The sequence below is a fragment of the Flavobacterium facile genome, assembly GCF_036321945.1.
GTDB classification, from domain to species: domain Bacteria; phylum Bacteroidota; class Bacteroidia; order Flavobacteriales; family Flavobacteriaceae; genus Flavobacterium; species Flavobacterium facile.
The window spans coordinates 1-115,343 of record NZ_JAZAYT010000033.1 but is presented as its reverse complement, the minus strand read 5'-3'; the positions used below and the strand labels follow the sequence as shown (position 1 = coordinate 115,343).

102 protein-coding genes and 3 tRNA genes (1 of these 105 running past the window's edge) are annotated in these 115,343 nt (G+C 31.2%); 51 read left to right on the top strand and 54 right to left on the bottom strand.

Annotated features, from left to right (window positions below):
- The 3 genes in view from UEQ13_RS09580 to UEQ13_RS09570 are tightly spaced (at most 3 nt apart) and all read right to left on the bottom strand, a layout consistent with a single transcriptional unit that may run on beyond the window.
- Positions 1-629: the 5' portion of an erythromycin esterase family protein gene (locus UEQ13_RS09580; RefSeq protein WP_329806130.1), read on the bottom strand. 604 nt of this gene lie to the left of the window's left edge; the window shows 629 of its 1,233 coding nt (coding positions 1-629); it begins with the start codon at positions 627-629; its stop codon lies beyond the left edge, outside the window.
- A 3-nt stretch (positions 630-632) separates the two neighbouring features.
- Positions 633-1,217: a dual specificity protein phosphatase family protein gene (locus UEQ13_RS09575; protein ID WP_329806129.1), complete on the bottom strand. Its 585-nt coding sequence runs from the start codon at positions 1,215-1,217 to the stop codon at positions 633-635.
- Positions 1,217-3,154, bottom strand: coding sequence for an LTA synthase family protein (locus UEQ13_RS09570; protein WP_329806128.1), 1,938 nt, complete (start codon positions 3,152-3,154; stop codon positions 1,217-1,219). Before UEQ13_RS09570 ends, UEQ13_RS09575 begins: the two co-directional genes overlap by 1 nt.
- A 106-nt stretch (positions 3,155-3,260) precedes the next feature.
- Here UEQ13_RS09570 and UEQ13_RS09565 point away from each other — a divergent pair, with 106 nt between their 5' ends.
- Together UEQ13_RS09565 and UEQ13_RS09560 are read left to right on the top strand one after the other, a co-directional pair.
- Positions 3,261-5,036, top strand: coding sequence for an AMP-dependent synthetase/ligase (locus UEQ13_RS09565; RefSeq protein ID WP_329806127.1), 1,776 nt, complete (start codon positions 3,261-3,263; stop codon positions 5,034-5,036).
- 1 nt (position 5,037) lies between these two features.
- Complete coding sequence (locus UEQ13_RS09560; RefSeq protein ID WP_329806126.1) at positions 5,038-6,069, top strand: proline iminopeptidase-family hydrolase; 1,032 nt, start codon at positions 5,038-5,040, stop codon at positions 6,067-6,069.
- Positions 6,070-6,174: 105 nt separating this feature from the next.
- Here the strand turns inward: UEQ13_RS09560 and UEQ13_RS09555 are convergent, their stop codons facing one another.
- Genes UEQ13_RS09555 through UEQ13_RS09545 form a run of 3 tightly spaced genes read right to left on the bottom strand, consistent with a single transcriptional unit; the run spans position 6,175 to position 7,921 of the window.
- Entirely contained in the window at positions 6,175-6,654 is a 480-nt protein-coding gene (locus tag UEQ13_RS09555) for a hypothetical protein (protein ID WP_329806125.1), read from the bottom strand.
- 2 nt (positions 6,655-6,656) lie between these two features.
- Entirely contained in the window at positions 6,657-7,145 is a 489-nt protein-coding gene (locus UEQ13_RS09550; protein WP_329806124.1) for a hypothetical protein, read from the bottom strand.
- Positions 7,146-7,153: 8 nt separating this feature from the next.
- On the bottom strand, positions 7,154-7,921 hold the full coding sequence (locus tag UEQ13_RS09545) for an MBL fold metallo-hydrolase (protein ID WP_329806123.1): 768 nt from the start codon (positions 7,919-7,921) through the stop codon (positions 7,154-7,156).
- A gap of 102 nt (positions 7,922-8,023) precedes the next feature.
- On the opposite strand from UEQ13_RS09545, the gene UEQ13_RS09540 reads away from it, so the two are divergent.
- Entirely contained in the window at positions 8,024-9,484 is a 1,461-nt protein-coding gene (locus tag UEQ13_RS09540; protein WP_329806122.1) for a TonB-dependent receptor, read from the top strand.
- 41 nt (positions 9,485-9,525) lie between these two features.
- Here UEQ13_RS09540 and UEQ13_RS09535 read toward each other — a convergent pair whose 3' ends face one another.
- From UEQ13_RS09535 to UEQ13_RS09520, 4 genes are all read right to left on the bottom strand, one after another.
- On the bottom strand, positions 9,526-9,960 hold the full coding sequence (locus UEQ13_RS09535; RefSeq protein WP_329806121.1) for a LexA family protein: 435 nt from the start codon (positions 9,958-9,960) through the stop codon (positions 9,526-9,528).
- Positions 9,954-11,243: a Y-family DNA polymerase gene (locus UEQ13_RS09530; RefSeq protein ID WP_329806120.1), complete on the bottom strand. Its 1,290-nt coding sequence runs from the start codon at positions 11,241-11,243 to the stop codon at positions 9,954-9,956. Before UEQ13_RS09530 ends, UEQ13_RS09535 begins: the two co-directional genes overlap by 7 nt.
- A gap of 115 nt (positions 11,244-11,358) precedes the next feature.
- The gene (gene lpdA / locus UEQ13_RS09525) at positions 11,359-12,762 is read right to left on the bottom strand and encodes a dihydrolipoyl dehydrogenase (RefSeq protein ID WP_329806119.1); all 1,404 of its coding nucleotides are present in this window, start codon (positions 12,760-12,762) and stop codon (positions 11,359-11,361) included.
- 103 nt (positions 12,763-12,865) lie between these two features.
- The gene (locus tag UEQ13_RS09520; RefSeq protein ID WP_329806118.1) at positions 12,866-13,321 is read right to left on the bottom strand and encodes an Lrp/AsnC family transcriptional regulator; all 456 of its coding nucleotides are present in this window, start codon (positions 13,319-13,321) and stop codon (positions 12,866-12,868) included.
- 185 nt (positions 13,322-13,506) lie between these two features.
- Between UEQ13_RS09520 and UEQ13_RS09515 the strand changes: the two genes are divergently transcribed.
- The 3 genes from UEQ13_RS09515 (at position 13,507) to UEQ13_RS09505 (ending at position 18,046) form a co-directional block, all read left to right on the top strand.
- Positions 13,507-14,724 (top strand): aminotransferase class I/II-fold pyridoxal phosphate-dependent enzyme, encoded by a 1,218-nt coding sequence (locus UEQ13_RS09515; RefSeq protein ID WP_329806117.1) that lies wholly within the window; start codon positions 13,507-13,509, stop codon positions 14,722-14,724.
- A 109-nt stretch (positions 14,725-14,833) separates the two neighbouring features.
- The gene (locus tag UEQ13_RS09510) at positions 14,834-17,002 is read left to right on the top strand and encodes a S9 family peptidase (RefSeq protein ID WP_329806116.1); all 2,169 of its coding nucleotides are present in this window, start codon (positions 14,834-14,836) and stop codon (positions 17,000-17,002) included.
- A 99-nt stretch (positions 17,003-17,101) separates the two neighbouring features.
- Entirely contained in the window at positions 17,102-18,046 is a 945-nt protein-coding gene (locus UEQ13_RS09505) for a hypothetical protein (protein WP_329806115.1), read from the top strand.
- 63 nt (positions 18,047-18,109) lie between these two features.
- Here the strand turns inward: UEQ13_RS09505 and UEQ13_RS09500 are convergent, their stop codons facing one another.
- The 9 genes from UEQ13_RS09500 to UEQ13_RS09460 all read right to left on the bottom strand — a co-directional run bounded on the left by UEQ13_RS09500 (position 18,110) and on the right by UEQ13_RS09460 (position 25,219).
- Positions 18,110-19,576, bottom strand: a complete 1,467-nt coding sequence (locus tag UEQ13_RS09500; protein ID WP_329806113.1) for an AAA family ATPase — start codon at positions 19,574-19,576, stop codon at positions 18,110-18,112.
- A 46-nt stretch (positions 19,577-19,622) separates the two neighbouring features.
- Positions 19,623-20,732, bottom strand: coding sequence for a vWA domain-containing protein (locus UEQ13_RS09495; protein WP_329806112.1), 1,110 nt, complete (start codon positions 20,730-20,732; stop codon positions 19,623-19,625).
- Positions 20,733-20,794: 62 nt separating this feature from the next.
- On the bottom strand, positions 20,795-21,178 hold the full coding sequence (locus UEQ13_RS09490) for a YchJ family protein (RefSeq protein ID WP_329806111.1): 384 nt from the start codon (positions 21,176-21,178) through the stop codon (positions 20,795-20,797).
- Entirely contained in the window at positions 21,165-21,389 is a 225-nt protein-coding gene (locus UEQ13_RS09485) for a hypothetical protein (RefSeq protein WP_166126200.1), read from the bottom strand. The genes UEQ13_RS09490 and UEQ13_RS09485 overlap by 14 nt, the downstream gene beginning before the upstream one ends.
- A gap of 14 nt (positions 21,390-21,403) precedes the next feature.
- Positions 21,404-23,008, bottom strand: coding sequence for a class I SAM-dependent methyltransferase (locus UEQ13_RS09480; protein ID WP_329806110.1), 1,605 nt, complete (start codon positions 23,006-23,008; stop codon positions 21,404-21,406).
- Positions 23,009-23,070: 62 nt separating this feature from the next.
- Positions 23,071-23,217, bottom strand: coding sequence for a hypothetical protein (locus UEQ13_RS09475; protein ID WP_329806109.1), 147 nt, complete (start codon positions 23,215-23,217; stop codon positions 23,071-23,073).
- The gene (locus tag UEQ13_RS09470; protein WP_329806108.1) at positions 23,204-23,749 is read right to left on the bottom strand and encodes a hypothetical protein; all 546 of its coding nucleotides are present in this window, start codon (positions 23,747-23,749) and stop codon (positions 23,204-23,206) included. Before UEQ13_RS09470 ends, UEQ13_RS09475 begins: the two co-directional genes overlap by 14 nt.
- Positions 23,749-24,315 carry a hypothetical protein gene (locus UEQ13_RS09465; RefSeq protein ID WP_329806107.1) on the bottom strand — a complete coding sequence of 189 codons (567 nt, stop codon included), beginning with the start codon at positions 24,313-24,315 and terminating at the stop codon, positions 23,749-23,751. Before UEQ13_RS09465 ends, UEQ13_RS09470 begins: the two co-directional genes overlap by 1 nt.
- Position 24,316: 1 nt before the next feature.
- Positions 24,317-25,219: a hypothetical protein gene (locus UEQ13_RS09460; RefSeq protein WP_329806106.1), complete on the bottom strand. Its 903-nt coding sequence runs from the start codon at positions 25,217-25,219 to the stop codon at positions 24,317-24,319.
- Positions 25,220-25,379: 160 nt separating this feature from the next.
- Here UEQ13_RS09460 and UEQ13_RS09455 point away from each other — a divergent pair, with 160 nt between their 5' ends.
- The 4 genes from UEQ13_RS09455 to UEQ13_RS09440 all read left to right on the top strand — a co-directional run bounded on the left by UEQ13_RS09455 (position 25,380) and on the right by UEQ13_RS09440 (position 27,964).
- Positions 25,380-26,390, top strand: a complete 1,011-nt coding sequence (locus tag UEQ13_RS09455) for an SIMPL domain-containing protein (protein WP_329806105.1) — start codon at positions 25,380-25,382, stop codon at positions 26,388-26,390.
- A gap of 200 nt (positions 26,391-26,590) precedes the next feature.
- Positions 26,591-27,298 carry a DUF4369 domain-containing protein gene (locus tag UEQ13_RS09450; protein WP_329806104.1) on the top strand — a complete coding sequence of 236 codons (708 nt, stop codon included), beginning with the start codon at positions 26,591-26,593 and terminating at the stop codon, positions 27,296-27,298.
- On the top strand, positions 27,259-27,720 hold the full coding sequence (locus UEQ13_RS09445; protein ID WP_329806301.1) for a peroxiredoxin family protein: 462 nt from the start codon (positions 27,259-27,261) through the stop codon (positions 27,718-27,720). Before UEQ13_RS09450 ends, UEQ13_RS09445 begins: the two co-directional genes overlap by 40 nt.
- Before the next feature lie 163 nt (positions 27,721-27,883).
- Positions 27,884-27,964, top strand: a tRNA-Tyr gene (locus UEQ13_RS09440).
- A 54-nt stretch (positions 27,965-28,018) separates the two neighbouring features.
- Here UEQ13_RS09440 and UEQ13_RS09435 read toward each other — a convergent pair.
- Positions 28,019-28,711, bottom strand: a complete 693-nt coding sequence (locus UEQ13_RS09435; RefSeq protein ID WP_329806103.1) for an SIMPL domain-containing protein — start codon at positions 28,709-28,711, stop codon at positions 28,019-28,021.
- Positions 28,712-28,758: 47 nt separating this feature from the next.
- Positions 28,759-29,397: a rhomboid family intramembrane serine protease gene (locus UEQ13_RS09430; RefSeq protein ID WP_329806102.1), complete on the bottom strand. Its 639-nt coding sequence runs from the start codon at positions 29,395-29,397 to the stop codon at positions 28,759-28,761.
- A gap of 129 nt (positions 29,398-29,526) precedes the next feature.
- Here UEQ13_RS09430 and UEQ13_RS09425 point away from each other — a divergent pair, with 129 nt between their 5' ends.
- The gene (locus tag UEQ13_RS09425; protein WP_329806101.1) at positions 29,527-30,399 is read left to right on the top strand and encodes a lysophospholipid acyltransferase family protein; all 873 of its coding nucleotides are present in this window, start codon (positions 29,527-29,529) and stop codon (positions 30,397-30,399) included.
- Between the two features lie 156 nt (positions 30,400-30,555).
- Here UEQ13_RS09425 and UEQ13_RS09420 read toward each other — a convergent pair whose 3' ends face one another.
- Positions 30,556-32,040: an aminotransferase class V-fold PLP-dependent enzyme gene (locus UEQ13_RS09420; protein WP_329806100.1), complete on the bottom strand. Its 1,485-nt coding sequence runs from the start codon at positions 32,038-32,040 to the stop codon at positions 30,556-30,558.
- Positions 32,041-32,216: 176 nt separating this feature from the next.
- Here UEQ13_RS09420 and UEQ13_RS09415 point away from each other — a divergent pair, with 176 nt between their 5' ends.
- From UEQ13_RS09415 to UEQ13_RS09390, 6 genes are all read left to right on the top strand, one after another.
- Positions 32,217-33,353, top strand: coding sequence for a HEAT repeat domain-containing protein (locus UEQ13_RS09415; RefSeq protein ID WP_329806099.1), 1,137 nt, complete (start codon positions 32,217-32,219; stop codon positions 33,351-33,353).
- A 146-nt stretch (positions 33,354-33,499) separates the two neighbouring features.
- On the top strand, positions 33,500-34,774 hold the full coding sequence (locus tag UEQ13_RS09410) for a glycosyltransferase family 2 protein (protein WP_329806098.1): 1,275 nt from the start codon (positions 33,500-33,502) through the stop codon (positions 34,772-34,774).
- Between the two features lie 5 nt (positions 34,775-34,779).
- Positions 34,780-36,027, top strand: coding sequence for a YaiO family outer membrane beta-barrel protein (locus UEQ13_RS09405; RefSeq protein WP_329806097.1), 1,248 nt, complete (start codon positions 34,780-34,782; stop codon positions 36,025-36,027).
- A gap of 12 nt (positions 36,028-36,039) precedes the next feature.
- Positions 36,040-36,411, top strand: coding sequence for a response regulator transcription factor (locus UEQ13_RS09400; protein ID WP_166126179.1), 372 nt, complete (start codon positions 36,040-36,042; stop codon positions 36,409-36,411).
- Between the two features lie 64 nt (positions 36,412-36,475).
- Entirely contained in the window at positions 36,476-38,041 is a 1,566-nt protein-coding gene (locus UEQ13_RS09395; protein WP_329806096.1) for a protein adenylyltransferase SelO, read from the top strand.
- A 48-nt stretch (positions 38,042-38,089) separates the two neighbouring features.
- Positions 38,090-38,497: an SRPBCC domain-containing protein gene (locus UEQ13_RS09390; protein WP_329806095.1), complete on the top strand. Its 408-nt coding sequence runs from the start codon at positions 38,090-38,092 to the stop codon at positions 38,495-38,497.
- A 214-nt stretch (positions 38,498-38,711) separates the two neighbouring features.
- Here the strand turns inward: UEQ13_RS09390 and UEQ13_RS09385 are convergent, their stop codons facing one another.
- The 3 genes from UEQ13_RS09385 to UEQ13_RS09375 form a co-directional block, all read right to left on the bottom strand.
- The gene (locus UEQ13_RS09385; protein WP_329806094.1) at positions 38,712-39,035 is read right to left on the bottom strand and encodes a hypothetical protein; all 324 of its coding nucleotides are present in this window, start codon (positions 39,033-39,035) and stop codon (positions 38,712-38,714) included.
- 329 nt (positions 39,036-39,364) lie between these two features.
- Entirely contained in the window at positions 39,365-40,537 is a 1,173-nt protein-coding gene (locus UEQ13_RS09380) for a GlmU family protein (protein WP_329806093.1), read from the bottom strand.
- A gap of 127 nt (positions 40,538-40,664) precedes the next feature.
- On the bottom strand, positions 40,665-40,919 hold the full coding sequence (locus tag UEQ13_RS09375; RefSeq protein ID WP_329806092.1) for a type B 50S ribosomal protein L31: 255 nt from the start codon (positions 40,917-40,919) through the stop codon (positions 40,665-40,667).
- An 844-nt stretch (positions 40,920-41,763) separates the two neighbouring features.
- On the opposite strand from UEQ13_RS09375, the gene mtaB reads away from it, so the two are divergent.
- The 8 genes from mtaB to UEQ13_RS09335 all read left to right on the top strand — a co-directional run bounded on the left by mtaB (position 41,764) and on the right by UEQ13_RS09335 (position 51,206).
- The gene (mtaB, locus tag UEQ13_RS09370; protein WP_329806091.1) at positions 41,764-43,092 is read left to right on the top strand and encodes a tRNA (N(6)-L-threonylcarbamoyladenosine(37)-C(2))-methylthiotransferase MtaB; all 1,329 of its coding nucleotides are present in this window, start codon (positions 41,764-41,766) and stop codon (positions 43,090-43,092) included.
- A gap of 188 nt (positions 43,093-43,280) precedes the next feature.
- Complete coding sequence (locus UEQ13_RS09365; protein WP_329806090.1) at positions 43,281-44,018, top strand: hypothetical protein; 738 nt, start codon at positions 43,281-43,283, stop codon at positions 44,016-44,018.
- Between the two features lie 218 nt (positions 44,019-44,236).
- On the top strand, positions 44,237-45,769 hold the full coding sequence (locus UEQ13_RS09360; RefSeq protein WP_329806089.1) for a hypothetical protein: 1,533 nt from the start codon (positions 44,237-44,239) through the stop codon (positions 45,767-45,769).
- A 152-nt stretch (positions 45,770-45,921) separates the two neighbouring features.
- Positions 45,922-48,081, top strand: coding sequence for a KAP family P-loop NTPase fold protein (locus UEQ13_RS09355; RefSeq protein WP_329806088.1), 2,160 nt, complete (start codon positions 45,922-45,924; stop codon positions 48,079-48,081).
- Positions 48,082-48,153: 72 nt separating this feature from the next.
- Positions 48,154-48,603, top strand: a complete 450-nt coding sequence (locus UEQ13_RS09350) for a hypothetical protein (protein WP_329806087.1) — start codon at positions 48,154-48,156, stop codon at positions 48,601-48,603.
- A 27-nt stretch (positions 48,604-48,630) separates the two neighbouring features.
- Positions 48,631-49,437 carry an alpha/beta hydrolase gene (locus UEQ13_RS09345; protein WP_329806086.1) on the top strand — a complete coding sequence of 269 codons (807 nt, stop codon included), beginning with the start codon at positions 48,631-48,633 and terminating at the stop codon, positions 49,435-49,437.
- Between the two features lie 27 nt (positions 49,438-49,464).
- Positions 49,465-49,845 (top strand): PH domain-containing protein, encoded by a 381-nt coding sequence (locus tag UEQ13_RS09340; protein WP_166126145.1) that lies wholly within the window; start codon positions 49,465-49,467, stop codon positions 49,843-49,845.
- A gap of 83 nt (positions 49,846-49,928) precedes the next feature.
- Positions 49,929-51,206: an erythromycin esterase family protein gene (locus UEQ13_RS09335; RefSeq protein ID WP_329806085.1), complete on the top strand. Its 1,278-nt coding sequence runs from the start codon at positions 49,929-49,931 to the stop codon at positions 51,204-51,206.
- Here UEQ13_RS09335 and UEQ13_RS09330 read toward each other — a convergent pair.
- The 7 genes from UEQ13_RS09330 to UEQ13_RS09300 form a co-directional block, all read right to left on the bottom strand.
- Positions 51,203-51,811 (bottom strand): hypothetical protein, encoded by a 609-nt coding sequence (locus UEQ13_RS09330; protein WP_329806084.1) that lies wholly within the window; start codon positions 51,809-51,811, stop codon positions 51,203-51,205. The genes UEQ13_RS09335 and UEQ13_RS09330 overlap by 4 nt on opposite strands.
- 33 nt (positions 51,812-51,844) lie before the next feature.
- Positions 51,845-53,386 (bottom strand): acyl-CoA carboxylase subunit beta, encoded by a 1,542-nt coding sequence (locus UEQ13_RS09325; protein WP_329806083.1) that lies wholly within the window; start codon positions 53,384-53,386, stop codon positions 51,845-51,847.
- A gap of 110 nt (positions 53,387-53,496) precedes the next feature.
- A complete protein-coding gene (gene accC, locus UEQ13_RS09320; RefSeq protein ID WP_329806082.1) occupies positions 53,497-54,936 on the bottom strand; it encodes an acetyl-CoA carboxylase biotin carboxylase subunit in 1,440 nt (479 codons plus the stop codon).
- Between the two features lie 114 nt (positions 54,937-55,050).
- A complete protein-coding gene (locus UEQ13_RS09315) occupies positions 55,051-55,536 on the bottom strand; it encodes an acetyl-CoA carboxylase biotin carboxyl carrier protein subunit (RefSeq protein WP_329806081.1) in 486 nt (161 codons plus the stop codon).
- Positions 55,537-55,629: 93 nt separating this feature from the next.
- The gene (locus UEQ13_RS09310; RefSeq protein ID WP_329806080.1) at positions 55,630-57,255 is read right to left on the bottom strand and encodes a response regulator; all 1,626 of its coding nucleotides are present in this window, start codon (positions 57,253-57,255) and stop codon (positions 55,630-55,632) included.
- A gap of 53 nt (positions 57,256-57,308) precedes the next feature.
- Positions 57,309-57,731 carry a hypothetical protein gene (locus UEQ13_RS09305; RefSeq protein WP_329806079.1) on the bottom strand — a complete coding sequence of 141 codons (423 nt, stop codon included), beginning with the start codon at positions 57,729-57,731 and terminating at the stop codon, positions 57,309-57,311.
- Between the two features lie 121 nt (positions 57,732-57,852).
- Complete coding sequence (locus UEQ13_RS09300) at positions 57,853-60,033, bottom strand: B12-binding domain-containing radical SAM protein (RefSeq protein WP_329806078.1); 2,181 nt, start codon at positions 60,031-60,033, stop codon at positions 57,853-57,855.
- Positions 60,034-60,166: 133 nt separating this feature from the next.
- Here UEQ13_RS09300 and UEQ13_RS09295 point away from each other — a divergent pair, with 133 nt between their 5' ends.
- From UEQ13_RS09295 to UEQ13_RS09280, 4 genes are all read left to right on the top strand, one after another.
- Complete coding sequence (locus UEQ13_RS09295; RefSeq protein ID WP_329806077.1) at positions 60,167-62,326, top strand: T9SS type B sorting domain-containing protein; 2,160 nt, start codon at positions 60,167-60,169, stop codon at positions 62,324-62,326.
- Positions 62,327-62,375: 49 nt separating this feature from the next.
- Positions 62,376-63,956, top strand: a complete 1,581-nt coding sequence (gene bshC / locus UEQ13_RS09290) for a bacillithiol biosynthesis cysteine-adding enzyme BshC (protein ID WP_329806076.1) — start codon at positions 62,376-62,378, stop codon at positions 63,954-63,956.
- 162 nt (positions 63,957-64,118) lie between these two features.
- Positions 64,119-64,943 carry a formylglycine-generating enzyme family protein gene (locus UEQ13_RS09285; RefSeq protein ID WP_329806075.1) on the top strand — a complete coding sequence of 275 codons (825 nt, stop codon included), beginning with the start codon at positions 64,119-64,121 and terminating at the stop codon, positions 64,941-64,943.
- Between the two features lie 62 nt (positions 64,944-65,005).
- Positions 65,006-65,425, top strand: coding sequence for a nucleoside-diphosphate kinase (locus tag UEQ13_RS09280; protein WP_329806074.1), 420 nt, complete (start codon positions 65,006-65,008; stop codon positions 65,423-65,425).
- A gap of 89 nt (positions 65,426-65,514) precedes the next feature.
- On the opposite strand, the gene UEQ13_RS09275 is transcribed toward UEQ13_RS09280, so the two are convergent.
- Positions 65,515-66,993, bottom strand: a complete 1,479-nt coding sequence (locus UEQ13_RS09275) for a helix-turn-helix domain-containing protein (protein WP_329806073.1) — start codon at positions 66,991-66,993, stop codon at positions 65,515-65,517.
- Positions 66,994-67,204: 211 nt separating this feature from the next.
- On the opposite strand from UEQ13_RS09275, the gene aceB reads away from it, so the two are divergent.
- Together aceB and aceA are read left to right on the top strand one after the other, a co-directional pair.
- The gene (gene aceB / locus UEQ13_RS09270) at positions 67,205-68,788 is read left to right on the top strand and encodes a malate synthase A (RefSeq protein ID WP_329806072.1); all 1,584 of its coding nucleotides are present in this window, start codon (positions 67,205-67,207) and stop codon (positions 68,786-68,788) included.
- 75 nt (positions 68,789-68,863) lie between these two features.
- Positions 68,864-70,141 carry an isocitrate lyase gene (gene aceA, locus UEQ13_RS09265; RefSeq protein ID WP_329806071.1) on the top strand — a complete coding sequence of 426 codons (1,278 nt, stop codon included), beginning with the start codon at positions 68,864-68,866 and terminating at the stop codon, positions 70,139-70,141.
- 54 nt (positions 70,142-70,195) lie between these two features.
- Here the strand turns inward: aceA and UEQ13_RS09260 are convergent, their stop codons facing one another.
- The 3 genes from UEQ13_RS09260 to UEQ13_RS09250 all read right to left on the bottom strand — a co-directional run bounded on the left by UEQ13_RS09260 (position 70,196) and on the right by UEQ13_RS09250 (position 71,074).
- Positions 70,196-70,489, bottom strand: coding sequence for a DUF721 domain-containing protein (locus UEQ13_RS09260; RefSeq protein ID WP_329806070.1), 294 nt, complete (start codon positions 70,487-70,489; stop codon positions 70,196-70,198).
- 1 nt (position 70,490) lies between these two features.
- Positions 70,491-70,913 (bottom strand): hypothetical protein, encoded by a 423-nt coding sequence (locus tag UEQ13_RS09255; protein ID WP_329806069.1) that lies wholly within the window; start codon positions 70,911-70,913, stop codon positions 70,491-70,493.
- 86 nt (positions 70,914-70,999) lie between these two features.
- Positions 71,000-71,074: transfer RNA gene (locus UEQ13_RS09250), tRNA-Pro, on the bottom strand.
- Positions 71,075-71,359: 285 nt separating this feature from the next.
- Here UEQ13_RS09250 and folE point away from each other — a divergent pair.
- The 5 genes from folE to scpA all read left to right on the top strand — a co-directional run bounded on the left by folE (position 71,360) and on the right by scpA (position 76,944).
- Positions 71,360-72,046 (top strand): GTP cyclohydrolase I FolE, encoded by a 687-nt coding sequence (gene folE, locus UEQ13_RS09245; protein ID WP_329806068.1) that lies wholly within the window; start codon positions 71,360-71,362, stop codon positions 72,044-72,046.
- Positions 72,047-72,147: 101 nt separating this feature from the next.
- Complete coding sequence (gene udk, locus UEQ13_RS09240; protein WP_329806067.1) at positions 72,148-72,759, top strand: uridine kinase; 612 nt, start codon at positions 72,148-72,150, stop codon at positions 72,757-72,759.
- On the top strand, positions 72,759-73,112 hold the full coding sequence (locus UEQ13_RS09235; protein ID WP_329806066.1) for an FtsB family cell division protein: 354 nt from the start codon (positions 72,759-72,761) through the stop codon (positions 73,110-73,112). Before udk ends, UEQ13_RS09235 begins: the two co-directional genes overlap by 1 nt.
- Positions 73,113-73,224: 112 nt before the next feature.
- On the top strand, positions 73,225-74,604 hold the full coding sequence (locus tag UEQ13_RS09230) for a methylmalonyl-CoA mutase subunit beta (protein ID WP_329806065.1): 1,380 nt from the start codon (positions 73,225-73,227) through the stop codon (positions 74,602-74,604).
- Between the two features lie 219 nt (positions 74,605-74,823).
- Complete coding sequence (scpA, locus tag UEQ13_RS09225) at positions 74,824-76,944, top strand: methylmalonyl-CoA mutase (protein ID WP_329806064.1); 2,121 nt, start codon at positions 74,824-74,826, stop codon at positions 76,942-76,944.
- A 90-nt stretch (positions 76,945-77,034) separates the two neighbouring features.
- Here scpA and UEQ13_RS09220 read toward each other — a convergent pair whose 3' ends face one another.
- From UEQ13_RS09220 to lpxD, 5 genes are all read right to left on the bottom strand, one after another.
- Complete coding sequence (locus tag UEQ13_RS09220; RefSeq protein ID WP_329806063.1) at positions 77,035-77,997, bottom strand: phytanoyl-CoA dioxygenase family protein; 963 nt, start codon at positions 77,995-77,997, stop codon at positions 77,035-77,037.
- A 90-nt stretch (positions 77,998-78,087) separates the two neighbouring features.
- Entirely contained in the window at positions 78,088-78,621 is a 534-nt protein-coding gene (locus UEQ13_RS09215; RefSeq protein ID WP_329806062.1) for a tetratricopeptide repeat protein, read from the bottom strand.
- 145 nt (positions 78,622-78,766) lie between these two features.
- Complete coding sequence (prfH, locus tag UEQ13_RS09210) at positions 78,767-79,453, bottom strand: peptide chain release factor H (protein WP_329806061.1); 687 nt, start codon at positions 79,451-79,453, stop codon at positions 78,767-78,769.
- A 1-nt stretch (position 79,454) separates the two neighbouring features.
- Positions 79,455-80,846, bottom strand: a complete 1,392-nt coding sequence (locus UEQ13_RS09205; protein WP_329806060.1) for an RtcB family protein — start codon at positions 80,844-80,846, stop codon at positions 79,455-79,457.
- A gap of 426 nt (positions 80,847-81,272) precedes the next feature.
- Entirely contained in the window at positions 81,273-82,271 is a 999-nt protein-coding gene (gene lpxD, locus UEQ13_RS09200; RefSeq protein ID WP_329806059.1) for a UDP-3-O-(3-hydroxymyristoyl)glucosamine N-acyltransferase, read from the bottom strand.
- A 346-nt stretch (positions 82,272-82,617) separates the two neighbouring features.
- Between lpxD and UEQ13_RS09195 the strand changes: the two genes are divergently transcribed.
- A complete protein-coding gene (locus tag UEQ13_RS09195) occupies positions 82,618-83,325 on the top strand; it encodes a hypothetical protein (RefSeq protein ID WP_329806058.1) in 708 nt (235 codons plus the stop codon).
- 2 nt (positions 83,326-83,327) lie between these two features.
- Here UEQ13_RS09195 and UEQ13_RS09190 read toward each other — a convergent pair whose 3' ends face one another.
- Positions 83,328-84,230, bottom strand: coding sequence for a site-specific tyrosine recombinase (locus UEQ13_RS09190; RefSeq protein WP_329806057.1), 903 nt, complete (start codon positions 84,228-84,230; stop codon positions 83,328-83,330).
- 187 nt (positions 84,231-84,417) lie between these two features.
- On the opposite strand from UEQ13_RS09190, the gene UEQ13_RS09185 reads away from it, so the two are divergent.
- From UEQ13_RS09185 to UEQ13_RS09175, 3 genes are all read left to right on the top strand, one after another.
- On the top strand, positions 84,418-84,705 hold the full coding sequence (locus UEQ13_RS09185; RefSeq protein ID WP_329806056.1) for a hypothetical protein: 288 nt from the start codon (positions 84,418-84,420) through the stop codon (positions 84,703-84,705).
- A 140-nt stretch (positions 84,706-84,845) separates the two neighbouring features.
- Positions 84,846-86,987 (top strand): TonB-dependent receptor, encoded by a 2,142-nt coding sequence (locus UEQ13_RS09180; RefSeq protein ID WP_329806055.1) that lies wholly within the window; start codon positions 84,846-84,848, stop codon positions 86,985-86,987.
- Positions 86,988-86,989: 2 nt separating this feature from the next.
- A complete protein-coding gene (locus UEQ13_RS09175) occupies positions 86,990-88,507 on the top strand; it encodes a PepSY-associated TM helix domain-containing protein (protein WP_329806054.1) in 1,518 nt (505 codons plus the stop codon).
- Positions 88,508-88,592: 85 nt separating this feature from the next.
- Here the strand turns inward: UEQ13_RS09175 and UEQ13_RS09170 are convergent.
- From UEQ13_RS09170 to UEQ13_RS09155, 4 genes are all read right to left on the bottom strand, one after another.
- A tRNA-His gene (locus UEQ13_RS09170) sits at positions 88,593-88,668 on the bottom strand.
- Between the two features lie 75 nt (positions 88,669-88,743).
- Positions 88,744-89,460, bottom strand: a complete 717-nt coding sequence (gene bshB1, locus UEQ13_RS09165) for a bacillithiol biosynthesis deacetylase BshB1 (protein WP_329806052.1) — start codon at positions 89,458-89,460, stop codon at positions 88,744-88,746.
- Between the two features lie 42 nt (positions 89,461-89,502).
- Positions 89,503-90,573 (bottom strand): isochorismate synthase, encoded by a 1,071-nt coding sequence (locus UEQ13_RS09160; RefSeq protein ID WP_329806051.1) that lies wholly within the window; start codon positions 90,571-90,573, stop codon positions 89,503-89,505.
- Positions 90,573-90,998, bottom strand: coding sequence for a hotdog fold thioesterase (locus UEQ13_RS09155; RefSeq protein WP_329806050.1), 426 nt, complete (start codon positions 90,996-90,998; stop codon positions 90,573-90,575). Before UEQ13_RS09155 ends, UEQ13_RS09160 begins: the two co-directional genes overlap by 1 nt.
- Before the next feature lie 93 nt (positions 90,999-91,091).
- On the opposite strand from UEQ13_RS09155, the gene UEQ13_RS09150 reads away from it, so the two are divergent.
- Both UEQ13_RS09150 and purL read left to right on the top strand, forming a co-directional pair.
- Complete coding sequence (locus UEQ13_RS09150; protein WP_329806049.1) at positions 91,092-92,651, top strand: hypothetical protein; 1,560 nt, start codon at positions 91,092-91,094, stop codon at positions 92,649-92,651.
- A gap of 94 nt (positions 92,652-92,745) precedes the next feature.
- Positions 92,746-96,408 carry a phosphoribosylformylglycinamidine synthase gene (purL, locus tag UEQ13_RS09145; RefSeq protein WP_329806048.1) on the top strand — a complete coding sequence of 1,221 codons (3,663 nt, stop codon included), beginning with the start codon at positions 92,746-92,748 and terminating at the stop codon, positions 96,406-96,408.
- 76 nt (positions 96,409-96,484) lie between these two features.
- On the opposite strand, the gene UEQ13_RS09140 is transcribed toward purL, so the two are convergent.
- The 8 genes from UEQ13_RS09140 to UEQ13_RS09105 all read right to left on the bottom strand — a co-directional run bounded on the left by UEQ13_RS09140 (position 96,485) and on the right by UEQ13_RS09105 (position 106,813).
- Positions 96,485-98,677, bottom strand: a complete 2,193-nt coding sequence (locus UEQ13_RS09140) for an ATP-binding response regulator (protein ID WP_329806047.1) — start codon at positions 98,675-98,677, stop codon at positions 96,485-96,487.
- Between the two features lie 6 nt (positions 98,678-98,683).
- The gene (locus UEQ13_RS09135; RefSeq protein ID WP_329806046.1) at positions 98,684-100,537 is read right to left on the bottom strand and encodes an ATP-binding protein; all 1,854 of its coding nucleotides are present in this window, start codon (positions 100,535-100,537) and stop codon (positions 98,684-98,686) included.
- Between the two features lie 14 nt (positions 100,538-100,551).
- Complete coding sequence (locus tag UEQ13_RS09130; protein ID WP_329806045.1) at positions 100,552-100,857, bottom strand: hypothetical protein; 306 nt, start codon at positions 100,855-100,857, stop codon at positions 100,552-100,554.
- A gap of 54 nt (positions 100,858-100,911) precedes the next feature.
- Complete coding sequence (locus UEQ13_RS09125) at positions 100,912-103,101, bottom strand: ATP-binding protein (RefSeq protein ID WP_329806044.1); 2,190 nt, start codon at positions 103,099-103,101, stop codon at positions 100,912-100,914.
- 74 nt (positions 103,102-103,175) lie between these two features.
- The gene (gene ettA, locus UEQ13_RS09120) at positions 103,176-104,867 is read right to left on the bottom strand and encodes an energy-dependent translational throttle protein EttA (RefSeq protein ID WP_329806043.1); all 1,692 of its coding nucleotides are present in this window, start codon (positions 104,865-104,867) and stop codon (positions 103,176-103,178) included.
- A 97-nt stretch (positions 104,868-104,964) separates the two neighbouring features.
- The gene (locus UEQ13_RS09115; RefSeq protein WP_329806042.1) at positions 104,965-105,141 is read right to left on the bottom strand and encodes a CAL67264 family membrane protein; all 177 of its coding nucleotides are present in this window, start codon (positions 105,139-105,141) and stop codon (positions 104,965-104,967) included.
- Between the two features lie 241 nt (positions 105,142-105,382).
- Entirely contained in the window at positions 105,383-106,384 is a 1,002-nt protein-coding gene (gene holA, locus UEQ13_RS09110) for a DNA polymerase III subunit delta (RefSeq protein ID WP_329806041.1), read from the bottom strand.
- A 30-nt stretch (positions 106,385-106,414) separates the two neighbouring features.
- A complete protein-coding gene (locus UEQ13_RS09105) occupies positions 106,415-106,813 on the bottom strand; it encodes a four helix bundle protein (protein ID WP_329806040.1) in 399 nt (132 codons plus the stop codon).
- Between the two features lie 42 nt (positions 106,814-106,855).
- Between UEQ13_RS09105 and UEQ13_RS09100 the strand changes: the two genes are divergently transcribed.
- From UEQ13_RS09100 to UEQ13_RS09060, 9 genes are all read left to right on the top strand, one after another.
- Positions 106,856-107,329, top strand: a complete 474-nt coding sequence (locus UEQ13_RS09100) for a type I restriction enzyme HsdR N-terminal domain-containing protein (protein WP_329806039.1) — start codon at positions 106,856-106,858, stop codon at positions 107,327-107,329.
- Between the two features lie 97 nt (positions 107,330-107,426).
- Positions 107,427-108,422 (top strand): glycosyltransferase family 2 protein, encoded by a 996-nt coding sequence (locus tag UEQ13_RS09095; protein WP_329806038.1) that lies wholly within the window; start codon positions 107,427-107,429, stop codon positions 108,420-108,422.
- 469 nt (positions 108,423-108,891) lie between these two features.
- Entirely contained in the window at positions 108,892-109,746 is an 855-nt protein-coding gene (locus tag UEQ13_RS09090) for an OmpA/MotB family protein (protein WP_329806037.1), read from the top strand.
- Between the two features lie 168 nt (positions 109,747-109,914).
- Positions 109,915-110,229, top strand: coding sequence for an ArsR/SmtB family transcription factor (locus tag UEQ13_RS09085; protein WP_329806036.1), 315 nt, complete (start codon positions 109,915-109,917; stop codon positions 110,227-110,229).
- A gap of 1 nt (position 110,230) precedes the next feature.
- Positions 110,231-110,731, top strand: a complete 501-nt coding sequence (locus UEQ13_RS09080) for an SRPBCC family protein (RefSeq protein WP_329806035.1) — start codon at positions 110,231-110,233, stop codon at positions 110,729-110,731.
- A gap of 332 nt (positions 110,732-111,063) precedes the next feature.
- A complete protein-coding gene (locus UEQ13_RS09075; protein WP_329806034.1) occupies positions 111,064-112,122 on the top strand; it encodes a tyrosine-type recombinase/integrase in 1,059 nt (352 codons plus the stop codon).
- Positions 112,123-112,296: 174 nt separating this feature from the next.
- Positions 112,297-112,956, top strand: coding sequence for a DUF6891 domain-containing protein (locus UEQ13_RS09070; protein WP_329806033.1), 660 nt, complete (start codon positions 112,297-112,299; stop codon positions 112,954-112,956).
- Between the two features lie 220 nt (positions 112,957-113,176).
- Positions 113,177-113,656, top strand: a complete 480-nt coding sequence (locus UEQ13_RS09065; RefSeq protein ID WP_329806032.1) for a hypothetical protein — start codon at positions 113,177-113,179, stop codon at positions 113,654-113,656.
- A 264-nt stretch (positions 113,657-113,920) separates the two neighbouring features.
- A complete protein-coding gene (locus UEQ13_RS09060) occupies positions 113,921-114,466 on the top strand; it encodes a hypothetical protein (RefSeq protein WP_329806031.1) in 546 nt (181 codons plus the stop codon).
- The last annotated feature ends 877 nt before the right edge of the window (positions 114,467-115,343 follow it).

Below are 115,343 nucleotides of genomic sequence, written 5' to 3'. Positions count from 1 at the left end.
GCATTTAATTCTAGTATTTTTTTATCATTATAGATTGAAATTTCGTTTTCATAAAATTTCAGAAGCTTTTTTTCATTTGGATCTAATTCAATTCCATAATCTAAAATTATCTTATTAATAATCGAAACTAAGCCATAATTGAACATGCAATCATTACCGTAAAATTGTATTTTTTTATCAATTACTTTATCTTCATTGTATGATTTCATCCAATTAATTAACTCAAATAAATCTTGAGTTTTCCAAATACCTTGTTTGAAATGGGATAAAATTTCTTTTAAATTTCCGCCTCTACCGTTTATATATTCATTTACAAGGTAACTAGCGCCAAAACTTTCTTCAAGTACAAAAACCTTTACATGATGATTTAATACTAAATATTTAAAAAATTTTGCTTTAAGTTGTATAAACTCTTTTGAGTGATGCGTCGCTTCTCCAAAACCAAAAACAGTTGCATTAGTAAAACTTGCACTTAATTGATGATTTGGAATAGTAATATCTGTATTAAAATTACCGTTTTCTATTAAATAAGCGTTATTGTTTAACCAACTAATCACTTCCTTATTTTGGCTAAAAACAGAAGGTATTAAATTAAAAAAAAATAAAAAGAGTAGACCAATTTTTCTCATGTTCTATTTTGCAGCTTTTTCTTTTCTAGAAACATAACTATGTAAAAAATCACCTTTAGGTTTTCCTAAATCGAATGAACTAAATTTCGTTAAAAAACGGGTTTCTTTTCTCGCATCATCTCTGTCCCAATTTTCATATTCTATACGATAAATGGCAGAATACATTTCGGCACGACCTACGCCATGAAAACAATGAATTAGCACTGGATAATTGGCTGGATTGTCCATTATTTTGAAAAAATCTTCCAAATTTTCTGGTGTTGGCACTTGATCTGAACCAAGATTAAAATAATTTAAGCCTACAATTTTGGCAGCAGCTTCTTTTTCAGCAGTTAATTCAGCTGGGATTTCAGGATTATTTACTAAATCAGCTGTACCAGGAAAACGTAAATCGATAATACTTTTAATCTTATGCTCTTTCACAAAATTAGCCAATTTATCTGGTGGAATAACACCACTTTTATACACTTTTCCTTCAGAAATAATTTTAAAATTATGATTCACTTTGTAATCATAATATTGTTTTCCACCGATTACAGCTCCAATTACAACAATTGAAAGTAGTATTTGTATGATTCTTTTTTTCATTATTTTGCAGTTAATTTTTTATCAATAATTCTATTAAAATAATCCTGAATAAATGCCTTACAGCCTATTTCCAAATTATTCATTTCTTGGTTTCGTTTTCCGATTAAATTATGCAATTGTTTTTTATCCTTAATATCATAAAACCCAACGGCTACTTTTCCATCAAAAGCACAAATGTAATTTCCTCTAGCAAAGTTATACAATCCCGAAATATGATTGATTAAATAAGGTTTAACTTTTTCATTTTTGGCAACTAAACTTCTTCCCCAACTTCTAAAAGGCTTATTGTAGCCTATCATATCCATTACTGTTGGAAAAATATCAATATGTTGCGCTAATTCCTTGTTCTCTCCTTTCAAATTATATTTTGGCGAAAAAAACAAAATTGGAATAGCGGTTCTGTTCATAATTTTATCCGTATATTCTTCCGTATAATTCACTAAATTACAATGATCTGCCGTAATAATAAAAATTGTATTTTCAAACCAAGACTCTTTTTTAGCCGATTCGAAAAACTTCTTAAAAGCGTAATCCGTATAACCAACAGGTTGGTGCATTGGGTTTGTTCCTTTTGGAATTTTATTTCTAAATTTTTCAGGAACAACATAAGGTTCGTGAGAAGAAACCGTAAAAATAGTACTGAAAAACGGAGCTTTCTTTTTGCTAATAGTTTGATTCATAAACTGCATAAAAGGTTCGTCCCAAATTCCCCAAGAACCATCAAAATCTTTATCATTTCCGTATTCCGTCATTCCATAATAATGGTCAAATCCTAAAATATTTCCATAACCCAAAAATCCCATTGATCCATTTGGTGCTCCATGAAAAAATGAAGTATCATACCCTTTATCTTTTAAGCATGAAACCAATGATTCTATTTTCTGTTTAGCATAAGGAGATGATGTAAAAGCATCTTTAAACGATGGAATTCCAGATAAAATAGACGACATTCCGTGAATGGATTTGTAGCCATTTGCATAGGCATTCGTAAAAATTAAACTTTCTTTAGCTAACGAATCTAAAAAAGGAGTATAACTAACATAATCTTTTATATTCGAATTTTTATTGAAAGCACCAATATATTCTCGACCCATACTTTCCGTAATAATCAATACGATATTTGGTGAAGAAGGACTATTAGATTTATAAAATTTTATCGGTTGAAAATTTTCTTCTACAACTGATTCTGGAATATTAAATTCTGTTTTTTTAAATGATTTTACACCTAAAGTTCTTAAAAATGTAAATGGTGAATTCAGAACTAAATCGGCTTGTTGTGCTTTTTTTACGTGTTGATTCGCATCTACTAAATTAATTGGTCGTGTACTTTTTTTGAAATCACCACGAATCCCACCAATACTTAAAGTAGCAATAATCAGAAATCCTAAAATAGATTTTGCCACATATTTTGTTTTACCCGTTTCTACTAAATTCTGCTTTACTTTTACTTTTTGATATAAAAATATCCAAAAAACAGACACAATAATGTAAAGTAAAAACACATGCCAATAGGTAATTAAAAATCGAAACAACATGCCTCCTTTTGCTTCTTCATGTTTTAAAATATCCCAAGCTGCAAGTGTTAAACGAGAAAAATTATATTTGTAATAAATGAAATCAACAAAATTGAAAGAGAAGAAAATTAAATTCGAAATGAAATACAAATAGAATAAAACCTTTTGATATTTTGGTTTTGTATTGATAAAAAAAGGCAAAATAGAAAGTAAAATAAACAACCCATTTATATACAAAATCGCGGTGGTGTCAAATGCTAAACCGTGATAAGAAATTTGTAAAAACTCTGAAATGGAAGCTACTTCGACAATTTCGCTATTGAAGACATAAAATAAAAGTCTGGCAATAAAATAAAAGAAATAAACTAATAAAATTCTGTAAAACAGCACTTTATACTCATCTAATCTGAAAATAGATTTCATATTTTAAAAATTAATTATTGCAAAATTAACAATATTAGAAGTTTAACCGTTAAATTATTTATAAATATCTATTTTTTTTATAAATTGCAGTTTAAAACCAATTCAAATGCAAAACGTTACTAGACTTTTCGATTTCCCATATTATCAATTAGAACACCATAATTTACCAGATGCTTTGGTAACTAAATATGGAAATGATTGGGTAAAAACTTCTACACAAGAATACCTAAATAAAGCCAATTCTTTATCAAGAGCATTATTACATTTGGGAATACAAAAAAATGACAAAATTGCTATCATCTCATCAAATAACAGAACAGAATGGCATATTTCAGATATTGGAATTTTGCAAACAGGTGCACAAAACGTGCCTATTTATCCTACTATTTCTTCAGAAGATTATGAATATATATTAAATCATTCTGAAGCTAAATATTGTTTCGTTTCTGACCAAGAAGTATATGATAAATTAAAATCGGTTCATTCTAGAATTCCATTATTAGTGGAAATATATTCATTCAACGAAATTTCTGGTTGCAAAAAATGGAGAGACTTATTAGAATCAGGTTCAGATACTTCCAACCAAAATGTAGTTGAAGAACGTAAAAACAATGTTTTACCAACAGATTTAGCTACTATTATTTATACTTCTGGAACAACAGGAAGACCAAAAGGTGTGATGCTTTCTCACGATAATATTGTTTCTGATGTTTTAAATTCAGACAAAAGAATGCCTTTAAGAAAAGGAAGTACACGTGCTTTAAGTTTCTTACCGATTTGTCATATCTTCGAAAGAATGTTGACCTATTTATATCAATATGGTGGAATTTCAATCTATTTTGCGGAAAGTATTGAGAAAATATCAGACAATTTAAAAGAAGTTCATCCACACGTCATGTCAGTTGTACCAAGGCTTTTGGAGAAAGTATACGATAAAATTTATGCAAAAGGTACGGATTTAACTGGAATCAAAAAGAAACTATTCTTTTGGGCTTTAGATTTAGGAATGAAATTCAAACCTTACAATGAAAATGGTTTTGTTTATAATTTAAAACTTGGAATTGCTCGAAAATTAATTTTCTCTAAATGGCAAGAAGGTTTAGGTGGCGAATTAGAACTTTTAGTTTCTGGAAGTGCTGCTTTACAAAATCGTTTAACAAAAGTATTTACTGCAGCTGGAATACCAGTTATGGAAGGTTACGGATTAACAGAAACTTCTCCAGTAATTTCAGTAAATGATATGAGAAATGGTGGTTTCAGAATTGGAACCGTAGGAAGAGTTATCGACAATGTAGAAGTAAAAATTGCTGAAGATGGCGAAATCCTTTGTAAAGGTCCAAACGTAATGATGGGTTACTATAAAGATGAAGCACAAACTGCAGAAGTAATCAAAAATGGCTATTTCCATACAGGTGACATTGGAGAAATTGACGCTGATGGTTTCTTAAAAATTACGGATCGTAAAAAAGAAATGTTTAAAACTTCAGGAGGAAAATATGTGGCGCCGCAAGTATTAGAAAACTCCTTCAAACAATCACGTTTTATTGAACAAATTATGGTGATTGGTGATGGCGAAAAAATGCCAGCAGCCTTTATTCAACCTGCTTTTGATTTCGTAAAAGAATGGGCAAGCAGACATAAAGTGGATTTAGGAAGTTCCAACGAAGATATTTGCAATAATCCGAAAGTGATTGCTAGATTTCAAGAAGATATTGATGAAGCTAACAAAAAATTCGGAAATTGGGAACAAGTGAAACGTTTTGAATTAACACCAGATATTTGGTCAATTGATGCAGGACACTTAACTCCAACAATGAAATTAAAACGTAAAATTATCAAAGAAAAATACCAAACCCTTTACGATAAAATTTATTCAGCATAAAATGAAAAAAATATTCTTCATTTCGATACTCTTCGCTTTTTTTTCTTGTAAAAAGGGCGAAGATTTTTCGTTACAAAACTATCATTCTTTTGATTCGAAAGAAGACCAATATACGGGCGGTATCAAAATGATTCCAATAAAAACTCCGAAAGGAACGTTTAAGGTTTGGACAAAAAGATTTGGAAATAATCCGAAAATAAAAGTCTTGCTATTACATGGCGGACCAGGTTTAACGCACGAATTGTACGAATCATTTGAAGGCTATTTACCTAAAGAAGGTATCGAATTCATTTACTACGATCAATTAGGCTCGTATTATTCTGATCAACCAAAAGACAAATCACTTTGGACGAATGAACGTTTTGTGGAAGAAGTGGAACAAGTTCGAATCGCTTTAGGTTTGAATAAAGACAATTTTTATGTTTTAGGTCAATCTTGGGGCGGTATTTTAGCTATGGATTACGCCTTAAAATATCAGAAAAACCTAAAAGGCTTGATTATTTCTAATATGGTTTCGAGCATTCCTTCGTACAATAAATACGCACAAGAAGTGTTAGGTCCGCAAATGAAAAAAGAAGTGTACGAAGAAATCATGCAATTGGAAAAAAATAATGATTTTGCGAATCCAAGATATTCTGAATTGCTTTTCGAACATTATTATACGGAACACATTTTAAGAAAACCACAAAAAAATTGGCCAGAATCGATTACCAGATGTTTTAAACACATTAATTCTGAAGTTTATATTTCGATGCAAGGTTACAGTGAATTCGGAATCACAGGCGATGCTTATATTAAAAATTGGGATGTTTCAAAACGATTGAAAGAACTGACTGTTCCAACTTTAACTATTGGTTCAAAATATGATACGATGGATCCAGAACATATGAAATGGATGGCAACTCAAGTGCAAAATGGAAGATTTTTATTTTGTAAAAACGGAAGTCATTTATCACAATACGACGACCAAGAAACGTATTTTACAGGTTTAATTCAGTTTTTGAAAGATGTGGATGAGAAGAAATTTAAATAATAGGTACGCAGATTTTACAGATTGGTCAGATTTTAAATTCTAAATAAAAAAAGCATCTCATTTTTTTGAGATGCTTTTTTTATTGAAAAATATGTGACAAATTTATTAATGCTCCTCATCTTTACCTATAACTTTCGTGTCAATAGGAATCGCAGGTTGAAACAACAACGTTTCATTATAATACAAATTGAAGCCTTTTTTAGTACGAAATTCGAAATTTTTAAACTTGAAGTTTTGGTCTTCACTTTCTCTAGTAAAAATGATAGATTCTTTAGAATCTGGTAAGAAAACCTCAGCAATTAAACTGTCTTCATCCACGAAAAAATAAGCATTTTTACTTTTTCCTAACGTATCTTTTTCAATTGAAGTTAATCGGTAACCATCTTCAAAAACACGCACACATTTTTTAGTCATATTAGACCATTTGTATCCAGCGTCTAATTTACATTCGTTTTCATTTTTATCATCATTTACTTGATTTCCCACAATTGAATCTAAAATTTCTTCATCAGATGAAGGGTTTTTAAGAATATAATCGCAAGAAAATAAAGAAACTAGTGATAAAATATATAAAATTTTTTTCATATTTAATTTAGCGTTTCTTGATAAATTAACGTTTCAACCGTTTCAAAATCTGTTGGTTTATCTGTGTTATGAAAATATTTTATTAAAACTTCTCCCCAAACTTTTCCATCAGAAAAATTAGCAATAATCCATCTGTGATTTAAAATTTTAACACTATTTATTAAAAATGGATTTTCACCTATTTGTTCATAAGAAACGTATTTATTTCCTCTTTTATCTGCATTAAAAGCCATTAAATCCTCATTTACTTTCGTTTGTAAAGCTTTCAAATTATGCTCAAAATAATACTCTTGAGCATATTCATTATTATCCAAAGAGAATTTATCTTTCTCAATCAATTTTACAATTGAATCTTTAGCTTTTTTTAATTCTTTCTTGCTAATAGTAGAAACTTCTTCACTTCTTTTTAAAATGTTTGAGGAGTTAACCATCTGAAAAATGTTAATTAATACTGAAAACACTAATCCATAAAGTAATAAATTCTTCTTCATTTTTTAAATTATTTAATTTTTATTTCTAAATTATCGTAAGCCAAAAATACATTTTCCGGCAATTGTTTTTGTACTTCTTCGTGTAATCCTAAAATATGACTGATATGCGTTAAATAGGCTTTTTTAGGCTGCACCAAATTTATAAAATTTAAAGCTTCTTCTATGTTAAAATGTGTATTATGTGGTTCGAATCGTAAGGCATTGATAACCAAAACTTCCACGTTTTTCAACTTATCAAGTTCCGAAGTTTCTATAGTTTTTACATCCGTTAAATATACAAAATCTTTGATTCGATATCCAAAAACTTGTAAATCGCCATGCATCGCATTAATTGGAATAATTTCTTTGTTTTTAATTTGAAACTTCTGACCATTAATTACTTCAAACGGAACAACAGAAGGTGCGCCTGGATATTTATTTTCTTTTTCAAAAATATAATCGAATCGTCTCGCTAAATTATCCAAAACACGTTGATGACCATAAACAGGAATATCACCTTGTTTGAAATAAAATGGCCTAATATCATCCAATCCTGCAGTATGATCAGCATGTTCATGTGTGAAAAGTAAGCCATCAATTTGCGAACATTTACTGGTTAGCATTTGTTGTCGAAAATCGGGACCACAATCAATTACTACAGAAAAATCTACATCATGAATCCAAACCGAAACTCGCAATCGTTTGTCTTTAGCGTTTTCACTTAAACACACAAAATGATTACTCCCAATTACTGGAATTCCTTGTGACGTACCTGTTCCTAAAAAGTAAATTTTCAAAGCGAATATTTTTTTACAAAAATAACAAATTACTCTTGTTAAAACCTATAATTTGTTAACTTTGCAGTATATTTTAATTTGCCCAAAAATACATTTGTTAAAATGACGACTGAAATAACATTAAGAGGAGATAAAGTAATTGAACAAATTCCTTCAACCAAGGATAAAGCACTTCGTATAAATTTAAACGAAAACATTTACGGAACCTTTGCAGAGATTGGTGCAGGACAGGAAACTGTTAGACATTTTTTCAGAGCTGGTGCGTCTTCTGGTACGATTGCAAAAGCCATGTCTGCTTATGATAAAGACTTTAGTGATGCTATTTATGGTATTGAAGAAGATGGTCGTTATGTTACGGAAAGTCGTTTAAGAAAAATGTTAACGCACGAAACCCAACTTATTGAAGACAGATTAGGTCGTGATAAACATCCCAATAAAATGTTTTTTAGTTATGCAAATACAGTGGCTACCATTGATTTCGCAAAGCAATTTAAAGGTCATGGTTGGGTTGGAATTAAATTTCAAGTAGAACCAGATGAAGCGTATAATGAAATCTTAATTCACATTCGTTTTAAAGAAAATGATGCGCGTTTGCAACAAGAAACTTTGGGTATTTTAGGAGTAAATTTAATTTACGGTGCGTTTTACAAACATAATGATGCAAAGAAATTATTACGTTATTTATACGATCATTTAGAAAAAGACCAAATTGAAATTGATACTGTAAATTTCTCAGGACCTCGTTTTGCTGATGTTGACAACCGATTAATGAGTTTACAATTAGTAAAATACGGAATGACAGATGCTGTAATGTTCAATCCGGAAGGAAAAAACATTTTACCTGCAGCGGTTTTATACAAAAAGAACATTTTAGCGTTACGTGGAAGTTTCCGTCCAGTAACCAAAGTAAATATGGATATGTATAAACAATCTTACGAGATGTTTATTCAAGAAAATAAAGTTAGTAAAGAAAATACGTTTGTAGTTTTTGAAATTACACTTTCTAACCTAAAAGCTGAAGGTGAAATTGACGAAAGAGATTTCTTAGACAGAGCAGAACTGTTATGTTCATTAGGACAAACGGTAATGATTTCTAACTTCCAAGAATATTATAAAGTATTAGAATATTTTTCATCTTTCACTAAATCTAGAACTGCCTTAGCTATGGGAGTTAGTAATTTAGTTGAAATTTTTGACGAAAAATACTACCGCCATATGTCGGGTGGAATTTTAGAAGCTTTTGGAAAACTGTTTTACAGAGATTTAAAAGTGTATTTATATCCAATGAAAGATCCAGAAACAGGAGAAATAATCAATTCGGAAAACTTAAAAGTACATCCTCGAATGAAAGAATTATACAAATTCTTTAAATACAACGGAAAAGTTACTGACATAGAAAGCTACGATGAAAAAACTTTAGATATTTTCTCAAGAAAAATTTTAAAAATGATTGCAAAAGGCGAATCTGGTTGGGAAGAAATGCTACCAGAAGGTACAGCTGAAATCATTAAAAAAGACCATTTATTCGGATATCTAAAAGAAAAAGAATTAGCGAAGTCATAAAAACATACAACTAAAAAATCCTGATAAACTCAGGATTTTTTTTATAACTTTTTTACCACATACGTCACAATTCCCCAAATGATAAAATCATTTTCTTGAGTGACTTTAATCGGCTCAAATAGCTTGTTTTCAGGCAATAATAGCAAACTGTTTTCTTGTACTTTGATTCTTTTTACGGTAAATTCTCCATCGATAAAACAAACGGCAATTTTACCATCTTGAGGTTCTATACTTTTATCAATCACTAAAATATCGCCATCATCAATTCCGGCTCCAATCATAGAGCTTCCGTTCGCTTTAGCGTAAAAAGTAGCAGTCGAATTTTTGACAACAATTTGATCAATGCTAATTCTGGAACCATCAAAATCAGCTGCTGGTGAAGGAAATCCAGCTTTAATGCCGCTTGAAATGTAAGGCATTTCCAAATTACTTTCCGTATTTGGAATAAAAAAGGATAATTTATTTTGTGCTAACATTTTACTTCTAATAATTCGGTTATATCTGTCGTGTATTTTTTGGATAAGAAGTTTTGCTTCATTTTCCAAGTGCGTTGTAAATCTTGGTTTCCGAGTCGAATTTTTCTTTCGCCAGTTTTCTTTCGAATATCGTCCATCACTTTCATTATTTTTTCGTGTTTCGGATTTTCTTCTACAAATAAATTAAATTGCTTTTGATCTTGTGGAATAATATCCGTTATGATAATTCCAGCTTTCGTATACGTTTCGCCAACTTGAACTATCTTTTCTAACATTTTAATAGCTGTAGTACTTAAGGTCAAACTTGATTGTGTCGCAAACGGCAAAGCTTCGTAAACTGAAAAATTATACCGTTCATTTCCTGCTTTATATTTATCTTTTCGCAGATACAGCACAATTCCGTAACAACATGATTTTTGCATACGTAATTTTTCGGAAGCTACTGTTGCAAAAGTAGACACACGTTCTTTCAATTCGCTTAAATTGGTAATTGATTTCTCGAAAGTTCTAGTTATAGCGATATTTTTCTTGGCTTCAGGTTGTTGTTCTAATTCTAATACAGATCGCCCTAATAATTCGGCACGAAGTCGTTTTCCAATCACGCCCATAGTTCTAATTATGAAATCTTCATTATGTGGCAAGGTGAAATCGTAAGCCGAAACCATTCCAAATGCTTTCATTTTTTTAGACAATTGATACCCAATTCCCCAAATATCTTCGACTTTCGTCCATTTTAAAGCTTTAATTCGTTTTTCTTCGGAATCGATTACATAAACGCCACCCGTTCTGTCTTGAAATTTTTTCGCAATTTTATTCGCGACTTTACTCAGCGCTTTCGTTTCGGCAAAACCGATACAAACGGGTAATCCAATCCATTTTTGCACGCATTGTTTCATTTGAATTCCACAAACTTCAAAATTGGTTGTATTGGTGTTTTTAAAATTAAGAAAAGCTTCGTCGATACTGTAATTTTCAATGTCTGGCGTAAAACTAACTAAGACTTCCATTACACGTTTACTTAAATCGCCATACAAGGCATAATTGGAAGAAAAAACGGCGATTTGATGCTGCTTGATTTCGTTTCTAATTTTAAATTCGGGCACACCCATAGCAATGCCAAGCGCTTTTGCTTCGTCACTTCTAGAGATAACACAACCATCGTTATTAGATAAAACGACAACAGGTTTTTTAAGAAATTGAGGTTGAAAAACACGCTCGCAAGACACATAAAAATTATTACAATCGACCAATGCAAACATAGGCCAAAGGTACGATTTCAGCATTGAATTTGGTTCGAAAATTTATTAACAATGGTGTTAAAATTTCGAAAAGAGAGAAAACAAAAAATCCCAAACTCCAGTTAAGGAATTTGGGATTTCTATATCTAAATGTATCTGTTTACACGTGTAATGCTCTATTTCCAGTTGCTGCTAACGCTGCTTCTTTAATCGCTTCAGCAAAAGTTGGATGTGCGTGAGACATTCTTGAAATATCTTCAGCAGATGCTCTAAATTCCATAGCCGTAACTGCTTCGGCAATTAAATCAGCACAACGTGCACCAATCATGTGAACGCCTAAAACTTCGTCTGTTTTGGCATCCGCTAAGATTTTCACAAATCCGTCCGTATCACCACCAGCACGAGCTCTTCCTAATGCTTTGAAAGGAAAACTTCCTGCTTTGAAATCAATTCCTGCTGCTTTCAATTGCTCTTCTGTTTTACCAACAGCTGCAACTTCTGGCCAAGTATACACTACTCCAGGAATTAAATTATAATCGATATGTGGTTTTTGTCCTGCTAAAATTTCAGCAACCATTACACCTTCTTCTTCCGCTTTATGTGCTAACATCGCTCCACGAACTACGTCACCAATTGCATAAATATTTGAAACTGAAGTTTGTAAATGATCGTTTACTTCAATCATACCTCTTTCTGTAACTTTAACACCTGCTTTATCAGCATTTAAAGCATCTGTATAAGGACGACGACCCACAGAAACTAAAGAATAATCACCTTCTAAAGTGATGATTTCTCCTTTTGCATTTTCTGCTTTTACAGTAACTACATCTCCTGCTCTATCCACCGATTGAACTTTGAGAGACGTGTAAAACTTCATACCTTGTTTTTTCAATACTTTAGTCAATTCTTTAGATAAAGAAGCATCCATTCCTGGAATAATTCTATCCATAAATTCTACGACAGAAACTTGCGCTCCTAAACGTAAATAAACTTGACCTAATTCGATACCGATAACTCCACCACCAATAATTACTAAGTGTTTTGGAACTTCTTTTAATTTTAAAGCTTCCGTAGACGTAATAATTCTGTCTTTATCTAATTTGATAAAAGGTAAAGAAGAAGGTTTAGAACCTGTAGCAATAATAATATTTTTAGATTCTATCACTTCTGAAGAACCATCTGCTTTAGTTACTTTAACTGAAGTGGCACTTTCAAAAGAACCAACACCTTCAAAAACGGTAACTTTATTTTTATCCATTAAGTATTTTACTCCACCAGAAGTTTGATCTACAACAGCTTGTTTACGAGCAATCATTTTTTCTAAATTCACTTTTACCTCTCCAGAAACTTCAATTCCGTGATCAGCAAAATGTTGTAATTCTTCATAATGATGCGAAGAAGCTAATAATGCTTTTGACGGAATACAACCTACGTTAAGGCAAGTTCCACCAAGAGTTGAGTATTTTTCAATAATTGCTGTTTTAAATCCTAATTGTGCGCAACGAATAGCTGCAACATATCCTCCAGGTCCAGAACCAATAATGGTTACATCAAATTGACTCATAATATCTATTTTTTTATAAAATGATTGTTGTGTATTTTTCGAATACAAAAGTAAAGTTTTTAAATAAATATGTGCTGATATTTATTCAAAAACTTCGATAAATTTAATTGATTACAAATGAAGTGGAATTTTTAACTTCACCAATCATAAAAGTACTATGTGTACTACCAATATGTTGCAGTGTTGTTAACTTCGTAACCATAAATTCTCTGTATTCTTCCATGTCTTTTACACAAATTTTCAGAATATAATCATAATCTCCACTTACGTGAAAACATTCTAAAACTTCATTAAGTGTAACCACTTCCTTTTCAAATTCAGAAATTAAATCTTTGGAGTGTTTGATTAATTTGATATGACAAAAAACCACGAATCCTTTTTGGATTTTAGTTTTGTCTAAGATTGTGGCGTATTTGCTAATAATCCCTTCACGTTCTAGTTTTTTTATTCTTTCATAAACCGCAGTTACCGAAAGATTTAACTTGCCGGAAAGCTCTTTAGTAGTTTTTTTAGAATCAATTTGCATTAATTCTAACAGTTTTTTGTCTGTTGCGTCCATTTTAGTTGTGTTGTTGTGTGTGTGTTTGTGACGCAAATATATCATTTTTTTTTAAATTTTATTTAAAATTTTAGATTATAAATCTTATAAAACCAATTACCATAGATTTATAATCTAAAAAAACACACATATGTTGAAATATTAATATTTTATACTCAATTTTGATGAATAAAAAACTAAACAACATGAACAACTTTAACCCAGCAGACAAAATCCAAGATTTACAATATTTTGGTGAATTTGGAGGTGTAAATCCTTCTATTTCAGATTCTTCAACTTACACGTTTCTTTCAGCAAAAACCATGTTCGATACTTTCGAAGGTAACGCAGAAGGTTGTTATTTATATTCACGTCATTCTTCTCCAAGTAATTTATATTTAGATAAAGCATTGGCAGCAATGGAAGGAACTGAAACAGCGAACGTTTCTGCTTCTGGAATGGGAGCGATTACTCCAACTATTTTACAATTATGTGGTCAAGGTGATCACGTAGTTTCTAGTAGAACTATTTATGGTGGAACATATGCGTTTTTAAAGAATTTCGCACCAAGATTTGGCGTAGCAACAACTTTCGTTGACATTACTAAATTAGATATTGTAGAAGCAGCAATCACACCAAATACTAAAGTTTTATATTGTGAAACGGTTAGTAATCCATTATTAGAAGTAGCAGATATTGCTTCTTTGGCTAAAATCGCTAAAAAACATAATATTAAATTAGTAGTAGATAATACTTTTTCACCTTTATCAGTTTCTCCAGCAAAATTAGGAGCAGATATCGTAATTCATTCACTTACAAAATACATCAACGGAAGTTCTGATACAGTTGGTGGTGTAACTTGTGCGAGTCAGGAATTTATTAACGATTTGAAAAATGTAAATTCTGGTGCAAGTATGTTATTAGGACCTACAATGGACAGTTTACGTTCCGCTTCAGTAATGAAAAATCTTAGAACATTACATATTAGAATGAAGCAACATAGTCATAATGCGATGTATTTGGCTCATAAATTTGAAGCAGACGGAATCAAAACGGTTTATCCAGGTTTAGCGAGTCATCCAAGTCATGAAGTATATAAAAATATGATTAATCCAGAATATGGTTTTGGAGGAATGATGACTATTGATGTTGGAAGTTTAGATAAAGCAAACGCTTTGATGGAATTAATGCAAGAAAGAAATTTAGGCTATTTAGCTGTAAGTTTAGGATTCTACAAAACGTTATTTAGCGCGCCAGGAACTTCAACTTCTTCTGAAATCCCTTTAGAAGAACAAGCTGAGATGGGTTTAACGGATGGTTTAATTCGTTTTTCAATTGGTTTAGATAACGATATTGAAAGAACCTATCAAAGTATGAATGCTTGTATGAGAGAATTAGGCATTCTACAATTAGAGAACGCATAACATTTAATAAATAATAGTAACATCAAAATCCGTCCCGATATAATTAGGACGGGTTTTTTTGTAACAATTTGTTAGCTTTGTCAACTAATACGAACTAAATTAATTATAAATGAAAAAATATATTTTAAGTTTCCTTTTGGTCGGAAGTATCTCTTTCGCACAAAAACTAACGATTGAAGAAACCGTAACTGGACCAAGAAAATTTGCGCCAACTTCATTAACAGCTCAACAATGGAGAAAAGATTCAAAATCAATTACGTATGTAAGTACTGATTTCACTAGTTTATTAGAGAAAAGCGCAGCTAACAATTGGACAGCAACTACTTTAGCTACAAAAGCAGATTTTGAAGCCGCATTAAAAGCCAAATTTCCAACAGAAGAATTCGCTTTACGTACGTTTCCTACTTCAATCACATGGAAAACAATAACTACTTTTGAAACAGAAATCGCTTCAAAAACAAACAATTATAAAGTAATTTATAATGTAGCTACGAAACAAATTTCTTCTGCCATTGGCTATTCTAACGAAGGCGCTCAAGCTAAATTCGCATCTAATAACAATGTAGCTTGGTTAAAAGATAACAACATCAGAATTACATCAAATAATAAAACAATTGAAGTAACAAACGATGAAAAACCAGCAATTGTAAATGGTTCTGATTATGTACACCGTCAAGAATTTGGAATCGATAGTGGAATGTGGTGGAATGCTTCAGGAACACAATTAGCGTATTATCGTAAAGATGAAACTATGGTTGGAAATTATCCAATTACCAACTGGAACGAACGCGAAGCTGTAAACAAAGATATTAAATACCCAATGGCGGGAATGACAAGTGAAAATGTAACTTTAGTCATTTATGATGTTGCAACTGGTAAAAAAGTAACCCTTCAAACCGGTGAACCAAAAGAACAATATTTAACCATGGTTTCTTGGGAACCAACTGGAAAATATATTTTTATTGGCGTTTTAAATCGTGACCAAAATCATTTAAAATTCAATAAATATGATGCTTCAACTGGAGCTTTTGTAAAAACATTATTCGAAGAAAAAGCAACTACTTGGGTAGAACCTCAACACGCTTTGACTTTCGTACCCAACAATCCAAATCAATTTATTTATCAAACTGATTTTAACGGATACAACCAAATGTATTTGTACAATACAGATGGAAAATTGATTAAAAACTTAGGTTTTAAAGATGTGGTAGTAACTTATTTATTAGGTTTCGATGCGTCGAATTCAAAAATCAACTACATCGGAACAACAAATAATGGTTTAGATAGACAATTATTTCAAGTTGATATAAAAACAGGTAAAACGTTTCAATTAACAACAGTTTCTGGAACGCACAACGCTTCAGTTTCTTCAGACGGAACAATGGTTTTAGATCAATATAGTAATGCTACAACGCCTAATGAAGTTTCGATTTTAAACATCAAAACGAAAATGGCCAATACCACTTTAGTGAAAGCAGAAAATCCTTTTGCAGGAAAAATCGACTTACCAAGAATCGAAATGGTAACTTTAACTTCTCCTGATGGAAAAACGCCTTTAAATGGAAGATTAATTTATCCAGCAAATTTTGATGCGACTAAAAAATACCCAGTAATGGTTTATGTTTATGGTGGTTCGCACGCGCAATTGGTGACTAACAAATGGTTAGGTGGCGCTGGATATTTTGATATCTATATGGCACAACAAGGTTATGTGGTATTTACTTTAGACAACAGAGGAAGTGATGCGCGTGGAAAAAGATTTTGCGATGTTACACATAGAAATTTAGGAGTAAACGAAATGGCCGATCAAATGAAAGGTGTAGAATTTTTAAAATCAAAATCTTTTGTAGACGCCGATAAAATTGGAGTTTTCGGATGGAGTTTTGGTGGATTTATGACGACATCATTACTTACTTCTCAACCAGACACGTTTAAAGTTGGAGTTGCTGGCGGACCAGTTATCGATTGGAAATACTATGAAATTATGTACGGAGAACGTTATATGGATACACCTCAAGATAATCCAGAAGGCTATGCAAAAGCGTCATTATTGGATAAAGTGAAAAACTTAAAAGGAAGATTATTAATCATTCACGGAGCGCAAGATCCAGTTGTAGTGCAACAACACAGTATGAATTTCATTGAAGCTTCTATAAAAGCAGGAAAACAAGTAGATTATTTCTTATATCCAAACCATGAACATAATGTGGGCGGAAGAGACAGAATTCACATGTATGCTAAAATTGCAGATTATTTTGATGTGCATTTGAAGAAGTAAATTCATAAAACAATATAAATTAATTAAATCCGTTTGCTATTAGTGAACGGATTTTTTGTTTAATAAAACTTCCATAAATTTGAATTTAAAAACTGACCTATGAAAAAAATATTTGTTTTATTATTACTGTGTTTATCTGTTTTAGGCTTTTCACAAAATAAAATAATAAATGGAAAAGTGGAAACAATAATTTATACAACTGATAGCACTTATTACAAAAATGATGTATGGAATTATGAAGTTCATTTAATAAAATATGATGATTCTATCTCTGAAAAAATAACAACTGGAAGTTCTTCAAATTTTAAGTTTAGACTAAAAAAAAAATGGCTAAAAAAATATGATGCCATTGAAATTATTAGCAGTGAAGGTCACGCTGCTGTTAATTTGAAATTATTACATAAAAAAGATACAATAAATTTTCTTTTGATGAATCTAAACAATAGGCAATACTTTGAAAATTATTATTCTGTCGGAAAACCAGCTATTTATCTTTATCCAACTATCAAATCTGAAATTAGTGTAAAAAATGATTTTAAAGGAAAAGTCATGAATACTTATCCATTATACAAAAATGGTTGGAATGTTATTGCAGAACCAAATGGAGTTTTATATAATTTAGACGACAAGCGAACGTATAATTATTTATTTTGGGATGGTTCTTATAATTTTACGAAGAAACATTATCGATACGAAAATGGGTTTTATATCAAGAAAGAAGATAACATTAAATTCCTTCAAGAAAAACTAGAGCTTTTAGGTTTGAATAATACTGAAATCAATGATTTTGTAGTGTATTGGCTTCCTGAACTAAATAAAAACGAAGAAAATTTCATTCATTTTTGGGTCAATGATAATATTGATAATTCCTCTATTTTAACTATCACTCCAAAACCTGATACTTTATTGCGAATTTTCATGGAATTTAAAGCGTATCATGGCGAAGAAAAAGTACCTCTACAAGAATTAACCACAACTCCAAGAAAAGGTTTTACCGTTGTAGAATGGGGTGGTTCCAACATTGATGAACCAATTTTGAAATAATATTGGAAAAATAAAAATCCGTTCTAATTTTTAATCAGAACGGATTTTACATTTTAAATTCAACTAAGACAATCTACTTATAAACTTAGCATACGGATCTTTAAATTGAAAACCGTCTTGTGTTCTTTCTTTTGATAATTTATTGTATTCCACTAAAGCCCAAAGTATAAATTCTTTTAGGAAATATTTATCTGAAATGGCAATTTCTGGTTGGTATTTTTGAATTAAATTTTCAAGTGGTTCTACTTCATCTAAGACATTTTTGTACACTTCATCGGAACAATCATCTGACAATTCAAAACCTGATTCATTGAAAAACCATTCTGAAATTTCTGTATAAGGATTGACTTCATTTTGTTTTTCTAATTTCTCTATTTTAGGAAAATAACCTGGGAAAAAAGTATGAATCGCATTGGAGATTAAATATTGCGCCACAACGCCTGCTCCTTCTTGTTCACCTTCATAAACTAATTCTACTTTACCTGTAATGGCTGGAATAATTCCTAAGAAATCAGATAAACGAACCGTTGTTTTTTCTTCGCCATTTTGTAAAGCTCTACGTTCTGCTGTACTAATTAAATTTTCATAAGCGGTTATACTCATACGAGCCGAAACACCACTTTTTGCATCAATATATTCTGATTCTCTAGCTTCAAAACCAACTTGTTCCAACAAATCTTTTGCCAAATTTGGAACATGTACGATTGAAGATTGATTCTCATCTAATTTAGCTTCTTGATGTGTAATGGTTTTAGCAATTTCAATAGTTTCTGGATAATGTGTTAAAATCTGAGAACCAATTCGGTCTTTTAAAGGCGTAACAATACTTCCACGATTGGTGTAATCTTCTGGATTTGCCGTAAAAATAAATTGTAAATCTAACGGCATTCTTAATTTAAATCCACGAATCTGAATGTCGCCTTCTTGCAAAATATTAAACAATGCTACCTGAATTCTAGCTTGTAAATCGGGTAATTCGTTAATTACAAAAATACATCTGTTGGCGCGTGGAATCATTCCGAAGTGAATCACACGTTCATCTGCATACGATAATTTTAAATTCGCCGCTTTTATTGGATCTACATCACCAATTAAATCGGCAACTGTTACATCTGGCGTCGCTAATTTTTCGAAAAAACGTTCGCTTCGGTGTAACCAAGAAATTGGGGTATCGTTTCCTTTTTCAGCAATTAAATCGATAGCAAAACGAGAAATTGGGCTTAACGGATCATCGTTAATTTCAGAACCCGAAACAAACGGAATATATTCATCCAAAAGCTCTACCATTTTTCGGGCTAAACGTGTTTTTGCTTGTCCGCGCAACCCTAACAAATTAATATTATGTCGAGATAAAATAGCTCTTTCTAATTCAGGAATTACAGAATTTTCAAAACCATGAACTCCTGTAAAAGTAGGTTGTTTGGCTATTAATTTATGTCGCAAATTGGTACGTAACTCGTCTTTAATATTTTTTGATTGATAATCTGATGCTATCAATTCACCTAAAGTGTTTATATTTTTAATATCCATTTTTTACTTTATTTTTTTGTGGATTTACATCCTTATACTTGACTTTTTATTTTAATTTCTTTTTTCTATTGGCTTCATAATCTTGAAAAATCATTTCTCCTAAACCTTTCAAACCTGTATAAAAAGCTTTTCCTTGATTGGCTTCTGTAAATTTATCTACGAATTGTTGCAAATACGGATCGTTTGCAATCATAAAAGTGGTTATTGGAATGTGTAATTTTCTGGCTTGAGCGGCTTGTGTGTAACATTTTTCAACGATATATTCATCCAAACCGTTGCTGTTCATGTAATAAGAACCATCTTTTTCACGAACACAACTTGGTTTTCCATCGGTAATCATGAAAATTTGTTTGTTGGTATTTCGTTTTCTTCGAAGCATATCCATGGCTAATTGTAAACCAGCTACAGTGTTTGTATGATATGGTCCGACTTTTAAAAACGGTAATTCTTTAATAGAAATTGGCCAAGCATCATTTCCAAAAACTAAAATATCAATGGTATCTTTTGGATAACGTGTAGTAATAAGTTCTGCCAAAGCCATAGCAACTTTTTTGGCTGGTGTAATTCGATCTTCACCATACAAAATCATACTGTGCGAAATATCAATCATTAAAACCGTGCTCATTTGCGATTTATAATGCGTGTCTTCAATCACCAAATCGTTTTCAGTTAGTTGAAAATCTCCGATTCCGTTGTTGATTTGGGCATTTTTCAAACTTTCGGTTAATGAAATTTTATCTAAAGAATCGCCAAAATTATAACTTCTGAATTCGCCAGTTAGTTCATCACCACCACCAACTTGTTTGGTTTTATGGTTTCCACTACCCGATTTATTTAAATTTCCGAAAATTTGATCTAAAGCTGCTTGTCTGATTAAGCGTTCCGTTTTTGAAGTTATTGTAGTTTCTCCGGAACCACCATCAGGTGAGATTTCTTCACGGATGAATCCTTTTTTCTTTAAATCTTCGATAAAATCTTCAATAGTGTATTCAGGAGTCGTTAATTTGTATTCATTATCCAATTCTCGTAACCAATCGATAGCTTCATCAAAATCGCCTGAAGTGTGTACGATCAATTCTTTAAAAACGCCAAAAAGCACCTCAAAGGGTGTCTTAAATGGTTTTTCGTATGTTTTAAAATAGAATCCTTTTTTCATACACTAAAATTACAAGGTTTATATTTTATAACATAAAAACGAATACTAATTTTTAGTTAAATCTAAAAGAATTTCCCATCTACATAAAACCAAGCGTCTTGAAAGTTGATAAACGTTGATTTTTCGTGATGAATTTGAGGTTTTCTGTTTTCGTCTAAATAATAGGCTTTAAATTCTACTGTATTTTCAGAGAAATTTAAGATTTCTAATTTTTGCCAAGTGTTTGATTTCGCCCAAGCCAAAATATCCGATTTATTAGTATATTTTTTTTGAGAAACGTGTGTCGTATTGTACAAATAATCCGCATTTTGCAAACAATAGGCTGTAAACCTTGAGCGCATTAATTTTTCCGCAGTTGGAACTACTACTCCATCGTAAATATATAGAGAACAGCAATTTCCCAAATGTAATGCACTACCACAAGGGCAAGGTTTAGTCTTTATCATTTTGTATTTTATGTAATAAATGTTTCAATAAAACTTGGTATTTACCTAACTCAATTAAATGCGCATCAAGCGACACGGAATCAATTAAATCTTCCACTTCATTACTTACTTCATGTAAATAAACATGGGCATTTACCAAATCTTTTTTGGCTATGAAGTCAATAATAGTTTGAACTTTCGGTTTTAAATTAACTATTTGTTCTGTAAACATATCTTTTTTTAAAATTAGCCTTTTAATAAATTAATACTAACGGTGGCATAATTGGTATTAGGGAATTTTTTAAAATATAATGGATCGGGAAACAAACCTACTTCGGCGGCGACTTTATGCAAAACGTCAATTTCTACTATGTATTGGTCTGAAAAACCGTGAGTCGCATCGTAAGCCGTTGCAGCTGTATTCCCTAAATTATTTGCTGTTATTTCTGGTGGAATCGTGTGCAATTCTATAATTAACAATCCGAATTTTTGTACATATGTGGACCATTTTTGTAAATGTTCCAACAAATTATCTTCTACTTCGTTGTTTTTAATCCAAACGCCTCTGTGAGCAAATGCACCACTTGACGAACTAATTCTATCTTTTGAAACAGTTTTTGGTGTTTCCCAAATTCTATTATGATCTAAAAAGGTTCTTACATTTAATAAATCTTTCAAATCGATATTGTAATTTTCTTGTAAATCTGAAGCTAATAATTCTGGATTTCCGATATCGCCCCAAATTACTTTTGCCCAAATATCGGCTTTAATTAAATTCGCTCTAGTCACTTTCAAAGCCGCCTGATTATAATCGGCTCCGACCAAAAACAAAGGATAATCATCCAACATTTTTCCTCGAATAGTCTGACGTTCAATTACTTCAAAAATATGTTGTAAAAAAGCGCCATTTCCGCAACCCATGTCTAAAATTCCTTTAGGTTGTTCGTTTATGGGCTTATTGAATAATTCGATAATAATTTCATCAATTACTTTAAAATAAGTCGTGTGCGCACCACCACTTCCCCAAACATTCATTTCTCTATTGACGTGAATTTCATCTTCGCCAACAGCAGTTTCTCTCAATACTTTCGGATTTCCGAACAATAATTTATCTATATTTTTGAACATCGGCAAATAAGAAACCGTTACACCATAAGCCGAAGCTCTTTTGGCAAAAGACAAACCTAATTCTGTAAATTGATAATTGTCTTTTTTATGGGTAAACCAACCTAAATGCGTGAAGAAATCTAAAATGATTTTGAAAACTTCAGGATGTTTATGAAATTCTTCCGGACTGAAAGACGTTTCCATAAAATACTTATGAAACATGCCTGTCATTCCTAAACTTACGATTATTGGTCCAACTAAATAGCCTTCGATATGTGCTAAAAATTGTTCTTGAACAACTCTTTCTTCTTCATTTTCAGAAAGTTGAATATGACATTTGTTTTTATACCATTCAAATAACCTGTTTAAATCTTGGTACGATTCGTTTTGAATTTGTATGGAAGTAAACCAATCTTTCTCATTTAAAACATCTATAACCTCTTCATAAACTGGCGCTAATGAAAAGAAAAGTACCGATTTGGAATTGGTCGCTACTTCAACCGAATTAGTAGCATTATCTAATTTATATTCTAGCAAACCTTGAGAAGCCAAAACTCGCAAAGCTATATTTAGATACCCTTCATTAGCTTTAAATTCTGATGCTAATTTGGATAAAGAAACTTCCTTATTTTCGAGCAGATAGTTTAATATTCCTTTTTGATGTAAGGTGTAAACAACAGGTGCAGTTACCAATCCATCTAAATGCTGAAAAATTCTTTGCCTAAAATTTGAAGTTGTAGTCATATAAAAACTGATTTACTCAAATATAGCAAAAAATTATAGGTAACCGTAAAAAAATAAAGGAATTACTGATTTTTTAGCGATTGCTTATATTGCTCTAAAATTGAAGCTTTTTTGGCAGCAGAAGTTACTTTTGTCTGTTTAATTTTCTTCATATGATTATCCAATTGCTTTTTATGCTTGTCTTGATTTACGGCGTTATTTCTTCCCATCTTGTAAAATTTTACGCAAATTTACGAAACTTTCGTTGGTATTGCTCAATTCTGACAGCATTTTACGTTTAATTTCTTCAAAATCATCAAAAACTAAGTATTTTGCCCAGGACGTATTTTGTAAAACTTCTTTAATCTCTTTGATTCTTTTTGCGATTTCCGAAGCATTTCTTAAAACTTGATTGTTATAATTTGGATTGTTTTTATGATTGAAGTTGACTTCGTTTTTGGCTTCATTAATTTCGATATAAAACAATTTTTCTGTTTCATTATTCGAATAAAAATCGGTCCAACGCGCAAATCCGATGATTTCAGTTTGATTTTTATAATCCGAATTCACGATTAATCGCCAACGACAATTGGCGGCTCTTCCCCAATGGTTTGATTTTCGATATACACCAACTTCTGTGAAATAATATTCACTTCCAGAATTACTTTTGTAACCAAGATTTAAATCGGACAAAACAGAATTATCCACTTGTTGAAACAAGCAAAAAGTATGTTTATGAAAATTGTTACGATGATAAGCCATTAAAACTCGCCTAATTTTAATTCCCAAACCGTTTTTTGCGTATTTCCGAAGGTTTTTACTTTTGGAAACAAATATACCTTTTGAGTCAAATTGTAAGTTTTAGTTTCCGATTTATTTGTAACTATCAATTGGTATTTCATATCGAAACTATTCGCATTTACCGCTTTATTTTGAATCGTATTTACCGTAATCACAAACTTATTTTCTTTGCAATATTGAAGCAATTGCGAAAGTGTAATTTTCTTATTTGTTCCGTTTATAAAATCTTCAACCAAAACGGTATCAGACAAAAACATTTGCTGAATCGATTTATCTAATTCTTTTTTTAAATCGGCAGTATCTGATTGATTATACAACGTTAAATAAGCGTAAAAATCTGTAATTAATTGCTCGCTTTGATTCGCATACGCGAAAATTACTTTCGAATTAAAATTTGCCGAAATAGAATTCATTGCCCCTTTTTTTAAAGAAACTTCTTTAGCAACAGAAACTTCTTCTTTCTGAGAATTACTTTGTCCAATCACAAACATTGGAAAAAGGATAAATATGTAAATTAAGTTTTTCATACTATTCTTCTGTTAATCGTAAAAACGATATTTTATTGTCTTTTTCTTGTCTTAATTCCACAATTTTTAATTTTTTTAACGATGCGGATGGAATTACAATTTTTTGTGAGAATTCCGTTTTATTAAAATATTCTGCACCTAAATCGTTTTGCAGCATAATCATGACTTCCAAATTGTCAGATAATATTTTGTTCAATTGTTCTTTTCTCGTTTGCCAATCTTTGATGTCGCTTTTCATAAATGCCTTTAACATCATGGCGTAATCATTTGGATTTAATTCTACTCGAGAAAGCGGTTCATTTGGTGAAATAGTTATTTCCTTTTGCTTGTAAAACGGACTTTTAATAACGACTTTCGTACCCTTTTCTAAATGTAAACTTTCCGATTTCAAATCGATAGGTTTTTCAACCGAATCTTCCACAACAAAAGCTTTTACATCCTCTTTCGAAATAGAATCTTTCGTATAACTATTTTGAAATTCTAATTTTTGATTGTGGTTTGATGTAAATTTCCAAATGGAAAAACCGATTATCAAAACTCCAAAAATTAAAAGTACTATACCAAATTTGTTCTTTGAATTAGTATTAGAAACTTCGATTCCGCTCAGTTTGACATTATTTTCAAAAGTAAATTTAAATTCATCCCAACCCGATTTGCCAACATACACACTCAAAATATCTAACATATCTTTTCGTGGTAATTTCTCGTTAGTTTCAGGTTTTAAATGCGTGTAAATCCACTTTTCACTAACCGATTGTTTTGTTTTTAGTTGAATGTCATCAATTAGATTTAAAATATCCTGCGAACTGAAACTTTTCCAACTTCCGTTAAAATACGGATAGCTATTTTGGTAGTGCTCCAAAACGCTTTTTTTAAGTTCGTAAAAAATTTCTAAATCTGTCATAAATTGCTTTTCAAAAGTAGTATTTGTTGTTATTTCCACTACTGTAAAACGGCTGTAAATGTACTGAAAATACTTTACAATCAGTAAACAGTGGTTTTGCTAAATAAAAATTTCAATGTCGTTCTAAGTTTGCCTTGTTAAACTTTAAAAACGAAATATCATGAAAAATTTAAACACTCTTTTAGCAACAGTTTTATTAGTAGGAAGTTCTACTTTATTTGCACAACATTCTGGAAATGTCAATCAAGATGAATTAGCTAAAAAAGAAGCCAGCGGAAATTACAATTATCAAAATCAATATCACAATCGCGATGTGCCAACTATTCAAACTTCGTATAGTAACGACAGTGAAATGGTAATTACGATAAAAGGGATTTATAACGAAAAAGCTAGTTGTCAGAAAGCCGTTTTTAGTGTATTACAAGTTGGAAAAACAGCTGAAGAAGTTACCGATTTAATGGATGAAAGATTAGAAGCGGTTATGAATCAATTGAAAACTTTTAATGCCGAGATTGAAGTTATTACGGATATGATTTCATTTGTACCGATGTATGATTACGAAGTGACTAAGAAAATTTTTAATCCGAAAACTTATAATGAAAAACCAAGCGGATTTGAATTGAAAAAAAACCTTATTATCAAATTCAAAAACACCAACGATTTAAATAAAATTATGAGTGTTTGTGCGAAACAAGAGATTTACGATTTAGCAAAAGTAGATTATGTAACGAGTAATTTAGACCATATTAGAGATGTTTTACAACTTAAAGCATCTGAAGAATACAAACAAATGCTAACGAATTATTCGGCAATTATGAATACTGATTTGTTTAAAAAAGAAAAAACGTTAATCGAAGGTTACACGACATTATACCCAATGGAAAGTTACAAAGCTTACAGCGCTTATAGTCAGGCCGCGACCAATTTTTCACCAGAAAGTCAGGTAAATAATATCCGAAAAAACACCACACAATTTTACGATGCGGCGCTGGCGAAATCACACACTTTTGTGGTTAACGCCGATATTACAGAACCAACCATTCAAATATTTTATGATTTAACTATTCGAATTAAATTACGTGAAGACCAACTTCCCAAAAACACAATTATTAGAAACAATAGATATTATATCATTACAGCCACAGGCGATATCAAACCTTTAATTTTATAATATTATTTCTTATTTATTAAATCCTCAACTTTAGATTTAACCGATTTAAAGTTGGGGTTTTTACGTTTGAGAATAGCACAAAATCAATACAATATACTTTCCGATAAGATTTTATTAATCCTAAAAAAATTAATACATTTGCACCCAATAAAAAAGTATAAAACTGAATTTTTCAGTATAACAATTTACAAAACATAAAAATGAAACAAGTAGTAGTATTATTTTCTGCATTAATTTTAATTTCTTGCAATAAGTTTAAAGTTGAAGGAACAGCTGCAGGAGTTGCAAATGGAACAAATGTATTTTTAGTAACATCTGATTCTACTGGAACTCCAAAACCTAAAGATACGGTTAAAGTAACTGATGGAAAATTTGAATTTGAAGGTAAAACTGAAATGCCAGAAATTGCATACATTGCTTTTGAAAAAACGCCAAACGGAAATGTTGGTTTTATTTTAGAAAAAGGAACAGTTTCAATCAAATTTGATACTAAAAACCCAGAGAAAAATGCTATAAGCGGAACAGTTAACAATGATTTATACCAATCTTATAACAATTCCAATTTAGATATTCAGAAAAAGGTAAAAGCAATTTACGATGCAAATGGTGAATTTATGCAAAAAAAACCAGAAACTGATGAAGAAAAAGCTAAAGCACAAGGCATTATGGCTCAGTTGCAAAAAATTCAGTTAGAAATGGATAAAAGATCTAAAGATTTTATTGCAAAAAACACCAATTCTTTTGTTTCATTATTATTAGTTGAAAATTTGTTTTATACTAATAAAATGGATGCATCAAAAGTAAAAACGTTCTATGATGAATTAGATTCAGATTTAAAAGAAACTACTAGTGGAAAAAGTGTGAAAAAATATTTAGACACACAATTACCTACAGAAAAAAAAAAGTAAATAATTCAACCAAAGCAGCTGATTTCTCTGCAAAAACTCCAGAAGGAAAAACCGTTTCTTTAAAAGAGTCTTTAGGAAAAGTTACAATTATTGATTTTTGGGCATCTTGGTGCGGACCATGCAGAGCTGAAAACCCAAATGTAGTAGCGTTATATAACGAATTACACAGTAAAGGTTTAAACATTATTGGAGTTTCTTTAGATGAAGACGCTACAAAATGGAAAAATGCTATTACTAAAGATAAATTAACTTGGACACAAGTTTCTAATTTAAAAGGCTGGAAAGATCCAATTGCATTAACTTATGGAGTGGAAGAAATTCCTTCAACATTTATATTAGATGAAAAAGGAAATATTGTAGCAAAAAACCTTAGAGGTGAAGAATTAAAAGCGAAAGTAAAAGAATTATTAGGTGTAAAATAGTGCATCAAACTATAAAAATCAATCCCATTTTGTACAAATTTACAAAATGGGATTTTTTTATGTTTTTAATTTTCAGAAAGTTAGAAAATAATTTAAATATTCCTTTAAAATAAGTTTGCAACTCAAAAAAACAATTATATATTTGCACTCAAGTTATGGCCACGGGGAGATACTCAAGCGGCCAACGAGGGCAGACTGTAAATCTGCTGTGAAAACTTCGTAGGTTCGAATCCTACTCTCCCCACAAAAAAAAGCACTTCAATTGAAGTGCTTTTTTTATTTTATAACTGTTTGAGTTTTACTCCAAAATAAAACTCACATTTACCGTACAAACAATTTCAATTTCACCAACTGCTAATGTTTCTCTTGGCGCTGCTTCAGCATCCATCATCGCTCCTTTTGCCATAAAAACAGGTTGAGGATAGTTCGTATAAGAATTATCAGAAATCAATATCGCTTTGCCTACTTTTTGTCCAGGTAATACTGAAACATAATCGTCTGCTTTTTTCTTAGCGTTTAAAATCGCCTTTTTTCTAGCTTCTGTTTCGTAGGTTTCCATTTTTGAAGACTTAAACTCCACTCCATTGATAACGTTAATTCCAGTTTCCATAACATCCATCATAAACGCATCGTACTTAGAAATATCTTTTAATGTTACACAAATAGTTTGATTCGCTTGATACGAATATTTCTTTTTTTCATAATCGTAATTTTTATATAAACTCATTTGAGCTGTTTGATAATCAGCTGTTGGAATATTAAACTTTTTGATATACTTAATTACTTTATCAATAGTTACATCATTAAGTGTTTTGACTTCTTTGGCATCTTTACCATTATTCTGTACACCTAATTGGATTACCACAATATCTGGCGTAACTTTAATCTTTCCTTCACCAGAAATCGAAATTTGTGGCACTAATTTGTGTTGTTCCTGACTCATAACATTCATTGTTGTAACTAATGTTAGTAATAAAATTAACTTTTTCATTTTGATTTTTTTTTTAGTTTTAATTTCTATTTCAAATAGCATGCCAATTATATCTTTTTCATTTTTACTAAATAAATTAAAACTGCTATTGGAATTAATAAAATCCCTATAAATAACAATCTTGTTTCAAACAAATCTGGCCTAAGTAATAATGTAAAAAGTAATCCTCCAACAGCGCCACCTAAATGTGCTGTGTGGCCTATATTATCATATTGTCCTTTCATACCATAAATTGAATATGCTAAATATAAAAACGCAAAAATATAACCTGGAATCGGAATAGCACCGAATAGTAAAATAGAATTCTCCGGATACAATAAAATCGCACAATAAATAATTCCCATTACAGCTCCAGAAGCTCCAATAGCTGAATAATAAGGTTCTTCATTATGAATAAAATAGGTTAACAAACTTCCAATTGCCATACTTCCAAAATAGATTAAAAGGAAATTTATGGTGCTGAATTCTTGAGTTAGAAAATTAGCAAAGCTCCAAAAACTAAACATATTAAAAGCAAAATGAAACCAATCGGCGTGTAAAAAACCGGAAGTTATCATGCGATATTGTTCGCCTGCTTTGATGCCAGAAATGTTAAACTTATACTTGTCGAAAAAGACTGGGTTGGACAAACCTACATAGGTTACTAAAGCGGTAATTGCAATGATAATTGTTGTAATAGAATACATATAAAAAATTTAATAAACATAAAGGTAAGATAATAATTCAATTCTTTACCATAAAAATCCAATGTTAACCAAAATTTAAAATGTTTTCCTAAGAAATAACAAAACGTGTATATTTGCAAAAAAAGACAGATGCAATTACTCCTATATATAATAATTTACCCAATAATTTGGTTCATTTCCATTTTACCATTTCCCATATTGTACTTTTTATCAGATTGTATTTTCTTTTTGGTTTATCGAGTAATAAAATATAGAAAGAGAGTCGTTAGAGCCAACATCGCCTTAGCATTGCCTCATTTATCTGAAAAAGAAAGAAATGTAATTGAGAAAAAATTCTATTCTCATTTGTGCGATATGTTTTTAGAAATGGTAAAAACACTCTCTATTTCGCGTAAAGAAATTGAAAAACGATATGTTTTCACAAACATGGAAGTGTATCACGAATTAGAGAAAAAAGAAAAAAGCATTGCCTTATTGTGCGCCCATTATGCTAGTTATGAATGGGCTATTTCTATGAATTATCACATAAATTATTTAGGATTTGGCGTATATAAAAAATTAGCCAATCCATATTTTGATAAATTGGTACGAAAAATACGTTCAAAATTTAAAAGTGAGTTAATTGATAGTAAGTCTACAATTCCAACAATAGCTTCGAATTATAGAAGTAAAACGTATAGTGTATATGGTTTAGTGAGCGATCAATCACCAAAACTAAGTGCCACACATCATTGGCAAAAATTTATGGGCGTTGAAGTTCCGGTACATACAGGTGGCGAAATGTTAGCCAAAAAATATGACATGAACGTGATTTTCTTAAAAACGAAGAAAGTCAAACGTGGATATTATGAAGCTAGTTTTGAAATTCTTTCGGACGGAAATACAAAAGATATCCCAAATTACGAAATCACTGATAATTTCCTAAAATTAGTAGAACAACAAATTTATGACGCTCCAGAATTTTATTTATGGACGCATAAACGTTGGAAACATAAGAGATAAGTGTTTGATGTTTTTTTCAGTCAGAGTCATTCCGATGTATCGTAATGGTATCGAGAACTAGAAAAAAACTATTGAAAAACGATTCTCGATACATTTTTTGTTTTTCGTTCAAAAAAAACGAAAAACAAAAAACACTCGAATTGACGTTTTAAGAAATTACAAAAACCAGCCTCTAACCATTTCTACTTCTGGTCTGGTATCGTTTTTATGATTGAAATCATTTTTAGTTGGATTGTATACGTAATCTTCTTGCCAAGTGGTAAAGTTTTCCGCTAAATCAATTATCGCATCACAAACCAATTGAATTTCTTCTGAAGTTGTTGTTGGGTGAATCGACATACGAATCCAACCTGGTTTATTAGTTAAATCGCCTTCATTAATACTACAAGTAATAGAATTTGACGTTTCTTGGTTTACGTTTAACAAATAATGTCCATACGTTCCTGCGCAACTGCATCCACCACGAACTTGAATTCCGAATTTATCGTTTAATAATTTTACTCCTAAATTAAAATGTAAATCGGTAATATAAAACGAAATTACTCCTAACCTATTGGTATGTTTCTCTGCTAAAATATTGATGTTTTCTATTGGAGATAATCGTTCAAAAATATAATCTACCAATTCATGTTCTCGATCTAAAATATTCTTCACGCCCATTTTTTCCTTCAACTGAACAGAAAGTGCTGCTTTTATTACTTGTAAGAAACCTGGCGTTCCACCATCTTCTCTATCTTCAATATTATCAATATATTGGTGTTCTCCCCAAGGATTTGTCCAACTAACCGTTCCTCCACCTGGGCAATCTGGAACATTATTTTTGTATAATTCTTTATTAAAAACCATCACACCACACGTTCCTGGTCCGCCTAAAAATTTATGTGGCGAAAAGAAAATCGCATCTAAATAAGCGTCTTTATCTTCTGGATGCATATCAATTTCTACATATGGTCCAGAACAAGCGAAATCTACAAAACAAACCCCATTATTTTGGTGCATAATTTTTGCTACTTCGTGATATGGCGTTCTGATTCCAGTTACATTAGAACAAGAAGTAATAGAAGCAATTTTAAAACTTCTTTCTTTATATTGATTTACCAATTCGGTAAATTGATCTAAGCAAAACAAACCGTCTTCATTGGCTGGAATTACCACAACATCTGCAATGGTTTCTAACCAAGACGTTTGATTAGAATGGTGTTCCATGTGCGAAATAAAAACAATCGGCTTAATTTCATTTGGAATGGTTGTGTATTCTTTTAAATTTTCGGCAATTCGTAAACCTAAAATACGTTGTAGTTTATTTACTACACCTGTCATCCCAGTTCCATCGGTAATTAAAACATCATTATCATTGGCATTCACATGATGTTTTATAATATGACGTGCTTCATGATAAGCCATTGTCATTGCCGTTCCAGTAATAGAAGTTTCAGTATGAGTATTAGCAACAAATGGTCCAAAAGAATTCATTAATTTTTCTTCAATTGGACGATATAACCTTCCACTTGCAGTCCAATCGGTATACACAATCTTTTTTTCTCCAAAAGGTGATACAAAAGTTTGATTGATACCAATAATATCTTTTCTAAATTGTTGAAAATAGGTTTCTAATTCTGTTTTTACCAATGTTGCGTTCATTCTTCTAAATTTGCTTTCAAAATTACGTCTTTTTTTATTCAGTAAAAAAAAATCCTTTTAAATTATCTTAAATTAAAGAATCACAATAGGTTATGTCAATTTCATTTTAATATATTTGTGAAATAATATATGTTAAAAAAAAAAAAAATTAAAAACTATAATTTCGAATTTTAAAAATGATTTCCCTTAATTTCAAAGCTTCATACTTCTTATTCTCATTAAATGCTGAAAGTATATACTATTTTTTATTATACTTTTTTATTCCTTTAATTGTACTTTTTGTTGTTTTAATTGTTTTAACATTACTATACTCTAGATATGCTGTTGACAAAAATGATGATTTTAAAGAAAACATTGAAAATGAAACTAATACATTTTTAACTGAGCTTATATTTTCAGATTTTACAGCTCCTGAAATGAAAAGTAAGATCCAAGAATTTAAATTGAAACATAAATTAAACAGAAATTCTAGAAAGTATATTTTAAATAAAATCATTCATATTAAAGAGAATTTAAATGAAACTAACGAACATACTATGTTATTAATTTACAAGTATTTCGGTTTTGATGAAATTTCAAATAAATTAATTCGCAACAGAAAATGGTATTCTAAATCGGAAGCCTTTCATCATTATCAAAATATTGGATATAAAATAAAAACTGGACATGTAAAACAATTTCTAGACAGTAAAAATAAAGCTTTACGTTCCAATGCTATCATTGCTTTAATTTCTTTATCTGATGAAAAATTTGATGTTTTAGACAACTACAAATACACTATTTCTAAATCTGATGAAGTTAAAATTTTAGATATTATTTATAGAAAAAAATCAAATATTCCAAAGAACATTAAGAACTGGTTAAAAAGTAAAAATGATTCAATTGTAATCATTGCCATAAAATTAATTGTCCGATTTAGACACAAACAAAACATTTCACTAGAGCAAATTTCCTACTTACTAAATTTAGAAAATCCATCTGTTAGAAAAGAAGTTATTCTAGCTATTAGAGAGCTAGTTATGTTTGAAGCGAATGACATTTTAATGCAACATTTCACCAAAGAAACGAACATCAGAAACAAAATTTCTATTGTAAAAACTTTGAATGTTATCGGTACGTCGGAAAATATTGCCTTTATGTCGGGATTATTAAATGAAGACGAAAATTTAGATTTAGATTTGAAACTTGAAATTGTAAATTTTATCAATAAAACGAATCATTCATTTTTCAAAAATTTCAAATTTAACAACGAAGAAAAAAATACCGAGTTACAAAAAATGATTGCACACTCAAATTGCCCCTATTTAAATTGACAACCTTAGAAAGTATAGTTAAAGGCTCCGAATTATTTTTTGGCTGCTATTCCATTTTTTATATTCTTGTGTATATAATATTGGCCATTTCGTCTTTTAACGAAATAAAAAAATATTATATCGGTAAGTATTTTCTCAAAAAAGATGTGATCATAAAATCAAATAATACGATTGGAGTTTCTATAGTTGCGCCCGCTTTTAATGAAGGTATGACCATCATTTCGAATGTAAAATCATTACTTTCTCAAGAATATCCAAAGTTTGAAGTGGTTATCGTTAATGACGGAAGTACAGATGATACCTTAGAAAAATTAATTTCCGAATTTGAACTTGTAAAAGTTGATTTCTTCTATATTGAAAAAATCAAAACCGAACCTGTAAGAGGCCATTATCGTTCCACAAATCCGATATACAATAAACTATTAATTGTTGATAAAGAAAATGGAAAAAGTAAAGCAGACGCCTCTAACGCAGGAATCAATTCTACAAAATATTCCCTTTTTATTTGTACAGATGTCGATTGTATTTTGCGTCGTGATACAACAGCAATGCTTGTAAAACCCTTTTTGGAAAGTGATAAAAAAGTAATCGCGGCTGGTGCGGCATTACGAATTTCAAATTCATGTACTTTTAAAGAAGGCATGTTATACAAATCCCATTATCCTAATACTTTTTTCGCTGGATTTCAAGAGTTAGAATACATTCGTTCGTTTATATTCGGAAGAATGGCTTGGAGTAAACTTAATGGTTTACTTTTAGTTTCTGGTGGTCTAGGAATTTTCGATAAAGATACGGTGATTGCTGTTGGTGGATATTGGAATAAATCGCTAGGTGAAGATATAGAACTGATTACCCGAATGCGAAAATACATGCACGAACAGAAAAAAGAATTCGAAATAAAATACATTCCAGAATCGTTATGCTGGACAGAAGTTCCCGACGATAAAGAAGTATTTTTACGTCAACGTGTGCGCTGGGCTAGAGGTTTAATTCAAACTTTATTTTTACACAGAAAACTATTTTTCAATCCGAAATACAAAAACACAGGACTAATTGTATTCCCATATTATATTTTTTGCGAATTTATTGTTCCGGCTTTAGAAGTTATTGGGTTGGTTTTTATATTATTAAACATTTTCTTCTTTGGAATAAACGTTCCGTTTTTAGTGATTATTAGCATTTCTGTTTATTGTTTTTACATACTCATTACACTAAGTTCTATTTTCTTAGATCAAATGATTCACAAACAATATTCGAGTTTAAAAGAAGTAGGCCGACTAATTATTATGGTTTTTATTGAACCATTTGTATATCATCCATTAAACGTGTATGCTTCATTAAAAGGTTATGCACATTTCTTACTTAAAAAAGAGAAAAAATGGGGAGTAATGTCTCGTAAAGGTTTCAATACAGTAAAATAACAGATATGAAATTTAAAATTATATTATTTTTTATAGGTTTTTGCAGCACCGCTATTGCTCAAAAATTAAATACCGATAGTTTATTGGTGGTGACAAACAACATCCTTAAATCTGATACAAAAGAGTATTTTAAAGCTAAAAAAATCGCTCATCAATGTTTGAAAGTGGCTCCAGATTATTTAGACTTTCACATGGCGTTAGGAAGAATCCATAAAAACGAACAAAATATTGATAGTGCGAAATATTATTTTCAACACGTTATTGATGCCAACCCAAATTACAAAGAAGCATTTGTGTTTTTGAGTAAAACCGAATTAGAAGCAAAGAACAACGAAGCAGCATTAGCTTCAATCAACAAAGGAATTGCATTATATCCAGAAGAAAAAGAATTTTATTTCGTAAAACTTCAAATTATTAACAGTGAAGAAAATCCAAAAAAAAGCACAGAATATTTAGAATTTTTAAGTGCGAAATACCCTGAAGATATTGAAATTCAAAACCAACTTCGTGAAGTAAAAAGCAGTTTAAAATCCAACAGAATTGGTGCTGGCTATAGTTTTACAGAATTTAGTCGAGATAATTACGGACCTTGGCATTTGAGTAACATCAATTACATGAAACAATTTGAAAAGTTCTCACTTGGCGGAAGAATTAGTTATATTGATAGAAGAATAAATGGTTCGAGTAGTAATTCAGGCTATTTTTATGAAGTAGAATCGTATTTTAAAACGTCAAAAAAGAGTTATTCGTTTGCAAATATTGGTTTTAGCGAAGGAAAAGTTTTTCCGGAATTCCGATTTTTATACTCTTATTATTTGACTTTAGGAAAAGGATTTGAAACCGAAATTGGCTACCGATACAACCAACAACAAGACATAAAATTGAGCACAGGAATTGTCGCTCTTGGAAAATATTTCAAAAATAATTGGATCAATTTCAGAACTTCTTTTTTAATAAGCGAACCGAAATTATATCCTTCATTTACCTCAAATTTCAGACATTATTACAATACCAAATACGATTATTTCTCTTTAACAGCAGGCTATGGAACCTCACCTGATGAAAGACAAACATTAACACAATTTCAAAACCGAATTGCTCTAACTTCTTACCGATTTGGAGCAGGTTATAGTAAACTTTTGGCAAAAAAATACATAATTGGATTAAATACAAGTTTTAATAATCAAGAATACTTTCCTGAAAAATTTCAAAATGAATATAATTTTTCAATAGATTTAACATACTTATTCTAAAAAACACCTCCTATGGCTAATAAAATATTAATTATTGAAGACGATAAAATTATCAAAAATATTATCGAATTTTTATTAAAAAAAGAAGGCTATCAAATCGAATTTGCAGAAGATGGCTTAATTGGTTTGGAAAAAATTAATTCTTTTTTACCTGATTTAATTATCACAGATATTATGTTACCTTACAAATCAGGTTTAGAAATAACTTCCTATTCAAAAGCAAATTTCCCTAATGTTCCAGTTATTATTATTTCATCTTTAGGTAAAGAAGATTTAACCGTAATTGAAGCTTTTAAATTGGGTGCAGATGATTTAATTGCGAAACCTTTTAACCCAATAGAATTAGTATTAAGAGTGAAACGCTTTTTTTTAAAAAATTCTTAAAACTATACCAATCTTTAAAATAGTTGAAAATTTATAAGTACTTTTGATAGACAATTTTACAACCATGTCTATTCAATTTTTACATAAATTCACCACCAATTTACCTTCAGATGCTATTGAAGAGAATTACGCACGTCAAGTTCCCAAAGCAGCTTTTTCTTATGTAAAACCACGAATTCCGAGTCATCCAAAACTGATTCATATTTCTAAAGAAGTACAAAATTTAATTGGTTTTTCGGATGATTTTGTACAATCTGAAACCTTTTTACAATTAGTTTCTGGTGCAGCAATTGTTTCCAATGCAAAACCTTTTGCCATGAATTATGCCGGACATCAATTTGGTAATTGGGCTGGACAATTAGGTGATGGAAGAGCAATCGTTTTAGGAGAAATCGAACATAACAATCAAATTTTTACTTTACAATTAAAAGGTGCTGGAGCTACGCCCTACTCTCGTCGTGCTGATGGTTTAGCTGTTTTACGTTCTTCTATTCGCGAACATTTATGTAGCGAAGCGATGTTTAATTTAGGCGTTCCCACTACTCGATCTTTATCCTTAATTTCTACTGGTGACGAAGTCTTACGAGATGTGATGTACAACGGAAATCCAGCCATGGAAAAAGGTGCCATTGTGTGTCGAATAGCGCCAAGTTTCATTCGTTTTGGAAGTTTCGAATTGTTTTCTTCTCAAAACGACATCGAAAATTTAAAATTATTAGCCGATTATACAATTTCGAATTATTATACCGAAATTCAAGTTGAAGGAAAAGAAAAATATATCGGATTCTTCAACAATGTAGCCGAAAATACAAGAGAAATGATTGTGCATTGGCAACGAGTTGGCTTTGTTCACGGCGTAATGAATACTGATAACATGAGCATTCACGGCATCACAATTGATTACGGACCTTACGGCTGGCTAGAAGATTACAATCCGAATTGGACACCAAATACCACAGATGCTGAAGGCAAAAGATATCGTTTTGGCAACCAAGCAAACATTGCGTTGTGGAATTTATACCAATTGGCAAACGCATTATATCCACTAATTGAAGAAGCGGAACCTTTAGAAACGATTCTGAATAATTTCGCTAAAAAATACGATGAAGATTTTTCAGAAATGATGTGGAAAAAACTCGGAGTTACTTCAAAAAAGGAAGAAAACGACCAATTCATTCAGCAATTACTTTACAATTTAGAACAAACTGAAACGGATTACACAATATTTTTCAGAAACTTAAACCTGATTAATAAAATTGATACTGTAGAAGAATGTGTCTCGAAAATCAACTTTGCCTTTTATAAACCAGAAGAAGTAACCGGAATCATTTTAGAAACTTGGCATTTTTGGTTCGCCCAATATTTGTCGATTTTAAAAGAAGAAACCAATTCAGATTCAGAACGAAAAACACAATTAAATGTAGTCAATCCGAAATACGTTTTACGAAATTATATGGCGCAAATGGCGATTGAATTAGCTGAAAAAGAAGACTATTCTTTAGTTGACGAATTATATACATTACTTTTAAATCCATACAACGAACAACCCGAATATGAAAAATGGTTTGCCAAAAGACCAGATTGGGCGCGACAAAAAATTGGAAGTTCGATGCTGAGTTGTAGTTCTTAGTTAAGACATTTTAGAAAGTTAGATTTTTAGAAAATAAATAATTAGATTATGATTACTGTAAACACAACAATCAAAAACAAAACAATTGCCCAAGTTTGGGACTATTTCACGAACCCAAAACACGTAATGAACTGGAATTATGCTGGAGACGATTGGCATTGTCCGAAAGCAGAAAACGTTTTAGAAGTTGGGAAATCTTTTAACTATACAATGGCAGCTAAAAACGGCGAAATGAGCTTCGATTTTACTGGAATTTATACCGAAATTGAACTGTTTTCAAAAATAAGTTACGTTTTAGCAGATGATAGAAAAATTCACATCACTTTTCAAGAAACCGAAGAAGGTATAGAAATTATTGAAAAATTTGATCCAGAAACAGAAAATTCTGAAGAATTGCAACAAACAGGTTGGCAGATGATATTAGATAATTTTAAAAAATATTCTGAAGCAAATTAGGATGCAAACGCCAAATAATATCTAGATTCTTTAAGAATAACAAGTTGGAGTAAAAAACAAAAAACCGCAAATTCAAGATGTAATAATCTGTGAATCTGCGGTTCATTTATTTTAAATCAGCACCATCTGTGTTGATGTCACTCCGACATGTTTATCACGTTGAAAGTGTCTCAAAAAAAACGCTGATACATAATTTTATAGCAGCGTTTTTAATTTACTCATTTGAAACTCCAATGGAATCGATTTCTGCTAATGGATTTACATATTCTCTTTTCCATTTTTTCTCTAGAAAGTTATATAAAAAATAACAAGATAAACCTCCAATAGGTATTCCTAATAAATTAATTCCTATACTTTCAAAATCGATACCTAAAACGAAAATCTCATTGAAAATAGCTATAATAAAACCAAATAATATTTGACTACCATAATAAGTCGCCAATCCTAAAACAGCATATCCCCATTTACTTTTATTAAACTCGATTGCCAATTGGTAAAAATATTTTCCAACCCAATAAATTAATATAATTCCAAACATATTTTATTCTTTTAAATTACCAATATCTTCTATCTCTTCTAAGTTGGCGAATCGTTCTTCTTTTCCAAATTTTTTAATCAAATAAGCCCTAAACAAAATTGACATAATTAGACACAAAATAAAAATTGTTAGAGAAAAAATTACATTATTCTCAAATAAATCTTTAGAAAAATACTTAAAAACATAACCTACAATGTTTACTAGTATAAAATAAAAAACTAAAAAACGTATTACATTTCCAATATATCTGTAATCATAAAAATAGGAAATCTTATAAATATAAAAAGCAAAAACTAAAAAAATAACGATTGCACTTATCAAGACTTCCATTACTCTTTTCTATATTTTTTAGTTTCTTCAAAAACGTGTTCTAAAATTTTAGCATCTTCTTCAGAAAACTCTACATTTCTTCGTGCCATTACAATTTTAGCCGTATCAAATGCTTTTTTAGTTACATACGTTGTAAACCCTGAAGCGCCGCCCCAACTGAAACTAGGCACAAAATTCCTTGGGAAACCTGCCCCAAAAACATTCGTACTTACACCAACAACTGTTCCTGTGTTAAACATGGTATTGATACCACATTTACTATGATCTCCCATCATTAATCCGCAAAATTGCAAGCCTGTTTTAGCGAAATTTTCCGTTTCGTAACTCCACAATTTCACTTCTTCGTAGTTGTTTTTTAGGTTACTATTGTTACTATCTGCGCCAATATTACACCATTCTCCTAAAACAGCATTTCCTAAAAACCCATCATGACCTTTATTCGAATACGCAAATAAAACCGAATTGTTGACTTCACCACCAATTACAGAATGTGGTCCAACTGTTGTAGCGCCATATACTTTCGTCGCTAGTTTCACTCTACCCGATTCGCACAAAGCAAATGGTCCACGAATGACAGAACCTTCCATAATTTCAGCATTTTTACCGATATAAATAGGTCCTGTTGATGCGTTTAAAGTAACAAATTCTAATTTCGCACCTTCTTCTATAAAAATATGTTCTGGTGACAATACGTTTACCGATTTAGGAATCGGTTGTGAATACCTATCTTCAGTTAACAATTCGAAATCTTCACGAATGGCAACGTCGTTTTTTTGAAAAATATCCCAAGTGTTTTCTATTTTAATGCATTCGTTGGTGAATTCTATCACTTCAAAAGAATCAAAATCGACTTCTTCTCCTTCTTTAGCAAAAAACGCCACCACTTCTTCGTCTTGGAAAATCGCTTGGTTGACTTCTAAATTCTTTACCATTTCCACCAAAATATCATTCGGTAAAAACGAAGCGTTAATCATCACATTGTTTTCCATTTCTACCATTGGCCATTTGTCTGACAAATATTCTTCGGTAATGGTAGTGGTTGTATAACCTAAATATTTTTCCCATTTTTCACGAATGGTTAAAATCCCTACACGAATATCGGCAACAGGTCTGGTGAAGGTAAACGGTAACAAAGCATTACGATGCGGGCCATCAAAAAGGATATAGTTCATTTTGTAAATTTCTAAGTTGAATGGTAAAAGTAAAATAATTAAATTGACCAAGCAAAAAAATCCTTCCCTTTAGCGCATAAAAAAACCCCGAATAAATTCGAGGTTTTGTATAATTATATAAATTCTACTATTCTTTAGAGAATTTAGCATATTTAGTTTTGAATTTATCAATACGTCCTGCAGTATCAATAAGTTTAGATTTACCTGTGTAAAAAGGGTGAGACGTTCTAGAAATCTCCATTTTGAAAACTGGATACTCAACACCTTCGTGAGTGATAGTTTCTTTAGTTTCAACTGTTGATTTTGTGATGAATACATCTTCGTTAGACATGTCTTTAAAAGCGACTAATCTGTAATTTTCTGGGTGAATTCCTTTTCTCATTTTGTAAATCTTTAAATGTATGATTATAATTTGTTTCGCGGCTTTTTACATAAAAAGGTGTAAACGCCTTATAACCTTTTGTTAATTTTGTTTTTATTTCAGGGTGCAAATATAGGTATTTATATTAATTACACAAACTTTTTTTGAAAAGAAAAATACAACCGTTTTTCAGCCCTGTTTTCTTTAATAACAATTCCTGCAAGGTTTCCAAAACCATATAGGTTTTACCGTTAAATCTTATGAAGTTTTTTCTTTCTTAATAATGTTGCATAATGAAACAAAACCCAATACAACAAAAACAAACGCACAAATGCTAATTATTATATAGTTAACATCTCTGCTACTATAACTTAAATCAATATTAAAAACAAACCTTGACAAAACAAACAATCCTAAAATAATCATTAAAATTGATGACGTTCTTTTACTTTTCATACAAATTGTTGGTTTAAAACGCTAAGATATAAAAAAATATGTTTTTCAAAATACCTACAAGGTTTTAGAAACCTTGCAGGATAATTCAAAGTAATATAAAAATTCAAACCCAAATTTGCTTTGCACCTCTGCGACTTTGCGTGAAAAAGAACAAAACTTTGCGCCTTTGTGTCTTAGTATCAAAATGAACCTTTGCGTCTTCGTAGCAAGCTATTGCTCCTTATATAAAAAATACGTAATTTTGCATCCGATTTGCGTGAGTGATTACTTCACATTGTTTTTATTTGCATCGGAGTTCAGTGAACTTCGTTTGTAGTGGAAATCCTTTTTTTGTGGCTTTTTTTCAAGACATAAAAAAAGATTGTAACGGATAGCACGACCTGAAAGGGCACGCCCAAAGAAAATGATTATGTCTGATAGAAAAAAAGTAGCTTTTTATACACTAGGTTGTAAACTGAATTTTTCGGAAACTTCTACGATTGCCAGAAACTTCAATGATGAAGGTTTTGACAGGGTAGATTTTGAAGAAGTTGCCGATATATATGTAATAAACACATGTTCGGTTACGGAAAACGCCGATAGACAGTTTAAACAGGTGGTGAAAAAAGCCATGAAACTAAACGACAAAGCTTTTGTAGCCGCCGTTGGTTGTTACGCCCAACTAAAACCAGAAGAATTAGCCGCAGTTGATGGCGTAGATTTGGTTTTAGGTGCTACAGAAAAATTTAAAATTACCGATTACATCAACGACCTATCTAAAAACGATATGGGCGAAGTACACAGTTGCGAAATTGAAGAAGCCGATTTTTATGTCGGAAGTTATTCTATTGGCGACAGAACGCGTGCTTTCCTAAAAGTGCAAGATGGTTGCGATTATAAATGTACATATTGTACGATTCCGTTAGCGCGTGGAATTTCTAGAAGTGATGCTTTGGAAAATGTATTGAAAAACGCGAAAGAAATTTCAGAGCAAAACATCAAAGAAATTGTATTAACCGGTGTAAACATTGGCGATTACGGTAAAGGAGAATTCGGAAACAAAAAACACGAACATACTTTCTTAGAATTAGTGCAAGAATTAGACAAAGTGGATGGTATTGAAAGACTAAGAATTTCAAGTATTGAGCCTAATTTACTAAAAAACGAAACGATAGAATTTGTAAGCAAAAGCAGAACGTTTGTACCGCATTTTCATATTCCCTTACAAAGTGGAAGCAATGAAATTTTAGGAAAAATGAAGCGTCGTTACCAACGTGAAATTTATACGGAACGCGTAAATAAAATCAAGGAAGTCATGCCTCACGCTTGTATTGGTGTGGATGTGATTGTTGGATTTCCTGGTGAAACCGACGAACACTTCTTAGAAACGTACAATTATTTAAATGAAATGAACATTTCGTATTTGCACGTGTTTACCTATAGTGAACGCGACAATACGGAAGCTGCAAATATGCCAGGCGCTGTGCCAGCTAACGTAAGAAGCAAACGCAGTAAAATGTTACGCGGACTTTCAGTTAAAAAACGCAGAGCGTATTATGAAAGTCAGATTGGTACAACAAGAACGGTTTTATTTGAAAACGAAAACAAAGAAGGTTACATTACTGGTTTTACAGAAAATTACGTAAAAGTAAAAACACCTTGGAACCCAGAATTAGCCAACACGTTACACGAAATCACCCTAACAAAAATTGACGATGACGGTTTGGTACGAATGGATTTTGTTAACGAACCCGCATAAGCTTAGCATTTGTAGTTAAAAGAAAATTGATACGTTTTACATTTTAATTTTTTTTTATAAGATATTTTGATACTTTTGAAAACTAAGTAAATTTAATTGTCAATAATTAAAAAAAACTAGTATATTTCAAAACGGTTAAAACCTTATTAATTGAAAGTTGAAAAAATTATTTAAGTAAGACAGTAACAATGAAAAATAGTACTACATCATCAGATATAAAAACTCTTGTAGAAGTAACAAAAGTTGACAGTAGAATAAAAAAAGCGCAATTATTACCACATCCAGATTCTAGATTAGATTCTTTCTTAATGAAAATTCATCCTATTAGCGATGAAGGTGTTCCTTACAGAGATCTAACTAATTTGGAAACCAAAAAAGAAAGTTTAGGTCAATTAATTGAAAAACTAAACGTTACAAAAAGCACAAGATACCAAAGAACGGTTGAAGACACCTATTGCAACGTGTACTCTTACGATTACTGTTACTTTTCAAAAGTCTATTTGCCCACTATTTGGTGGACAGATGAAGCCTTACAAAGAGTATTAAACGGCGAAGAAGTGGAACCAGTTTTCGGTGAAACGGTAGATAACATTTACTCGAGTGCGATTCACGATTGGTTTGGAGTTTGGGGCGCTAGTTTTGGTTGGAAAAAAATGACCGATTTAGACGAAATTCAACATAAAGTAAACACAGAAGGTGGCGTAGGTATCATTTGTGCCAAAAGAAAAATAGTAGGTTTATCAGGACATATTGTACCAATTGTCCCAGAAACCAAAACCAAAAAAGCATTCCGAGAAAATGGCGTGGTCAAATACCCATTACAATCTCAAGCCGGTAAAATAAATTATAATTATTTCGCCAGAGCCAGAAAAGATTGGTGGAATCACGAACGTTATTCGTCTCATGTGTTTTACTATCACGAATAACAAAGAAGCAATAAAAAATAACCGCCGTGTACAAGTATTTAAAACGTCAATTCGAGTGTTTTTTGTGCAGTGAAGCGGAAAAAAAAAGTATCGAGAATAGTTTTTAATGAAATATTTCTTGTTCTCGAAACAAGTTTCTGACAAAAAAATAGCAGCAAAAACAAATTATATCCAACGGATAAAAACAATATATCAAACTTAAAAGAACAAACGTATAAATGAAAGACAATCAGACAACAAAGTATTATTGGGGAATTGGATTAGAAAACGAAACCTATATTCAATTTGAAGATCCTCTAACGGTGTCTGGTGCATTTATACATGAAAAAGTAGGGCGTGAAAGATATAGTTTAGACTACACCACCTATTACAAACCAGGAAGTTTGTCTTTAGCTTTAAAAACCGGTTTCGAAGAAAACAAAAACTATTTTATAAGTAGAATGATCAATAGTCATTCTTTAGAAAAATTAGATTTAAAATACAACCATAAAACAATAGCCAAAAAAATCGAAACGGAAGCTCCAGACAACGGCAGCATCAGTATCGAAACTATTGAAAACCCTGATTATTTAGGCAAAAGCATTTTAGAAAACTTTCTAGAAAAACAACCGTTCAACATTAGTAGCATGATTACTACTAAAACAAATCCAATGGGATCCGTTTGTTTTGATGGGGATTCTATTGAATTTGTCACTAAATATTTCGAAAACAGAACCATAGAAGAATCTTGCAATGAATTAATTACAACAAAAAATTTATTTGTTGATAAAATTAACGAATCGGGAGTACTAGAAGAAAAGCTTCATTTTCCTGCCTACAACAGCGGACTAAACATGTTCATGTCGAACCAAGAAAATATTGTTTTGTTCAATAACGGGACGTATCATTTTCACCTTACCTTACCTACTCTAACGCAAAACAGCCGAATAGTAGATTACGATGCCTTCGACAAAACACACGCGAATGCCATGTATTTATTACAATGGTTTCAGCCGCTTTTTATTGCTACGTTAGGAAGTCCGGATATTATGGGTGTGATTAGTGAAAAGTTTAATTTAGATAAAAATTACGCTTTAGGTTCTATGCGAAATGCCATGTCACGTTATATTGGCGTGGGTACGTATAATAAAGTGATGCCGAAAGGTAAAATACTAACCTATAAAGTAGAAGATTTTAGAAAACTATTAAAGTTCACAAAAGAAGAAAACATTTGGTGGAGAGATCAAATTGAAAACGACATGGAATACAATTTACTTTCTGATGTCGGTTTAGATTTCAATCAAGAAAAAATGTACCAAAGTGGCTTCGAATTTAGAAGTTTTGATGAGTTTCCTATCTCCTATTTACAAGACGTACTTTATGCGATACTATTAATTTGCGAACATTCTTTAAACGTAACCGATGTAGCTTGGGGACACGACAGTAAGGTTTGGAACAACATCATTTTTAAATCGTTAAAACACGGTTATACTACCGAAATGACTGCTGAAGAAAAAGCAGAAGTTTTAGAGGTATTACAACTAACCCATTTTAAATCAGAATTTGAGGCTATAGTTTTATTAGACGAATTTTTCTTTAAGATATTAGAAGTATTACACGACAAATACAAAGACAATAACGTTTGCATCAACGCCATGAGCAACCAAAAAAGAGACAGTTTTACAAGATGGGATAACTTTAACAAATACCAAATTGAACAACACAAAAAACAAATTGAGATGGTAGGTTTAGAAGCCAAAATTTTAAGTTAAAAATAAACTTGTTAATAAGTTGACAACATAAAGACTGCTAGTAGCGGTCTTTTTTTGTGGGATTTTTTGTATGTTTGGGGTACTTAACTATAATTGAGTACATAAACAAGTTATAGTCTTTTTTTTCAATTTCATCATTAAACATCTATTACATGAATACAGATTTACCTTTAATAAATTACGAAGATGACAAATTAGGCAGATTCACTTTTGCATCAGAAATAGCAGATGGCTTAGTTAAATCTTTTCAAGAAAATAATGAAAGTATTGTATTAGGAATAAATGGTAATTGGGGATCTGGAAAATCTACTTTAATAAATTTTATAATAAATGAGGTTGAGAGAATCTCTTCAGAGAATGGTTGTGAAATAATAACACTTAGGTTTAATCCTTGGATGTTCTCAGGTCAAAAGGAACTTCAAAATATTTTTTTAAAAGAAATGTTTTTGAAACTCGAAAGTAATAAAGAAAAGCTTAAAGGTGCATCACAAAAAATAGCAGATTTCTTAAGCCATCTAAACTGGCTTAAATATGTCCATTCTGGAGCAGGAGATGCGGTAAAAGAAGTTCAAGAATTTTTAGAAGGAATAAATAAAGAAAAAGATTTAGCCCAATTAAAAAAAGAACTTGATGAAATTCTAATCAAATCAAAAGTAAAACTTTACATAACCATTGATGATATTGATAGATTAACTCCATCAGAAATTACAGATATTTTTCAATTAGTAAAACTAAATGGAAATTTTGCAAATACTATTTTCATTTTGGCATACGACCAAAAAGTTGTAACATCCGCTCTTGATAATCAATTTGGAGAAAATGGCAAAAAGTATATTGAAAAAATAGTTCAAGTAGACTACACTCTTCCTAAAATTTCAACACAAAATATTTCACGTATTTTTATTGATAGTTTATCAAATTTATTCCCTGAAGGGGAACTTCAAGTAAAATTAATAGAGTTATCAAAAGAAATAAAATCGAAATCATTACTAAATTTTTTCACATCACTTAGAGATATTTACAGATTTAATAATAGCATAAAATTAAGACTTTCATCAATCTACAATGAACTTAATATTATTGACTTCTTATTAGTAGAATCGTTAAGAATATTTAATTATCCTGCTTACGAATTTGTTATTGAAAATAAAGAAAATCTTATTTTTAAGAGCGAAGAAAATAATTTTGGAAATACAAAAAAACAATCAGTTTCTGACTTTATTTTTCAATCAAATTTTGATAATACAACAATAGAAATATTAAATAATTTGTTTTCTCACAATGCTTTAGGCTTTTTCAAAACCACCAATACTCATGATTTAATTCGTGAAAAAAGAGTCTCTAATGAAAACTATTTTGACAGATATTTTAATCTTCAATTGTCATCTTTTGACATACAAGAGTCATTATTTGAAAAATACATTCATAGTACTATTATAGATGAAAAACTTGAAATACTAAAAAAGATAAATTCTGAAAAAAAATTATTTGGTTTTTTAAATTGGGTTGAGATTAAAAGTAAAAAATCAAGCCCTCTAGAAATTGCGAATATCATTTCTGCCAATCTTTGCTTCACAGATTCGTTAAAATTTACAAAAGAATCCTTTTTCGGGTTTGATTCTGAATATATGATTGTTTTAAGGTTTTGTTCAAAACAGTTAGAAAAAGTTTCAAATATTGAGAAGAGAAGAGAATTAATTTTACAACATATAAATAAACCCAAAAACAATTTTAAATTTTCATCATTCTATATTGCTGATACCATCTTACATGCAAAACATAAATTTGATGAAGGTAAATTATCATACAATCATTTATGGCATATTTTGCTAGTAAACGGTATGGAATCAAATGATGAAAAAAATGATGAAAATTTTATTAAAAAAATAAAAGAAATTCATAATCTTAGCAGCAAAGTGATTTTTGAAAAAGAACTCAAAACTCCTGAAACTTTAAATGAAGACGAACTTGCTTGTATTTTAGATTTCGTTAAAAATGACCATAGTGATTTTTATGATAAAAACTTTCATCAACTTATAGCTAAAGATTCAGATTTAATCAAATTCTTATGGATGTCAATTAAAAGAAGCTTTATGCATTCTGGAGACCAGACTGGTTATCAATTAACTCATTATCAATTTTTTCCAGGTATGGATATCGAAGCGATAAAATTAAGAGTTGAAAAATTTAAAAAAACAAAATTCACTGATGATGAGAACACAGTCACTCAACTTTTCCTTAAAGCCTATGAAGATAATTTTCAAGAAAAACGATATTATAATATTAAAACATTAGATGTAATGGGATATTAAAAGCTACAGCCCTCACTCCACAAAGTCTCACAACTTTGAGCCAATAAAACAACAATAAAAACACTCTAAAACATGGAAGAAATCACAAACAGCCAATTTGATCAATTTGAAAAGAAACCAGTCAACAGAAGAGTCTTATTACCCGTATGGATAAAAGTATTTTGTTGGTTATTTATGATTATGGGAGTGGCAGGAATTGCTTGCTTTCTTATTGGAATTTTTGGAGGAACAGCCGATTTATCTTTATATGGTTTTGAAACCAACAAACCTTTAAGTCTATTAGGTAGTTTGATTATTGCTTTAATGTCATTTAAAGCTTTCACTGCCTATTCTTTATGGTTTGAAAAAGACAATGCCATCCAATTAGGAAAAATTGACGCCATTGCAGGAATTATTATTTGTTTTGTTTCAATGGTTGTTATTCCTATTTTTGTTGAAAATGCTGGTGTAACACTTAGATTAGAACTTATACTTCTTCTTCCTTTTTATTACAAATTAGAAGCTATCAAAAAAGCTTGGTAAGCAAATCAAAACTTAAACTAATTTAAAATGAAATCTATTTATTTCTGTATCTTAACGTGCTTACTTAGTATTACAAATACAATTGCCCAACAAAACGATTCCATTCCAAAACATGAAACGTTTACAATCGCATCGAAAAAAGTAAATGAAACGAGAGTTATTAATGTTTGGCTGCCTTCAGAATATAATAAAAGTACCGATTCATTATCTGTTTTATACATGGCTGATGGTGGCATTCAGGAAGATTTTCCTCATGTTGCCAATACATTAGCTAAACTAATACAACTTAAAAAGATACAACCTATCATTTTAGTCGGTATTGAAAACACACAACGCAGAAGAGATTTAACGGGTGAAACGGTAGTGGAAGAAGATAAAGAAATTGCACCAGTTGTAGGTGGTTCCGCAGCATTTAGAGCATTTATACAAGAGGAACTTTTCCAAGAAATCAATACAAAATATAAAACGACTGCCAAAAAAGGCATCCTCGGAGAATCTTTAGCTGGACTTTTCGTAACTGAAACCTTATTACTACATCCAGAAATGTTCGATTTCTATATCGCTTTCGATCCTTCACTTTGGTGGAACAATAAGCATTTAGTTAAAACTGTCAATGAACAACTTAACCATTTTTCAAATAACAAAAAAACATTCTGGTTTGCAGGTTCAGGTGAAAAAAGCATTTTTAAATCGACTAATAAATTGGCTAAAATTTTAACGGCAAAGAACATTCAAAATCTAAATTGGAATTACTCACCAGAAAAAAAAGAAGACCATAGTACTATCTTTAGAGCCACTAAAGAAAAAGCACTAATTTGGTCGTTGAATAATTAAACCAAAAACAACAAAAAAACAAAAAACATGGGAATATTTTCATCATTATTAGGTAACGCAGGAGCCGTGACCCAAGAAGACTTATTAAAAAAATACGGGCAATTATTAACCGATTCAGAAGAAATAGAATTAGGTTTCAAGTTAATTCGTGATACTTTTATTTTTACTAACAAACGTCTAATTTTAGTCGATGTTCAGGGGCTTACTGGAAGCAAAACCGAATATAAAACAATAACGTATAAAAGCATCACACGTTTCAGCATAGAAACCGCAGGAACATTCGACTTAGAAGCAGAATTAAAAATTTGGATTTCTAGCGAAGCGCAACCAAGCATTGTAAAACAGTTTAACAAATCGGTAAATGTGTACGATGTGCAAAAGGTTTTGGCGCACCACGTTTTGAAATAAAAGATAAAAACATGCTACCTCGCGAAATAAAACCTAACAAAGTCAAGCCTCTCGTGTTTAAATAAATTAGTATTACCTATTAAATGAGAATATTTTTTATCATTATTAATTGTCTGATTGTGTTGAATACACAAGCGCAACAAACAACTACTTTAGATTGGATTAATCAAAACGCCATTACCATTGAAGATTCAAATCCGGATAGCAAACTAATTAATTTTACCAATAAAACTCCAGAGAAATTTTCTAAAGCTCAATTTTTTGGTTTTGGAGAAGCTACACATCATGGAAAAGATTTTTTCGACATCAAAGCGAAGTTTTTTAAACATTTAGTTGAAAAACAAAACGTTAGAATCTTTATAATGGAGGAATCGTATCAAGCGGAACTTGGTATAAACGAATGGATTAGCGGAGGAAAAGGCGACCGCAAAACAATAGCAGATAATTTTTCAATTGCACCTTGGTATTGTAAAGAAGTGGTTGATCTTTTAGAATGGATGAGAAATTACAATTTAAAAAAACCAAAAGAAGAACAGATTCGTTTTTATGGAATCGATACCCAAATTGGTAAAAATATAAATATCCAATTGCGAAATTTTGTCACAAAACACGGAATAATAATTGAAGAAAGCTTACTAAAAGCAGCAGACAGTTGTTCAGAAAAACAAACTGATTATAGTAAAAAAAATACTTGGGCTGATTCTCAAATACCAAAACTAGAAGAAATTGAAAGAGTAATTCAAAACCATCCTATTTATCTTTCAAATAGTAATAATATAGAGTTTTTAAGTATTTTAAGAGCTCTAAATTATTTAAAAAACTTCACCACATTTATTCAAAACCCAAAAACAGATATTAGAGATGAACAAATGTTTAAAAATTTGGTTTGGTTAATGGAACATATTGAGAAAGATAAAAAAGTTTTCATTTGGGCACATAACGAGCATATTAACAAAAAAGGGCACAGCAATAGTATTATCAATTTAGGAAATCTTTTGAAGAAGAATTATGATGACAAGTATTATGCTGTAGGCTTTGATTTTGGTATCGGCGTTTTACCTGGTTTAAAATTAAAAAACGGAAAACCAAGTGGATGGGAATATCAAAAATTAGAGAAACCATATAAAAACACTTTTGCAGAGACTTTAATCAATGCCGAATCTGATATTTATTTTGTTGATATGGAATTCGCTTCAGAAAATGAAAAATCAAACTTTTTTAAAATAGACAAAAAACACCTAACTTCAGGCGGAGCAGGATTTAACATCAAAAAAACCATTTTTATTAAACGTAATTATATCGATTCTTATGATGGATTAATATTTGTTAAATCGATAACTTATCCAAGTTATAAAATCTAAAACAAGTTCAAAAACTTATCTGGTTTAAACATAAAAACTCCCAATTTCATTTTCAAATTGGGAGTTTTTGTTTTTATAAAGGAATAATTCTCAACTTCGTTTCTACTTTTAACGACTTCATTTTCACTTTTAGCAGTTTCATTTCCACTTATTGCATAAGTATTTCCATTTATTACATCCGCATTTTCATTTCTTTCATAGTTATTTCCATTTATTTCATAGTTATTTCCATTTTTTTCATAGTCATTTCCATTTCTTGCATATTTATTTCCAGTTCTTGCATCTGTATTTCCATTTTTTTCATAGTCATTTCCATTTCTTTCATATTCATTTCCATTTATTGCATCCGAATTTCCATTTATTGCATCGGTATTTCCATTTATTGCATCGGTATTTCCTAAAAATACACCGACATTTCCTAAAAATACACCGACATTTCCTAAAAATGTACCGATATTTCCTAAACATGTACCAATATTTCCTAAACATGCACCGATATTTCCTAAATATGCACCGTTATTTCCTAAAAATGTACCAATATTTCCACTATTAACATAATATTCAAATTTTATAATCGCAAATAAGAAGCAAAAAAAAACTCCCAATTCACATTGGGAGTCTCTGTTATTATACTAATCCTATAAAGGAATGTTACCGTGTTTTCTTGCCGGAGTTAAAACCTGTTTGTTTTCTAACATGCTGTACGCTTTTATTAATTTCTTACGAGTATCTTTTGGTAAGATAACCTCATCAATAAAACCACGTTGCGCTGCAGTGTATGGGTTCGCGAATAAATCCGCGTATTCTTGTTCTTTCTCTAATAATTTTGCTGCAGGATCGGCGGCTTCGCTAATTTCTTTCTTAAAGATAATTTCCGAAGCTCCCTTTGCTCCCATTACGGCAATTTCTGCACTTGGCCAAGCAAAATTCATATCTGCACCAATGTGTTTCGAGTTCATTACGTCATACGCACCACCATAAGCTTTACGCGTAATTACTGTAATTCTTGGAACTGTCGCTTCACTAAAGGCGTATAATAATTTCGCTCCGTGTGTAATAATTCCGTTCCATTCTTGGTCGGTTCCTGGTAAAAATCCTGGAACGTCTTCTAATACCAATAAAGGAATGTTGAAACAATCGCAAAAACGTACAAATCGTGCCGCTTTTATCGAACTGTTAACATCTAAACAACCTGCTAAAAACATTGGTTGATTGGCTACAATACCAATACTTCTTCCACCTAATCGTGCAAAACCAACAATAATGTTCTCCGCAAAGTTTTTATGAATCTCAAAGAAACTATCTTGATCAATAATTCCTTTAATAACATCATGCATATCGTACGGTTTATTCGCAGAATCTGGTACGATGTTACTCAGTTGTTCTCTAATTTCATCTTTCAATTCAAACGGAATCGCAGGTGCTGTTTCTCTGTTATTTTGAGGCATGTAACTCAACAAACGTTTGATGTCTTCCAAACATTCAATTCCATTTTCAGAGGTAATATGTGCCACTCCAGATTTCGTTGAATGCGTACTCGCTCCTCCTAATTCTTCCGAAGTAACTTCTTCATTCGTAACGGTTTTCACCACATTTGGACCCGTTACAAACATATAACTGTTGTTCTCCACCATCATCGTAAAATCGGTCATCGCTGGAGAATAAACCGCTCCACCAGCACATGGTCCCATAATCGCAGAAATTTGTGGAATCACTCCAGACGCCTGAACGTTTCTGTAAAAGATATCCGCATAACCACCTAAAGAACGCACACCTTCTTGAATACGCGCTCCACCAGAATCGTTTAAACCAATCATTGGAACACCATTTCTCAAAGCCATATCCATCACTTTACAGATTTTCTCCGCATGCGTTTCAGATAACGAACCACCAAAAACAGTGAAATCTTGTGCGAAAATATAAACCGCTCTTCCGTTGATAGTTCCGTAACCAGTAATTACTCCATCTCCGTAATATTGCTCTTTCTCCATTCCGAAATCTGTTGTACGATGTGTCACCAACATACCAATTTCTTCAAAAGAACCTTCGTCCATTAAGTATTCTACTCTTTCTCTTGCCGTTAATTTCTTTTTAGCATGATGCGAAGCAATACGTTTTTCACCACCGCCTAATTTAGCTAAGGCGATTTTATCTTCTAATATTTTTATTTTGTCTAACATAATTTCTTTTTTTTAACCGCAATGAGCGCTAAGATTTCGCAAGGTTCGCAAAGCTTTATCTTCCAGCTTCCAATTCCCGTCTTCAAGCTCCCGTCTTCCAGCTTCTAACTTTAATTAGGAATTCTAACTATTTCTTTATCCTCTAAATATCTTTTCAAAGCTACTAAAGCCGCAATTTCTGCTTCTTTATCGAACTTGGTTTTTAGTTTATTACTGTCGTAATATTTCTTTACGAAATTCGTATCAAAATCTCCTGAACGGAACGCTTCATGCTCCATTACGAAGGTACCGAATGGCAATGTTGTACTAATTCCTTCAATATGATAATTCGCAATCGCTTTAATCATCAATTCGATAGATTCCTCACGAGTTTTACCATACGTAATTAGTTTGGCTAACATCGGATCGTAATAAATCGGCACATCCATTCCTTGTTCGAAACCATTATCTACACGAATACCCTCACCTACTGGGATTTGGTACACATCTAAATGTCCAACACTTGGTAAGAAATCGTTTAGTGTATCTTCCGCATACACACGTAATTCCATCGCATGTCCTTTAATTTGTAAATCGTCCTGAGTAATCGTTAATTTCTCACCACGAGCGACACGAATTTGCATTTCTACCAAATCTAAACCTGTAATCATTTCCGTTACCGGATGTTCTACTTGCAAACGTGTATTCATTTCTAAAAAGTAGAAATTCTTGTTTTCGTCTAATAAAAATTCTACCGTTCCAGCTCCTAAATAATCACAAGATTGTGCCACTTTTACAGCCGCTTCACCCATTGCTTTTCTAATTTCTGGAGTTAAAACAGAAGAAGGTGCTTCTTCCACTACTTTTTGATGACGACGTTGAATACTACATTCTCTTTCGAATAAATACAAGATATTTCCATGACTATCCGCCATAATTTGTATTTCGATATGACGAGGAGAACCAACATATTTTTCAATAAAAACAGAACCATCTCCAAAAGCATTCGTAGCTTCAGAAATTGCTCTGTCCATTTGTGATTCAAATTCCGCTTCGTTTTCTACGATACGCATTCCTTTTCCACCACCACCAGCTGAGGCCTTGATTAAAATTGGAAACCCGATTTCTGCCGCAACTTTCTTCGCTAAAGCGATATCTGTAATGGCTTCATCTAAACCAGGAACCATAGGAATATTGAAAGCTTTCACGGCTTCTTTCGCCGCTAATTTACTTCCCATCACTTTCATCGCCTTAGATTTTGGTCCGATGAACGTAATGTTATTTTTTTCGGCTAGTTCTGCGAAATCTGAATTCTCACTCAAAAATCCGTAACCTGGATGAATTCCGTCTACGTTTAATTGTTTACAAACTTCTATAATTTTATCTCCTAATAAATACGATTGATTCGATGGTGCTTCACCAATACAAACGGCTTCATCAGCAAATTTTACGTGCGGCGAATTTCTATCGACTGTAGAATATACAGCGACTGTTTTAATTCCCATTTTTTTGGCAGTTTGCATTACTCGAATGGCAATCTCACCTCTATTTGCAACTAATATTTTTCTCATTTATTTTTTGTTTAACCGCAAAGAAGCGCAAAGGTTTCGCAAGGCTCGCAAAGATTTTCACTTTTGACTTGGCTCTTTTTACTTTTTACTTGGCTCTTTTTACTTGGCTCTTTTTTACTCAAACTCGATTAACAATTGTCCTTTTTCTACCGCGTTGCTTTTTTCAACGGCAATAGCTTTAATTTTTCCACTACGAGGCGACACTAATGTGTTTTCCATTTTCATAGCTTCTAAAATTAGTAAAGGTTCATTTTCGGTAACTTCTTGTCCGACAGCCACACAAACTTCTAGGATTAATCCTGGCATTGGTGCTTTCACTTCGTTGACTACTTTGTTTGCGCCCACAGCAATTCCCATAGATTCAATTAATAAATCTAGTTCATTAGCAATCGCAACTTGATAGGTGTTTCCGTTAACTTTTACGTTATACTTTCTAGAATTGAAATCGGCAGTGATAATTTCTGCCTGAAAAGGTGTGTTTTCGTTTAGAATATGAAAATGATTTTCTTCTACACTTACAGCATCTAAAGTAGTTAAGCTATTTTCAGTAAGATTAAAAACTTGATTTTGATCTACTGAAACTTTATAAGGTTTACTCATAATTACATATAATTTGAGCGTAAAAATAAGCAAAAGAAAACGTTTTCGTAAATTTTATTTAGAAGAATTTGTAAAAATGATATAGTTTAAAAATTACTTATTAAAGTGTTTTTTTACCAATTCGTATAAACGCTCTTTATCTATAGGTTTAGAAATAAAATCATTGAAACCTAGTTCTTTAATTTTCTCTACTTCTTCTGGAAACGAATAGGAAGTTTGTGCAATTATAGGAAGTGTTTGATTGAATTCACGTATCTTTTCAAAAGCGCCATAACCGTCTAAATTAGGCATTTTAATATCCATAAAAACCAAATCGACATCAGAGTTGGTTCTACAAATTTCAACCGCTTCTAAACCGTCTTTCGCTCTAATCACATTAAAATTAATTATTTTTAGTAATTTTTCGATAAGTTTAAAATTGATATTATCATCTTCAGCTACTAAAATAACCTCTTCGTTACCTAAATAAAAATTTACAATTTGATTTAATTTCTCCACCTCAACCGTATCTTTTTCAGCATATTTTAAAGGAATTGTGAAGGTAAAAGTGGAACCTAAACCTTCTTTAGTATCTACAGAAATAGTTCCTCCTAACATTTCCACGTACGATTTTGAAATTGCCAATCCTAAACCTAAACCTTCATTAGCTGAAATATTTTTGGCATTGATTTTATTGAAACGTTTAAAAATTTTGTCTTTGAAATCATCCGGCATTCCAATTCCTGAATCTTTAACATGAAAAACGATAAGTTTATTCGCACTATCCACTTCATAATCTAAAATTACAAAACCTTCTTCGGTGAATTTTAAGGCATTATTTAATAAGTTGATAATGATTTGATTTAGCTTGACAACATCCGTAACAATGTTCGTTTTCACTTTCTCATTTGGTTCTTGTAATTTCACAACAACATTTGGATTTTTATTTGAGAAACTTGCCGATTCGAAAGCTGCATTTAATACATTATCTAAATTAACATTTCTGTAATTTGGTTGTATTAAATCGGAATCAATTTTAGACATTTCAATTAAATCATCTACAATACTGAGTAAACTTCTGCTATTATGTTGTACAATTCTAACAAACTCGTGCCTTTCTACTTCTGTAGTTTTCTCATCTAATAACAAATCTGAAAAACCAACAATTGCGTTCATTGGCGTTCTAATTTCGTGAGATAAATTCATTAAGAAAGCTGATTTCAATTTATCGCTTTCTTCTGCTTTTTGTTTAGAAGATATCAGTTCTGCTTTTTGCTTGAAATTTTCTTCAAAAAGTTTCCCCATGTAACGGAATTCTCCTTTAATGTTTTTTAAATCTTCAATGGCATCAACATCGCTTTTCTTTAAAATTCGCTTTATTAAATTCAAAGGCAATCTGGCCCATTTATCAGCATAATAAAAGAATATTGCCCAAGCTAAAAGTATTGCAATTGCCATAACCGCAAGAATACTTTTTGTAATATCAAAATCAATATTATAAGCTCTTTTTAAATACAGTTTAGCTACTTCATTTTTATTAACATCTAGTAATGGAACTGTTGTAAAAACTGTTTTTAATGCGATTTCATTCCCTTCATAAAATTTAATTTTCGAACTACATATTTCTTCAATATTAGCAAAATAATCTCTATCCATTAGCCGCACCATAAAGAAATAACCAGATGGTTTGGTTTTGTTTTTAAAAGGATCATTAGACGGATGAATTGATGCGCCATACACCTCAACAATTCCTTCGGGAATTTTTAGATAAAATTTATCAATTTTCTTTTCATTTATTCGATTAAAAGCTTCTTTGGGTATAAAATTTTGGATTTTATTTTTAACGTAGATACTTTAGTAATAAACTCACCATTAGCGGAATAAGTGGACAAATGTTCTACTTTATAGGTATCAATTAAAATAGCAATTGAGGTATTAAACCATTCTAAGTCTTTCGTCTTTGTAAAATCAACAAACTCATCCCAATATGTGACATCATTTATAACCGCGCAATAAGATTCTGAATTTAATTTTAAAAGTGAATTGATTTCATTTACATAAAGTTCTTTACTGTTCCTGAAAATTTCCTTTTCTTGAACTCTCATATAAAGATATAATGAAAGGACAATCAATAATAACCCAATGGAAACTAAAGATAATAGCGAAATAACCTTGAAATAGGTGGAATTTTTAAATTTATTAACTATTATATTCATAAAAGGGGTTCTGTAAATTTTTTAAATATATAAAAAATTCAACAAAAAACATATTTTAATATGAAAATAACACTTAAATAACAATAAATTAACACAATAAATAACTTTAAAAGCAAAAATATTAAAGAATCAACAATCCAGAATCACGTAAAGTTTTCATAGGTTTACTGAACCAAAACAATTCGAAATCTTCAAAATGAGTTTCAAAATCTTGTTTGATATCTTTTAGCAAACCGCTTTTCATTGCTATAGTTGGAAGGATATTTACTAGCCAATTTGCGATATCTTTTTCGATAGAAATTTCAACAGCATCCGACTTAAAATGAAACGTCAATTTTGTCATTTCCCAAGAATTTCCCTTTTTCGATTTGGTAAAATGCTCTATAACGGGCTGACTTCCAATCCAAATAATTTTAGAATTTGGTTTTAGAGAAAAATCTTGAGTATCTGAAATGGCATTTTCAATAAAATTAGGTTGGATTTTAGTCTTTGGAATTTTAAATTCGAACCAATCTTGTAAATCGTAATCGAAACAAATACCGTGCATATAATTGAACAACGATTTCTTTAATCCGAAACTAAACTTATCGTGATTGATTCCTGTTTTATCTGTAAATTGAATGTCGTTATTGGCAAAAGTAATATCATTTTGCTGTGGAATTACGCCAAATTCTTCAGGATTTAAACCTACAGGAGAATGCGCAGTCATCGCAAATTGATGCCAAAATCCAGATTGAATGATACCTAATTGAAACAATTGTCGGACCATTTCTAAACTATCCACAGTTTCCTGAATTGTTTGAGTGGGATAACCGTACATCAAATACGCATGAACCATAATTCCAGCTTCGGTGAAATGATGCGTAACTTTTGCCACTTGTTCTACGGTAACTCCTTTTTTAATTAGTTCTAATAATCTATCCGATGCGACTTCCAATCCGCCAGAAACCGCAATACAACCAGAAGCTTTTAGGAGTAAACATAAATCTTGTGTAAAACTTTTTTCAAAACGAATGTTGGTCCACCACGTGACAACTAATTTACGTTTCAAAATTTCTAAAGCGACTTCACGCATTAACGCTGGCGGAGCGGCTTCATCTACAAAATGGAAACCAGTTTCGCCTGTTTGTGAAATTAGTTCTTCCATTCGGTCGACTAAAATCTTAGCCGCAATCGGTTCATAAATTTTAATATAATCTAGAGAAACATCACAAAACGTACATTTTCCCCAATAACAACCATGTGCCATCGTGAGTTTATTCCAACGGCCATCGCTCCACAAACTATGCATGGGATTGGCGATTTCAATTACAGAAATGTATTTATCTAAAAGTAAATCTGAATAATCAGGCGTTCCGACTTCAGCTTGTTTGTAGTCATGTTTTGATGTGTTGTTTTTATAAACGACTTCGTTATTTTCTAGAAGAAATGTTCTTTTGAATTCGACTTTAACAGGCTCAGTCTGACAAACTGCTTCATATAATAATTCTACAGGTAATTCGCCATCATCGAGTGTTATAAAATCTAAAAATTCGAAAACTCGTCTATCTTTTAAACTGCGTAATTCGGTATTTGGAAAACCGCCACCCATTGAAATTTTAATCTCAGGAAAATTGGCTTTTATAAATTGTGCAGAACGGAAAGCACTATATAAATTCCCAGGAAAAGGAACTGAAATAAGCACTAGTTTTGGTTGTACTTCTTTTATTCTTTTTTCTAAAATTTTAAGTGTGATTTTATCGATATATGTTGTTTCGTTATGTAATTCAGCATAAAGTTCGTCGAAAGAATTCGCACTTCGACCCAATCGTTCAGCGTAGCGACTAAATCCGAAATTTTCATCGACACATTCCACAATAAAATCGGACAAATCTTCTAAATATAAAGTGGCTAAATGTTTGGCTTTGTCTTGCATTCCCATGTTTCCAAAAGCCCATTCCATATCGTCTAATTGATTGAAACGAAACGCTTCTGGCAAGAAATTTCCACTGCAAATTTGTCTTGCTAAAGTTGCCTTATCTCCTTGAAGAAAAGCAATCACAGCTTCGATTGTATTGATATAATCTGTTCTTAAACTATAAATTCGCTGTAAGTTTTCTGTAGTAAGTTCCGATTGCTCAACAGAAGTGAAAATTTGCTGTAAACCATCTTTGGAAAACAATTCTAGAATCACTTCTATACCCAAATCCATTTGAAAAGCAGAAATACTTTTCGTGTTTAGAAACCCTTTGATATAAGCCGTTGCGGGATAAGGCGTATTCAATTGTGTAAAAGGTGGCGTGATAAGAAGGACTGATTTCAAAAGATAATGTTTTGACAAAGATAATTTTATTTATTTGAAACTGAAATTTGAATATTTTTTGTAGAAAAAAAAACTACAAAAAATATTATTTTCATGGATGAAATTTCTTACTTTTGAAAAAACTACTACAATAATGAAGAATTTTTTTCCATTATATATACTACTCTTTTTATCATTTAATCTTTTTTCCCAACAAGAAGAAAAAATATGCTCAACTATTGACTGTAATTTGCATAAAAATTTAATCTTTAAAACCAAAAACTCTACAAACAGCAATCAAATACCTACTGAAATTTGTACGAATGGAGGATTTGAAGATTATGAAATTATTGGCGGTGAGACCGTATTAAAAAATTTTAATTCAAAACTATATTATTATGATACAGATTCATTTACTAACGAGTTTAACATCCCAATTTTAAATCCAACAAATCAATTTGCTATCTGTGCAACTGTTTCAAATAATTACGTAGATCCATTTTTGGGTAGCATAAATGGCTTTAATCAATATGTACTTAGAGTTGGAAAAAAAATAAAAAGTGAAGGAGGACGTCTAAGAAAAGTTCAAGCAATTAGATTTAAAAGTAATAAAGAAACAGAATTAATATTTAACTATAAAGTAGTAGTTCAAAACTCATTTTTAGAAGAAGATCAAGGTGCTCAACCTTACTTTTTAGCTCGTATTTTAAACATGAATGATGAACTTATTAGCTATTTTCAAGTATATGCAGATCCATCGGAATGCAATTTAGCAATTTTACCTGATCCAAATCACTACGCTATAATAGGATTTCAAAAATACTGGCGAACTGGTAGATTAGATATTTCGTCAATTCCAAATTTAGAAAACTTCAAGGTCGAATTTATTTCAGGTAGTTGTTCTCTTGGATGTCATTATGCCTATGCTTTCATAGATGATATTTGTATCCAACAAGCTGGAACAGTTGCCCTAAATCCATTTAATATTAGTTGCCCAGCATCTTCATTCGATGTTTGTGGAACATTTACTCTACCCGAAAGCGATATAACCAAACCTGTTACAGTATCTTCAATTGTTTTAAATGTATATGATGAAAATCAAAATATAGTTTATTCTAATTCAAATCCAACAAATCTTAATTTAACAAATAATACATTTTGTTTTAATTTAAATTTATCAAATTTTCCAAATATCATAAACGCAAATTATAATGTTGGAGTTGTTGTAAATTATGAAAATTCAAATAGTAGTTGCTTTTTTAATTTTAGTCCTGCTATTGACAATGATGCTTCACCAGGATATGATATTTCATTCAATAATTGCTACTACCCTTGTAATTTAGTTACTCAAGATTTTAACATAACAGTTTGTGATATATTAAATGATGGCGTTCAAACTCTAGATTTATCTCAATATAATTCAAATCTTGCGAATAGCTCAAACTATAGTTTTAATTACTATAGAACCTTGATAGGAGCTCAGAATCAAATCGCAGCAGATCAAATTATTGATTTTAGAAATTATAATCAAACCCAATCAAATAATATTATTTATGTAAGAATTTCATTTTCTAACGTTTGTTTTCAAATTGTAGCACTAAAACTTGAATTAGTTTCAACTCCAATTATCCCTATAAATGATATTTATCTAATTTGCGAAGGTAGTTTTATCACTTTAAATGGTGGAAATAATTATGATTCGTACACTTGGTCAACAGGAGAAACTTCACAACAAATTACCATTACTAAACCAGGAAATTATTCGGTTACTGTAACAGAAAATCACGGTACAACAATTTGTTCATCTACAAAGAATTTCACTCTTCTAAATTCAAATATTGCTACTATTCAAGAAATTATTAGCACCGATTGGACAGATTACAACAATACGATTACTGTTCTATTAAATAGTAATAGTCAAGGAGATTACGAATATTCACTTAACGGAATTGATTTTCAAGACAGCAATGTTTTTAGTAATTTAGAAGCTGGTGAATACACTGTTTTTGTTAGAGATAAAAATGGTTGTGGTATGGTTTCTGAAGAATTGTATTTATTAATGTATCCTAAATTTTTTACTCCAAATGGTGATGGTTATAACGAATATTGGAAAATAAAATTTTCTAAAAACAACCCAATTTTAAATATTAAAATATTTGACAGATATGGAAAACTACTAAAACAATTAGAAACTGATTCTATAGGTTGGGATGGAACTTATTTAGGTAAAGATATGCCATCATCAGATTATTGGTTTGTGATAACTAGGGAAAATGGAAAAGAACTGAAAGGACATTTTACGTTAAAAAGATGATAAAAGATAATACGGCAACTGATTTTTAATTATTTTTGTAAAAAAAATTATGCCGACAGACTGTGTTTCTTACCAAAAATCAGGTTACTTCTCTAAATTAATTGTTGATTATTTAGATGAAAAACCAGAAATACAATCTTTATACCATCGCTTCCCAACTTTAGAAAATTTTGCTTCTCAAATTGATGAAAAAGCAAAGAACTATAGCATTGAAAACCGAAAAATTTTAATTGAAGCTTTAAAACATCAGAATACAAACTTCCCTATTTCAGAAGGTACTCAAACAAATATTGAGTTATTAAAATCCGAAAAAACCTTTACGATTACTACTGGTCATCAATTGAATTTATTTACGGGTCCGGCTTATTTTCTTTATAAAATTGCTTCAGCTATAAATTTGTGTAAGCAATTAAAGGCAAAATATTCTGAGTATAATTTCGTGCCGGTATATTGGATGGCAACAGAAGATCACGACTTTGAAGAAATCAATCATTTCAATTTAAAAGATAAAAAAATCAAATGGGAAAGAGAAAGTTCAGGACCAGTTGGCCGTTTATCTACAGAAGGTTTAGATAAAGTTTTTGAAGAATTCTCTGAAATAATTGGAATTGGTTCTACTGCAGAATATTTAAAAAACCTATTTAAAAAATCTTATTTAGAACATACCAATTTAGCTGATGCGACTCGTTTTTTAGCTAATGAACTATTTTCTGAGGAAGGATTAGTCATCATTGATGGAGATGACAGCGATTTAAAAACAATTTTCGCACCACATATTAAAGACGAATTAATCTATCAAAATTCTTTTAAGGAAGTTTCGAAAACGATTCATCAATTAAAAGACTACACAGTACAAGTTAATCCTAGAGAAATCAATATCTTTTACATAGAAGATAATTTACGTGAACGTATTGTTTTCGAAAATAAGATTTACAAAGTTAACAATACAGAAATTCAATTTTCGGAAAGTGAAATTTTAGATTTACTCGAAAATTCACCAGAAAAATTTAGTCCGAATGTCATTTTAAGACCATTATACCAAGAAGTGATTCTTCCTAACTTAGCATATATTGGTGGTGGTGGTGAAATTGCGTACTGGTTAGAGTTGAAAAGCAACTTCAATTCACAAAATGTTACTTTCCCAATTTTAATGTTGCGAAATTCTTTTGTGGTTGCTACAAAAAAACAATTGGGGAAAATGGAGAAACTTCAAATCACTTGGTCGGATTTATTCTTACCTCAAGAAGAATTAATTCATTTAAAAACCGAAGAATTATCTAGCTTTAAAATTGATTTTTCAGAACAGAAAGAAAGGTTACAAAAACAATTTTTCGAATTATTAAAAATTGCGGAGCAAACTGACAAATCTTTTTTAGGAGCAGTTAAAGCACAAGAAGCAAAACAGATAAAAGGCTTAGAAAACCTAGAAAAACGCTTACTTAAAGCTGAAAAAAGAGTGCATTCAGACCAATTAGAAATAATAGTAACTATTCAAAATCAATTATTTACAAACAGAAGCTTACAAGAGCGCAAAAACAATTTTAGTGAGTATTTTTCGATAAAATTCAAAAATGATGTTATTTTATTGTCAAATCCATTAAATACACATTTCAAAATCATTGAAATTTAAACTATTCGTAATTTATAGTCAAAAAATGGACTATAATTTTTAAAAAAAAACTGTATTTCATCGGCTTTAATTAAAACTCATCTGTTTTTTCTTGTTTTATTTTTGTCAAATTCTATATTTGTATCAGAAAAATGACCCAAATTTAACATTTAACTAATAAAGATGAAAAAAACTACAATTTTACTTACAACTACCCTACTAATTTCAATTACATTATTATCATTTACTTCACTTCCATTTTCTATGATTAAAGTAGAAGGTGGGAACTTTATCATGGGATCAGATGACCTGGATGGAACTGCAGAAATTGATGAACAAAAAAAGCATGAAGTAACTATCAATAGTTTCGAAATCAGTAAATTTGAAGTTACAGTTTGGGAATGGAAACAGTTCGCAAAAGCTAAAAAAATCAAAATGCCAAAAGCTCCAAAATGGGGTTGGAAAGATAAATTACCAATGAACAATATCACTTGGGAAGAAGCTATTTCTTATTGCAATTGGTTAAGCAAAAAAGAAGGTTTAACACAAGTTTACACTATGAACGGACCTTTTTACGCTTGTAATTTCGCAGCGAATGGTTACAGATTACCAACTGAAGCAGAATGGGAATATGCAGCAAAAGGTGGAAAATTAACAAAAGGATTTAAATATTCTGGAAGTAATACATTAGACGAAATAGCTTGGCATAAAGGAAATAGCAATGGTTTACCACATGTTGTAGGTAGCAAATTACAAAACGAATTAGGCATATATGACATGAGCGGAAACGTTTGGGAATGGTGTTGGGATTGGTACAACAAGGATTACTACAAAATGGAAAATGGAAAAAACCCAAAAGGACCAGAAAGCGGCGAAAAGAAATGTGTAAGAGGTGGTTCTTGGGATAGTCAACCCAATTATGTGAGACCAGCTAATAGAATTTCTACAGCTCCAGAAAAAACCCATGAATTTTATGGTTTTCGTATAGCAAAAACAGTTGTTCAATAATTTTCAATAAACCGCTTTGCAATAAAGAATTAAATACTACCTTTGCAAAAAAATTAAGAAAAATGGCTACAAATAGAACATTTACAATGATTAAGCCTGATGGAGTTGAAAACGGACACATCGGTGGAATTTTAAACATGATTACTGAAGGTGGTTTCAGAATCGTTTCAATGAAATTAACACAATTAACTGTTGCTGACGCTCAGAAATTTTATGCAGTTCACTCTGAAAGACCTTTCTTTGGTGAATTAGTAGAATTCATGACTCGTGGACCAATCGTTGCTGCTATCTTAGAAAAAGATAACGCTGTTGAAGATTACAGAGCTTTAATTGGCGCTACAAACCCTGCAGATGCTGCTGAAGGAACTATCCGTAAAAAATATGCTACTTCAATTGGAGAAAATGCAGTTCACGGTTCAGATTCTGATGAAAATGCTGCTATCGAAGGTGCTTTCCACTTTGCTGGAAGAGAGCAATTCTAATAAAAAGTTTTCAATGTTATCTATTTAGAGAACAGTTGATGTAAATATAAAACTCCCATATCGTTAAGTAAACGATATGGGAGTTTTTTTTAACTATATTTTTCCATCAATCCCTGAACAACGCTATCAATTTTTTCAAAACGTTGTTTTCTTTCAATGTTTTTTGGTTGTGCCACTCGTTCTTCACAATCATTTATCAAACACGTTTCACAGGTTACCCCTACTTTTCTTCTTTTTATAGTATTATCTTCTAAGAAATGCATTTTACTTTGTGAATGTGGAGAAATTAAAATCCCTAAAGCAATACTTCTATAATAACCATTTCTAAAAGGATCTTTTGTAGCAGATGACATAACAAAATAACTGTTATCTGTATGATTATAATTCGAAATTTGTGCCTCAAAAAGATGACTTTTCTTGGATTCTGGAATTTCTTTCAAGGTTTTTAATGAAACCCACCTTCTGCAATAATGCTCGTTTTTTTCATTTGCATGTGGTTCCAACAAATTGGTGATATGCAATTCTTTGGTTAGCTGAAAATCATTTCGTTCTGGTTTATAATTAAATCGTAAGAAAAACAAATTCTTAAGATTAAAGTCTTTGGGCAAAATATTAGTCAATCGTTGATAAAATGTTTCCGGTGAATCTGTAAATCTTGCTATTAAATTTGTAAAATCTTCGGACTTAAAAGTTGATTTATCAAAAAACAATTTCAGTTCTTTTACCAACTCTTTTCTCGGAATTAACAGCGCACCTGCAAAATAAGAAGCAATAAAATTATTCAAAACTTGATCAAAACTCTCAAACTTTATCCACGAAAAAGTATATAACCGCTCACTTATTTCCATATAATTATATGCTATTTCTTTGGCATAAATAAACATACGTTGTGATGCATCTGCATTTTTAGAAATCAATAGCGTTTTTGATTTTGGCACAAAAACCGAGCGTAAATACACCAATTCTTCATGTTCCGTCAATTCTTCATTATTGATAGTGTAACCATATTCTTCAATCAAAATCTCTTCTAAATCAGCAATATTTAATTTCTTGGTTAAATCTAACGAATAGGCTTTTGCAAACTTTTCAACTTGTGATTCTATTTCATCAAAATAGTTATTATTAGCTTCTTGATACGAACGTAAAGCAGCTAGAAAAAAACTTTCTCGGGTTAAATTATAATGCTTTGCGATTTCAAAAAGTGTGCTAATAAAAGCATTGACTTTCAACGGAGCTTCTGCAATAATATCAATAAGATTGCTTTCTTTAATACCAAAAACCTCTAATGGAATTTCTTTTAATATTCTTGATTGCAGAATTTCACCAATTGGCGCTAAATTTTTATCCAATTTTAACGAAACCATTTGATCATAAGTAGTATCCAATGTTTCAGACAAAATCAAAATCTTATCACGTTTAGGATATTTTTTTCCTTTTTCAATTTCATTCAAATACGACTTTGAAAGTCCTGTTATCTTGGCTAAACCAAATAACGAAAGGTTTTTTTCCATTCTTATTTGTTTTAATTTTAAACCAAAAATTAAACGGATATATTCTTCTTCTATCATATTATTCTATTTAAAAACCACAAACAAGCATTATTATTAAAATCATATTTAAAGATTCTTAGCCTCATAAAAACCTTGTTTATCACAGTAACAAAGATACAATAAATAAACAAAAACCAAACACTGAAAAAAAATTTTTATAATTTAGCGAACGTTCGCTTGTTTTGTGTTTTATTTTTTTATAATATTGCTCCAACAAAACTTTCAACTTATGGAAACAACAGAAAAAACATCATTAAAAGTTCTTTCGGAAACAAAACATCAAAACGTTCTAACCCAAGAAGCGTTAATCTTCTTATCAGAATTGCACTTAAATTTTAATTCAAAACGATTAGACTTATTAAAAGAGAGAGAAAATCAACAAGAAGAATTCAACAAAGGAGCAAAACCTGAATTTCCTAAAGAAACAGCATCAATAAGATCATCAAATTGGACAGCTGCTAAAATCCCAAACTCACTTCTCGACAGAAGGGTTGAAATCACAGGACCTGTTGATAGAAAAATGGTAATTAACGCTCTAAATTCAGGCGCAAAAGTTTTTATGGCCGATTTTGAAGACAGTTGTTCACCAACATTTAACAATTTAATGGAAGGACAACAAAATCTAATAGATGCTGTAAGAAAAACAATTACTCTTAAACAAAATGGAAAAAACTATCAATTAATTGAAAAAACAGCTACACTTCTTGTTCGCCCACGAGGACTACATTTAGAAGAAAAGAATTTAACTTTAAATAACGAACCTCTTTCAGGCTCCTTAGTGGATTTTGGATTATACTTTTTCCACAATGCAATTGAATTACAAAAACAAGACTTAGGAGCTTATTTTTATTTACCAAAATTAGAACACTACACAGAAGCCCGTTGGTGGAATGAGGTTTTTGAATTTTCTCAAAACTATTTCAATATTCCTGTCGGTAGCATAAAAGCAACCGTGCTAATTGAAACCATAACCGCTAGTTTTCAATTAGATGAAATTATATATGAATTAAAAGACCACATTGCTGGATTAAATTGCGGAAGATGGGATTACATTTTTTCATATATCAAAAAACTACAAAATCACAAAGATTTTATCGTTCCAGACAGGGATCAGATCACAATGACTAGTCCGTTTATGAGCGCTTATTCCTTACGAGTAATTCAAATATGTCACAAAAGAAACATTTTAGCAATTGGTGGAATGGCCGCGCAAATTCCAATAAAAAACAATGAAGAAGCCAACCAAATTGCGTTTGAAAAAGTAAAAAACGACAAAATACGTGAAGTGAAAAATGGTCATGATGGTACTTGGGTAGCACATCCTGGAATGGTAGCTTTAGCTTTGGATGTTTTTAATAAATTCATGCCTACAAAAAATCAAGTTCATGTTAAAAGAAATGAACTTACTATTACAGAAGAACAACTTCTTGAACTTCCAGAAGGCACAATTACAGAAAATGGTATTCGAAAAAACTTTAATGTAGGAATTCTATATGTTGAATCATGGCTAATGGGAACTGGCGCCGCAGCGTTATATAACTTAATGGAAGATGCTGCAACAGCAGAAATATCAAGAACTCAATTGTGGTTGTGGCTTAAAAAAAATGCCGGATTAGAAAACAACGAATTAATTTCAAAAACACTTTATGAAAAAATTATAAAAGAAGAATTAAAAAATATTCAAGAATATGTTGGCATGGATCGTTATAATTCTGGAAAGTTCGAACTGGCAACCCAGTTATTTTCAACCATGATTTTTAATGAAAAATTAGACGGTTTTCTAACCTTAGAAGCTTACAAGTATATAAAATAAAACTGCCGAATGGTGCAACACTCGACAGTTTCTAATAAATAATTAAATAAATAACTATCTAAACAATACAAAAGTATGAAAACAGAAGACAGAGTTCAAGCATTAATTACAGATTGGACAACAAATCCAAGATGGAAAGGAGTTGAAAGACCTTATACTGCCGAAAAAGTGATAAATCTTCAAGGTTCTTATCAAATAGAACATTCAATCGCAAAACGCGGTTCAGAAATTTTATGGAAAAAATTAAATAATCAGGATTGGGTTGCAGGATTAGGTGCTTTAACAGGAAATCAAGCTATTCAAGAAGTTGAAGCTGGTTTAGAAGCCATTTATTTGAGCGGTTGGCAAGTTGCTGCAGATGCTAATATTGCTGGAGAAATGTATCCAGATCAATCCTTATATCCTGCGAATAGCGTACCAATTGTAGTAAAAAAAATCAACAACGCTTTATTGAGAGCAGATCAAATTCAGACCGTTAATAAAATTGAAAATAAAAAAGATTATCTAGTTCCAATTGTAGCGGATGCGGAAGCAGGATTTGGAGGAAACTTAAATGCTTTTGAGTTAATGAAAAGCATGATAGAAGCCGGAGCATCTGGTGTTCATTTTGAAGATCAATTATCATCAGCAAAAAAATGTGGTCACTTAGGAGGAAAAGTTTTAGTTCCAACACAAGAAGCAATAAATAAATTAATTGCCGCTCGTTTAGCTGCTGACGTTATGAATGTTCCAAGTTTAATCGTAGCAAGAACAGATGCAGATGCCGCTAACCTAATCACAAGTGATATTGACGAAAGAGATCACAAATTTATTACAGGAGAAAGAACTCCAGAAGGATTTTTCTATGTGAATTGCGGCGTAGAACAAGGTATCGACCGTGGCTTATCATATGCTCCATATGCTGATTTAATTTGGATGGAAACTTCTAATCCAGATTTAGAATATGCCAGAAAATTTGCGGAAGGAATTCATGCCAAATATCCAGGAAAAATGCTAGCATACAATTGCTCACCCTCTTTTAATTGGGCTGCAAAATTATCCGTTGCCGAAATGGAAACATTCAGAGAAGACCTAGCTGCAATGGGATACAAATTCCAATTCATCACATTAGCTGGATTTCATGCGTTAAACACATCAATGTTTGAATTAGCATTAGCTTACAAAAAACGTGGAATGGCTGGATATTCTGAGCTACAAGAAAGAGAATTCGCACTACAAGCGGAAGGTTTCAAAGCTGTGAAACACCAAAACTTTGTAGGAACAAGCTATTTTGACGAAGTACAAAACACAGTAACAGCAGGAGTTTCCTCAACAATTGCTATGAAAGACTCTACAGAAACCGCTCAATTTTAATTGCGTTTTTAGTTTGTTGTTTGAACGCTTCAGTAGAATTGCTGGAGCGTTTTTTTATCTAAAAACTATTTCTTTAATCAACTCTTTACCCAATTCTTCATTCAGCATTTTTATAATTTTAGATTTTCCGTACTCTAATTCTTGTTTCACAACCGAAGAATTCAATTGCACATATAAAGTTTGTCTTCTCAGTTCAATCTGTTCCGTGTAATTTTTAAAAGCTGGTCCCATCATTTTAAACCAAGTTTCTTTCACGTTTATTATATCTAAACCCGCTTCGAGTTTACTAGATTTCATAAACTCTTTCATCACATCACCAATAGAAAAATCGTCATTAAATCTCTTCATGTTATTTTCTTTTATCGTAAGGTACAAATTTCTTATAGTGATATACAATTTTTGCCTCATTTTCCAAAACAAACTTATCATCAGAAACGGAAAGAATTTTTTCTTCCCATTTGGTAAATTTCGAATTGGTTTTCAAATAATAACAATCTGCACTATCCACAATTTTAATAACATCTTGCAAAGTACCTTTTAAAAATGAACCGTCTAATTGCGGCGCCACTTTTTGTCTATTCCCCGAATTATTCTTTACAGAAATAAAATCAATAAACTCATTTACTTGATATTCTTTCTTATTTCCATCAGGAAAATCTACTTTTTCAATTTCCCAATAGCCATTTAACTTTGCTACATCTTCTTTTTTAGGTTTTGAAGTACATGAAATTAAAGTAGTTACAAGTAATAATACGTATAAGTTGTGTTTCATTTTAATTTAAAATTTGATATTCAAAGATACAAATCAGATTCAAATTAAAACAAAAAAAAGAGACTCTCTTTCGAAAATCTCTTTTGTCGGGGTGGCAGGATTCGAACCTGCGGCCTCCTGCTCCCAAAGCAGGCGCGATAACCGGGCTACGCTACACCCCGTGAATGCGAGTGCAAATATAGTATATTTTATAGAACTACAAAATAAAAATGCTTTTTTTGTCATAAAATAAATTAGTTGAAATTTATCTGTCTTTTATACTTCTGATTATGGAAAAACGTCACATTTATAGAAAAATACTTTTTTAAAAACGCTCAACAAATTCATCTTTAGTAGTTAAAAACATGAACTTATATATTTTTCTTATAGCACTATAAGAAAAATGATAATTGGATATTGTTTTTTGTTTAATTATTTACTACATTTGTTAAACAAAAAAACAAGACATGAAATCAGAAAATAATTTTCAAATCGATACACTTTCAAATTTATCAATAGATGATATTGGAAATGACCATATGTTTACCTCTTTGGAAACCCCAATGATAAAAGACGCTTTTACAAAATCTGATTCAGAAAAAAAGGAAATCATCGCCTTCCATTTTTCAGAAATCATGAAAGCATTAGATCTAGATTTAACTGATGATTCCCTAAAAGGAACTCCAGAACGTGTTGCTAAAATGTATATTGATGAAATATTTTCAGGATTAAACCCGAAAAACAAGCCCAAAATGGCACTTTTCGATAATAAATACCAATACAATCAAATGTTGGTTGAAAAAAACATAACATTTTATTCTAATTGTGAGCACCATTTTGTTCCCATTTTCGGAAAAGCGCATGTAGCTTATATTTCATCTGGAAAAGTAATTGGTTTATCTAAATTAAATAGAATTGTACAATATTACGCAAAACGCCCCCAGGTTCAAGAAAGATTAACTATGCAAATAGCGGAAGATTTAAAAGTTGCCTTAGAAACAGAAGATGTTGCAGTAATAATTGACGCCAAACACTTATGTGTTTCCTCCCGTGGAGTGCAAGATGAAAGCTCAGCAACAGTCACCACTTCTTTCAATGGCGCTTTTAATACCCCGCAAAAAATTAACGAATTATTGCAGCTTATCCACAATTAAATTTTAGTTACTTTTTTCTTAAAAATTCTCACTTTTCCCCACGGTGAGAATTTTTTTTACAGTATATATTTCTATCTTTGCCTAAATTAAACACAACATTTATGCTTATCATTGGTATTGCTGGCGGAACAGGAAGTGGAAAAACTACTGTTGTACATCAAATTATGAACGAACTTCCTTCTACTGAAGTAGGAATTATTTCTCAAGATTCTTATTATAAGGAAACGAATAATTTATCTTACGATGAACGTTCTAAAATTAATTTTGATCATCCACGTGCCATTGATTTCGAATTATTAATTCAGCATTTAAAAGATTTAAAAGCTGGAAAAGTAATTGACCAACCTATTTATTCTTTTATCACACACAATAGAACCGACGACACCATTACAACTCATCCCAGAAAAGTAATGATTGTAGAAGGAATTTTGATATTTACAAATCCAGAAATTCGTGATTTATTTGATATTAAAGTTTACGTTCATGCCGATTCAGATGAACGCTTAATTCGTCGTTTAAAACGTGACATTGCAGAACGTGGAAGAGACATGGAAGAAGTCTTAACAAGATACCAAACGACTTTAAAACCAATGCACGAACAGTTCATCGAACCTACAAAAGCATACGCAGATATTATCATTCCAAACGACAAATATAATACGGTGGCTATTGATGTAGTTCGTGCGGTAATTAACCAACGTATTGAAAAATAATGTTTAAAAGATTTCAAATAGTAGTACAAAAAATCCCTTTCCTAAGTTTTTTAGGAAACAAGTACTATTTGATTCTTATTGCTTTCATCGTATGGATGTTATTTTTCGATAATTATTCGTACTTTGAGCATCGTTTTCTAAACCAACAAATTGAAGAATTAAACGACAATAAAAAATACTATCAATCGGAAATCACGAAAGACAGTATAAAAATAAAGCATTTAAAAAACGATAATATGATTGAAAAATATGCGCGCGAAAAATACTTTATGAAAAAAGATAGCGAAGATATTTACATCATTGAATTCGAAGAAGATAAAATTAAAGATAGTTTACTAGAAGCAGAAAAGTAACTTTCAAAACAACAATTGTCCTGCTATCCGCTATATTCCCGAAGAAAAATCGGGAGATGCCGCTACTATCAGGGCTAAATAACCAAAATAAAGTTTAAAACACGTACCTAAAATGAGTGCAACAAACTTATTCTCAGATTTTGAACCCGTTTCTTCCAAACAATGGAAACAGCAAATTCAATTTGAATTAAAAGGAGCCGATTATAACGAAACCCTAATTTGGGAAAGTCCAGAAGGCATCAAAGTGAAACCTTTTTATCATTCCGACGAAGAAATTACAACTTATACTTCCAATACTAAAGCGACAGAATTCACCATTTTGCAAAATATTTTCGTACACGATATTCAAATGTCGAACCGAAAAGCAAAAGACAGTTTAAGTCGCGGTGCAGAAAGTATTCGTTTTACCATCGAATCAGATAAAATTGAGATTGCGAAACTAATGGAAAATTTACCATTAGAAAACGTAACGTATTATTTCAATTTGCCTTTTCTTTCAACAGAATATGTAAAAACATTAAACGATTTCGCTTCAAAAAATACTGCTAATTTCACCATTCAAATTGACCCAATCGGACAATTAGCTAAAGACGGAAATTGGTTCGAAAACCTGAATCCAGATTTTGAAAAACTAATCGAAATCTCTAAAAATTCGTCAAGTGCATTCCTAAATATCCAATCTGGAATTTATCAAAATGCGGGTGCGAATATGGTGCAACAATTAGCTTACACTTTAGCACATGTTAACGAATATTTCAATAGATTAGATTTGTCAGATCGAGCGGAGTCGAGATTCCCAATCACAATTGAAGTAACAGTCGGAACAAATTATTTCTTCGAAATTGCAAAACTTCGTGCTTTACGTTTGTTATTCAAAACGTTAGCCGTAGAATACAATCATAATTTAGATTATCATATTATCGCAACGCCAACAAAACGTAACAAAACCTTATACGATTACAACGTAAACATGTTACGTACAACGACAGAATGTATGTCGGCAATTTTAGGTGGTGCGAATGCAGTTTCAAACTTAGCTTACGATGCGATTTATCACAAAGACAATGAATTTGGTGATAGAATTTCACGTAATCAATTATTAGTTTTAAAAGAAGAAAGCTATTTCGACAAAGTCAACAATCCTTCGGATGGTGCGTATTACATCGAAACTTTAACAGAACAATTAGCAGAAAAAGCGTTAGAATTATTCAAAGAAATTGAAGCAAATGGTGGTTTCATCACACAATTGATTGAAGGAACAATTCAAAGAAAAATTTCAGAAAGCGCTCAAAAAGAACAAGATTTATTCGATTCTGGTAAAGAAATCTTACTAGGAACCAACAAATATCCGAATCCAAACGACAAAATGAAACACGATTTAGAATTGTTTCCTTTCGTAAAAACAAAAGATAAAAAAACGCTAATCGCTCCAATTATCGAAAAAAGACTATCGGAAAAATTAGAACAAGAACGTTTAGCTCTAGAAGAATAATTTGGAAAATTTTTTCATCATTTCTTGGTTACTTTCAGGTATTGGAATAGTCTTCGGATTCGTTTACTTGACAATTGGAATAACATATAAGAATCGAAAAAAAATTTCAATAGCAATAATAAGTTTAGCATTAGGAATAGCATTTTATTTTTTACCTTATTTCTTTATATTAAAAGATTTAAAAAAAGCATTAAAATTACATTTATAGTGATTTAAAAAATGAGAAAAAACATACAACATATTAAGTTAGAAGTCGGAAATCAGAAGTCAGAAGTGACAACTGAAGGCTTTATGACTGCCGAAAAAATCGATGTAAAACCAACGTACACTAAAGAAGATATTGCTGATTTAGAACATCTTGGTTTTGGAGCTGGTTTTGCACCCAACTTACGCGGACCCTACGCTACAATGTATGTACGCCGACCTTGGACCGTCCGTCAATATGCCGGATTTTCAACTGCTGAGGAAAGTAATGCTTTCTACAGAAGAAACTTAGCAGCCGGACAAAAAGGTTTATCAGTTGCCTTCGATTTAGCGACACATCGTGGTTACGATTCAGATCATATTCGTGTGCAAGGTGATGTTGGAAAAGCAGGCGTTGCCATTGATTCTGTGGAAGATATGAAAATTCTTTTCGATCAAATTCCACTAGATGAAATGTCGGTTTCTATGACTATGAACGGTGCGGTTTTACCAATTATGGCATTCTACATCGTAGCTGCTGAAGAACAAGGTGTAGCTCCTAACCTATTATCAGGAACCATTCAAAACGATATTTTGAAGGAATTCATGGTGCGAAATACGTACATTTATCCACCAACACCTTCTATGCAAATTATTGCGGATATTTTCGAATATACGAGTAATAATATGCCAAAATTCAACTCGATTTCTATTTCAGGATATCACATGCAAGAAGCGGGTGCAACGGCCGATATCGAATTAGCCTACACACTTGCCGATGGTTTAGAATACATCAGAACAGGATTATCAACTGGTATGAAAATTGATGAATTCGCCCCTCGCCTATCTTTCTTTTGGGCGATTGGAATGAACCACTTTATGGAAATTGCCAAAATGCGCGCCGGTCGTATGCTTTGGGCAAAACTATTGAAGCAATTCAACCCAAAAGACGAAAAATCATTAGCTTTACGTACACATTGCCAAACTTCGGGTTGGAGTTTAACCGAACAAGATCCGTTTAATAACGTGGCTCGTACAGCAATTGAAGCGGCTGCGGCTGCATTTGGAGGAACTCAATCTTTACATACAAATGCATTGGATGAAGCCATTGCTTTACCAACTGATTTCTCTGCTCGAATTGCTCGTAATACACAAATTTTCTTACAAGAAGAAACCAAAATTTGTAAAACGGTTGATCCTTGGGCAGGAAGTTATTATGTAGAAAGTTTAACGGCTGAAATTACAGAAAAAGCTTGGGCGTTAATTGAAGAAGTGGAAGCGCTTGGCGGAATGACAAAAGCTATTGAAGCCGGAATTCCGAAATTGCGTATTGAAGAAGCCGCAGCGCGTAAGCAAGCACGTATTGATAGCACACAAGATATTATTGTGGGTGTGAACAAATACCGATTAGAAAAAGAAGATCCGTTACACATTTTAGATGTGGATAACGATATGGTGCGCAAGCAACAAGTAGCACGATTAGAAGAAATAAAAGCTAAACGTGATACTGAAAAAGCTAAGAAAAGTATAGAAGCACTTACAGAATGTGCGAAAACTGGAAACGGAAATTTATTAGCTTTAGCAGTCGAAGCTGCAAGAAATAGAGTAACTTTAGGAGAAATTAGTGATGCTTTAGAAGTTGTTTTCGGACGACACAAAGCGCAAATTAAATCGATAAGTGGTGTGTATAGTCAAGCGATAAAAAACGATCCAAGTTTTGAAAAAGCCAAACAATTAGCCAACGACTTCGCCAAAAAAGAAGGTAGAAGACCAAGGATTATGATTGCTAAAATGGGTCAAGACGGACACGACCGTGGTGCAAAAGTGGTTGCCACAGGTTATGCCGATGTAGGTTTTGATGTGGATATTGGTCCATTGTTTCAAACTCCTGCCGAAGCGGCGAAACAAGCCGTGGAAAATGACGTACACATTCTAGGCGTTTCCTCATTAGCAGCTGGACACAAAACCTTAGTACCACAAGTAATTGAAGAACTAAAAAAATACGGCCGTGAAGACATTATGGTGATTGTAGGCGGAGTTATCCCAGCACAAGATTACCAATATTTATTTGACGCCGGAGCCGTTGCCGTTTTTGGCCCTGGAACTAAAATTAGTGAAGCGGCGATTAGTATTTTAGAGGTTTTGATTGAGGATTAAACATATTCAAACCTGACAGGTTTGTTAACTATATAAAACACCAGCAGAAATGTTGGTGTTTTTTTATGTTTGACTTTAATTCAAAAAACCTCAAATCCATTCTTTAGCTTCTTCATACGTTTCGCTGATATAACTTAGATATTGCACCATTCTTGGTGATGTGCCGTAATTTGGAGTGGCGCAATGTGGTAAGGCTTGGTGCCAAATTACCATATCGCCAGCTGAAGCCGTAATTGGCTGAGGTTTTAACGTTGCTAAAGCATGAGCTCTTGGATGCACATCTTCAGGAACTTGTTGCATCCATGCAGTAATTTGATTATGAAAACCTGGTACACAATAAAACGCACCGTCTTTTGGTCCACAATCTGATAAGTAAATTAATCCTTGTAATCGAAAAGGAATGGGCAATTGTAAACTCACATCCCAATGCAAATCGCTTCCTTTAAAAGAATAATTTGGAGTAACGGGTGGATTAAAACTTACTTTATCAATCGTTTTATAAATAGCTTCCGACTGATACAATTGCTCAAAAGCTTTTCGTATTTTTCCTGAAGCTCTATTTTTTTCTAATAAAGGATGGTCAAAAAAATTAAGCATCATTCCGCGTTGTTCAGGATGATTTTGATACCAAGTTTCTGACTTTTCTGGATGCATTCCTAAAAATTCCCAAATAATCTGTTGCGTTGCCAAACAATCTGCTTTTGGAATAGCATTAGGTAGTATAATGTAACCATTTGTTTCGAAAAACTGTAAGTCATCTTTACCAAAAACATCCGTTTCTTGTGAAATCAACTGGACAAGTTTAGTTTCTTTTTCGCTAACCCAACTTTCAAAGGCTTCAATAGTAGGTTTTTCGTTATACAAATAGTGTAAAACCTCATCAATCCCAACGCCTCTTTTATACAAATATTCTATTTCTTGAGTCCAACCAAGAGTTGTTTGTTCTTGTGTTCCTAATATCCTATTCCTAAAAGAAAAAAGTAATTGATTGGTAGTCATTGGAAATAGTATTAAACGTTCCATCAAATATATCAAATTGACAAGTTGGTGCATTTAAAGATGTTTTGAAACGTAAATTTTCAGTCATGAAACTAGATATTAATAAAATATTATACAAAAAAACCAGCCCTAAAGCTGGTTTTCTTATTTCTTCTTGCCTTTTTTCTCCGATTTCTTTTTCTTCGATTTTTTCTTTGGCTTAAGTAAATCCTTTTTGGCTTTTAACCGGTTGGCTACTTCGTCAATTTCGTAAGTATCGTTAGCAAAAGAAGCTAATTTTACTTCTTTCATTAATTTTATTGCGCCTTTTATATCTTGTTGGCGTTCTAACAATTGTACTTTCTTTAATAAAATTGCCATTTTGTTAATGCCTTTAATCGTTAAGGCGAAGTCAATTAACTTGGAAGCATCTTCGTAATCTTCATTCAAAAGTAAGGTTTCCAAATAATACGGATAAACCGCTACGGCATCAATATTAATAGCCAATGCTTCTTGAAAATACGTTTTCGCTGCTTCATAATTTTGCAATTGCTCTGCTTCTATTCGTGCATACAAACACAAAGCAGTTGTGTTTTTCGCATCATAAGACAAGGCGTAATCCAAAGCTTCCGTTGTTTCTTCCAACGAATACGGATAATTATCCAAGGCTTGAAATAAGTATTTATCAATATTTTTCATGATATTTTATTTTTTGACAAAATCAATTTACCCCCTTAAAGTCCCCTCAAGGGGACAATCCTTCTATGAACTTTTTCATATTACATTTTCAGTTTTAAAACTTAAATGACTTATATGTTTAAATCCATTCATCTGGTTGCAATGATTAATCTAAATTTCTTAATTCGTTTTTTAATTGCTGTCGTACAGCTTTAAATTTCTTTTCTACTTTGAGTTTCTTAAAATCGGAACCTTCAAAAGTCCGAATAGGATTCCCACGTTCCACCGCTAATTGATTGGTCCACTGACTTTGAAATTGTTGTTTCAAAAGGTTCAATTGCGCTTCGTTTAGTTTGACTAACAAACGCTCAGTCGCCAATTTCTTATTCTGATGTTGCGAACGCGAATCCATACTCACCACACTAATTCCAGTTGGCAAATGTGTCGCCCGAATGGCCGAACTCACTTTATTCACATGTTGTCCACCAGCTCCAGAACTTCGCATCGCTTGATACTGAATGTCTTTTTCAGAAAAGGCACGAGATTGAATCGCATCTACTTCGAAAATCCCAATAAACCAATTACTGCGTTTGTGAAACTTTCTAAACGTACTTTTTCCAATCCATTGAATGCTTCCAACCCATGAATCCGAAAATTCAGTAGCATCTTTTCCAATAATTTGCACTATCGCCGAAGCTACAGTTCCATTTTCCTGACCTGCTTCGTGTTGCAAAACAGTTGCTTTCAATTGTAAAGCTTCTGCTTCTTGCAACACTTTTTTCAAGACTTGAGCCACCACCCAAGTACATTCCGCAGGTCCTCTTCCAGCCGTAATTTGAATTATCTTTTCCATCTTATCGGTCCATTCTAACAATTTTCGGTGTGAAAGTTCCTAACACATCTACTAATTCTGTTTGCAAATTCATCACTGTATTGATGTTTTTATACGCCATTGGTGCTTCGTCAATATTACCGCCGATTAAAGTCACGTCGTTATCTTTCAAGACTTTATTAATCTGACTTTGCGTAAAATTGGTTTTGCATTTCGCTCTCGAAAACAAACGCCCAGCTCCATGAGAAGCCGATTGTAAACTGTCTACGTTTCCTTTACCCATTACGATAAATCCTGGCGCCGTCATCGAACCTGGAATAATTCCCAATTGTCCTTTAGCCGCTGGCGTGGCACCTTTTCGGTGCACAATACATTCTTTACCATCCACCATTTCTTTCCATGCGAAATTGTGATGGTTTTCAATGGTTACTGCAATTCGTTTTCCTAACGCTTTGGCCAATCTTCTGTGAATGTCTTCGTGACACGCTTTAGCATACTCACCCGCTAAATTCATAGCTAGCCAATATTCTTGCCCGTCATGCGTATTCAAATCTAGCCATGCTAAATGCTGTACATTTTTGGGTAACGGACATTGTTTACTTGCTAAATATGTATAATGTTTCGCAATATTCGCACCCAATCCACGTGAACCACTGTGCGATAAAACCGCTATGTATTCTTTGGCTTCCAATTTCCATTCCGGTAAAGGATTGTCTAATTTAACTATTCCGAATTCCACAAAATGATTTCCTCCACCAGATGAGCCTAATTGTTTGTAGGCTTTGTCTAACAACTGTTTTACCAATGGAATTGTTTTAAATTCGTCTCTGTAAAACACTTCGTGATCGGCTTTTATTTTATGCGTTTCACTCATTCCGAATTTGGTATTGTCTTTCAAAATCGCTTGCAATTGATGGTCTTTTCCTTTGAAAAAAGACGCTGGCAAATCGAAAATAGATAAGCTCATTCTGCAACCAATATCTACTCCAACGCCATACGGAATTACCGCATTGTCTGTGGCTAAAACGCCGCCAATTGGCAATCCATAACCGTAATGTGCATCGGGCATTAAAGCACCTTTGACAGAAATTGGTAATTTTAAAGCATCATATAATTGAAACTTCGCTTGTTCGTCAATTTCGTTTTCTCCAAAGATGGAAAAAGGTGCTCGAGTCGTTTTCAATTCGTTGAATTTTACTTGAACCGGATTGACTAAACCTTCCGCGACTTTTCCCCAAGTGCCGTCTCCTTTGAATTTTTCTGGATGCAGCAATACTTGTTTCGCTTCGGTTAAAATACTTTCCTTTTTTTCTCTTTTTCGATATCTATTAATTTGCCCTAAAGCAATGTTTATGGCATTATTTTTTGGGAAGCCTAATTTGATTAAGTCTTTCCCAGAGAGTTTATTTCCCATGATTATTTTAAAAATGATTCCTAACAACGAGCTTAGACCTACCAAAAAGGCATAGCTATAGCGCATTGTAATATTTTGAATACGTTCCGGGAAAGTTTTTGAAGGTTCTAGAATAAACAAAAAAAAGCCCGAAACTAAATGTCTTCGGGCTTTTTCATATATGTTGTTTTATCTATGATTGTGTGAAGCCACGAAGAAGAGCCACATCAGTTCCAACTGACGCAAAGCTTTGAGGTAATGATTTAAATACAAACATTTTTCTTCGTTTAAAAGGTTATTAATTTTCTGATGCAAATATTTATTTTATTTTTTATATTTTCCTAATAAAAAATACGATTTTTTTGAAATTATTTTTTTTCCGTTATTCAAAAAACTGATTATCAGTAACTTAAAAACCAATACAAAAATGAGATTTTTCTTATTTTTTTACTTATTAGAGTCTCTAACTAATCTTTTCAAAATTGCCCATTGTTTTAAAGCATCTCTAGCTTCTACAGCTGGATAACCTAACATAACTTTTCCTGCAGGAATATCGCCAGTAACTCCAGAACCCGCGCCAACAATAGCGCCATCGCCAATTACGGTGTGGTCTTTTATAGAAGCGCTTCCGCCAATAATTACTCCATTTCCTAAAGTTACAGAACCGGCTAAACCAGAATTTCCTGCCATAATACAAAATTTACCCAATTTACTATTGTGACCAATTTGTACTAAGTTATCTATTTTACAACCATCGCCTAAAACAGTAGAACTAAATTTTCCTCTATCTACACAAGAATTTGCACCAATTTCAACACCGTTTCCGATGATTACATTTCCGATTTGTGGAATTTTCACCAACCCTTTTTCAGGATCAGGACGAAATCCAAAACCATCTGCACCAATTGTTGCATTTGGATGTAAAATACAATGACTTCCAATATGACAACGCTCACGAATAACTGTTCCCGACCAAATTGTAGTGTTATTTCCGATAGTACAGTCGTCTAAAATGGTAACGTTTGGATAAATAATTACGTTTTCGCCAATTTGAACATTTGGACCAACATATGTACCTGCTCCAATTTTTGTATTATTCCCAACACTTGCGGAAACATCAATAACTGCCGTTGGATGAATATTTACAGCAAAAACAGGTGCTGGTGGTGCAAACATTTCTAAAACTTGTGACATGGCCAAATCAGCATTAGCGACTTTTATAAAGGCACGATTTTCACCTGGTTCAATAGCAATATCATTGTTGACTACGGCTACACAGGCGTTTGAAGTGACCCAAAATTTTTCGTATTTTTTATTTCCGATAAAAGAAATTTCTGTATTTTTTGCTTCTTCTAATTGTTCTGGAGCAGTGATTGAAGTGGTTGTGTTTCCAACAATTTCTCCTTTTAGAATGTGGTTTATTTCTTGAATCGTATAAGTCTTCATTTAAATTAAAGTTAATTAGTAGTAGTTTGAATGGATTAAAAATTTAAAATTCGTTAAAAATTTAAAATATTTCCCACAATCTACGCTAAAACTAATTAATATAAAATTTTTTAGCATTTTTACACAAAAAAAAACAAAAACAACACGCAATTATAACTTTAAAATTCACAAATATTTATTGAGATTTATAACTGTCAAAACATAGAGCAGATGCAATCTATCGATTAAATGATGCATTCATCGAAAATAATATTATTAAATTTATTTTTATAAGACCTTTGCAAAGTAAAACCCCCAAGTTTGCAATAATCAACTTACTATTTAATTAATAATATTAAACATAGTAATGAAAAAAATTAAATTATCATTTTTATTCGCCTTATTGTCAGTATTCAGTTTTTCTCAAGTAGGAATTAATACCACAAACCCAACAAAAGAGTTAGATGTAAATGGAGATGTTAGAGTTAGAGGTTTAGCTAATCCAAATAGCAAAACTGTTGCCGTTTACGCTAAACCAGATGGAACATTAGTAAATAGTTATTCTGATCCATCAGCACCAGGAACAAAATTTGTCGGATTTCTAAATTCCGATATTTTGTTAGATCAAGATTACAACTTTAAAGAGATTATTTTATCCAATGAATTAATAGATGTGAATAGTGAATACAATGGAACATCAGGAAAATATGCTCCTTTATACACTGGTTATTATAAAATATCAATGGATTTTGATATTGGAGACTATACTAGTGATGATTATGATTTAGATATTTTAATTGGACTTTGGGATTTCACAGATAATAACTGGGTTTTAAGAAGAACATTTAAACACAGAGATAACAACAGTGCTTCTATGACACCAGGAAGAAACGAGAGTTTTGGAATTTCAAATTATTTACAATTAGACAAAGGGCATACTTATGGATTTAGAATTTTTAGCGATTATGATTCATCAATCACTGGTGCTAATAGAAATGCTAAACTTAAATCCCAAAATAGTGGTTCAACCGGAAAATCACTTTCTACAAGTTTTTCAATAGAAAAAGTTATTTAATATTATTTTCCTCTTGGATGATAACTGTCCATCACTTCTGCTAAGAATTTTCTATCTAAATGCATATAGACTTCTGTAGTTGTGATGGATTCGTGACCTAGCATCAATTGTATAGAACGTAAATCGGCTCCATTTTCTAATAAATGCGTGGCAAATGAATGACGAAAAGTATGTGGAGAAATCGTCTTTTTTAAATCGATTTTTACCGCTAAATCTTTAATAATTGTAAAAATCATGGCGCGAGTGAGTTGTTTTCCACGACGATTCAGAAATAACGTATCTTCATGTCCTTTTTGAATAGGCAAATGACTACGAATGAAGTTTTTATAATTCAGAATTATTTTTTGAGTTGGTAAACCAATCGGTACAAAACGCTGTTTGTTTCCTTTTCCAGTAATTTTGACAAAACCTTCTTCGAAAAATAAATCGGAAATTTTTAGCGTTACCAATTCGGATACTCGTAAACCACAGCTGTACAAGGTTTCTAACATTGCTTTGTTGCGTTCACCTTCAGCCGAAGTTAAGTTTATCGCGTTTATCAGTAAATCGATTTCTTGAGTTGAAAGTGTATCTGGTAATTTCCTGCCTGTTTTTGGGACTTCAATTAACTCTAAAGGTGTGTCTTTTCGGTAATCTTCGAAAATTAAATAATTGAAAAAACTCTTTAATCCTGAAATGATTCTCGATTGACTTCGCGCATTTACTTGTGAGGAAATCGTATAAATAAACTGTTGCACTTGTTCATCGGTAATTTTAATTGGAGAAACATCTATATTGTTTTCAGACAAAAAACCAACTAATTTTTCAATATCAAAACTATAATTTTCAATCGTATTCGGAGACAATCCGCGTTCCAATAGCAAATAATTTTGATATTCCTTTATGTACGTATTCCAGTTTGGCATTAAGTATTCTGATAATTAATACAGAAACAAAAATAAGTAATTTTTTCCCGATAAAGTTTCTTTAATTTCCATTGATAGCCTATTTTTGCATAAAATTTCAATTCTGAAAAAAACAATTTCCATATTCATCTGTTTTTTACTCTTTTTGCCAGCAATTAGCAATTTTTTCGTTGTGATTAGTTTCAAAATGAATCAAGATTATATTGCCAAAACGCTTTGTGAGAAAAAAGAAGAAAAGGAAAATACCTGTAACGGACATTGTCATTTGAAAAAAGAATTGAAGAAAGTTTCAGAAACAGAAAATGACTCTAACCTTCCTATTTCATATAAAGAAAAAATGGAATTGGTATTTATTCAACCTGAATTTACCTTTACTTTCTACAATTTTCAAACTCCAAAATCTTCGTTTTCATTTTATATCGAAAGTGAAATTCCAACCCTAACAAATCGTATTTTTCACCCACCACTTTGTTAAAATTTAATTTTTAGAACGTTTATTTTTTATAAACTGATGTATCGAAATTTAATTTTAATCCCTTTCAGTAGAAAATTCTATTGAAACATAATCTTGTGCTATAATCGTCTCGAAAAAGAAGATTTTAGTCTAAACTTGCTATGAAAAACATTTATATTATCTTACTATTTTTAGTAGGAAACCTTGTTGTTGCGCAAAACTCAAAAAGCAACGACACAATTGCAAATACTATTGAAGAAGTGTTTGTAACGGCTAATAAAACTGAAACAAAAAAGGCGGAAATGCCCGTTGCCATTCATAAATTATCCAAGAAAACAATTGAAGAAACTAAAGCCACTTCCATGTACGAATTGGTTAATAAAGTTCCAGGTGCGATAATGGTCAACTTAGGTAACGAGCAACATTCTATGGCCATAAGACAACCTATGACTACCAATTCCTATTTTTTATATTTGGAAGATGGCTTACCTATTCGACCTTTAGGAATTTTTAATCATAACGCTTTGTTAGAAATTAATCAGTTCAATTTACAGAATATTGAAGTGGTAAAAGGTCCAACTTCATCTATTTACGGCCCAGATGCTATTGGTGGTTCTATCAATTTAATTTCGGTTAATCCGAGTTGGCATCCGAGTTTCAAAATTGGTTTACAGGCCGATCAATTTGGTTATAGAAATTTTGCTGGTTCTGGAAGTACAACTTTTGGAAAATTAGGTGTTCATGTTGCTGGTTTATATGCCGATCAGAAAGATTCATGGATGGCTTATTCTGATTATAAAAAAGCGAATATTAATGCGAAATTAGTTTATCAATTCAATAACAAAACAAAGTTAATTGGTACGATTTTCAACGGAAATTACAATTCTGATATGTTTGGAAGTGTAAATGAAAAAACATTTTATGATAGAAATTATACAAGTCAAACCGATTTTACTTATAGAAAATCCGAAGCTTTACGAACCAAATTAACTTTTGAAAAAGAATGGAACACTACCTCAAAAACTTCCATTACAACTTATTTTAGAGACAATAAATTAGGACAAAATCCATCATACGGAATTCGTTGGACAACTGGTCAAGCTACAGCAAAAGGAGAAGTAAACTCGAATAATTTTAAAAGTTATGGCGCTTTAATTCAGCAAATTCAAAACATAAATATCCTTAAAACAGAAGCAGTTGCTGGATTTTTATATGATTATTCTCCAATTAGTTATTATTCGAACCAAATTAATTTAAAAGCCAATTTAAATCCTGGCGGGCAAACGGTTTCTAGTTATGAAAATTTAGGTGAAAATGGTTTGAAATTAGCCGATTACGATTCGGAAGTAAAAAATGTTGCAGCCTACATTCAAACGAAAACTAAATTGAATCACGATTTAATTTTAACTTTTGGAATGCGACATGATATTATGGATTTGAGTTACAATAATTACTTGAACAACAGTAAAGGAAATCAGAAGTATGAAAGCACCACTTTTAAAGGCGGATTGAACTTTATCATCAATAAAAACGTGGGGTATTACATCAATTATTCCGAAGGATTTACACCACCTGGAGTCACTTCAATTTTCAGATTAAAACCAGGAACTGGAGGAAATACAGGAATTCCAGCTGATTTTTATTACAATTTAAAACCTGCTTTATTCAGAAACTATGAAATTGGTGGTTATGCGAATTTAATCACTAACAAACTGACGATAGATTATGCGTTTTACTTATTAAATGGTAAAAATGAGTTGTTAAACATTCGTCAAGCAGATAATTCTTTCGATTACCAATCGGCTGGACAAACCCGACATAAAGGTGTAGAATTTTCTTTGAATTATTACCATTCTAAGCAATTGCAATTTAGAGTTGGCGGAACAACAGCACAACATACTTTTGTAAAATTTGATGTGTCGGCAAAACCAACAGATGCGCTTAAAAACTTAGATGGATTTGAAATGCCTTCCGCTCCAAAATGGTCAGGAAATAGTGAAATTACTTATAAACCAAATTGGTTTCCAAACTTCAGAATTGCTGTGGAATGTCAGTATGTTTCTAGCTTTTACCAAGATCAAATTAACACTGTAAAATATGAAGGGTACACTATTTTTAACTCGAGATTAGGTTATAAATGGAGAAGTTTTGAGGTATTTACGAATATTTTAAACGCAACGGACAAATTATACGCATATAATGTAACGAGAGGAAACACGAGTAATTCGCAAGCAACATATACCGTGGCTGCTCCAAGAACTTTTATGTTTGGATTCCAATATAGTTTTGATTTAAAGAAATAATTATGAGAACAAAAGATTCAAAATTTAAAAAAAGATTGAAACAAAATATTTATAAATATCATAAATATTTAGCTTTTTTCACGATAATTCCAGTGATATTTTGGAGTTTATCTGGAATTATGCATCCTATGATGTCACATTTTTTCAAACCAGAAATAGCAAAGGAATATTTAGAAAATCAGAAAATTGATACGACAAAAATTAATTTTACATTAAAAGAAGTTTTAACTAAAAATAAAATAGAATCCATAAAAAACTTCCGAATTGTTAGTTTTAAAAACCAACAGTTTTATCAAGTTAAAAACAGTAAAAATGAATTCATGTATTTCAATACACAGACGTCCAATTTGCTTAAAAATGGTGACAATTTATATGCAGAATGGTTATCGAGATATTTTTTAAATGATAGTATTAGTAAAGTATCAAACCATATTGTTTTAACGGAATTTGACAATCAATATAAATACATTAATAGGTATTTACCTGTTCATAAAATTTCTTTTAATCGTAATGATGAAATGGAAATTTATGTAGAAACATCATCTAGTAAATTGGCTACTTTTAATCCCAAATCGCGTCAAGCCTTTATTTGGTTTTTTGATACGTTTCATAATTTCTCCTTTATAGAAAAAATTTCAAATGAATATGCCAGAATTATTTTAGTTGGCTTTTCGTCATTAATAATTTTATTGAGTGCTCTTAGCGGCTTAATTATTTATGGTTTATTCTGGAAGCAATTTAAAAAGATAAACACGACAACAAGCGAACTAAAAGCAAGAAAAAATCATAGAAAACTAGGGCTATTATTTTCCTTTTTCACGTTTGCTTTTGTTTTAAGTGGCTTATTTCATATTATCAAAAAATGGGAACCCAATACCATTACGTCTTTAGTTTATGAGCCAATTTTCAAAACAAAAAGTATTGATTTTGATATTAAGAAATTAAACTTAGATTGGAATGAAGATATCAATTTTGGCTTGATCAATTTTAATAACAAAACATATTTAAGAAGTAGCACTAAAAAAATAGAAAAAACTGACAATAAGGATTTAAAAAACAAACCAAAACCAAGTTACACCATTTCGTTTTACAATATCAATCAACTTAATAAACCAGAAGATTTAGATTTAAAATATGCTCAATTTTTAGTTACCGAATTAAACAAAGAACATCAATTTATAGATCGTAATTTATTAGAGGAAAGCAATCAAAAAGAAGTTGCTATTTTAAATGATTTTGATAAAAGAGAATATGGTTTCGTTAACAAACGTCTTCCTGTTACCAAAATCGCTTACAATACACCGGAAAACTATACTTTTTTCATTGAAACTAATACATCCAGAATTGCAGCAAAAGTAAATAATTATGACAGAGCTGAAGGGTATACTTTTGCATTATTTCATAAATTTTTATATTTAGAATGGGCAGGAAAATCAATACGAGATTTTGTAACCGTACTTACTGCATTATCAATTTTAGTAATTAGTATTATGGGATTACTAATCTTAAAGAGAAAGTAAATAAAACTAAAAAATCGTCCCGATATAATCGGGACGATTTTTTTTAGGCATAAAAAAAGCCTTACATTTCTGTAAGGCTTTTTTTGGGTGGAAGACCGGGTTCGAACCGGCGACCCTCGGTACCACAAACCGATGCTCTAACCAACTGAGCTACAACCACCATGTATGAATACGGGTGCAAATATAAGACTAAACTTGAAACTTGCAAAGAAAATTTAATAAATTTTACAACAATTTTACAACAAATCCCCTAAACTATTGACTGTCAAATATCTTTCCACAGTAAAACCTTCTGCATGTTCCACGCCAACTAACCGTCCTAAATCAACTGCACGATAAATCACACTATCTAAAAAGTTTTTAGAAGTAATTGGCGTTACTGGTTCCTTAGAATTTGGATCATAAAATTGTGTTTTATATGCTTTTACCGATTCCATTTTTACGTCCATAAACCCAGAAATATCAACAACAAAATCAGGCTCAATGTTTTGCCATTGTATGTAATGATATACTAATTTTGGTCGGTAATGCGTTTGTTTTTCGCCATTTAGCTCTGTTTCAATTTTTGATAAACCTGATAAAAAACAAGCGTCACTGACTAACTTGCTACCTTTTCCGTGATCGATATGTCTGTCTACAATGGCATTACACAACACAATTTCTGGTTGGTATTTGCGTATCATTTTGATAATTTCTATTTGATGTGCTTCGTCATTGATAAAAAAACCATCTCTAAAATTTAAGTTTTCACGAACAGGAACTCCTAAAATTTTGGCAGCTTCCGCAGCTTCGGCATCTCTGGTTTGAGCTGTTCCACGTGTGCCTAATTCACCACGAGTTAAATCGATAATTCCGACTTTCTTACCCAAAGAAATTTCTTTGGCAATTGTGCCTGAACAACCTAATTCTACATCGTCTGGATGTGCGCCGAATGCTAATATGTCTAGTTTCATGTTTCTGGTTTAAAAGGTATTAGTTTATGAGTTTAAAAGGTTTTACGAATAACATAAAACACTCAAAATCGTTTTGGCTTTATTTTCTGTTTCTATAAATTCTTTTTCGGCTTGACTTTCTTTTGTAATTCCGCAACCAACGTAAATATTGACTTTAGATTGATTTTTGAGATTGACATTGGTATTGGTATTGGTATTTACAAACTCGCAACATCTCAAATTTACGAATAAATTGGTTTGCTCATGCATTTGAAATTCGCCTAAAAAACCTGAATAATATTTTCTATTATAGTTTTCGTTTTCTAAAATAAAATTTCTGGCTGCTTCTAAAGGCATTCCACAAACTGCAGAAGTTGGATGTAAAGCGTTTATAATGTCAATTTCTGAAATATGATGCTTTAACTTTCCTGAAATATCTGATTTTAAATGTACTAAATTCCCCGCTTTTTGTGTGTACGAATCAGAAATTTTTAAATCTTCAACTAAATTTTCTGTTCGATTTTTAATATAATCTGTTACCAATTGCTGTTCTACAATTTCTTTTTCTTGCCAAGTAATAGCTGAAGAAAAAACTTGGGTTCCAGCTAAAGCAACTGTTTCAAAGGTATTGTTTTTAATTTTTGCTAATTGTTCTGGTGTAGCGCCCATCCATAAACCAACTTTCGGATGAAACCATAAATATCTAAATGCTGTTGGGTATTTTTTTAATAGTTTTTGATATGATTTTATAACATCAACTGATTGAGAAACTTCTATTTTACGAGATAAAACGACTTTTTTAAAGGTTTCTTTTTCAATTTCTGAAACACCATTTCTGACTAAATTTTCAAAAGAAATTTGAGTGTTTACATCAGATTTTGAATCAATATGGATTAAATTTTCCTCTATTTCAAGATTCATTTCTTCTTGAAAAATTTCTGAATCGGATAAAGGAAAAACTACATTTGTGTCATGGTAAAAACTTGCAAAAACAAAACCACTTTGATTTTCAAATACATTTAAAACAGCATCTTTTGGAAAAACACCACATAAAGTTGTTTCATTTGGCTTCGCATAAACTACAAAAGGCAATTGATTTTGAAAACTGAAAGTAGCTTTTTCTAATACATTCATTATCTTTCTCTTCTTGATAATACCATATTAGACAATTTACATAGAGAAATTAATTTGTCTTTTTCATCCACAATTCTAATTTCCCACAAATGAATACTTGCGCCTTTATGAACAATTTTTGCCGTACAATAAACCGTTCCTTCTCGCTTACTTCGTAAATGATTAGCACTGATTTCTATACCGCGAACTTCTTGTTTTTCTGGATTAATAAACATTAATGAAGCTGCACTTCCTACACTTTCAGCTAAAGCAACTGTAGCGCCACCGTGAAGTAAGCCCATGGGTTGATGCACTCTTGAATTGACAGGCATTTTCGCTTTTAAAAAATCTTCACCAGCATCAATATACTCAATTTCAAGCGTTTCCATTAAGGTGTTTTTAGACCATTCGTTACAAAGTGCTAAAAACTTTTCTTTATTAAACATAAATAGTTATTTTTACAAAGTTACAAATTTATATTTCGAATAAAAATATACCAAAACGAAGATTTTTTCGTTTTAAATAAAATTTAACACACTATGCGTCAATTCATACTTATACTTGGTTTAATTGCAACTTTTTCTTTCACTTCGTGTAGAAACGAGCTTGATTTTGAATCGAGTATTGGAACTTTATCATTTTCTAAAGAAACCGTTTATTTAGATACTGTTTTCACGAATATTGGATCGAGTACTTATACTTTGAAAGTTTACAATAACAGTAACAAAAATATTTCTATTCCGAGAATACGATTAGGAAAAGGACAAGCTTCCAACTACCGATTAATGGTAGATGGCGTTCCTGGAAAAGAGTTTGAAAATGTAGAACTTTTGGCAAACGACAGTATGTTTGTTTTTATTGAAGTGACTTCAGATGTTGCTGATGCTAATCCAACTGATTTTTTATATACAGATAGAATTGAATTTGGCGGTGCAACAGATTTTCAAAAAGTAGAATTGGTGACTTTAATTCAAGATGCCGTTTTTATTTATCCTGAAAGAAGTGGCAGTCCAAATAATTTCACATACGAACAAATTAATTTAGGGACAAATACCGATCCTGTAAACATAACAGGAACCAATTTAAGTCATACCGACGTTGTTAATGGTGATGAATTGCATTGGACCAATGATAAACCCTATGTAGTTTATGGCTATGCGAAAATTCCAGAAAACGAGACTTTAATCGTTGATGCTGGTGCGAAAGTTCATTTTCATGCCAATTCAGGTTTAATTGTTGCTGACGATGCGAGTTTGGATATAAATGGCGGATTAAGCACTTATAACACAGACGGTTCAGTTTTAGTCAACAACGAAGTGACTTTTGAAGGTGACAGACTAGAACCAATTTATGCAGAAGCAGCAGGACAATGGGGAACCGTTTGGTTTTTACCTGGAAGTAAAGCAAATAATATCACTAATTTAACTATAAAGAATGCAACAGTTGGAATGTTAGTTACTGGAAATGATGGCACTCCTACTCCAACTATTGATATGACAAATGTACAAATTTACAATTGTGCGAATGTGGGAATTTTAGCCCGAACTGGAAATATGACTGGTAAAAACGTGGTGATTAACAATTGCGGACAAGCGAGTTTAGCCTGCACTTTTGGTGGAAGTTATGATTTTACACATTGTACATTTGCTAATTATTGGAGTGCTCCAAGTCAAACCTGCTTGGTTATGGATAATGAAGATATAAATTCAACCACACCAACCCATTTAACTAATACTAATTTTAAGAATTGTATTTTTTATGGTTCGAGTAATTTAGGTATTTCGCTCGAAAAATTCGCTGGAACTTTCAACTACAAATTCGATAATTGCTTAATTAGATTTAATGATTTTAATAATCAATTTGGAAGTAATCCGCTTTATGCTTTTAACAATTCTGCACTATTTACGGGATGCTTAATTTCAAATAACTCCAACTCATTTAATCCAAAATTTAAAAACACGGATAAAAATAAACTTAACATATTACTGGGTTCATCAGTAATTGGAAACGCAAATTTAAGCTTTTCAAATTTTGCTGATATTCTAGGAAATTCTAGGGCAACCTCATCAGATATTGGGGCTTATGAATATTTACCATAAATTTCAAATTTAGAGCGGTTTTTACCGCTCTTTTTTTTTATACTTTAATAAGAAAGTTTAACTTTGCACCACAAACAACTAACAACTCAACATAATGATTTTTTTCTTTGGAAACCAAAGCAATACAGTATTTGCAGTTCAAGCACAATCTGAAATTTCTACCGAAAACATCCAAAAACTAAACTGGCTATTTGGAGAAACACAACAAATTGACAGTAAAACTATCTCTCAAAATTTCGTAGGACCACGTGCTGCTATGGTTACACCTTGGAGTACAAATGCGGTTGAAATCACTCAGAACATGGGGATTTCAGGGATTATTAGAATCGAAGAATTCGAAAAAGTATCGGCTGATTTCAATGATTTTGATCCGATGTTACTTCAAAAATATACCGAATTACATCAAGATATTTTCACGGTAAATATTCAACCTGAAGCGATTTTAGAAATTGACGATATTGATGCGTACAACAAACAAGAAGGTTTAGCTTTAAGTTTAGAAGAAGTCGAATATTTAGATAATTTAGCAACTAAATTAGGAAGAAAACTAACAGATTCTGAAATTTTTGCTTTCTCACAAGCCAATTCAGAACACTGTCGTCATAAAATTTTCAACGGAACTTTTGTAGTGGATGGTGAAGAAAAACCAACCTCATTATTCAAGTTAATCAAAAAAACATCTCAAGAAAACCCTAACGATATCGTTTCGGCATATAAAGATAATGTCGCTTTTGTTAAAGGTCCGAGAGTGACACAATTCGCACCAAAAAGTGCAGACAAACCTGATTTTTATGAAGAAAAAGAATTTGATTCTGTACTTTCTTTAAAAGCAGAAACACATAATTTCCCAACAACTGTGGAGCCTTTCAATGGAGCTGCGACAGGTTCTGGTGGAGAAATTCGTGACCGTTTAGCAGGTGGACAAGGTTCGTTACCATTAGCAGGAACTGCTGTTTACATGACATCTTACTCAAGATTAAATAACAATCGTAAACATGAAGAAGCGATGGCAGAACGTCCTTGGTTGTATCAAACACCAATGGATATTTTAATTAAAGCTTCAAATGGAGCTTCAGATTTTGGAAATAAATTTGGACAACCGTTAATTACTGGTTCTGTTTTAACTTTCGAACATAATGAAGAAAATCGTAAATTAGGTTACGATAAAGTAATTATGCAAGCGGGTGGAATTGGTTACGGAAAATTAGATCAAGCGATTAAAAAGAAGCCACAAGAAGGCGATAAAATTGTCATTCTTGGTGGAGAAAATTATAGAATTGGAATGGGTGGAGCTGCGGTTTCATCAGCAGATACGGGAGCTTTTGGTTCAGGAATTGAATTAAATGCGATCCAACGTTCTAATCCAGAAATGCAAAAACGTGCTGCGAATGCTATTCGTGGTTTAGTGGAAAGCGATCACAATCCAATTGTTTCGATTCACGATCATGGTGCGGGTGGACACTTAAATTGTTTATCAGAATTAGTAGAAGAAACCGGTGGATTAATCGATTTAGATAAATTACCAGTTGGAGATCCAACACTTTCTGCAAAGGAAATCATCGGAAACGAATCTCAAGAAAGAATGGGATTAGTAATTGGTGAAAAAGACATGGACATCTTACAAAAAATTGCAGATAGAGAACGTTCTCCAATGTATGAAGTAGGAGTGGTAACTAACGATCATAGATTTACATTCGAATCAAAATCTACAGGTTTAAAACCTATGGATTACGCTTTGGAAGACTTTTTCGGAAGTTCGCCAAAAACTATCATGAATGACAAAACAATTGCTAGAAATTACAGTAATTCAACATATAACTCAAAAGAAATTCCAACCTATTTAGAGCAAGTTTTACAATTAGAAGCTGTAGCTTGTAAAGATTGGTTAACCAACAAAGTTGACCGTTGTGTAGGCGGAAAAGTAGCAAAACAACAATGTGCTGGACCGTTACAATTGCCTTTAAACAATGTAGGTGTAATGGCTTTAGACTTTAAAGGAAAAGAAGGGATTGCCACTTCAATTGGCCACGCTTCTATTTCGTCTTTAATTGATCCAGTTGCTGGTACAAGAAATGCTATTGCAGAATCGCTTTCTAACTTAGTTTGGGCGCCTTTAAAAGATAATTTAGATTCAGTTTCGTTATCTGCGAATTGGATGTGGGCTTGTAAAAATGAAGGTGAAGATGCTCGTTTATATGAAGCAGTTCAAGCTTGTTCAGATTTCGCTATCGAATTAGGAATAAATATTCCAACAGGAAAAGATTCCCTTTCAATGAAGCAAAAATATCCTAATGATGAAGTAATTGCACCAGGAACGGTTATTATTTCAGCAGCTGGAAATTGTTCCAATATTACGAAAGTGGTAGAACCCGTTTTACAACGTAATGGTGGAAATATTTACTATTTAAACTTATCTCAAGATTCGTTTAAATTAGGTGGTTCGTCATTTAATCAAACACAAAATAAAGTTGGAAATGAAACACCAACTATAAAAAATGCTGCTTTCTTCAAAAAAGCATTTAATACGTTACAAGATTTAATTAAAGAAAGAAAAATCAAAGCGGGTCACGATATCGGAAGTGGTGGTTTAATCACAACTTTATTAGAAATGTGTTTTGCTGATGTGAATTTAAGTGCGAATTTCGACTTAACTTCTATCAATGAAAACGATTCTACTAAATTATTATTCTCTGAAAATATTGCGGTAGTTTTTCAAGCTGATGCAGAAGTAGAAGCTAAATTTAAAGCGAATGGTGTTGAAATTTTCAACATTGGAACGGTTACGAATTCAGATACAGTTTCTATTACAAACTTCGATGATACTTTCAATTTAAGTGTTTCAAAATATAGAAAAGCGTGGTTTGAAACGTCGTATTTATTAGATCAAAAACAAGCTAAAAACGGAAAAGCGTTAGAGCGATTTGAGAATTTTGCTAATCAACCTTTACAGTTTACATTCCCATCTCATTTTGATGGAAAATTAACTCCGACTTCTACAACAAACCGACCAAAAGCGGCAATCATTCGTGAAAAAGGAAGTAATTCTGAGCGTGAAATGGCAAATGCGATGTATTTAGCAGGATTTGATGTTAAAGATGTTCACATGACGGATTTAATTTCTGGTCGTGAAACTTTGGAAGACATTCAATTTATAGGAGCTGTTGGTGGATTTTCGAATTCAGATGTTTTAGGTTCAGCAAAAGGTTGGGCTGGTGCCTTTTTATACAACGAAAAAGCAAATACAGCCTTGAAAAACTTCTTCAAAAGAGAAGACACACTTTCTGTTGGGATTTGTAATGGTTGTCAGTTAATGATGGAATTAGAACTAATTACTCCAGAACACGAAGTTCACGGAAAAATGAAACATAACGATTCTCATAAGCACGAAAGTGGCTTTACTTCTGTAAAAGTTCAGAAGAATAATTCGGTGATGCTATCTAGTTTAGAAGGTACAACTTTAGGAGTTTGGATTTCGCATGGAGAAGGAAAATTTAATTTACCATTATCGGAAGAAAACTATAACATTGTAGCTAAATATGGTTACGAAGGTTATCCGGCCAATCCAAATGGTTCAGATTATAACACAGCAATGATGTGTGATGCAACTGGAAGACATTTAGTTACGATGCCACATATTGAACGTTCTACTTTCCCTTGGAACTGGGCAAACTATCCAGAAAGAGGACAGAAAGACGAAGTGACTCCTTGGTTAGAAGCATTTGTAAATGCTAGAAATTGGGTCGAAAACAAAAAATAACAAAAACGATTAAATACAAAAATCCATTTTTAAAAAAAATGGATTTTTTTTTATATAATATAAAAGTAATTCATAATTATATGCTACTTGAAGAAGTAAATTTTGTAATTATATGTATTAATTCAGAACTTGTAAAGGGCTTGTTTAAAACATCCGAAATACCAGATATTTGTACTTTTTCTTGAATTTCTGATTTATCAAAAGCAGTAAAAGCAATAATTGGAATGTTTTTATTAAATTTTCTAATTTCTATAGTGGTGTCAAACCCATCAATTTCTGGCATATTAATATCCATTAATACGATATCAAATTCCTTTAATCGAATCATTTCAATAGCTTCAAATCCATTATCTGCAATAGTTGGTATACAGTTTAAATTTTTAATAGTTTTAGAAGTTACTATTTGATTTATTTTGTTGTCATCTACAATTAATACATTTAAATTATTAAACTCATGATTTATAACTTCTGTTTCAAACTGATTACTGTTTGTAGCTTTTTCTAAATTTAGAATAAAACTAAATTCAGAACCTTTACCTATTTCTGATTTTAATTCAATTTTAGAATTAAAAAGTAATAAAATATCATTTACAATTGTTAATCCTAAGCCACTTCCTTGAAAAAAATTGTCTTTAGGAGTTATTTGAAAAAATTTATCAAAAATCCTTTTCTGATTTACTTCTGAAATTCCAAACCCTGTATCTATAAAACTAAATTTAATAACTTGTAAATTATCGATTTCATTTATTTTATCAATTTTAATAGTTACATCTCCATTTTTTGTAAATTTTAATGCATTTGAAGCTAAATTTAGGCACAACTGAGTCAATTTAACTTCATCTGAGCAAAAATATTCATTCACATTGTTACCAATATCTATTACAAATTTATTATTATTTTGAATTGCAATTTGTTCTAAATTTAATTTAACTGAATTGATTATGCTTTTAAATTCGAAAATACTTTTTTCTAATTTAGAATTTTTATTTTCAAGTTTTGAAATTTGCAAAACATCGTTTACTAAACTTAATAAATACTTAGCGGAATATTTTAATGATTTTAAATGGCTTCTACTTTCTTCTTCAATTACTGATTTTTCTAAAATTTCTGTTAAGCTAATAACTCCAAAAAGCGGCGTACGAAGTTCATGGGTTATCGTAGAAACAAATTTAGATTTCATTTCATTTGACTCTTCTGCTACAAGTTTAGCCTTTTCTAATTCGATATTTAGACTGGTAAGTTGTTCATTAATTTTATTCTTATTTTTATATAACTTTAAAATATAAATAGAAAAACAACTAATTATTGCAAGAAAAATTAAAGCTATGTAAAATATATTTTTGTTGAGTTTTAAATTTTGTTCTTTACTTTTTAATTCAAAGTCTGCTTTAATTTTATCGATTTTGAAAGCATCTAAAATTAAAGCTGAAGAAGTTTCTTTTGCTTTATTTAATATTTCTTTATTATAAAATATTTCATTAATACTATCGGCTTGTTTTAAGTATAATGCAGCTTCTTGTGGTTTATTTATTTTTGATAATAATCTGGAGTATCTATATAAGTATTCGCTTTTTTTTTCTTTAAATATTAATTTCTCACTAAATGTTGCGAACCCCTCTTCATACGTTTTTTCAGCTAATTGATATTGGCCAATTCCTTCATAATAGGTTGCTTGCAACATATAAACGATGTTATTAAAAAGTTTATTACCATATTTTGGATGTAACTTTATAAAATCGTCTAAATAAGGTTTAGCATTTTCAAATTCTTTAAATTTTAAATAGGACCATGCTAAATTCATTGAAATTAAGCAAATATCTTCATTAAGACTATTTTTTTTTGCGAGTCGCAACGCTTGTTTATAATAAGATATAGCCTGTTTTTGATTAGATTTTTTTTCACTAAACGCCGTAAAAAGGTTGCCTAAATTATTTAATACAAGAATTTGATGTTTTAAGTTGTTAGTTTTTTTGGCTAATACTAAAGATTTATTAAAGAAATAATTTGAAAATTCTAAATTTTTAATTTGTGCAAAGTTTCTTCCTATTCTATTATAAATATTTGAAACTAATGTGTCATTTTTTATTTTCTCTGCTTCAATTAAGGCAAATCTTAATTCTTTTAATGAATTATAATAATCAGATTTTTTATAATAATTATTACCTAACTCAAACAAACTATCTACTTGTTTAGAGGTGTACTTTTTATTTTGAGCAAATCCTAATTGAAAACTAATTAATACTATTAGGAAATATTTTAATGAACTCATATAATTCTATAAATTTATGTGTTTGATTATTAAATTTTGCAAATCAGTAAATTCGAAAGGTTTTACTAAAATATCATTCATTTTGTACTTTGAAATATCACCTTCTAACTCGTATTTACCCGAAGCAGTTAAAGCTATTATTGGAGTAGTTATTCCTAATTCGTGGATTTTTTCTGTAGTTTCAAAACCGTTCATTTTAGGCATATGTATATCCATTAAAATAATGTCGAATTTATTGTTTTTTAAAATTTCTAAGGCATGAAAACCATCTACCGCTATGGTACAAATCATCTTGTTTTTTTTAAGTATTTTTTGCGTAACAATCTGATTTACTTTATTGTCTTTCACTACTAAAACACTCAAATTATCAATAGTCATGCCGTTTTTATTTGAAGTACTTCTTTCTACTTCTTTTCCTAAAATTAATGGAATAGAAAATCGAATAGTTGTTCCTTTATTCAATTCACTATCGATATGAATTTGTCCGTCAAATGAATCCACAAATCGTTTTACGATGGCTAAACCTAATCCTGTTCCTTGAAACTGTTCGTCGGAATTTCTTTCCACTTGAACAAATTTATCGAAAACTTTATCAATATATTTTTGAGGAATTCCTATACCAGTATCTGTAATTTCAAAATTTAAAACAGAATTATTTACGACATAAATATGAATATTAACGTTTCCATCTTTTGTAAATTTTAGTGCATTACTCAATAAATTTATTAAAATTTGAGACAGTCTTGTTTTATCGGTTTTAATATATTTTGGAACATTTGAATCTAACTCTAAAGTGATAACATTAAAATATTGCTTAGCAATCACTTCCATAGAATTTACTATAGTTTCGATTTCACTTTTAAAATTAATATCTTCATAAATAAGCTCAATATTTTCCGATTCAATTTTGGATAAACTTAAAACATCATTGATTAATGACAATAAATATTTTGCTGAAAACTTTAATGAATTTATGTATTTACTATCTTTTAATTCGGCATGTTCATTTTCAATTATCTCAGTCATACCGATTACTCCATAAAGAGGCGTTCGTAATTCGTGACTAACCGTTGACATAAACTGAGTTTTAAGTTTGGCTATTTCTTCTGTTTTTTGTTTTGCAACATATAATTCTATATTTGCTTTTTTTAGTTTTATATTAATTTTTCTATTTTTAGTAAAGTTTTTATAAAGAAAGTACAATAGAGTTAAAAAAGTAAACACTAAGATGGTAAGGAAAATGATAAAGTATTTATTGAAATTTAATTTTTTAACGTAATCTTTATTTTCTTGTTCAACTTTTTCAATTCTCGAATTTATTAAATCTAATCTAAATGTTTGATCCTTTCCTTGAAGTATGTTTTTTTGTTCTTCGTTATAAATTTCACTGTTTAAATCGATATATAGTTTATAATATTCAACAGATTTTTCTAATTTATTGTATTTTTTATAAAACTCAGCAAATGATTTATAAATATCAAGTAAGTTCATTCTAATTGCTGGCGTATTATCTTTTTTACCAGCTTCTATAGCGCCAAAATAAGCTTTTTCAGCATTTTTAAAATCATTTTTATATAAATCATAATACGCTGAATAAGAAGCATACATAGAAATAATAACATCCATTTCATTAGAAACTAAAACCTTGTCTTTTGCTTTATCTAAGTATTTTTTCCCTTCTTCATATTGTTTTAGTTCGATTAAATTGGCGCCAATATTGAGTGCTGCCACTAAAAAATCACTATTATTTTTAAGATTTTTTGTGTGATGAAAGGCTTTTTTAAAATAATAAGTTCCTTTGTTAATATCTATATTATTATAGGAATAAACACCGCCAAGATTGTTGTACAACCAGCCCAAAGCAGCATTGTTATTTATTTTGGAAGCACATAGTATTCCTCTTTGTATAACTTAATTGCTTTTTTATAATCTGTAAATTGTTCAAAATTTAATCCTAATAAATTATATGCTTTAGCCGCTAGTTCAAAATTTTGTTTTTTTAAAGAATAGGTAAGTATTTTTTCGGTTTGTTTTATAGATTCTTTATTATTTAGATTGTAAAAATTAGTACTCGCAATGGTAAATAATTTTTGAGCCTCCTCATCACTATTTACATTTGTTTGGGAAAAATGTATATTGAAAACCAATAAAAAAAAGAAAATAAATTTAAAATTTTTCATAGCTTAAATATAAAGAAGAGGTAAAATTACAAATTCAATCATTTCAAATATAATTTACACATGTTTCTCTATAATTACTTGCAAATCTTTAATTTCGAAAGGCTTTACTAAAACATCATTAATTCCATTAATGGCCATTTCATTAATTATTTCATTTTTATCTGAAGCTGTCAAAGCAATAATTGGTGTTAAAACACCTAGTTCTCTGATTCTTTTAGAAGCATCAAATCCGTTTAAAACTGGCATGTGAATATCCATTAATATCAAATCAAACTTATGTTTTTTAACTAATGCAATTGCTTCTAATCCATTTTCAGCAATTTTACAAGTATGATCACTTTTGTCTAATAATTTTTTGGTTACCATTTGATTGATTTTATTATCTTCTACGATAAGAATTTTCAAATGTGTCTTACTGTTTTTTGTGTCTAAAACCGTATTTTGTTTAAATATTACTTCAGAATCTGCTTGGATATAAGGAATTTTTACGGTAAAAATGGTTCCTTCGTTTATTTTACTTTTGACTGAAATTTCTCCTTTAAACAAATCGACTAATCTTTTCACAATGGATAATCCCAATCCAGTTCCTTTATATTGCTCATTTAAATTGACGTCAACTTGCACAAATTTTTCAAAAATTTTGTCTAAATATTCTTCTGGAATTCCTATTCCATTATCTTCAATTTGAATTTGAATTTTCTGAACGGCATCTTCTTCTAAAAGTTGTAATTTAATAGAAACTACCCCTTTTTTAGTAAACTTTAAAGAGTTACTAATCAAGTTAATTAGAATTTGTGAGAATCGAGTTAAATCGGTTTTTATTATTAGAGGAACAGCGTCAGAAACGTGGATATTTAATTCGTTTTTATTTGATTTTGCAATAATTCCCAATGATTCTCTAATGACAGAAATTTCTTTTCTAATTTCTACATTTTCATAAATTAATTCAAATTTTGTGTCTTCAATTTTGTATACATTTAAAACATCGTTAATTAAGGACAACAAATAATTAGAGGAGAATTTTAAGGCATTAAAATACTTGTCTTTCTTCAATTCAACATGTTCATTTTCAATAATGTCCGCCATTCCAATTACGCCGTATAAAGGTGTTCTTAGTTCATGACTTACATTAGATAAAAATTGAGATTTTAATAAAGAAGCTTCTTCCGATTTTGTGTTGGCAATTTTCAATTGTTCGTTGGATTCAAACAGTTTTTTATTTAATTTTCTATAATCTAAATAGATTTTAAACATAACAATCAGAAAAACCAATAAAATACCAGCGAAAAACAAACTCATTTTTACAAGTTTTGATGAGGCTGTCATTTTTTGATCTTGCACTTTTTTCTCAGAAGCAATTTTCTGAATTTTATTGTTCATTTCAATCACATCAATTGAAGATCCTGAAAACTTAATTTCCTGATTTCTTTCTTTTATATAAACAACATCTTGTAGACTATCATGCATTTCCAAGAAACGCAAAGCTTTAGGCACATTATTATATTTTTTATAAAAAGCATAAATTTCATCATACAATTCTAATTCATTCGCTTTGATAAAATTTTTGTCACCTACTTTTAATTTATTTATTACTTTTTCATAATTAATTCCAGCATTTTTTTTATCATTCATATTGGAATAATATTTTCCTAATAAGGAATGATATGTTACTAAAATTTCAAAATCCTTCGTGTTTTTTGCAAAAGAATTAATTCTATCTAAAAATATTTTTGCCGTTTTATAATCACCTAATTCCATATTAGCATCAGCAATATTTACTTCTGCATACGCTATATCTGTTTTTACACCATTTTGTTTAGAATATTCATAACATTTGATGTAATATTTTAATCCTTTTCTTGGGTTATTTAATCTGAAAAAATAAACATTTCCAAGATTGTTATGTAGAAAATCTAATAACTGAATATCGTTAGCTTTATAAGCATATTCAATTCCTCTTTCGTAGTAATAAATGGCTTTTTTTAAATCTGAAAATTCTTCGTAATTTAATCCAATTATATTGTAGGCTTTTGCAGCAAAACTATAATCGTCAGTTTTTAAAGCATATTGAAGGACTTGTTGAGAATTTTCTAAAGACGATTTACAATTCAAATTATTTAAATCATTAATTGCCTTCTTTAATGTTGTTATAGCTACTACTCTATTGTTTACAGCAACTTGAGCAAAAAGTAATTTTGGGATAAGGAGAATTATAAGGAGTATGAAATATAGCTTTACTTTCATTTTATGAGTTGAGAATTGTAAAAATAAAAAAATCCTGATATAAATCAGGATTTTTAATATAAATTATTTACAAATTATCGAATTAACTTCTTGTATTTGATACGAGTAGGTGTTACATCCTTACCTAATCGTTTGCGTTTGTTTTCTTCATATTCAGTAAAACTTCCTTCGAAACTATATACTTGTGAATCGCCTTCAAATGCTAAGATATGTGTACAAACTCTGTCTAGGAACCATCTGTCGTGAGAAATAATTACGGCACAACCTGCAAAATTCTCTAAACCTTCTTCTAAAGCACGAAGTGTATTGATATCTAAATCATTCGTTGGCTCATCTAAAAGTAAAACGTTTCCTTCTTCTTTTAATGTCATGGCTAAGTGTAAACGATTACGTTCTCCACCAGAAAGCGTTGCTACTTTTTTATTTTGATCACTTCCACCAAAGTTGAAACGAGATAAATAAGCTCTTGAATTTACTTGACGTCCGCCCATCATAATCAATTCTTGACCATCACAGAAGTTTTCCCAAAGTGTTTTGTTAACATCAATATTAGAGTGCGATTGATCTACATATGCGATTTTTACTGTTTCACCAACTTCAAAACTTCCTGAGTCTACTTGTTGTTCGCCCATAATCATTTTGAAGATAGTAGATTTACCGGCACCATTTGGTCCGATAATTCCAACAATTCCAGCTTGTGGTAAAACGAAATTTAAATCGTCATATAATAATTTGTCACCAAATGCTTTGGCTACATTTTTAGCTTCAATAACATTCGTTCCTAAACGTGGTCCATTAGGAATATAAATTTCTAATTTCTCGTCTAGTTCTTTTTGGTCTTCGTTTAATAATTTATCGTAGTTCTGTAAACGCGCTTTTTGTTTGGTTTGACGCCCTTTTGCTCCTTGACGAACCCAGTCTAACTCACGTTCTAAGTTTTTTCTACGTTTAGAAGCTACTTTTTCTTCCTGCGCCATACGAGTTGACTTTTGGTCTAACCAAGAAGAATAATTTCCTTTCCATGGAATACCTTCTCCTCTATCTAACTCTAAAATCCAACCTGCAACGTTATCTAAGAAATATCTATCGTGCGTTACGGCAATTACAGTTCCAGAATATTGTGCTAAATGTTGTTCTAACCAAAGTACTGATTCGGCATCCAAGTGGTTGGTTGGCTCATCTAATAATAATACATCTGGTTGTTGTAAAAGTAAACGACATAAAGCTACACGACGTTTTTCACCACCAGATAAAACAGAAATTGGAGTTTCTGGATCTGGCGTACGAAGTGCGTCCATGGCGATTTCTAATTTGGTATCAATTTCCCAAGCACCTGAAGCGTCAATTCTATCTTGTAATTCTGCTTGACGATCCATTAACTTTTCCATCTTCTCAGGGTTTTCATACACCTCAGGCAAAGCGAAATCGTCATTAATTTTATTGAATTCTGCTAATAATTCGAATGTTTCTGCTGCTCCTTCACGAACAATATCAATAACCGTTTTAGTTTCATCTAAAAGTGGTTCTTGCTCTAAATAACCAACAGTATAACCTGGTTGAAACACCACATCACCTTGATAATTCTTATCAATACCTGCAATAATTTTTAATAAAGATGATTTTCCTGAACCGTTCAATCCAAGAATTCCAATTTTTGCTCCATAAAAGAAGCTTAAATATATATTTTTAAGTACTTGTTTATCTGCTCCTGGATAACTTTTACTCAATTTTTGCATTGAGAAAATTACTTTCTTATCGTCTGACATAATTTATTTTTATTTGTTTATTTTTTGTTTCAAGTTTCAAGTTTAAAACTCTCGAACTCAAACTTCGTATATCCTATTCTTAGTTCGTATATTAGAATTACATTCTTCCTTTTAAGGCGTTAAAAACCCATGCATTTGCAAAAAAACCTACGGCAACTGCGGCAAAGCCCCAACCTGCAACATCATCGTATCTGTAAACAGCTAAACCCATTATAATTAATCCCATTATCACCATGATACCTGTAGCCCAAGCTAATACTGTATTTTTGTTCATCTTTTTAATTTTATAAATTTAGGACTGCAAATATCGGGATTTTTTATACTATAAAGAAACAATACTAGTTAAAATTAAACTACCTAATTATTACTAAAGTAGTGTGTTATTTATGATTTCGCACCTTCACTATCCATACACTATCTATACACTATCCATACACTATCTATACACTATTTATACTTTATCTACTTTTTGAAGGTGCTTTTAAATGAATATGAAGTAGGTTTACTATGACGGATTAATTGAATATTTTATAGACCATTTCTTTTAACATATCATCTTCTTTCATGGAACCTGCGCCTACACCTTTGGATTTTACATCAATATCTCTAATGACTTCTATAATTTGACTCACTTTTCGCATAGGGAAATTTTGAGCAGCAGTAGCGTATTCGTCTATAAAAAAGGGATTGACTCCTAATGCTTTTGCGGCATTAAATTTGGATTTATCTTTTAATCCGTGGAATTGTAACAATTGTGAGAAAAAAGAAAACATTTGTCCGGTTACTAATACCATGGGGGTTTCTTTCATGTTAAAAGCAAAATGATGAATGATATTATATGCTTTTTCTTGATTCCTAAGCGCTAATGCCGATTTCAATTCGAAAATATTATAATCTTTACTGAAACCTATGTTTTCTTCTATATTTTTTGGCGTAAAAACGTGTCCGGCTGGAAAAACGATTTTTAGTTTATCTAATTCGTTATTAATTTTCGCTAAATCTGTACCTAAAAATTCTGCTAACATCGCTGCAGCTTTTGGTTCAATTCCGTAATTCTGACCTTTTAAAACTTTTACAATCCATTCTGGAACTTGGTTATCGTACAGTTTTTTACTTTCAAAATACACACCAATATCTTTAATCGTTTTGAAAATTTTCTTTCTTCCATCAGGTTTCGCTCTGTAAGCAAAAACTAAAATGGTTGTTGGTTGTACATTGGCCATATAATTGGCGAAATTTTCAAACGTTTTAACTAAATTCTGCGCTTCTTTTACAATAACCACCTGATAATCTGCCATCATCGGAAAACGTTTCGCAGTAGAAACTATTTCTTCCACCGAGGTATCTCTTCCGTATAAAACTATCTGATTGAATGCTTTTTCATCTTCTGTAAGTGCCGTTTCTTCAATTAAATCGGAAATTCTATCTATATAATACGCTTCTTCTCCGCATAAAAAATATACAGGTTTAAAATTTCTAGATTTAATATCGTTAACTATTTTAATAACGTCTGTCATTGTTTTTTTTTGTTGTTTTTGGTTTATTGTTTATTGTTTATTGTTAAACTTCAAACCTTTAATTTCAGAAGTATTTAAATATTTCATAAATGCTCCGATTTTGTTTTTTACTAGTTCTATTTTTTGTGAAGTTACTCGAAATTGTTCTTCAGAAATTATATTTTTATCGAAAGATCTGTACAATTGTGATTTTAATTCGCCACACGAACCTTTTGAATAACTCAAAAAATTAATAAATTCTCTGTTTCCATTTCTTTCAAAACCCTCTGCAATGTTATCCATAATTGAACCTGAACTTCTATCCATTTGGTCTCTTAATGAATATCTTTTTCCTAAACCAGTGGTTTCAAACAAGATTTCAATATCTTTACAAATATCACGAGAAATATTCCAAATTTCTAAATCCTCAAATTTTTCTATTTTTGCCATTCAAACAACAAACAATTAACAATTAACAATAAACTATAAACATTGAATAAGTTGAATTTTCCATCCTACTCGTTTCGGTTCAAAAATAGTGAAAATAAAGTTGCTATTTTTGATGAAATTAGAAAAAAATTTGTGGTGTTAACTCCGGAAGAATGGGTTAGACAACATACGGTTTTCTATTTGATGGAAGAATGCAACTATCCTAAATCGTTACTTAATGTTGAAAAACAAGTGAAAATTAACGGAATGAGTAAACGTTACGATATTGTAGTTTTTAATTCTGATGGCAGTATTTTTTTGATTGTAGAATGCAAACAACCAGATGTAACGATATCTCAAAACACTTTTGATCAAATTGCGCGGTATAATTTTACTTTGAAAGCCGAATATTTAATGGTTACGAACGGATTAAATCATTATTTTTGCCAAATGGATTTTGAAAAAGAACAATATACTTTTTTGAAGGAATTACCATTTTATGAAAAGGAGAATGGGAGAATGGGAGAAAATGAATGATAAAAAGCAGTTCATTTCAAAATTTATTTTAAAATAAAAGCTTATAATTTAAACTTGATATTGAACTTGATTTTTGATATTGTAATTGACATTGAAATTGACTAAAACAGCCGTAGTTATCTTAAATTGGAATGGTGCGAAATTATTGCAGCAATTCTTGCCATCTGTGATTCAGTTTTCTGGAAATGCTACGATTTATGTAGCGGATAATGCTTCAACAGATACTTCTATTGACGTTTTGAAAAACGAATTTCCTTCTGTAAAAATCATAGAAAACACAGGTAATTTTGGCTTTGCAAAAGGGTATAATGAAGCGTTGAGATTTGTAGAAGAACCTTATTACGCATTAGTAAATTCGGATATTGAAGTTACCGAAAATTGGTTGCAACCGATTGAAGCCATTTTTGATAACGAACCGAAAACAGCTATCATTCAACCTAAATTATTAGATTTTAAAAAGAAAACGCATTTCGAATATGCAGGCGGCGCTGGCGGATTTATTGATAAATATGGCTATCCGTTTTGTAAAGGTCGAATTTTTGATACGTTGGAAGAAGATTTAGGACAATATAATCAAGAAACTGAAGTGTTTTGGGCCACTGGTGCTTGTTTTTTTATTCGAAAAGAAGTGTATAGAACCTTACAAGGTTTTGATGATGACTTTTTCGCACATCAGGAGGAAATTGATTTGTGTTGGCGCGCTAATAATTTAGGATTTACAGCAAAATATTGTCCGACTTCTGTGGTATATCACGTTGGTGGTGCGACTTTAAACGAAGCGAATCCAAAGAAAACCTTTCTGAATTTTCGAAATTCGTTATTAATGCTGACTAAAAATCTTCCGAAAGGGAAATTATTCCCTATTATTTTTGCAAGATTGTGTTTAGATGGTGTGGCTGGTTTGCAATTTATTTTTCAAGGAAAATTCAATCATTTTTGGGCGATTTTAAAAGCGCATTTCTATTTTTATCATTTACTTTCCAGAAATCTAAAAAAGAGAAGTTCTTATCAAAAAAGAGATTATTTCTATACGAAATCTATTGTTTGGAGCTATTTTGTTGGGAAAAAGAAGACTTTTGAGCGTTTAAAGTAAGAAACGGATTTTATTTGAAACACATAGGCAAATAGGTTTTTATGTGAAAAAAGTCGCTTCGCTTAAAAGAGAGAACATAGACTCTACAGAAAACAGATTTTTTTAAACACATAGGCAAATAGGTTTTTATGTGAAAAAAGTCGCTTCGCTTAAAAGAGAGAACATAGATTTTTCAGAAAAAAAAAAACTTGAGAGATTAATAAGATTCAACGAAAAGTCCTAAAAAAAAGTCAAGTTATTTGACACCCCACCCTTCGGGCACCCCTCTAAAAGAGGGGAATAAAAACACATTAATAAAATTTAAACTCATAAGTCATTTAAGTTTTCAGCTTTGCTAAAAATTAAAAACTAAAACCTGCTGACTTCCAGCATCTAACTTCTGACTTAAAACTTTTTTAACTAAAATTTCACTTTTCGTTACACTTTGGTATGATTTTTTCTGTATAACTTTGTAAAAAATCCTATTAAAATGAGAAAAGTACTAATTTTAGCCGCAACAATTCCCTTTGTGCTTACGTCGTGTGTTTCTAAAAAGAAATTCGCAGCCTTAGAAGCGCAACAAAAACAAACTCAAGATTTATTAAATTCGGCAACTGTTAAGTTAAACAGTTGTTTGTCTGAAAAAGACTTATTAAATGCTGAAAAAAGTAGTTTAATGAGCCAATTGGATTATTTAAAGAAAAATAATTCTGATTTAATAAACAGTTCAAAAGAAATGACTGTTTTAACTACAAAAGGTGCTCAAAACCTTGAAAAATCACTTGAAAGCTTACGCGAAAAAGATTTAAAAATTACGCGTTTACAAGATGCATTAACTAAAAAAGACAGTGTTACATTAGCTTTAGTTACGAGTTTGAAACGTGAAGTTGGTATTGACGATCCAGACATTAACATCAACGTTGAAAAAGGTGTAGTTATGATTTCTATTGCTGATAATTTATTATTTAAATCAGGAAGTTATGATGTGAATTTAAAAGCGAAAAACGTTTTAGCGAAAGTGGCGAAAGTAGTAAACAGCAAACCAGATTTCGAATGTATGGTGGAAGGTCATACAGACAATGTGCCGATTAAAAATTCGGTATTATTAGACAACTGGGATTTATCTGTGAAACGTTCGACTTCAATTGTACGTGTGTTACAAAATGATTTAGGTGTAAATCCGAAACAATTAATTCCGGCTGGAAGAAGTTCTTTTATTCCGTTAGTAGAAAATGACACGGCAGAAAACAGAGCTAAAAACCGTAGAACGCGCATTATCATTATGCCAAAAATTGACCAGTTTTACGATATGTTAGAAAAAGAAATGAAAACGCTTTCTAAATAAATTCTAAAATATAAATTCTAAAAAGCGACTAAGAAATTAGTCGCTTTTTTTGTGTTCCCATTTCTTATTATAAATCTACATTCTTAAAAAAACTATTCTAAAATTTGCGAAACCGAAAAGTTGCACGTATATTTGCAACCAATTAGTTTCGTATTAAACACTTTTAAAATGAGAAGAGATATTTTTCAAGCCATTGCCGATCCAACAAGACGAAGCATTATTGCTTTAATAGCCATTCAAGCTATGACACCTAATGCAATTGCAGAAAATTTTAATACTACAAGACAAGCCGTTTCTAAACATTTACGAATTTTAATTGAATGTGACTTGGTAAAACAAGTGCATCAAGGCAGAGAAATTTATTACTCGCTTGAAATTGAAAAAATGAAAGAAATTGACAAATGGCTTGAACAATACCGAAAAATTTGGGAAACCCGATTTAATCAACTTGACGAACTTTTAGAAACCATAAAAAAACAATAAGATGAATCCTAATTTAATATTTGACTTTACTCTTGACAAATCCGAAAAAACGGTACACATAACTAGAGAATTTAATGCGGAACTTTCCTTAGTTTGGGATGCTTTTACAAAACCAGAATTATTGGATCAATGGGTGGCGCCAAAACCTTGGTCGTCTAAAACCAAATACATGAATTTTGAAGTAGGTGGCAAAAGATTTTATGCGATGGTAAGTCCGGAAGGATTAGAACGTTGGTCCATTCAAGAATACACTTCTATAACTCCAAAAACCAATTTTAAAATGTATAATTCTTTTGCAGATGTTAACGAAAATCCTGAATTGCCTGGTTCTGAATGGGAATACAATTTCAGTGAGCAAAACGGAATTACAAAAGTATCTATTCGTATTTATAATGAATCACTGGAACGTTTAGAAAGAATGATCGCAATGGGTTTCAAAGAAGGCTTTACTATGTCTATTGACAATTTGGAACATCTATTGGAAACATTATCGAATCATTAATAAAAAACAAGAATAACAGGATATTGCATAAAATTCAAAACCATAAAAGACATCGCTATTATTGAGTTAGATGTTACCATTCGATTTGGGTTTGAACATTGAAAATAAAATAATTTCAACGAACAACTACAAAGCCACTGAGAAATTAGTGGTTTTTTTTTAGGAGCAGACAAATCTCCTTTCAAACAACTTCACACCCGCTATCCGCAGTACATGGTACTTTGCTCCTATCGAGGCTATACAAGACGTTTCGTTTTTAAAACAAATTTATTTTTTGAAACTATAAAAATTTAAATTAAATTTGTGAGGTAACCGCCAAAATAAACTTGTCTATGCCTTATGAAATTATATTAGGTAAACATCGTGAAAAAAATGTCATTTTCTTTAAAATTACGAATGACATTCCGTTTTTAACAGAAATTAAAAACTGTGTAGGAAGAAACTGGAGTAACACACACAAAATGTGGTATTTACCAAATAATTCTGAATACAGAAAACGATTCAACATTCCGGAAACGCCCGTAATTGGAAAACTTGTATTAAGTAAAATTTCTGATCAAAACAAAGGTGAAATTCAGAAGCTCGTTAATCAATTGCAATTGTTTGGTTACAGTCCGAACACTATTCGAACCTACATTCAAGATTTTGCACAATATTTGTATTACCTTCAGGATAAACCGGCGACAAACTGCGCCCTTACAGAGGTACAAAATTATTTACTTCATTGCATAAACATTTTGAAATATGCTGAAAACACTTTACATAGTCGTATTAATGGCATAAAATTTTATTACGAAAAAGTATTACTACAGCCACAATTACTTTTAGAGTTACCCCGACCAAAAAAACAATTGATATTACCTAAAGCGTTACACCTTTCGGAAGTAAAAAGTTTGTTACACCATACAGAAAACTTAAAGCACAATACCATTTTAAAGTTAATTTACGGCATGGGTTTACGCGTTTCGGAAGTCATAAATTTAAAAATAGAACATATTGATAGCAAAGCCATGCGCGTATTTATAGTACGTGGGAAAGGCAAAAAAGACCGTTATGTAAATTTACCCGAAAGCATTTTACCTCAACTTAGAGACTATTATAAAACGTACAAACCGAAAGAATATTTATTTGAAGGGCAATATGGTGGTGCTTATTCCGTTAGAAGTATTCAACAAATATTTAGAATTGCTGCAAAAAAAGCAAATATTATAAAAAAAGTAGGAGTTCATAGTTTACGACATAGTTTTGCTACACATTTATTGGAAAACGGCACAGATATTCGCTTTATTCAGGATTTATTAGGACATAGCGATATAAAAACTACATTAGTTTACACCCAGGTTACGGATAATAGTTTAAGAAAAATTGTTAGTCCATTAGATTTTTTGTAAAAAAAATACTATATTTGAATTTGAAACAACAAGTAAAACCATATTTCATTTTACGCAATGCGCTTTTATAAATATATTTTACTTAAAACATTAAATAACAAAACAATAACCAAGTATTCGAAATTTCGATTTCGTATATATTAGAGTTAGCGGTAATTTTAAACAGACTACATTATGACAGACCATCAAATACAAATTCAAGAAAGAATTAAGACTTATACAAATATGGGGTTCTATTCACAAAAAGAACTTACAGACATTATTCTGTCAATTGTAGAGGATTATGAGCTGACAGACAAAACGACAAAAAAGTGGATAAGGGAAATCATAAAAAAAGAATACGAAAATCGTTTAGCTCAAAGTATTACTTGGACACACCCAACAGACCCTGAAAAATTAAAAATTGCTTTTGACGAACTTTGTTCTGAGTGTAAAATCATTTCTTTACATAATCAAGGCTATGAAAATTCTGATGCAATTGCGGAAGTATCAAGTTTATGGGCAGACTTTGAGGAGTATGAAATTGAGCCAAAAGCAGTTGGTTATTGCTATTATCATTACCAAGATTTAGAAATAGCCCTAAATCCTGAATCGAAAACATTGTTAATCGGGTTTGACAGTTTAGAAGAAGATGAAAACAAAAGACAAATTGAGCAGTTAAAAATAGGGAGGCAAATCGCTAAAAAATTAGTAAACAACGGACTAAAAATAAAATGGGACGAAACTAATAACAACAAAATTGAAATAATTAATATTGATTGGCTAAGAATATTTAATGACGATAAAGAAGAATGGGACAGTGCAAGAGTTTTGGACCTAATTCAGGAAGATTAAAAACTACCGCTAACAAGGGTTTTGCGTCAGGCGGGCTGAAGTGCAAAATTCAACAGTAGTTTTTCAAATGAACTTTAGTAATAATATCGGCTTTTGTGTTTTAATTTCCCGCCCGAACGCAAAGCCCTAAAACGTTGGTGGCAATTTTACAAACACCTGCAAATAAGATACAATTATGAGTTTAAACATAAAGAATAACTTTAATAAATAAAAAAGATTTGTGAAAAGAAATATAATTATTTTCGTAATTTTATTTATCACTTTGATAGTGCTTTATAAAATAATTCAAATTTACAATAATTCAAATTTAAATGAATTTGTCGGAGAAAAGCATTGTCTTTCTTGTGCTGATTTAGAAAATTTAGAGATACAAAATAAGCAAGATAATGTGGTTGGTAAAATAACGATGGTCAATCAAAAAATAGTTTTTACAGAATACCCTACTAATACAATCTATAATTTATATTTCTGTGATGCTACTTGTGATGACAATCTTAATACATTTATTGTTCAAAACTATAATGATGCAAAGGAGTGTAAACAGGATTTGTGGCTATTGTTAAGCGGTAAAAAAGAAACTGGCATCCTAAAGTTTGAATTGTTAAATTTTGTTGTGATAAACAAACTCGAAGCAAAAAATTACTACAACAAGTATATAAAAAAACTGCCCCCAACAAGGGTTTTACGTCAGGCGGACTGAAGTGCAAAATTCAACAGCAGTTTTATTTTCGAATTTTCAAACCAAATCATTCAAAAATTTGGGAAATAAAACGGTAAATTCATAACCCAAAATATTGCAATAGAAACTTGAAACCGCCTGACAAAAAGAAACAACTCAAAACTAAACTTAATAATGAAACATATTATAAAAACACTAATTTTTCTCTTGTGCATTTATCCACTAGCATTATTTGCACAAGTTTCGCAGGAGGATTTGAAAGAATTAAAAGAAAAAACCGAACAAATGAAACAGAATGCAAAAAGCAATAGTTCATTTGTTGAATATGCTGATGTATTGAAAAATCCCGAACAATATCTCAATAAGATGATAACAATTAAGAACATTAATGTGAGTGACTGCGAATGGGAAGATTTACAAAATACAGATAAAAAAATAAAAAATGGAACATATAGTTTTATATTTCGTCCTTACTTATATGACAATAATAAAAGTAAAATTTTATTTTGGACAAAAAGGCTAAAAGGTAGAAACAAACCGGATGCCAATACAATACAAAGAGGCGTTTTAAAACACCATTCAAATGAAAAAGGTGTTTACTATGTTGGTAAATATTGTGATGTAAAAGTAGATGATACTTCTTATGTGTTTGAAGATTTCAATTTCTCACAGGTTACTACAAAAGACAATGAATTTTTAGACAAAATTGAAAATATTGGTGTACCAAGAAAATGGTGGCAAACATATGATAGACTATTGTTGTGGGTAGTAGTGCCTATTTTTTTAGTGATATTAGTTTTATCATACTGGCCCCGTAGAAATAAAAAATAAAAACTGCCACCAACAAGGGTTTTGCGTCAGGCGGGCTGAAGTGCAAAATTCAACAGCAGTTTTTCAATTAAACATTAGTAATAAAACCAGCTTTTGTGCTTCGATTTCCCGCCCGAACGCAAAGCCCCGAAACGTTAAATACAAGTTTTGTGGAATCGAGAACGCTGAATAAAATCTGATTATTTTCACATCTATTTTCAGAAAACACTTCGCTCCTATTTTTGTTTTAAATTTAAAAAAATACAATTATTTTATTTAAAATTTTTGAGTTTTAATTTGTTGTCGAAAATGGTAGAATACAAAATTGATGGCGGAAATAGTTTGCGAAAAAACTTTATGAACTGAAATCGATTCTTGAATTGGTTTGCGAAAAAGTATTGCGTAAAAATTGTAGAATCGGAAATCGTTACTTGAATTGGTTTGCGGAAAAGTATTGCAAAAAAATATTGAATCGGAAATTACTACTTGATTTAGATTACGAAAAACTTATCGAATCGGAAATGCTATCTTGAAAAATTTTGCGGAAAAGTATTGCGGAAATTGAGCGTTTTCCGAATTAATTCAGAAAACTTACGAAGTAAAACTCATTGGAATAACAAAAACCTGTATTTAACAGCGGTTTGCTAAAATGGCTAATTTTGTAGTAGATTCACGTTTTTCTTTCGCAAGAAATTGTATCTTTGATAGAAAATAATAATTTACGAAGTCGCCACTTCAGCAAGCCGCGGCCCGTTATGTGTAACCTTTGACAATGTAAAATCCTGAAATAGGTTGACAAAAAATCAACAACTATTTACAGGACAATATGAAAGAAAACCAACCACACTGTCAAAAAAAATCCGTTGGATTTGACTTAAAATTAAAAATTATTGATGAA

Excerpts from the sequence above, each read along its gene's own strand:
- UEQ13_RS09360 (WP_329806089.1), top strand. The coding sequence starts at position 44,237 with ATGAAAGACAATCAGACAACAAAGTATTATTGGGGAATTGGATTAGAA.
- UEQ13_RS09295 (WP_329806077.1), top strand. The coding sequence starts at position 60,167 with ATGAAGAATTTTTTTCCATTATATATACTACTCTTTTTATCATTTAAT.
- UEQ13_RS09405 (WP_329806097.1), top strand. The coding sequence starts at position 34,780 with ATGAAATTTAAAATTATATTATTTTTTATAGGTTTTTGCAGCACCGCT.
- ettA (WP_329806043.1), bottom strand. The coding sequence starts at position 104,867 with ATGTCAGACGATAAGAAAGTAATTTTCTCAATGCAAAAATTGAGTAAA.
- UEQ13_RS09565 (WP_329806127.1), top strand. The coding sequence starts at position 3,261 with ATGCAAAACGTTACTAGACTTTTCGATTTCCCATATTATCAATTAGAA.
- UEQ13_RS09450 (WP_329806104.1), top strand. The coding sequence starts at position 26,591 with ATGAAACAAGTAGTAGTATTATTTTCTGCATTAATTTTAATTTCTTGC.
- UEQ13_RS09175 (WP_329806054.1), top strand. The coding sequence starts at position 86,990 with ATGAGAACAAAAGATTCAAAATTTAAAAAAAGATTGAAACAAAATATT.
- UEQ13_RS09230 (WP_329806065.1), top strand. The coding sequence starts at position 73,225 with ATGAGTGCAACAAACTTATTCTCAGATTTTGAACCCGTTTCTTCCAAA.
- UEQ13_RS09430 (WP_329806102.1), bottom strand. The coding sequence starts at position 29,397 with ATGTATTCTATTACAACAATTATCATTGCAATTACCGCTTTAGTAACC.
- UEQ13_RS09285 (WP_329806075.1), top strand. The coding sequence starts at position 64,119 with ATGAAAAAAACTACAATTTTACTTACAACTACCCTACTAATTTCAATT.
- UEQ13_RS09325 (WP_329806083.1), bottom strand. The coding sequence starts at position 53,386 with ATGTTAGACAAAATAAAAATATTAGAAGATAAAATCGCCTTAGCTAAA.
- UEQ13_RS09375 (WP_329806092.1), bottom strand. The coding sequence starts at position 40,919 with ATGAGAAAAGGAATTCACCCAGAAAATTACAGATTAGTCGCTTTTAAA.
- UEQ13_RS09180 (WP_329806055.1), top strand. The coding sequence starts at position 84,846 with ATGAAAAACATTTATATTATCTTACTATTTTTAGTAGGAAACCTTGTT.
- UEQ13_RS09455 (WP_329806105.1), top strand. The coding sequence starts at position 25,380 with ATGAAAAATTTAAACACTCTTTTAGCAACAGTTTTATTAGTAGGAAGT.
- UEQ13_RS09460 (WP_329806106.1), bottom strand. The coding sequence starts at position 25,219 with ATGACAGATTTAGAAATTTTTTACGAACTTAAAAAAAGCGTTTTGGAG.
- UEQ13_RS09115 (WP_329806042.1), bottom strand. The coding sequence starts at position 105,141 with ATGAACAAAAATACAGTATTAGCTTGGGCTACAGGTATCATGGTGATA.
- UEQ13_RS09570 (WP_329806128.1), bottom strand. The coding sequence starts at position 3,154 with ATGAAATCTATTTTCAGATTAGATGAGTATAAAGTGCTGTTTTACAGA.
- udk (WP_329806067.1), top strand. The coding sequence starts at position 72,148 with ATGCTTATCATTGGTATTGCTGGCGGAACAGGAAGTGGAAAAACTACT.
- UEQ13_RS09395 (WP_329806096.1), top strand. The coding sequence starts at position 36,476 with ATGTCTATTCAATTTTTACATAAATTCACCACCAATTTACCTTCAGAT.
- UEQ13_RS09390 (WP_329806095.1), top strand. The coding sequence starts at position 38,090 with ATGATTACTGTAAACACAACAATCAAAAACAAAACAATTGCCCAAGTT.
- UEQ13_RS09520 (WP_329806118.1), bottom strand. The coding sequence starts at position 13,321 with ATGGACGCAACAGACAAAAAACTGTTAGAATTAATGCAAATTGATTCT.
- UEQ13_RS09260 (WP_329806070.1), bottom strand. The coding sequence starts at position 70,489 with ATGAAGAGATTTAATGACGATTTTTCTATTGGTGATGTGATGAAAGAG.
- UEQ13_RS09105 (WP_329806040.1), bottom strand. The coding sequence starts at position 106,813 with ATGGCAAAAATAGAAAAATTTGAGGATTTAGAAATTTGGAATATTTCT.
- UEQ13_RS09125 (WP_329806044.1), bottom strand. The coding sequence starts at position 103,101 with ATGAAAGTAAAGCTATATTTCATACTCCTTATAATTCTCCTTATCCCA.
- UEQ13_RS09160 (WP_329806051.1), bottom strand. The coding sequence starts at position 90,573 with ATGAATGTATTAGAAAAAGCTACTTTCAGTTTTCAAAATCAATTGCCT.
- UEQ13_RS09385 (WP_329806094.1), bottom strand. The coding sequence starts at position 39,035 with ATGTTTGGAATTATATTAATTTATTGGGTTGGAAAATATTTTTACCAA.
- UEQ13_RS09400 (WP_166126179.1), top strand. The coding sequence starts at position 36,040 with ATGGCTAATAAAATATTAATTATTGAAGACGATAAAATTATCAAAAAT.
- UEQ13_RS09130 (WP_329806045.1), bottom strand. The coding sequence starts at position 100,857 with ATGAAAAATTTTAAATTTATTTTCTTTTTTTTATTGGTTTTCAATATA.
- UEQ13_RS09315 (WP_329806081.1), bottom strand. The coding sequence starts at position 55,536 with ATGAGTAAACCTTATAAAGTTTCAGTAGATCAAAATCAAGTTTTTAAT.
- UEQ13_RS09090 (WP_329806037.1), top strand. The coding sequence starts at position 108,892 with ATGAGAAAAGTACTAATTTTAGCCGCAACAATTCCCTTTGTGCTTACG.
- UEQ13_RS09415 (WP_329806099.1), top strand. The coding sequence starts at position 32,217 with ATGATTTCCCTTAATTTCAAAGCTTCATACTTCTTATTCTCATTAAAT.
- bshB1 (WP_329806052.1), bottom strand. The coding sequence starts at position 89,460 with ATGAAACTAGACATATTAGCATTCGGCGCACATCCAGACGATGTAGAA.
- UEQ13_RS09060 (WP_329806031.1), top strand. The coding sequence starts at position 113,921 with ATGAAACAGAATGCAAAAAGCAATAGTTCATTTGTTGAATATGCTGAT.
- UEQ13_RS09550 (WP_329806124.1), bottom strand. The coding sequence starts at position 7,145 with ATGAAGAAGAATTTATTACTTTATGGATTAGTGTTTTCAGTATTAATT.
- purL (WP_329806048.1), top strand. The coding sequence starts at position 92,746 with ATGATTTTTTTCTTTGGAAACCAAAGCAATACAGTATTTGCAGTTCAA.
- aceB (WP_329806072.1), top strand. The coding sequence starts at position 67,205 with ATGGAAACAACAGAAAAAACATCATTAAAAGTTCTTTCGGAAACAAAA.
- UEQ13_RS09140 (WP_329806047.1), bottom strand. The coding sequence starts at position 98,677 with ATGAGTTCATTAAAATATTTCCTAATAGTATTAATTAGTTTTCAATTA.
- UEQ13_RS09085 (WP_329806036.1), top strand. The coding sequence starts at position 109,915 with ATGAGAAGAGATATTTTTCAAGCCATTGCCGATCCAACAAGACGAAGC.
- bshC (WP_329806076.1), top strand. The coding sequence starts at position 62,376 with ATGCCGACAGACTGTGTTTCTTACCAAAAATCAGGTTACTTCTCTAAA.
- UEQ13_RS09490 (WP_329806111.1), bottom strand. The coding sequence starts at position 21,178 with ATGATAAAGACTAAACCTTGCCCTTGTGGTAGTGCATTACATTTGGGA.
- UEQ13_RS09235 (WP_329806066.1), top strand. The coding sequence starts at position 72,759 with ATGTTTAAAAGATTTCAAATAGTAGTACAAAAAATCCCTTTCCTAAGT.
- UEQ13_RS09475 (WP_329806109.1), bottom strand. The coding sequence starts at position 23,217 with ATGGGAAGAAATAACGCCGTAAATCAAGACAAGCATAAAAAGCAATTG.
- UEQ13_RS09495 (WP_329806112.1), bottom strand. The coding sequence starts at position 20,732 with ATGAAAAAAGGATTCTATTTTAAAACATACGAAAAACCATTTAAGACA.
- UEQ13_RS09505 (WP_329806115.1), top strand. The coding sequence starts at position 17,102 with ATGAAAAAAATATTTGTTTTATTATTACTGTGTTTATCTGTTTTAGGC.
- UEQ13_RS09420 (WP_329806100.1), bottom strand. The coding sequence starts at position 32,040 with ATGAACGCAACATTGGTAAAAACAGAATTAGAAACCTATTTTCAACAA.
- UEQ13_RS09070 (WP_329806033.1), top strand. The coding sequence starts at position 112,297 with ATGACAGACCATCAAATACAAATTCAAGAAAGAATTAAGACTTATACA.
- mtaB (WP_329806091.1), top strand. The coding sequence starts at position 41,764 with ATGTCTGATAGAAAAAAAGTAGCTTTTTATACACTAGGTTGTAAACTG.
- holA (WP_329806041.1), bottom strand. The coding sequence starts at position 106,384 with ATGACAGACGTTATTAAAATAGTTAACGATATTAAATCTAGAAATTTT.
- UEQ13_RS09275 (WP_329806073.1), bottom strand. The coding sequence starts at position 66,993 with ATGATAGAAGAAGAATATATCCGTTTAATTTTTGGTTTAAAATTAAAA.
- UEQ13_RS09515 (WP_329806117.1), top strand. The coding sequence starts at position 13,507 with ATGAACAACTTTAACCCAGCAGACAAAATCCAAGATTTACAATATTTT.
- UEQ13_RS09425 (WP_329806101.1), top strand. The coding sequence starts at position 29,527 with ATGCAATTACTCCTATATATAATAATTTACCCAATAATTTGGTTCATT.
- prfH (WP_329806061.1), bottom strand. The coding sequence starts at position 79,453 with ATGGAAAAGATAATTCAAATTACGGCTGGAAGAGGACCTGCGGAATGT.
- UEQ13_RS09080 (WP_329806035.1), top strand. The coding sequence starts at position 110,231 with ATGAATCCTAATTTAATATTTGACTTTACTCTTGACAAATCCGAAAAA.
- UEQ13_RS09355 (WP_329806088.1), top strand. The coding sequence starts at position 45,922 with ATGAATACAGATTTACCTTTAATAAATTACGAAGATGACAAATTAGGC.
- UEQ13_RS09435 (WP_329806103.1), bottom strand. The coding sequence starts at position 28,711 with ATGAAAAAGTTAATTTTATTACTAACATTAGTTACAACAATGAATGTT.
- UEQ13_RS09340 (WP_166126145.1), top strand. The coding sequence starts at position 49,465 with ATGGGAATATTTTCATCATTATTAGGTAACGCAGGAGCCGTGACCCAA.
- UEQ13_RS09530 (WP_329806120.1), bottom strand. The coding sequence starts at position 11,243 with ATGCTGAAATCGTACCTTTGGCCTATGTTTGCATTGGTCGATTGTAAT.
- aceA (WP_329806071.1), top strand. The coding sequence starts at position 68,864 with ATGAAAACAGAAGACAGAGTTCAAGCATTAATTACAGATTGGACAACA.
- UEQ13_RS09535 (WP_329806121.1), bottom strand. The coding sequence starts at position 9,960 with ATGTTAGCACAAAATAAATTATCCTTTTTTATTCCAAATACGGAAAGT.
- UEQ13_RS09365 (WP_329806090.1), top strand. The coding sequence starts at position 43,281 with ATGAAAAATAGTACTACATCATCAGATATAAAAACTCTTGTAGAAGTA.
- UEQ13_RS09380 (WP_329806093.1), bottom strand. The coding sequence starts at position 40,537 with ATGAACTATATCCTTTTTGATGGCCCGCATCGTAATGCTTTGTTACCG.
- UEQ13_RS09255 (WP_329806069.1), bottom strand. The coding sequence starts at position 70,913 with ATGAAACACAACTTATACGTATTATTACTTGTAACTACTTTAATTTCA.
- UEQ13_RS09195 (WP_329806058.1), top strand. The coding sequence starts at position 82,618 with ATGAAAAAAATTAAATTATCATTTTTATTCGCCTTATTGTCAGTATTC.
- UEQ13_RS09205 (WP_329806060.1), bottom strand. The coding sequence starts at position 80,846 with ATGGGAAATAAACTCTCTGGGAAAGACTTAATCAAATTAGGCTTCCCA.
- UEQ13_RS09075 (WP_329806034.1), top strand. The coding sequence starts at position 111,064 with ATGCCTTATGAAATTATATTAGGTAAACATCGTGAAAAAAATGTCATT.
- UEQ13_RS09150 (WP_329806049.1), top strand. The coding sequence starts at position 91,092 with ATGCGTCAATTCATACTTATACTTGGTTTAATTGCAACTTTTTCTTTC.
- accC (WP_329806082.1), bottom strand. The coding sequence starts at position 54,936 with ATGAGAAAAATATTAGTTGCAAATAGAGGTGAGATTGCCATTCGAGTA.
- scpA (WP_329806064.1), top strand. The coding sequence starts at position 74,824 with ATGAGAAAAAACATACAACATATTAAGTTAGAAGTCGGAAATCAGAAG.
- lpxD (WP_329806059.1), bottom strand. The coding sequence starts at position 82,271 with ATGAAGACTTATACGATTCAAGAAATAAACCACATTCTAAAAGGAGAA.
- UEQ13_RS09485 (WP_166126200.1), bottom strand. The coding sequence starts at position 21,389 with ATGTTTACAGAACAAATAGTTAATTTAAAACCGAAAGTTCAAACTATT.
- UEQ13_RS09345 (WP_329806086.1), top strand. The coding sequence starts at position 48,631 with ATGAAATCTATTTATTTCTGTATCTTAACGTGCTTACTTAGTATTACA.
- UEQ13_RS09500 (WP_329806113.1), bottom strand. The coding sequence starts at position 19,576 with ATGGATATTAAAAATATAAACACTTTAGGTGAATTGATAGCATCAGAT.
- UEQ13_RS09350 (WP_329806087.1), top strand. The coding sequence starts at position 48,154 with ATGGAAGAAATCACAAACAGCCAATTTGATCAATTTGAAAAGAAACCA.
- UEQ13_RS09220 (WP_329806063.1), bottom strand. The coding sequence starts at position 77,997 with ATGCACCAACTTGTCAATTTGATATATTTGATGGAACGTTTAATACTA.
- UEQ13_RS09335 (WP_329806085.1), top strand. The coding sequence starts at position 49,929 with ATGAGAATATTTTTTATCATTATTAATTGTCTGATTGTGTTGAATACA.
- UEQ13_RS09510 (WP_329806116.1), top strand. The coding sequence starts at position 14,834 with ATGAAAAAATATATTTTAAGTTTCCTTTTGGTCGGAAGTATCTCTTTC.
- UEQ13_RS09190 (WP_329806057.1), bottom strand. The coding sequence starts at position 84,230 with ATGCCAAACTGGAATACGTACATAAAGGAATATCAAAATTATTTGCTA.
- UEQ13_RS09215 (WP_329806062.1), bottom strand. The coding sequence starts at position 78,621 with ATGAAAAATATTGATAAATACTTATTTCAAGCCTTGGATAATTATCCG.
- UEQ13_RS09305 (WP_329806079.1), bottom strand. The coding sequence starts at position 57,731 with ATGAATATAATAGTTAATAAATTTAAAAATTCCACCTATTTCAAGGTT.
- UEQ13_RS09470 (WP_329806108.1), bottom strand. The coding sequence starts at position 23,749 with ATGGCTTATCATCGTAACAATTTTCATAAACATACTTTTTGCTTGTTT.
- UEQ13_RS09575 (WP_329806129.1), bottom strand. The coding sequence starts at position 1,217 with ATGAAAAAAAGAATCATACAAATACTACTTTCAATTGTTGTAATTGGA.
- UEQ13_RS09540 (WP_329806122.1), top strand. The coding sequence starts at position 8,024 with ATGACGACTGAAATAACATTAAGAGGAGATAAAGTAATTGAACAAATT.
- UEQ13_RS09280 (WP_329806074.1), top strand. The coding sequence starts at position 65,006 with ATGGCTACAAATAGAACATTTACAATGATTAAGCCTGATGGAGTTGAA.
- UEQ13_RS09155 (WP_329806050.1), bottom strand. The coding sequence starts at position 90,998 with ATGTTTAATAAAGAAAAGTTTTTAGCACTTTGTAACGAATGGTCTAAA.
- lpdA (WP_329806119.1), bottom strand. The coding sequence starts at position 12,762 with ATGAGTCAATTTGATGTAACCATTATTGGTTCTGGACCTGGAGGATAT.
- UEQ13_RS09555 (WP_329806125.1), bottom strand. The coding sequence starts at position 6,654 with ATGAAAAAAATTTTATATATTTTATCACTAGTTTCTTTATTTTCTTGC.
- UEQ13_RS09480 (WP_329806110.1), bottom strand. The coding sequence starts at position 23,008 with ATGACTACAACTTCAAATTTTAGGCAAAGAATTTTTCAGCATTTAGAT.
- UEQ13_RS09185 (WP_329806056.1), top strand. The coding sequence starts at position 84,418 with ATGAATCAAGATTATATTGCCAAAACGCTTTGTGAGAAAAAAGAAGAA.
- UEQ13_RS09465 (WP_329806107.1), bottom strand. The coding sequence starts at position 24,315 with ATGAAAAACTTAATTTACATATTTATCCTTTTTCCAATGTTTGTGATT.
- folE (WP_329806068.1), top strand. The coding sequence starts at position 71,360 with ATGAAATCAGAAAATAATTTTCAAATCGATACACTTTCAAATTTATCA.
- UEQ13_RS09560 (WP_329806126.1), top strand. The coding sequence starts at position 5,038 with ATGAAAAAAATATTCTTCATTTCGATACTCTTCGCTTTTTTTTCTTGT.